General features: G+C 59.7%; 99 protein-coding genes and 3 pseudogenes (1 of these 102 only partly in view). 41 read left to right on the top strand and 61 right to left on the bottom strand.

Annotated features, from left to right (window positions below):
- Positions 1–158: the 5' end (the start) of a type VI secretion system Vgr family protein gene (locus ACA068_RS19140; protein ID WP_497303975.1), read on the bottom strand. 1,171 nt of this gene lie to the left of the window's left edge; 158 of the gene's 1,329 nt are visible here — the first part of the coding sequence; it begins with the start codon at positions 156–158; its stop codon lies beyond the left edge, outside the window.
- Between the two features lie 231 nt (positions 159–389).
- On the opposite strand from ACA068_RS19140, the gene ACA068_RS19135 reads away from it, so the two are divergent.
- Complete coding sequence (locus tag ACA068_RS19135; RefSeq protein WP_497303973.1) at positions 390–1,097, top strand: YebC/PmpR family DNA-binding transcriptional regulator; 708 nt, start codon at positions 390–392, stop codon at positions 1,095–1,097.
- Between the two features lie 135 nt (positions 1,098–1,232).
- On the opposite strand, the gene ACA068_RS19130 is transcribed toward ACA068_RS19135, so the two are convergent.
- Together ACA068_RS19130 and ACA068_RS19125 are read right to left on the bottom strand one after the other, a co-directional pair.
- A complete protein-coding gene (locus ACA068_RS19130; protein ID WP_497303971.1) occupies positions 1,233–2,549 on the bottom strand; it encodes a leucine-rich repeat-containing protein kinase family protein in 1,317 nt (438 codons plus the stop codon).
- A gap of 290 nt (positions 2,550–2,839) precedes the next feature.
- A pseudogene (locus tag ACA068_RS19125) lies at positions 2,840–3,562 on the bottom strand (ABC transporter substrate-binding protein); the annotation flags it as partial.
- Here ACA068_RS19125 and ACA068_RS19120 point away from each other — a divergent pair.
- A pseudogene (locus tag ACA068_RS19120) lies at positions 3,561–4,259 on the top strand (IclR family transcriptional regulator); the annotation flags it as partial. The pseudogenes ACA068_RS19125 and ACA068_RS19120 overlap by 2 nt on opposite strands.
- A 135-nt stretch (positions 4,260–4,394) precedes the next feature.
- On the opposite strand, the gene ACA068_RS19115 reads toward ACA068_RS19120, so the two are convergent.
- Both ACA068_RS19115 and ACA068_RS19110 read right to left on the bottom strand, forming a co-directional pair.
- A complete protein-coding gene (locus tag ACA068_RS19115; protein ID WP_497303969.1) occupies positions 4,395–5,147 on the bottom strand; it encodes an anti-sigma factor family protein in 753 nt (250 codons plus the stop codon).
- A complete protein-coding gene (locus ACA068_RS19110) occupies positions 5,144–5,650 on the bottom strand; it encodes an RNA polymerase sigma factor (protein ID WP_497303967.1) in 507 nt (168 codons plus the stop codon). The genes ACA068_RS19115 and ACA068_RS19110 overlap by 4 nt, the downstream gene beginning before the upstream one ends.
- Before the next feature lie 267 nt (positions 5,651–5,917).
- Here ACA068_RS19110 and ACA068_RS19105 point away from each other — a divergent pair, with 267 nt between their 5' ends.
- The 5 genes from ACA068_RS19105 (at position 5,918) to ACA068_RS19085 (ending at position 11,427) form a co-directional block, all read left to right on the top strand.
- Positions 5,918–7,525, top strand: a complete 1,608-nt coding sequence (locus ACA068_RS19105) for an amino acid adenylation domain-containing protein (RefSeq protein ID WP_497303965.1) — start codon at positions 5,918–5,920, stop codon at positions 7,523–7,525.
- On the top strand, positions 7,522–8,847 hold the full coding sequence (locus tag ACA068_RS19100; RefSeq protein ID WP_497303964.1) for an FNR domain-containing protein: 1,326 nt from the start codon (positions 7,522–7,524) through the stop codon (positions 8,845–8,847). Before ACA068_RS19105 ends, ACA068_RS19100 begins: the two co-directional genes overlap by 4 nt.
- 51 nt (positions 8,848–8,898) lie before the next feature.
- Positions 8,899–9,663: an enoyl-CoA hydratase-related protein gene (locus tag ACA068_RS19095; RefSeq protein ID WP_497303962.1), complete on the top strand. Its 765-nt coding sequence runs from the start codon at positions 8,899–8,901 to the stop codon at positions 9,661–9,663.
- A gap of 121 nt (positions 9,664–9,784) precedes the next feature.
- The gene (locus ACA068_RS19090) at positions 9,785–10,885 is read left to right on the top strand and encodes a catalase family peroxidase (RefSeq protein WP_497303960.1); all 1,101 of its coding nucleotides are present in this window, start codon (positions 9,785–9,787) and stop codon (positions 10,883–10,885) included.
- Positions 10,882–11,427, top strand: coding sequence for a cytochrome b (locus tag ACA068_RS19085; RefSeq protein ID WP_403104677.1), 546 nt, complete (start codon positions 10,882–10,884; stop codon positions 11,425–11,427). The genes ACA068_RS19090 and ACA068_RS19085 overlap by 4 nt, the downstream gene beginning before the upstream one ends.
- Before the next feature lie 42 nt (positions 11,428–11,469).
- On the opposite strand, the gene ACA068_RS19080 is transcribed toward ACA068_RS19085, so the two are convergent.
- Together ACA068_RS19080 and ACA068_RS19075 are read right to left on the bottom strand one after the other, a co-directional pair.
- Entirely contained in the window at positions 11,470–12,621 is a 1,152-nt protein-coding gene (locus ACA068_RS19080) for a M14 family metallopeptidase (RefSeq protein WP_497303958.1), read from the bottom strand.
- Between the two features lie 481 nt (positions 12,622–13,102).
- A complete protein-coding gene (locus ACA068_RS19075) occupies positions 13,103–13,441 on the bottom strand; it encodes a DUF6124 family protein (RefSeq protein ID WP_497303956.1) in 339 nt (112 codons plus the stop codon).
- A gap of 129 nt (positions 13,442–13,570) precedes the next feature.
- Here ACA068_RS19075 and ACA068_RS19070 point away from each other — a divergent pair, with 129 nt between their 5' ends.
- Positions 13,571–14,218, top strand: coding sequence for a LexA family protein (locus tag ACA068_RS19070; protein ID WP_497303954.1), 648 nt, complete (start codon positions 13,571–13,573; stop codon positions 14,216–14,218).
- A gap of 39 nt (positions 14,219–14,257) precedes the next feature.
- On the opposite strand, the gene ACA068_RS19065 is transcribed toward ACA068_RS19070, so the two are convergent.
- From ACA068_RS19065 to ACA068_RS19050, 4 genes are all read right to left on the bottom strand, one after another.
- Positions 14,258–16,213, bottom strand: coding sequence for an acetyl/propionyl/methylcrotonyl-CoA carboxylase subunit alpha (locus ACA068_RS19065; protein WP_497303952.1), 1,956 nt, complete (start codon positions 16,211–16,213; stop codon positions 14,258–14,260).
- Positions 16,213–17,028 (bottom strand): gamma-carboxygeranoyl-CoA hydratase, encoded by an 816-nt coding sequence (locus ACA068_RS19060; protein WP_497303950.1) that lies wholly within the window; start codon positions 17,026–17,028, stop codon positions 16,213–16,215. The genes ACA068_RS19065 and ACA068_RS19060 overlap by 1 nt, the downstream gene beginning before the upstream one ends.
- 125 nt (positions 17,029–17,153) lie before the next feature.
- Positions 17,154–18,761 carry a carboxyl transferase domain-containing protein gene (locus ACA068_RS19055; RefSeq protein WP_219097080.1) on the bottom strand — a complete coding sequence of 536 codons (1,608 nt, stop codon included), beginning with the start codon at positions 18,759–18,761 and terminating at the stop codon, positions 17,154–17,156.
- 12 nt (positions 18,762–18,773) lie between these two features.
- Positions 18,774–19,937: an isovaleryl-CoA dehydrogenase gene (locus tag ACA068_RS19050; protein ID WP_219097078.1), complete on the bottom strand. Its 1,164-nt coding sequence runs from the start codon at positions 19,935–19,937 to the stop codon at positions 18,774–18,776.
- A gap of 294 nt (positions 19,938–20,231) precedes the next feature.
- On the opposite strand from ACA068_RS19050, the gene ACA068_RS19045 reads away from it, so the two are divergent.
- Positions 20,232–21,929, top strand: coding sequence for an AMP-binding protein (locus ACA068_RS19045; protein ID WP_497303948.1), 1,698 nt, complete (start codon positions 20,232–20,234; stop codon positions 21,927–21,929).
- 671 nt (positions 21,930–22,600) lie between these two features.
- On the opposite strand, the gene ACA068_RS19040 is transcribed toward ACA068_RS19045, so the two are convergent.
- The 3 genes from ACA068_RS19040 to ACA068_RS19030 all read right to left on the bottom strand — a co-directional run bounded on the left by ACA068_RS19040 (position 22,601) and on the right by ACA068_RS19030 (position 25,069).
- The gene (locus tag ACA068_RS19040; protein ID WP_497303946.1) at positions 22,601–23,500 is read right to left on the bottom strand and encodes a hydroxymethylglutaryl-CoA lyase; all 900 of its coding nucleotides are present in this window, start codon (positions 23,498–23,500) and stop codon (positions 22,601–22,603) included.
- Between the two features lie 58 nt (positions 23,501–23,558).
- Complete coding sequence (locus ACA068_RS19035; RefSeq protein ID WP_219097073.1) at positions 23,559–23,960, bottom strand: MerR family transcriptional regulator; 402 nt, start codon at positions 23,958–23,960, stop codon at positions 23,559–23,561.
- Positions 23,961–24,139: 179 nt separating this feature from the next.
- Positions 24,140–25,069, bottom strand: a complete 930-nt coding sequence (locus ACA068_RS19030) for a LysR family transcriptional regulator (protein WP_497303944.1) — start codon at positions 25,067–25,069, stop codon at positions 24,140–24,142.
- 153 nt (positions 25,070–25,222) lie between these two features.
- On the opposite strand from ACA068_RS19030, the gene ACA068_RS19025 reads away from it, so the two are divergent.
- Positions 25,223–26,452 carry an acyl-CoA dehydrogenase gene (locus ACA068_RS19025; RefSeq protein WP_095053146.1) on the top strand — a complete coding sequence of 410 codons (1,230 nt, stop codon included), beginning with the start codon at positions 25,223–25,225 and terminating at the stop codon, positions 26,450–26,452.
- A 114-nt stretch (positions 26,453–26,566) separates the two neighbouring features.
- Here the strand turns inward: ACA068_RS19025 and ACA068_RS19020 are convergent, their stop codons facing one another.
- Positions 26,567–27,907 carry a substrate-binding domain-containing protein gene (locus ACA068_RS19020; RefSeq protein ID WP_497303942.1) on the bottom strand — a complete coding sequence of 447 codons (1,341 nt, stop codon included), beginning with the start codon at positions 27,905–27,907 and terminating at the stop codon, positions 26,567–26,569.
- Between the two features lie 207 nt (positions 27,908–28,114).
- On the bottom strand, positions 28,115–28,927 hold the full coding sequence (xthA, locus tag ACA068_RS19015; RefSeq protein WP_497303941.1) for an exodeoxyribonuclease III: 813 nt from the start codon (positions 28,925–28,927) through the stop codon (positions 28,115–28,117).
- Positions 28,928–29,258: 331 nt separating this feature from the next.
- Here xthA and ACA068_RS19010 point away from each other — a divergent pair, with 331 nt between their 5' ends.
- From ACA068_RS19010 to ACA068_RS18980, 7 genes and pseudogenes are all read left to right on the top strand, one after another.
- On the top strand, positions 29,259–29,909 hold the full coding sequence (locus ACA068_RS19010; RefSeq protein ID WP_027925074.1) for a GNAT family N-acetyltransferase: 651 nt from the start codon (positions 29,259–29,261) through the stop codon (positions 29,907–29,909).
- Positions 29,910–29,974: 65 nt separating this feature from the next.
- A complete protein-coding gene (locus ACA068_RS19005; protein WP_497303939.1) occupies positions 29,975–31,702 on the top strand; it encodes an autotransporter assembly complex protein TamA in 1,728 nt (575 codons plus the stop codon).
- On the top strand, positions 31,699–35,367 hold the full coding sequence (locus tag ACA068_RS19000; RefSeq protein WP_497303938.1) for a translocation/assembly module TamB domain-containing protein: 3,669 nt from the start codon (positions 31,699–31,701) through the stop codon (positions 35,365–35,367). Before ACA068_RS19005 ends, ACA068_RS19000 begins: the two co-directional genes overlap by 4 nt.
- A 257-nt stretch (positions 35,368–35,624) precedes the next feature.
- On the top strand, positions 35,625–36,098 hold the full coding sequence (locus ACA068_RS18995) for a MarR family winged helix-turn-helix transcriptional regulator (RefSeq protein WP_497303936.1): 474 nt from the start codon (positions 35,625–35,627) through the stop codon (positions 36,096–36,098).
- Positions 36,095–37,563, top strand: a pseudogene (locus ACA068_RS18990) (efflux transporter outer membrane subunit). Before ACA068_RS18995 ends, ACA068_RS18990 begins: the two are co-directional and overlap by 4 nt.
- Before the next feature lie 15 nt (positions 37,564–37,578).
- Positions 37,579–38,781, top strand: coding sequence for an HlyD family secretion protein (locus ACA068_RS18985; RefSeq protein ID WP_497303934.1), 1,203 nt, complete (start codon positions 37,579–37,581; stop codon positions 38,779–38,781).
- A 205-nt stretch (positions 38,782–38,986) separates the two neighbouring features.
- Entirely contained in the window at positions 38,987–40,516 is a 1,530-nt protein-coding gene (locus tag ACA068_RS18980; protein ID WP_497303933.1) for a DHA2 family efflux MFS transporter permease subunit, read from the top strand.
- Positions 40,517–40,642: 126 nt separating this feature from the next.
- On the opposite strand, the gene lpxH is transcribed toward ACA068_RS18980, so the two are convergent.
- Positions 40,643–41,395 carry a UDP-2,3-diacylglucosamine diphosphatase gene (lpxH, locus tag ACA068_RS18975; protein WP_497303931.1) on the bottom strand — a complete coding sequence of 251 codons (753 nt, stop codon included), beginning with the start codon at positions 41,393–41,395 and terminating at the stop codon, positions 40,643–40,645.
- A complete protein-coding gene (locus ACA068_RS18970) occupies positions 41,392–41,898 on the bottom strand; it encodes a peptidylprolyl isomerase (RefSeq protein WP_497303929.1) in 507 nt (168 codons plus the stop codon). The genes lpxH and ACA068_RS18970 overlap by 4 nt, the downstream gene beginning before the upstream one ends.
- A 260-nt stretch (positions 41,899–42,158) precedes the next feature.
- On the opposite strand from ACA068_RS18970, the gene ACA068_RS18965 reads away from it, so the two are divergent.
- Positions 42,159–43,856, top strand: a complete 1,698-nt coding sequence (locus ACA068_RS18965) for a glutamine--tRNA ligase/YqeY domain fusion protein (RefSeq protein WP_497303927.1) — start codon at positions 42,159–42,161, stop codon at positions 43,854–43,856.
- 17 nt (positions 43,857–43,873) lie between these two features.
- Positions 43,874–45,256, top strand: coding sequence for a cysteine--tRNA ligase (cysS, locus tag ACA068_RS18960; protein ID WP_497303925.1), 1,383 nt, complete (start codon positions 43,874–43,876; stop codon positions 45,254–45,256).
- A 217-nt stretch (positions 45,257–45,473) separates the two neighbouring features.
- Here the strand turns inward: cysS and ACA068_RS18955 are convergent, their stop codons facing one another.
- Positions 45,474–47,306: a sigma-54-dependent Fis family transcriptional regulator gene (locus ACA068_RS18955; RefSeq protein ID WP_497303923.1), complete on the bottom strand. Its 1,833-nt coding sequence runs from the start codon at positions 47,304–47,306 to the stop codon at positions 45,474–45,476.
- Positions 47,307–47,680: 374 nt separating this feature from the next.
- Here ACA068_RS18955 and ACA068_RS18950 point away from each other — a divergent pair, with 374 nt between their 5' ends.
- From ACA068_RS18950 to ACA068_RS18925, 6 genes are read left to right on the top strand one after another with little or no spacing between them, the layout of a single operon-like run.
- Complete coding sequence (locus ACA068_RS18950) at positions 47,681–48,775, top strand: ABC transporter ATP-binding protein (RefSeq protein WP_497294767.1); 1,095 nt, start codon at positions 47,681–47,683, stop codon at positions 48,773–48,775.
- A complete protein-coding gene (locus ACA068_RS18945) occupies positions 48,775–49,866 on the top strand; it encodes an ABC transporter ATP-binding protein (RefSeq protein WP_497303922.1) in 1,092 nt (363 codons plus the stop codon). The genes ACA068_RS18950 and ACA068_RS18945 overlap by 1 nt, the downstream gene beginning before the upstream one ends.
- A 2-nt stretch (positions 49,867–49,868) precedes the next feature.
- Complete coding sequence (locus ACA068_RS18940; protein WP_497303920.1) at positions 49,869–50,735, top strand: carbohydrate ABC transporter permease; 867 nt, start codon at positions 49,869–49,871, stop codon at positions 50,733–50,735.
- An 8-nt stretch (positions 50,736–50,743) separates the two neighbouring features.
- The gene (locus tag ACA068_RS18935) at positions 50,744–51,544 is read left to right on the top strand and encodes a carbohydrate ABC transporter permease (protein WP_497303918.1); all 801 of its coding nucleotides are present in this window, start codon (positions 50,744–50,746) and stop codon (positions 51,542–51,544) included.
- A 10-nt stretch (positions 51,545–51,554) separates the two neighbouring features.
- A complete protein-coding gene (locus ACA068_RS18930) occupies positions 51,555–51,827 on the top strand; it encodes a DUF2160 domain-containing protein (protein ID WP_497299300.1) in 273 nt (90 codons plus the stop codon).
- 48 nt (positions 51,828–51,875) lie between these two features.
- The gene (locus ACA068_RS18925; protein ID WP_497303917.1) at positions 51,876–53,618 is read left to right on the top strand and encodes an ABC transporter substrate-binding protein; all 1,743 of its coding nucleotides are present in this window, start codon (positions 51,876–51,878) and stop codon (positions 53,616–53,618) included.
- Positions 53,619–53,744: 126 nt separating this feature from the next.
- Here the strand turns inward: ACA068_RS18925 and ACA068_RS18920 are convergent, their stop codons facing one another.
- Both ACA068_RS18920 and ACA068_RS18915 read right to left on the bottom strand, forming a co-directional pair.
- A complete protein-coding gene (locus ACA068_RS18920) occupies positions 53,745–55,154 on the bottom strand; it encodes a heavy metal sensor histidine kinase (protein WP_497303915.1) in 1,410 nt (469 codons plus the stop codon).
- Positions 55,151–55,825: a heavy metal response regulator transcription factor gene (locus ACA068_RS18915; protein WP_497303914.1), complete on the bottom strand. Its 675-nt coding sequence runs from the start codon at positions 55,823–55,825 to the stop codon at positions 55,151–55,153. The genes ACA068_RS18920 and ACA068_RS18915 overlap by 4 nt, the downstream gene beginning before the upstream one ends.
- Before the next feature lie 464 nt (positions 55,826–56,289).
- Here ACA068_RS18915 and ACA068_RS18910 point away from each other — a divergent pair, with 464 nt between their 5' ends.
- The 5 genes from ACA068_RS18910 to ACA068_RS18890 all read left to right on the top strand — a co-directional run bounded on the left by ACA068_RS18910 (position 56,290) and on the right by ACA068_RS18890 (position 62,878).
- A complete protein-coding gene (locus ACA068_RS18910; protein WP_497303912.1) occupies positions 56,290–57,561 on the top strand; it encodes a TolC family protein in 1,272 nt (423 codons plus the stop codon).
- Between the two features lie 49 nt (positions 57,562–57,610).
- Positions 57,611–58,810 (top strand): efflux RND transporter periplasmic adaptor subunit, encoded by a 1,200-nt coding sequence (locus ACA068_RS18905; RefSeq protein ID WP_497303910.1) that lies wholly within the window; start codon positions 57,611–57,613, stop codon positions 58,808–58,810.
- A gap of 65 nt (positions 58,811–58,875) precedes the next feature.
- Entirely contained in the window at positions 58,876–62,025 is a 3,150-nt protein-coding gene (locus ACA068_RS18900) for a CusA/CzcA family heavy metal efflux RND transporter (protein WP_497303908.1), read from the top strand.
- 240 nt (positions 62,026–62,265) lie between these two features.
- Complete coding sequence (locus tag ACA068_RS18895; RefSeq protein WP_497303907.1) at positions 62,266–62,466, top strand: co-regulatory protein PtrA N-terminal domain-containing protein; 201 nt, start codon at positions 62,266–62,268, stop codon at positions 62,464–62,466.
- A 79-nt stretch (positions 62,467–62,545) separates the two neighbouring features.
- Positions 62,546–62,878, top strand: coding sequence for a DUF2790 domain-containing protein (locus ACA068_RS18890; RefSeq protein WP_497303905.1), 333 nt, complete (start codon positions 62,546–62,548; stop codon positions 62,876–62,878).
- A 173-nt stretch (positions 62,879–63,051) separates the two neighbouring features.
- On the opposite strand, the gene ACA068_RS18885 is transcribed toward ACA068_RS18890, so the two are convergent.
- The 25 genes from ACA068_RS18885 to ACA068_RS18765 form a co-directional block, all read right to left on the bottom strand.
- The gene (locus ACA068_RS18885) at positions 63,052–64,377 is read right to left on the bottom strand and encodes an OprD family porin (RefSeq protein ID WP_497303903.1); all 1,326 of its coding nucleotides are present in this window, start codon (positions 64,375–64,377) and stop codon (positions 63,052–63,054) included.
- A gap of 175 nt (positions 64,378–64,552) precedes the next feature.
- The gene (locus ACA068_RS18880) at positions 64,553–64,867 is read right to left on the bottom strand and encodes a helix-turn-helix domain-containing protein (protein WP_497303902.1); all 315 of its coding nucleotides are present in this window, start codon (positions 64,865–64,867) and stop codon (positions 64,553–64,555) included.
- The gene (locus ACA068_RS18875) at positions 64,857–65,207 is read right to left on the bottom strand and encodes a toxin (RefSeq protein WP_497310628.1); all 351 of its coding nucleotides are present in this window, start codon (positions 65,205–65,207) and stop codon (positions 64,857–64,859) included. The genes ACA068_RS18880 and ACA068_RS18875 overlap by 11 nt, the downstream gene beginning before the upstream one ends.
- Positions 65,208–65,495: 288 nt before the next feature.
- Positions 65,496–66,959, bottom strand: a complete 1,464-nt coding sequence (nuoN, locus tag ACA068_RS18870; RefSeq protein ID WP_497303900.1) for an NADH-quinone oxidoreductase subunit NuoN — start codon at positions 66,957–66,959, stop codon at positions 65,496–65,498.
- Between the two features lie 7 nt (positions 66,960–66,966).
- The gene (gene nuoM / locus ACA068_RS18865) at positions 66,967–68,499 is read right to left on the bottom strand and encodes an NADH-quinone oxidoreductase subunit M (protein ID WP_497303898.1); all 1,533 of its coding nucleotides are present in this window, start codon (positions 68,497–68,499) and stop codon (positions 66,967–66,969) included.
- Between the two features lie 39 nt (positions 68,500–68,538).
- On the bottom strand, positions 68,539–70,392 hold the full coding sequence (gene nuoL, locus ACA068_RS18860) for an NADH-quinone oxidoreductase subunit L (protein ID WP_497303897.1): 1,854 nt from the start codon (positions 70,390–70,392) through the stop codon (positions 68,539–68,541).
- Positions 70,389–70,697, bottom strand: a complete 309-nt coding sequence (gene nuoK, locus ACA068_RS18855; protein WP_010458852.1) for an NADH-quinone oxidoreductase subunit NuoK — start codon at positions 70,695–70,697, stop codon at positions 70,389–70,391. The genes nuoL and nuoK overlap by 4 nt, the downstream gene beginning before the upstream one ends.
- A gap of 2 nt (positions 70,698–70,699) precedes the next feature.
- The gene (gene nuoJ / locus ACA068_RS18850) at positions 70,700–71,203 is read right to left on the bottom strand and encodes an NADH-quinone oxidoreductase subunit J (RefSeq protein WP_123403079.1); all 504 of its coding nucleotides are present in this window, start codon (positions 71,201–71,203) and stop codon (positions 70,700–70,702) included.
- Between the two features lie 9 nt (positions 71,204–71,212).
- Entirely contained in the window at positions 71,213–71,758 is a 546-nt protein-coding gene (nuoI, locus tag ACA068_RS18845; RefSeq protein ID WP_177331423.1) for an NADH-quinone oxidoreductase subunit NuoI, read from the bottom strand.
- A gap of 12 nt (positions 71,759–71,770) precedes the next feature.
- Positions 71,771–72,778, bottom strand: coding sequence for an NADH-quinone oxidoreductase subunit NuoH (gene nuoH, locus ACA068_RS18840; RefSeq protein ID WP_028623953.1), 1,008 nt, complete (start codon positions 72,776–72,778; stop codon positions 71,771–71,773).
- On the bottom strand, positions 72,775–75,489 hold the full coding sequence (nuoG, locus tag ACA068_RS18835) for an NADH-quinone oxidoreductase subunit NuoG (RefSeq protein WP_497303894.1): 2,715 nt from the start codon (positions 75,487–75,489) through the stop codon (positions 72,775–72,777). Before nuoG ends, nuoH begins: the two co-directional genes overlap by 4 nt.
- Positions 75,490–75,626: 137 nt before the next feature.
- On the bottom strand, positions 75,627–76,982 hold the full coding sequence (gene nuoF / locus ACA068_RS18830; protein ID WP_392890271.1) for an NADH-quinone oxidoreductase subunit NuoF: 1,356 nt from the start codon (positions 76,980–76,982) through the stop codon (positions 75,627–75,629).
- A complete protein-coding gene (nuoE, locus tag ACA068_RS18825) occupies positions 76,979–77,476 on the bottom strand; it encodes an NADH-quinone oxidoreductase subunit NuoE (RefSeq protein WP_007946422.1) in 498 nt (165 codons plus the stop codon). Before nuoE ends, nuoF begins: the two co-directional genes overlap by 4 nt.
- A 2-nt stretch (positions 77,477–77,478) precedes the next feature.
- Positions 77,479–79,263: an NADH-quinone oxidoreductase subunit C/D gene (gene nuoC, locus ACA068_RS18820; RefSeq protein ID WP_010458865.1), complete on the bottom strand. Its 1,785-nt coding sequence runs from the start codon at positions 79,261–79,263 to the stop codon at positions 77,479–77,481.
- A 72-nt stretch (positions 79,264–79,335) separates the two neighbouring features.
- Complete coding sequence (locus ACA068_RS18815) at positions 79,336–80,010, bottom strand: NuoB/complex I 20 kDa subunit family protein (protein ID WP_010458867.1); 675 nt, start codon at positions 80,008–80,010, stop codon at positions 79,336–79,338.
- A gap of 10 nt (positions 80,011–80,020) precedes the next feature.
- Positions 80,021–80,434 carry an NADH-quinone oxidoreductase subunit A gene (locus ACA068_RS18810; protein ID WP_003223812.1) on the bottom strand — a complete coding sequence of 138 codons (414 nt, stop codon included), beginning with the start codon at positions 80,432–80,434 and terminating at the stop codon, positions 80,021–80,023.
- A 628-nt stretch (positions 80,435–81,062) separates the two neighbouring features.
- Positions 81,063–82,388 (bottom strand): isocitrate lyase, encoded by a 1,326-nt coding sequence (gene aceA, locus ACA068_RS18805; protein WP_033057066.1) that lies wholly within the window; start codon positions 82,386–82,388, stop codon positions 81,063–81,065.
- A 474-nt stretch (positions 82,389–82,862) separates the two neighbouring features.
- Entirely contained in the window at positions 82,863–83,624 is a 762-nt protein-coding gene (locus tag ACA068_RS18800) for a secretin N-terminal domain-containing protein (protein ID WP_497303891.1), read from the bottom strand.
- Positions 83,625–83,840: 216 nt separating this feature from the next.
- Positions 83,841–84,266 (bottom strand): GNAT family N-acetyltransferase, encoded by a 426-nt coding sequence (locus ACA068_RS18795; protein ID WP_253429201.1) that lies wholly within the window; start codon positions 84,264–84,266, stop codon positions 83,841–83,843.
- Positions 84,259–85,428 carry a ribosomal protein uL16 3-hydroxylase gene (locus ACA068_RS18790; RefSeq protein WP_497303889.1) on the bottom strand — a complete coding sequence of 390 codons (1,170 nt, stop codon included), beginning with the start codon at positions 85,426–85,428 and terminating at the stop codon, positions 84,259–84,261. The genes ACA068_RS18795 and ACA068_RS18790 overlap by 8 nt, the downstream gene beginning before the upstream one ends.
- An 86-nt stretch (positions 85,429–85,514) precedes the next feature.
- Positions 85,515–86,885 (bottom strand): adenylosuccinate lyase, encoded by a 1,371-nt coding sequence (gene purB / locus ACA068_RS18785; protein WP_497303888.1) that lies wholly within the window; start codon positions 86,883–86,885, stop codon positions 85,515–85,517.
- Positions 86,886–87,011: 126 nt separating this feature from the next.
- Entirely contained in the window at positions 87,012–87,635 is a 624-nt protein-coding gene (hflD, locus tag ACA068_RS18780; protein ID WP_497294729.1) for a high frequency lysogenization protein HflD, read from the bottom strand.
- Entirely contained in the window at positions 87,632–88,756 is a 1,125-nt protein-coding gene (gene mnmA / locus ACA068_RS18775; RefSeq protein WP_010458889.1) for a tRNA 2-thiouridine(34) synthase MnmA, read from the bottom strand. Before mnmA ends, hflD begins: the two co-directional genes overlap by 4 nt.
- A gap of 59 nt (positions 88,757–88,815) precedes the next feature.
- Positions 88,816–89,262: an NUDIX hydrolase gene (locus ACA068_RS18770; RefSeq protein ID WP_497303886.1), complete on the bottom strand. Its 447-nt coding sequence runs from the start codon at positions 89,260–89,262 to the stop codon at positions 88,816–88,818.
- A 215-nt stretch (positions 89,263–89,477) separates the two neighbouring features.
- Positions 89,478–91,703 carry an NADP-dependent isocitrate dehydrogenase gene (locus tag ACA068_RS18765; RefSeq protein ID WP_497303884.1) on the bottom strand — a complete coding sequence of 742 codons (2,226 nt, stop codon included), beginning with the start codon at positions 91,701–91,703 and terminating at the stop codon, positions 89,478–89,480.
- Positions 91,704–92,197: 494 nt separating this feature from the next.
- On the opposite strand from ACA068_RS18765, the gene icd reads away from it, so the two are divergent.
- Entirely contained in the window at positions 92,198–93,454 is a 1,257-nt protein-coding gene (gene icd, locus ACA068_RS18760) for an NADP-dependent isocitrate dehydrogenase (RefSeq protein WP_010458895.1), read from the top strand.
- Between the two features lie 82 nt (positions 93,455–93,536).
- Here icd and cspD read toward each other — a convergent pair whose 3' ends face one another.
- A complete protein-coding gene (gene cspD, locus ACA068_RS18755) occupies positions 93,537–93,827 on the bottom strand; it encodes a cold shock domain-containing protein CspD (protein ID WP_497303882.1) in 291 nt (96 codons plus the stop codon).
- A 224-nt stretch (positions 93,828–94,051) separates the two neighbouring features.
- Here cspD and clpS point away from each other — a divergent pair, with 224 nt between their 5' ends.
- Both clpS and clpA read left to right on the top strand, forming a co-directional pair.
- Entirely contained in the window at positions 94,052–94,435 is a 384-nt protein-coding gene (gene clpS / locus ACA068_RS18750) for an ATP-dependent Clp protease adapter ClpS (protein WP_497303880.1), read from the top strand.
- A gap of 30 nt (positions 94,436–94,465) precedes the next feature.
- Positions 94,466–96,736, top strand: a complete 2,271-nt coding sequence (gene clpA / locus ACA068_RS18745; RefSeq protein ID WP_201197127.1) for an ATP-dependent Clp protease ATP-binding subunit ClpA — start codon at positions 94,466–94,468, stop codon at positions 96,734–96,736.
- An 857-nt stretch (positions 96,737–97,593) separates the two neighbouring features.
- On the opposite strand, the gene infA is transcribed toward clpA, so the two are convergent.
- The 4 genes from infA to trxB all read right to left on the bottom strand — a co-directional run bounded on the left by infA (position 97,594) and on the right by trxB (position 100,382).
- Positions 97,594–97,812: a translation initiation factor IF-1 gene (infA, locus tag ACA068_RS18740; RefSeq protein ID WP_002553999.1), complete on the bottom strand. Its 219-nt coding sequence runs from the start codon at positions 97,810–97,812 to the stop codon at positions 97,594–97,596.
- Between the two features lie 100 nt (positions 97,813–97,912).
- The gene (locus ACA068_RS18735) at positions 97,913–98,620 is read right to left on the bottom strand and encodes an arginyltransferase (RefSeq protein ID WP_497303878.1); all 708 of its coding nucleotides are present in this window, start codon (positions 98,618–98,620) and stop codon (positions 97,913–97,915) included.
- A gap of 57 nt (positions 98,621–98,677) precedes the next feature.
- Positions 98,678–99,358 carry a leucyl/phenylalanyl-tRNA--protein transferase gene (aat, locus tag ACA068_RS18730; protein WP_010458902.1) on the bottom strand — a complete coding sequence of 227 codons (681 nt, stop codon included), beginning with the start codon at positions 99,356–99,358 and terminating at the stop codon, positions 98,678–98,680.
- A gap of 64 nt (positions 99,359–99,422) precedes the next feature.
- Positions 99,423–100,382: a thioredoxin-disulfide reductase gene (gene trxB, locus ACA068_RS18725; protein ID WP_497303876.1), complete on the bottom strand. Its 960-nt coding sequence runs from the start codon at positions 100,380–100,382 to the stop codon at positions 99,423–99,425.
- A gap of 307 nt (positions 100,383–100,689) precedes the next feature.
- Here trxB and ACA068_RS18720 point away from each other — a divergent pair, with 307 nt between their 5' ends.
- From ACA068_RS18720 to cysG, 6 genes are all read left to right on the top strand, one after another.
- Positions 100,690–103,098 carry a DNA translocase FtsK gene (locus ACA068_RS18720; RefSeq protein ID WP_497303875.1) on the top strand — a complete coding sequence of 803 codons (2,409 nt, stop codon included), beginning with the start codon at positions 100,690–100,692 and terminating at the stop codon, positions 103,096–103,098.
- Between the two features lie 64 nt (positions 103,099–103,162).
- Positions 103,163–103,786 carry an outer membrane lipoprotein periplasmic chaperone LolA gene (lolA, locus tag ACA068_RS18715; protein ID WP_497303874.1) on the top strand — a complete coding sequence of 208 codons (624 nt, stop codon included), beginning with the start codon at positions 103,163–103,165 and terminating at the stop codon, positions 103,784–103,786.
- A gap of 173 nt (positions 103,787–103,959) precedes the next feature.
- Entirely contained in the window at positions 103,960–105,282 is a 1,323-nt protein-coding gene (locus ACA068_RS18710) for a replication-associated recombination protein A (protein WP_027925133.1), read from the top strand.
- Entirely contained in the window at positions 105,283–105,657 is a 375-nt protein-coding gene (crcB, locus tag ACA068_RS18705; RefSeq protein WP_403104281.1) for a fluoride efflux transporter CrcB, read from the top strand.
- A gap of 15 nt (positions 105,658–105,672) precedes the next feature.
- On the top strand, positions 105,673–106,953 hold the full coding sequence (gene serS / locus ACA068_RS18700; protein WP_497303873.1) for a serine--tRNA ligase: 1,281 nt from the start codon (positions 105,673–105,675) through the stop codon (positions 106,951–106,953).
- A complete protein-coding gene (gene cysG / locus ACA068_RS18695) occupies positions 106,954–108,348 on the top strand; it encodes a siroheme synthase CysG (RefSeq protein ID WP_497303872.1) in 1,395 nt (464 codons plus the stop codon).
- 119 nt (positions 108,349–108,467) lie between these two features.
- Here cysG and ACA068_RS18690 read toward each other — a convergent pair whose 3' ends face one another.
- The 9 genes from ACA068_RS18690 to ACA068_RS18650 form a co-directional block, all read right to left on the bottom strand.
- Entirely contained in the window at positions 108,468–109,469 is a 1,002-nt protein-coding gene (locus tag ACA068_RS18690; RefSeq protein ID WP_497303871.1) for a glutathione S-transferase family protein, read from the bottom strand.
- 90 nt (positions 109,470–109,559) lie between these two features.
- Positions 109,560–110,561, bottom strand: a complete 1,002-nt coding sequence (locus ACA068_RS18685; protein ID WP_497303870.1) for a glycosyl transferase family protein — start codon at positions 110,559–110,561, stop codon at positions 109,560–109,562.
- A complete protein-coding gene (locus ACA068_RS18680; RefSeq protein WP_497303869.1) occupies positions 110,558–110,893 on the bottom strand; it encodes a TusE/DsrC/DsvC family sulfur relay protein in 336 nt (111 codons plus the stop codon). The genes ACA068_RS18685 and ACA068_RS18680 overlap by 4 nt, the downstream gene beginning before the upstream one ends.
- Complete coding sequence (gene tusB / locus ACA068_RS18675; RefSeq protein ID WP_077748748.1) at positions 110,890–111,183, bottom strand: sulfurtransferase complex subunit TusB; 294 nt, start codon at positions 111,181–111,183, stop codon at positions 110,890–110,892. Before tusB ends, ACA068_RS18680 begins: the two co-directional genes overlap by 4 nt.
- Positions 111,183–111,545 (bottom strand): sulfurtransferase complex subunit TusC, encoded by a 363-nt coding sequence (gene tusC, locus ACA068_RS18670; RefSeq protein WP_497303868.1) that lies wholly within the window; start codon positions 111,543–111,545, stop codon positions 111,183–111,185. The genes tusB and tusC overlap by 1 nt, the downstream gene beginning before the upstream one ends.
- Before the next feature lies 1 nt (position 111,546).
- On the bottom strand, positions 111,547–111,939 hold the full coding sequence (gene tusD / locus ACA068_RS18665) for a sulfurtransferase complex subunit TusD (RefSeq protein ID WP_497303867.1): 393 nt from the start codon (positions 111,937–111,939) through the stop codon (positions 111,547–111,549).
- A 201-nt stretch (positions 111,940–112,140) separates the two neighbouring features.
- A complete protein-coding gene (locus tag ACA068_RS18660; protein WP_497303866.1) occupies positions 112,141–112,845 on the bottom strand; it encodes a YoaK family protein in 705 nt (234 codons plus the stop codon).
- A gap of 35 nt (positions 112,846–112,880) precedes the next feature.
- Positions 112,881–113,210: a DUF6388 family protein gene (locus ACA068_RS18655; protein WP_497303864.1), complete on the bottom strand. Its 330-nt coding sequence runs from the start codon at positions 113,208–113,210 to the stop codon at positions 112,881–112,883.
- Between the two features lie 21 nt (positions 113,211–113,231).
- Entirely contained in the window at positions 113,232–113,480 is a 249-nt protein-coding gene (locus tag ACA068_RS18650; RefSeq protein WP_008154823.1) for a hypothetical protein, read from the bottom strand.
- A 161-nt stretch (positions 113,481–113,641) separates the two neighbouring features.
- Here ACA068_RS18650 and ACA068_RS18645 point away from each other — a divergent pair, with 161 nt between their 5' ends.
- Positions 113,642–113,992, top strand: coding sequence for a hypothetical protein (locus tag ACA068_RS18645; RefSeq protein ID WP_497303862.1), 351 nt, complete (start codon positions 113,642–113,644; stop codon positions 113,990–113,992).
- Between the two features lie 142 nt (positions 113,993–114,134).
- Here ACA068_RS18645 and ACA068_RS18640 read toward each other — a convergent pair whose 3' ends face one another.
- Positions 114,135–114,566: a GNAT family N-acetyltransferase gene (locus ACA068_RS18640; protein ID WP_497303861.1), complete on the bottom strand. Its 432-nt coding sequence runs from the start codon at positions 114,564–114,566 to the stop codon at positions 114,135–114,137.
- 152 nt (positions 114,567–114,718) lie between these two features.
- On the opposite strand from ACA068_RS18640, the gene ACA068_RS18635 reads away from it, so the two are divergent.
- Positions 114,719–115,156, top strand: a complete 438-nt coding sequence (locus ACA068_RS18635; protein ID WP_497303859.1) for a hemerythrin domain-containing protein — start codon at positions 114,719–114,721, stop codon at positions 115,154–115,156.
- Positions 115,157–115,343: the final 187 nt, after the last annotated feature.

Below are 115,343 nucleotides of genomic sequence, written 5' to 3'. Positions count from 1 at the left end.
AACCGCTCAAGATTCATGGCCGGTGCCAGGCCGATCACTTCGATCTCGAAACGATAAGGCTGGTTGAGACTTTCTCGGCCACTGAACTGCAACACCTGCAGACTCAAACTACTGTCCAGGAGGGTCAGGGTGTAGGGACTTTCCTTGTCGTTGTGCATCGAACGCGCTTCTGCCACGGAATATGGGCGCAGAGGGTACGGAACCACGGCCCTTAATAGTCACCGCAAACCGACTTTTCAGAATCGTCCTACAACGGTCAGTGACGATGTCGATGGGGCATACCGGTGAACCGCGTGGAATTTTTGGTCGATTGCCAACTTTAGGCCGTATAAACTTGCACAAAGCGTCGGCCAATAGATGTCTCGGCGCCACAGATAAGAGAGTGAGTAATGGGCGCACAGTGGAAGGTTAAACACAAAGAAGCGGCATCTAACGCCAAGGGCAAGATCTTCGGCAAACTGGTGAAAGAAATCACCATTGCTGCGCGTAACGGTGCCGATACTGCCACCAACGCACACCTGCGCCTTGTGGTCGAGCAGGCCAAGAAAGCCTCGATGCCCAAGGAAACTCTGGATCGCGCGATCAAGAAAGGCGCGGGCCTGTTGGGCGAAACCGTGCAATACCATCGCGTGACGTATGAAGGCTTCGCTCCGCATCAGGTGCCGCTGATCGTTGAATGCGTGACCGACAACATCAACCGCACCGTCGCGGAAATCCGCGTGGCCTTCCGCAAGGGCCAATTGGGTGCTTCCGGTTCGGTGGCGTGGGACTTCAACCATGTCGGCATGATCGAAGCGTCCCCGGACAGCCCGGACGCCGATCCGGAGATGGCCGCGATCGAAGCCGGAGCCCAGGATTTCGAGCCCGGTGATGAAGAGGGCACCACCCTGTTCCTGACCGAGCCTGCGGACCTGGACGCCGTTCAGAAAGCGCTGCCTGAGCAAAGTTTTACCGTGTTGTCGGCCAAGTTGGGTTATCAGCCGAAAAACCCGGTGAGCGGTTTGAGCGATGAGCAGATGGCTGAAGTCGAGGCGTTCCTGGAAGGCCTCGATAACCATGATGATGTGCAGGATATGTTTGTGGGTTTGGCGGGTTAAGCCGAACCGGTTCTGATTTTCTTTGTGGCGAGGGAGCTTGCTCCCGCTCGGATGCGCAGCAGCCGTCGCTTGGGACGGCTCCGCCGTCCAGCGGGAGCAAGCCCCCTCGCCACAGGTTTTGTATTTGCCTTTAACTCAGTTGGAGGCAGCTAAGTCCTGTCCTATCTCACTGAACCCCGGTCGCGCCAACACCTGTGGCTGACAGCAACGCTGCTGCAACGCCTCCAGCCGCCCCCGTCCGTCATCACTCAACCCCGAGTCGATCCGCTCCAGCAACTCCCCCAGCAAAACCCCGAACGCTCGCACCTCAATGCGTTGCAGCGCACGGCTTTCAAGGCTGTCGCATGTCGCATGGAAAGACGCCGCGCCAAAGTCCCCCAACAGGCAATCACCGTGTTCGTTCCACAAAATGTTGTGGCCGTAGAGATCTCCGTGAGTGATGCCTTGGCGGTGCAAATGCTCGGCCACCGAGGCGATGCCGCGGGCCATACGCAGCGCTACGTCCGCACTGAAACGAGTGCCATCGGCATAGACGTCACGTGTACAGGACGCAAGGCTCGGCAGCCCGGCCAGGTTGCGATAACTCGGGTCGATCAGTTGCATCACCAACCCGGCCTGCCGTTCGGGATGCCCGACGACTCGGCCTTCGACCCGGATCAGATTGGGGTGAATACCGGCGGTGATGCAGGCGTTCATTTCGTGCAGCGGTGACCCATCGCTGGTCATTTCGCCTTTGTAGAGTTTGACCGCTACCTGGGTGGCCGGTTGACCCGGTTGCTCCCACGCCGCCCGATGAATCACTCCCGAAGCACCTTCGCCCAGTTGGTGCTCCAGGCGCAGTTCGGACCACGCGATACTCGCCGTGGCATCGAGGGCCGCCGCATCGGCCTCGGTTTCCAGCGGGTTACCGGCATACGCCAGCCAGGTCAGGCTTGGCAGGGTCAGCAGCCACTCGGGCAGCTCAGTCAGTTGATTGGCGGCGATGCGGATCAGCTCGAGTCGATGACATTGGCTCAGACTTTCGGGCAAGCGCTGCAAGCGATTGCCGGCAAGCATGAGTTTTTGCAGGTGTGGACGTTGACCCAACTCTGCGGGCAGTTCACGCAGGCGGTTATCGGTCAGGATCAGCCAACGCAGAAACGGCGGCAACGCAGCGGCGGGTACCGTCTCGATGGCATTGGCCTTGAAACCGATCATCGTCAGCGCAGTGCATCGGCCGAGGCACGCGGGCAGTTCGGTGAACCGGTTGTCCGAGCAAAACAGCACGCGCAAACGGGTCAGGCGATGCAGGTCATCCGGCAGGCGACTCAAGGCGTTGCCGCTGAGGTTGAGCACTTCCAGCGTGTCCGCCAGATCGAAGATTTCTCGCGGAAATTCGGTCAGATCGCAGGCCAGATCCAAACGGGTGATACCTGTCAGTTGACCGGCGCGCAGTTGGGCGAGGGTATCCATGGGCGGGTTCGCTATTGATCGAGGGGAGGGCGCGAGGCCCTGGAAATGGGCGACATGATAGCGGGAAAGGTGTGCGGTCTGTGAGGCCGCCTTCGCGAGCAGGCTAGCTACCACAGTTGACCGGGTTGCCTGGGCGGACTCGATCTGATGTGGGAGCGCAGTCGTAAAATCAGAAGTTGCGGTGCGCCAGGCAATCCGCATTTCTGGATTCACGACTGCTTCTCAGCCGAACTGGGATAAACCCCCTCGCCACAAGGCAACTACCAGGGCGTGTGTCATTGCGGCGATATCTATCGCTCGATACTGCGATTCCACCGCGCATTCCACGCCGGGCGCTGTTCGTTGACCTGATCCCAGTCAATGGCAATCGCGGTGGTCAGGTACTGCTTCATCGCCTCGACCTGACCGCGCGTCTTGTCGGTGGTCGGCGTATTCGGGTTGGACGGGATCTGGTCGCCATCCTCAAGTGCGGCGGCCTGAGCTTCAGGCGTCAGCAAAAACGCAGCGAGTTTCTGCGCCAGTTCCGGTTGAGTGTTGTTGGCAATGGCGCACTCGGCCACGTTGAGCACCACGGAGCCTTCCTTGGGCTGTGCATATTCCACCGGCATGCCTTTGAGTTTCAGCGCGGTGACTTGGGTTGGGGTCAGCGGGAACAGCGCGGCTTCGTCGGTCTGGAGCATTTCGGAAATCTTCGCCGAGCTCGGAATGTATTCCAGCACGTTGCGCCCGACGGTGTTCGGCCAGGCCTTGAACCCCGGATCGACGTCGATTTCGCTGCCACCCTGAATCCGGTTGAACATCAGGAAGCCATGCAGACCGAAGGTCGACGAGGCCATCGACTGGAACACCAGTTTGTCCTTGAAGCGCGGGTCGGCCATGTCCATCCACGAGGTCGGCGCGGCCCAACCTTTCTCCTTGAACAGACGCGTGTTGTACGCCAGCCCGGTCACGCCAAGGCTGACCGCCACCGCTTGATCCTTGATGCGACCCTTGGCCGGAATCTGCGCCAGTGGCCTGTCGCAACCGACCACGCACCGCTTGTTGCGCAGCCTGATGGACGAAGGCATGGTCGAACAGGACGCACGCAGCAAACGCTATCGCCTGAGCCTGGATTTTTTTGCGTTGGCGGCGCGGGCCGGTAAAACCGGGAATCTGCGCGAACTGGTGCGACCATCGTTGCTGCGACTGTCGGCTTCGTTGGGGGATTCGTTGTTTTTACTGGCGCGCAGCGGGTTTGATGCGATCTGCCTGGACCGCAGTGAAGGGCCGTTTCCGATCCGCACCTTTACCGGCGATATCAGTGGGCGGGTGGCGCTTGGCGTCGGCCAGGGCAGTCTGGCGATTCTGGCGTTTCTGCCGGAAGAAGAGCGCGATACGGTGATCCATTACAACTTGCCGCGGCTCAAGGATTTCCACCTGTACGACGAAGTGTTCCTGCGCTCGGAAGTCGAGAATGTGCGCACGCTGGGTTATGCCGGGCGCAACACCGGTGTGCTGCAAGGCATGGCCGGTGTCGCGGTGCCGATTCTGGATCGCGAAGGGCGAGCGGTGGCCGCGTTGAGCGTGGCCACGGTGAGTGATCGCCTGGGCCCGGATCGTTTGCCGACGGTGGTGGAGATGCTCAAGCGCGAAGCGGCGCTGATCGGGCCGCGGATCAATCCGTTTGATCCGCTGCTGCGAAGGCCTTCGCAGGTGTTCGGGCAGGGTTGAGCACATTCTCCAAATAACCGCCGACCCCTTGTGGGAGCGAGCCTGCTCGCGATAGCGGAGTGTCAGTCGATATTGATGGTGCCTGACACTCCGCATTCGCGAGCAGGCTCGCTTCTACAGGGGATTGGGGTGGTGTCAGAACTGGGTGGTTTGTTTGAGCCTCTGCGCCGCCGGCGTATCGGCGGGGCTGACCATCGCATAGTTGTAGCCGGCGCCGGACCAATACTCGGCCTGCAACTCGCCATCGCTGCGACTGCCCCGAGGCAGCAGGTTGTTTTTCGGTCCTGGTGGTCGCACGTAGAAGCTGATCTTGTGCCCGCCCTGGTCTTCGTAAACCACCATCGCCGCCGGCCCTTGCTCGGTGCTGAGCAAGCGGCCGCTGACTGGCTTATAACCCGAATCCGTCAGGTCCGGCAGACGATTGGCGTGGGTGAAATAACGGTCGAGCCAGGCCTGCATGTCACCGTCGTCGCCGACCTTGTAATCGGCCGGCAGAATGCCTTGCTGGGCGATCAAGCGGTAAGCCTGCATGGCATCGGTCATCGGCGGTGGCGCGCTGACCAGTGTCATTTCCCGCGCCTGCCAGCCGCTCAGTCCACCGACGCTGACGGCGATCAAGAGCACCGCGGCGCTGGCCAGATGACGGCGGGACTGGCGTTTGATCCGCTGGCGAATCAGCGCCGGGTCGAGGTCCGGGTTGGCCGTGTACTGCAACGCACCGCTCATGGCCGCGCGCAGTTGCTGGGCGTCCTGCTGCCAGGCGCGCAGCTGCGCGGCGGCTTGAGGGTTGCTGGCGAGGTAAGTCTCGACCAGGCGTCGGTCGGCGTCATTGAGTTGATGATCGACGTAGGCGTGCAGGTCGCGTTCGCTCGGGGGCATGCTGATCATTTGAGTATCCGCAGAGAAGGGCTGGTGATTTCGCCGTCGCTGAGTTGGCGCAGGGCCTGACGGGCGCGGGACAGGCGCGACATCACGGTGCCGGTCGGGACGTCGAGAATCTCGGCGACCTCTTTATAACTCAAACCTTCCACCGACACCCAGAGCAGCAGCGCGCGCTGTTCGGTGGTGAGCTGGTCGAAGGCTTGCAGGGTGGATTGGGCAATCACGGTGCGCTCTACCGAGGGCTGGGCATCGTCACGGCCGGTAAAGAATTCGAGCATCCGCGCATAACGCCGGGAACGTCGATGAGCGTCGAGAAACTGCCGATAAAGAATCGAAAACAGCCAGGCACGCAAGTCGCCCTCGGGGCGTTTGTCGCCCCAACTCGACAGGGCGCGCTCCAGGCTCGATTGCACCAGATCGTCCGCGCTGCTGGGATTGCGTGTCAACGACACGGCAAAACGCCGAAGCCTGGGAATTATTTCACGCAACTGTTCGTCGATTTCGTTCATGGAAAAGGGCGTGTCTCTGTCATTGAAGGGCGGCAGTGACAAGGAAGACGCCGGCTACTGCAGATTATTCCCTCTGCCGGAAAAGAAAATCCCATGGTTAATTTCTGTAGGACATTTCTCTAATAGTTGTAATCGATGTAATGGCATCAAGCGTCGCGGCTCAACCCTCGTAGCAAGCGCAAACGGCATTCAGCCCCGCCTTATTAACAGGCTCGGCAGAACCGTCCGAACGTGAGCTTTCACATTGAGCCCGATGAGATTTTTGATATGCAAGAGCGCGCAATCACCCTGAAACCGGCGTTGGTCTATTCCTCGTTCCCTGCGTCCCCTGTTGATCAGGATCGTTGGCAGCCATTCGGTCATGGGCCGACGGTTACACCGACGTATTCCTTGATCCATCACGCAATTGAAGCGCAAGCCGCGACCCACCCTCAAGCTGTTGCGGCCCATTGGCTGGGTGAAAGCATTACCTACAACGAGTTGAACAGGCAGGCCAATCGGCTGGCTGCGCTGTTAATCAGCCAAGGCGTAAAACCAGGCGATCACGTTGCTTTGTTTGTAGAACGCTCGATCCCCATGCTGGTGGGCCTGTTGGCAGTGTTGAAAGCGGGCGCAGCCTACATCCCTCAGCACGTGGGGATTACACCAACCCCACAACTGCGCCATATCATGGAGGTTGGCGCTACACAGGTGGTGCTGACGCTGTCGAGCCTCGAATCACAGCTTCCCCTGACATCGGCGCAGCACTGCATTTGCCTCGATGAGTTCATGAGGTGGCCGTCAACACTATCAGACGATTTGAACGTGGCCGGTTCGCTGTCATCGACCCCGGATCAACTTTGCTTCGTTTTATTCACTTCCGGTACCACCGGGTTACCCAACGGGGTTCGGGTTACCCACCGCAATGTCTGCAATATTTTGCTGACGGAGCCCGGCAACCTCGGCATGAGACCTGGGATGAAGGTCGGTCAGATTCTGAACATCGCCTTCGATATGGCCGCTTGGGAGATGCTGGGTTGCCTGGCCCATGGCGCGACGTTGATGATCCGTGACAAGGACATTGACCAGACCGCCGGGCAATGTGATGTGTTGATTACCACACCGTCAATTCTCGGCACCCTCGACCCGGCGCGTTGCCAGCAGGTCAAGGTAGTGGCCGTAGCAGGGGAGCCGTGCCCACAACCCCTGGCCGATCGCTGGTCGTCGTTCTGCACTTTTTTCAATGCCTGCGGCCCGACCGAGACCACCATAGTCAACACCATGCAGCGCTACAGGGTTGGTGAGGCCCTGACCATCGGCAAGCCGACGCCCAACAACACCGTGTACGTACTCGATGAATCGGGTCAACCCTGTGCGGTGGGCGAACAAGGGGAGATGTGGGCCGGCGGTGATGGTGTGACGGCAGGTTATCTGGGCAATGCCTCGTTGACCGCCGAACGGTATCGCCTCGATCCATTTCTCGGTCAGGGCCGGATGATGTTTCGCACGCGCGACCTGGGGCGCTGGACGGCACAAGGCGATCTCGAGCACTTGGGGCGCGTCGATGATCAGGTCAAGGTGCGGGGTTTTCGCGTTGAGCTCGATAGTGTTTCAGCAGTACTGGAGTCGTGCGACTCCTGCGAGCGGGCGGTTACGTTGAAACTCGACAATCGCCATCTGGTGGCCTTCGTCAGCCCTGCGACCACGAACATCGATGCGGCGAGACGTCGCTGCGAGGAGCGGCTTGCCTACTATTGCGTGCCTTCGTTGATGATCGCCCTGGACGTTATTCCGCTGACTTCACGGGGGAAAGTCGACAAGCGGCTGCTGCTGGAGCTGGCGTTGGCGCACCAGGCCGAGCTTGGTGCCAACGCCGGACCGAGGGTGATCGCATGAGCGTCCCCAACGGTTTGCCCGCCAAGCGTGCGCTGTGGCGACGACTTGGAACGCTGCCAATGTTCTGCCACTACAACCGCCTTGTGGCGTTGGTACTGATACTCAATGGTGCAGCGCTGGTGCACGGGCTGAATGCCGGGCAATGGTGGACATCCTCCGGTGTTGCCCTGGAAGCGTTAGCTGGGCTGGTGTTGGCGAATCTGTCGATAGCCATTTTGATTCGCCAGCAATACATCATCAATCTGCTGTTCTGGATAGCTACCCGGGCTCCCACCTGTTGGCCGCTGGCAATCCGTCGCTCACTGGCCAAGGTTTATCACTTTGGCGGTCTGCACAGTGGCGCAGCCTTGGCGGCCATTGGTTGGTTCGTGGCGTTAGTCGGTTCATTGAGTTGGCATTGGATGGAGGACCAGGGTGGGGTCTCACTCGCGCTTCTTTGGGTGAACGGCATGCTGCTGGGGGTATTGTTGCTGGTGGCGACCATGGCTCATCCGCGGATTCGCTCACGCTTTCACAATGGGTTCGAGCGAACGCACCGCTTTGGTGGCTGGACGGCGCTCGCGTTGTTCTGGGCATCTACCCTACTGTTTGCCAGGGATCAGAACCCGCAAACGCCGTTGCAGGAAGTGCTGGTAGCGTCCGTGCCATTCTGGATGCTGATGGGGTTGACGTTCAGCATTGCCCTGCCATGGCTGCGGTTGCGCAAGGTGCCGGTGCAAGTGGTCAGGACCTCTTCCCATGCAGTGATTGCCCGGTTCGGGCATGTCACGCCATTTGCAGGTTCGTCCAATGCCATCAGTCTCAATCCGCTTTTGGAATGGCACTCGTTTGCCAATATTCCCACGCCGGGAGAGACCGGTTTCCGCCTGATTATTTCCCGTGCCGGAGACTGGACCGGTGATTTCATCGAGCACTTGCCGACTCACGTCTGGGTCAAAGGCATCACCACCGCAGGCGTTGCTCACATTGAAACCCTGTTCAAGTCGGTGGTGTACATCGCCACCGGTAGCGGTATCGGACCGGTGCTGCCCCATCTGCTGGCCAGACAGGTTCCGATACATCTGATCTGGTCGACCCGCAGTCCACGAAAAACCTATGGGAACGAACTGGTGGAGGAAATCCTGCGGGCCGAGCCCGATGCCCTGATCTGGGACACCGATCTGCTCGGCAAGCCCGACCTGGTGCAACTGGCCTATGACGCGGTTCGAACTACCGGTGCAGAGGCGGTGATCTGCATTTCCAACCAGGCACTGACACAGCGGGTGGTCGAGGAAATGGAAGGGCGGGGCATTGCGGCCTATGGCGCTATCTGGGACTCCTGAGGGGGGTGAGCGCTGGTCCTTCAAACATTCAAATTATTCAATGAGGTCACTATGTACACACTGATCGAACGTCATGATCGAGTCGTATTGATTCGTCTCAATCGTCCGCACGCCCGTAATGCGCTGAGTTGCGAGGTCATGCGCGAGCTGCTGGACAACCTGCAACGGTTGGACCGGGATCCGAAAGTCGGGTGTTTCGTCATCACCGGAACCGCGGATTTTTTTGCTGCCGGCGCCGATATCAAGGAGATGAGCGAAAAGTCATATCAGGACATGGTCCACGAGGATTTCTTTGCCGAGTGGGAGGCCTTTGCAGCTTTACGGACGCCCAAGCTGGCCGCTGTCGCCGGTTATGCGTTTGGCGGCGGGTGTGAGTTAGCCATGATGTGCGATTTGATCTTTGCTGCCGATACCGCGCGATTTGGCCAGCCGGAAATCAGATTGGGTGTGATGCCTGGAATGGGCGGGACCCAGCGTCTCACGCGTCTGATCGGTAAATCCAAAGCCATGGACATGATCCTGACGGGCCGCTCGATGTCAGCCCGGGAAGCTGAACGGGCAGGGCTGGTGTCAAGAGTGATGGCCGCTCCCGATCTGCTGGAAGAGTCCATGGCTGCGGCGCACACCATTGCCGGTTTCGCCAAAACCGCCACCGTGGCTGCACGCGAAGCAGTTGATCGCGCGTTGGAGCTTGGGTTGCGCGAAGGCCTGCTGTACGAGCGAAGGATGTTCCATGGGTTGTTTGCCACTCCCGCGCAAAAAGAAGGCATGCAGGCTTTTCTGGATAAGCGTGAGGCGTGTTTTAACTCGGAATAACGGATTTGGGCATTCGTCGCTCACCGAGCCTTGAAAGAAACTACAGTTCAGAGGGAATAATCCTACGTGACGTTCGTCTCATAGCTCCTTCCCCCTGTGGCCCATGGCCCTGGAGTCTTTCATGGTTGATCGCTCAACACCGCCAACCGGGCCTCTTCGGCCACCGCTGAGTGCCGCAAGCCTGACGTTTCGCCTCGGCGGCATTGCCGTGGTCGTCGCGGCGCTGGCCGGTGCCTTTGCCTACGTCAACGGAACACTCGACCCACAACGCCTGACGCCGAAAGCGTTGATCAATGTGCTGGAAAAAAACAACGGCGTGCACCCGGGATTTCGCCGTAACCATGCCAAGGGCGTGTGCGTGATCGGACATTTTGAAAGCAGTGGCGAGGCGCGCACGTATTCAAGTGCACAAGTCTTCAACGAGCCGCAGACCCCAGTGGTCGGGCGTTTTGCCTTGCCTGCGGGCAATCCTTATGCGCCTGACAGCAGCGTGCCAATCCGCAGCATGGCGCTGCGTTTCACTCAGGCGAACGGCCAGCAATGGCGCACCGGGATGAACAGCATGCCGGTATTCCCGGTGGGCACGCCTGACGCGTTCTATCAATTGCAGCAAGCACAATCGCCGGACCCGGCCACCGGCAAGCCCAATCCTGCGGCGGTTCCGGCGTTCTTTGGAGCTCACCCGGAAGCCGCACCATTCCTGGCCTGGATCAAGACGGCCAAGCCTTCGGCCAGCTATGCGACGGAGACGTACAACAGCGTCAACGCGTTTTACCTGGTGAACGCGGCCGGTCAGCGCCAAGCGGTGCGTTGGAGCATGACACCGATAGCGAAAGATGCCGCGGGTGCCACGGCGCCTGAAGGGGCTGACTTCCTTGAAAAAGACCTGGTTCAGCGGTTGTCCGCCGGGCCGCTGCGTTGGCAGTTGAACTTCACCCTTGCGAACGCCGGTGATCCGGTCAACGACGCCAGCAAGGCTTGGCCTGACGGGCGCAAAGTGGTGAATGCCGGCACCTTGGTGCTTGAACGCACGCAACCGCAACTCGATGGCGAGTGCCGCGACATCAACTACGACCCGCTCGTCTTGCCGGCGGGAATCGAAGGTTCCGACGACCCGTTGCTCGCCGCTCGCTCGGCGGGGTACGCCAGTTCCTATCTGCGCCGCACCAGTGAAGTCAATCAGTTGCCTGCCGCCAACGCTAAACAGGAGGCTCATCAATGAGTGCTCAACCGAATCATTTCGCGCCGTTGGCGCGGCTGCTGCATTGGCTGATGGCGCTGATGATCATTGCAATGCTGTTTATCGGCGCGGGCATGGTGGCCTCGGTGTCCGAGCGGCATGAGTGGTTGATCCATCTGCACAAACCGTTGGGCATTGCGATTCTGTTGCTGGTGATCGTGCGCCTGGTCGTTCGCTTTTCCACTCAGCAGCCACCCTTACCGGCGGATTTGCCCGGTTGGCAGGTGTTGGCGGCGAAGGCTTCGCATGTTTTGTTGTACGTGTTGATGCTGGTTTTGCCGCTGCTGGGCTGGGCGATGATTTCAGCGGCCGGGGATCCGGTGATGCTCAGCAATTCGTTCCAGCTGCCATCGATCCTGCCCGCCAATGCGCAGATGTTTGCGTTTTTGCGCAAGGCTCACGGGTATCTGGCGTACTTGCTGTTCCTGACCGTGTTGCTGCATCTGGCGGCAGCGTTGTTTCACGGCTGGGTGCGACGCGATGAGGTGCTGGACAGCATGTTGCGCGGGAAGGATCGCGGCTGAAGGCATCATGGCTGCATGCCGGGCATGCAGCCATCGAGGTGATCAGCGCAGGGTATCGATCATATCGGCAACGGTCGTCAGCACGTCCTTGCCCAACTGCTTGGAGCGCTTGCCCGACCAGCCGGTCAGTGCGTTGGGCGCGTCGTCGTTGTCCTTGAAGGGCATCTCCAGGGTCAGCGACAGGCAGTCGAATTTCTGACCGACACTGTTACAGGCCAGCGTCATGTTGGCTTTGCCCGGTTCGTCGCGGGTGTAGCCGTGCTTGCTCTGGAAGTCCTTGGTCAGGTGTTTCAGATGACTGCGGAAATGCTCTTCGAGTTTTTCGATGCGCGGCGTGTAGCCCGGGTTGCCTTCGCAACCGGCGGTGAACACGTAGGGGATTTCTTCATCGCCATGGATGTCGAGGAACAAGTCGACGCCGTACTTTTCCATTTGCTGCTGAACGAACAGCACTTCCGGGCTGATGTCCTGGCTGGCGCTCTGCCAGGCGCGATTCAGGTCCTGGCCCATAGCGTTGGTGCGCAGGTGACCGTGGAAGGCGCCGTCCGGGTTCATGTTCGGCACCAGGTACAGGTCGGCGCTGGTCAGCAATTTGTTCAGTGTCGGGTCGTCGTGTTTTTCCAGGCGTTCGATTACACCTTCCATGAACCACTCGGCCATGTGTTCGCCGGGGTGTTGCTGGGCAATCAACCAGACTTTGCGCTGACCTTCGGCGCCGGTGCCTTTACGCAATAACTGGATGTCACGACCTTCCACGCTTTTGCCGGTGGCGAGCAGTTCGGTGCCAGCCTTGGTCAGCGCCTGTTCGATCAACCAATCGTGACGGCCACGGCTGTAGGGTTCGAAGTAGGCAAACCAGGCGTGGGTGGCGGTGGCTTCGAGACTGAAGCGCAGGCAGTCGCCTTCGAAGATGGTCGGTACGCGGAACCAGTTGACGTGGTCGTAGGACGCCACCGCCTGATAACCGTCCCAGGCCTTGTTGTAAGAGGATTTGCTGGCGTTGTTCAGACGAAACCAGTGCTCCTGGCCGACATGCAGTCCGCTGGCCTTGAAATGGAACCATTGGAAATGCGGGCTGCGGGTGTCTGGTTTGATGGCCAGCAGGGCTTGAAGTGGATTGCTGATGTCCAGCACTTCGATGTTGCCGCTGTCGAAATTTGCACTGATGTCGAAAGAGGATTTAGCCACGGTCATAGTCGATTCCTGAATATGATTTTATGGCTGCTACTTTACACGCTGGGAAGGGAAAAACCGGGGGAAATTGCGGGGTAAGAAGGGGGGCGTCTTCCTTGACGCAGACGCAGCTTAGAGACTGTGCGATTGATTCTCAAGTGCTATTTTTCATTCGTCTGGGCCAATGCTGCCGGGCTTTCTTGCCAATGGATATTCTTTTGATATCATCCGCGCCAATCGAATTCGCAACACCTGAAGACTTCATTAGCCTGAAGCCAAAGCCAGAATAACTGGCAAAAAAAAGACCCGGCAAAAGCCGGGTCAAAAACCGTGATTAGCCTGATGAGGAGATAGTCCAGGAGACCGACCTAAGGTCTCTTGGTCCATCGACTGATCTCGCGACCAGATGCATGCAATAATAATCATTCTCGTTTGCAAGTCAAATGATTTTATCTGCACGATTGGAAAATTCTTTCCCGTCTTCCTCAAAAGTGCGTCCGACTCAAACGCGCTGCCCCTGTAAAGAACGATCAATCATCGCCTTGGCCATGTCGATCATATGCACCGTCGAAAAGGCCAGGTCCCGACTTGCGCCGTGCAGGTTGTTTGCCGACTCGTAGGCGGTCGCTGCGGCACAGCGCAACAGATCCGACGCATGCACCAGCGCTTCTTCACCGCTGACCGCAGGGTTTACATCAAAAAATCGCTCCTCGACCACCGCTTCTGACACAGTTGGTTTCAAGTAATAGTCCAAAGCTTTTTGCGCGGCGGCGTTGCCTTTGGGCGAGGTGAGGGTGGTGTCCATTTGCATATCCGACAGGTCATTGCGGGGTAACGTCATAGCGATGGCAAGCTCCGTGATAGATTCAGATCCGTGAACCAATCCTAGTACGAACTGTATTTGTGACGAGAATTTAAATACTACAATTTGTGTTTTGTTGCCCGGAGTCCGCCACGTATCGTGCCGCCCATGGATAAATGGATTGAGTTGGTCAAAGCCAAGATGAGTGAGCTAAAAATCACTCAGGAAGTACTCGCCGATCGCCTCGGGATGTCCCAGGGCGGCGTGGGTCACTGGCTGAATAAACGCCGTCAGCCGAGCATCGAAGACATGAATCGTGTCTTGCGGGCGCTCGGGATGGATTTTCTGGAAGTGGCGATGGTGATTCGGGAGCCCTTAGTGCTGCAGGACGACGAGATGTCCCTGACGCAAAAGTACAACCCGTACTTCCGTTACCCGGTCAGTGACTGGCGCGAGCCAGCGCAGGTGCGTGACGGTGAGCTTTCGGTCTACGGCAAGCCGCGTTTCGAACTGACCGATTACCACGCTCAGGGCGCGGCGTTCTGGCTCGAGGTGGTCGGCGACGCGATGACTGCACCCAGCGGAATCAGCGTTGCCGAAGGCATGATGATCTTGGTGGACCCTGCCATTGTGCCGGAACCCGGAAAGCTGGTGATCGCGCAATGGGCGGACAGTGTTGAAGCGATCTTTCGCAAGCTGATCGAAGAGGGCGGGCAGCGTTACCTGGTCCCGCTCAATCCGACATATCCGAAAGCCCTTTTCACCGAAGAGTGTCGAATCCTCGGCGTGGTGGTTCAGGCAACGGCCAAATTCTAATCAGATCGGTCCGCGCCATGCGTAGGACCGATCTTCATTTCACGCTTCTTCCAGTTCGACCAACGCACTGCCTTCGCTGACCATCTCGCCTTCCTGGCAGTACAGGGCCTTGATCACACCGGCGTGGGGCGCGCGAATGCTGTGTTCCATCTTCATCGCTTCCAGCACCACCAATTGCGCGCCAGCTTCAACCGTTTGCCCAGCCTCGACCAATACGCGCACGATGCTGCCGTTCATGGGGGCAGTGAGCCCACCCTGATGGCTGTGACTGGCTTCGACAGCGCTGATCGGGTCGTAAGCCTCGATGCGGCGTAATTCACCTTCCCACTGCAGATACACAACTTCGCCACGGCGAATGACCCGGAGCTGGCGGCGCACGCCGTTGTGCTCGGTCAGCAGCTGCTCGCCCTTGAGCTGTGCGGTGTGGGCATCAACGTTACCCAACGTCAGCGCCCGGTCCTGTCCTTCGCAACTGAGGTGAAGGGTGATTTCTCTTGGCAGTCCAGCACGCAAACCATTGCCCACAGCCCAAGGCGAGCTCAGGTCGTCTGCGCGCGGAGAACCCGGCTGGCTCTGGGCAAACGCCTGAGCGGCGGCTTGCCAGAAATCATCACTGAGGTCCGCAGGCTCTGGCAGTAATTGCTCGTGATAACGCGGAATAAACCCGGTATCCAGTTCTGCCGACGCAAACGCCGGATGGCCGATGATCCGGCGCAGGAAGTTGATGTTGGTCTTGAGCCCGCCGATCGCAAACTCATCCAGCATGCTCAACAACCGCAGCCGCGCTTGTTCACGGTCTTCGCCCCAGGCTATCAACTTGCCGAGCATCGGGTCGTAGAACGGTGAAATCTCATCGCCTTCCTCCACACCGCTATCGACCCGACGTCCCGGACCTTCGGCCGACTCGCGATACAACGCCAGGCGCCCGGTGGCCGGCAAGAAATCATGGCTCGGGTCCTCGGCATACAGGCGCACTTCAATCGCATGGCCGATCAGCGGGACTTCGGCCTGGGTCATCGGCAGCGCTTCACCGCGCGCCACGCGAATCTGCCAGGCCACCAGGTCGAGGCCAGTGATCGCTTCGGTGACCGGGTGCTCGACCTGCAGGCGCGTGTTCATCTCCATGAAGAAAAACTCGCCGCGCGAATCCAGCAAAAACTCCACGGTGCCGGCGCCGACATAGCCGATGGCCTGTGCCGAACGCACGGCGGCTTCGCCCATGGCGCGGCGCAATTCCGGGCTCAAGCCGGGAGCGGGCGCCTCTTCGACGACTTTCTGGTGGCGACGCTGAATCGAGCAGTCACGTTCGTTAAGGTACAGGCAGTTGCCGTGCTGATCGGCGAACACCTGGATTTCCACGTGACGTGGTTTGAGCAGGTATTTCTCCACCAGCATCCGCGAATCGCCAAACGAGGATTTCGCTTCACGTTGCGCCGAGGCGAGGGCTTCGGCCAACTGGCTGACGTCCTCAACCACTTTCATGCCTTTGCCACCACCGCCCGCTGTCGCCTTGAGCAACACCGGATAACCGATGCGTTCGCAGGCATCGCGGAAGGTGTCGAAATCCTGAGCTTCGCCGTGGTAGCCGGGCACCAGGGGTACGCCGGCGGTTTCCATCAAGGCTTTGGCGGCGGACTTGCTGCCCATCGCGTCAATGGCCGAGGCGGGCGGGCCAAGGAAGATCAGGCCGGCGTCTTCAATTGCGCGGGCGAACCCGGCGTTCTCGGACAAAAAGCCATAACCGGGGTGAATCGCCTGAGCACCGCTGGCCTTGGCTGCAGCGATCAATTTATCGATTTGCAGATAGCTGTCAGCGGCTTTGCTGCCGCCGAGGTCGACGCGGATATCCGCTTCGCGGCTGTGCCGGGCGTCACGGTCAGTGGCGCTGTGCACGGCCACGGTGGTCAGGCCCAACGCCTTGGCGGTGCGCATCACCCGGCAGGCGATTTCGCCACGGTTGGCCACCAGCAGAGAGGTAATCACAGGTGCGCTCATCAACGCGGCTCCTTGGTGGTGGTCGGTGCTTGCCAACTCGGCGGACGCTTTTGCAGAAAGGCCCGCAGGCCCTCTTGGCCTTCGGGGCTGACGCGGATGCGAGCGATGGCATTCTCGGTGTAACGGCGCAGCGCCGGGGTCAGCGCGCCGTTGCCGACTTCACGCAGCAAGTCCTTGCTGACGCGCATGGCGGCCGGGCTGTTGAGTAGCAGGTTGTCGATCCACTTCTCCACGTTCTGTTCCAGCTCAGCGACCGGATAACTCTCCGACAACAGGCTGATTTCCCGCGCCCGTTGCCCGCCGAATCGTTCAGCCGTCAGCGCATAACGGCGTGCCGCGCGTTCGCCGATGGCTTGCACCACGAACGGACTGATCACCGCTGGCGCCAGGCCGATGCGCACTTCCGACAGGCAGAACTGCGCTTCATCGGCGCCAATCGCCATATCGCAGCAACTGATCAGGCCCAGCGCGCCGCCATAGGCCGCGCCTTGCACCACGGCCAGCGTCGGGATTTTCAGTTTGGCGAGGTTGTACATCAATTCCGCCAGTTCCCGGGCGTCGTCGAGGTTGGTGTGGTAATCGAGTTCGGCCGATTGCTGCATCCAGGCCAGGTCTGCACCGGCGCTGAAATGCTTGCCGCGGCCGCGCACCAGCAGAAACCGCAGGCTGGCATCGGTCGACACTTTGTCCAACGCGAGGATCAGTTCGCGGATCATCTCGGCGTTGAACGCGTTGTTCTTTTCTTCACGGCTGAGCCACAGGGTCGCGAAACCTCGTGGGTCGGTCAGCAGTTCGAGGGTGTTGAAGTCGCTCATATTTGTCCGTCTCCACAGCTCTATTCTGTAGGAGCGAGGCTTGCCCGCGAAGGCGGTTTGTAAGTCACATCGATGCTGGATGTGCCGATGCCTTCGCGGGCAAGCCTCGCTCCTACAGGGTCGTATCACATCCGGAACACGCCGAAGCGGCTCGGTTCGATAGGCGCGTTCAGCGACGCGGACAAGGCCAGGGCCAGCACATCGCGGGTCTGCGCCGGGTCGATGACGCCGTCGTCCCACAGCCGTGCGCTGGAGTAGTAAGGGTGGCCCTGTTCTTCGTATTGATCGAGGATCGGCTGTTTGATCTCGGCTTCCTGCTCCGCGCTGAAACCCTGGCCACTGCGCTCGGCCTGCTCGCGCTTGACCTGCACCAATACGCCTGCCGCTTGCTCGGCGCCCATCACGCCGATGCGTGCGTTCGGCCACATCCACAGGAAGCGCGGATCGTAGGCGCGCCCGCACATGCCGTAGTTGCCGGCGCCAAAACTGCCGCCGATGATCACGGTGAATTTCGGCACCTTGGCACACGCCACGGCGGTCACCAGTTTCGCGCCGTGCTTGGCGATGCCGCCGGCCTCGTATTTCTGGCCGACCATGAAGCCGGTGATGTTTTGCAGGAACAGCAATGGAATGCCGCGCTGGCAGGCCAGTTCGATAAAGTGCGCGCCTTTTTGCGCGGCTTCGGCGAACAGGATGCCGTTGTTGGCGAGGATCGCAATCGGGTAACCGTGCAGATGCGCGAAGCCGCACACCAGCGTGGTCCCGAACAGCGCCTTGAATTCGTCGAACACCGAACCGTCGACCAGCCGCGAGATCACCTCGCGCACATCGAACGGTTGCTTGGCGTCGGCCGAGACCACGCCGTACAGCTCATCGCTGGCGTAGAGCGGGGCGATCGGCGTGCGCTGCTGCAGTTCGCCGAGCTTGCGCCAATTGAGGTTGGCGACGCTGCGCCGCGCAATGGCCAGGGCGTGTTCATCGCTCTCTGCGTAGTGGTCGGCGACACCGGAAATTTTGCAGTGCACATCGGCCCCGCCGAGGTCTTCGGCGCTGACCACTTCACCCGTCGCGGCTTTCACCAGCGGTGGGCCGGCGAGGAAAATGGTGGCCTGCTGGCGCACCATGATCGCTTCGTCAGCCATCGCTGGCACATAAGCGCCACCGGCCGTGCAGGAACCCATCACCACCGCAATCTGCGGGATGCCCATGGCGCTCATGTTGGCCTGGTTGAAAAAGATCCGTCCAAAGTGCTCGCGGTCCGGAAACACTTCATCCTGACGCGGCAAGTTGGCGCCGCCAGAGTCCACCAGGTAGATGCACGGCAGGCGGTTTTGCTGGGCGATGGTCTGGGCACGCAGGTGTTTTTTCACCGTCAGCGGGTAATACGAGCCACCTTTCACGGTGGCGTCGTTGGCGACGATCATGCACTCGACGCCTTCAACACGGCCGATCCCGGCAATCACGCCAGCCGCCGGAACGTCTTCGCCGTAGACCGCGTAGGCCGCCAGTTGGCTGATCTCTAAAAACGGTGAGCCTGGATCGAGCAGGCGATTGATCCGCTCACGCGGCAGCAGTTTGCCCCGCGAGGTGTGGCGTTCTTGCGCCTTCGGGCCGCCACCTTGCTGCACTTGGGCGAGCAGGGTGTGCAACGCGTCGACCTGTTTGAGCATCGCCGCGCTGTTGGCCGCGAACTCCGCCGAACGGGGGTTGAGCTGGGTATGCAGGATAGCCATGGACAGCTCCGTTTAGCGGGTTTCGTTGAACAGTTCGCGACCGATCAGCATGCGACGGATCTCACTGGTGCCGGCGCCGATTTCGTACAGCTTGGCGTCACGCAGCAGACGACCGGCGGGGAATTCGTTGATGTAGCCGTTGCCGCCAAGAATCTGGATCGCGTCGAGGGCCATTTGCGTGGCGCGTTCGGCGCTGTAGAGGATCACGCCGGCGGCGTCCTTGCGTGTGGTTTCGCCACGCTCGCAGGCCTGGGCCACGGCATACAGATAAGCGCGGCTGGCGTTGAGTTGGGTGTACATGTCGGCGACTTTGCCCTGGATCAGCTGGAACTCACCGATACTTTGGCCGAACTGCTTGCGGTCGTGGATGTAGGGAACGATCAGGTCCATGCAGGCCTGCATGATCCCGGTCGGGCCGCCGGACAGCACGACGCGTTCATAATCGAGACCGCTCATCAGCACTTTCACGCCGCCGTTGAGCACGCCGAGGATGTTTTCTTCCGGTACTTCGACGTCGTCGAAGAACAGCTCGCAGGTGTTGGAACCGCGCATGCCGAGCTTGTCGAATTTGTTGCTGCGGCTGAAGCCTTTCGAATCACGTTCGACGATGAACGCGGTAATGCCGTGGGGGCCTTTTTCCAGGTCGGTCTTGGCGTAGATCACGTAGGTGTTGGCGTCGGGACCGTTGGTGATCCAAGTCTTGCTGCCGTTAAGCACGTAGTGATCGCCACGTTTGTCGGCACGCAGCTTCATCGAGACCACATCGGAACCGGCATTCGGTTCGCTCATGGCCAGGGCACCGATGTGTTCGCCGCTGATCAGCTTCGGCAGGTACTTGGTTTTCTGTTCGTGATTGCCGTTGCGGTTGATCTGGTTGACGCAGAGGTTGGAGTGCGCGCCGTAGGATAGGGCGACCGACGCCGAGCCGCGGCTGATTTCTTCCATGGCGACCACGTGGGCCAGGTAGCCCAGGCCAGCACCGCCGTATTCTTCCGCGACAGTAATGCCCAGCAGGCCCATGTCGCCGAATTTGCGCCACAGGTCGGCCGGGAACAGGTTGTCGATGTCGATCTGAGCAGCGCGCGGGGCGATCTCTTTGGCGACGAAGGACTGAACCTGATCGCGCAGCATGTCGATGGTTTCACCGAGGGCAAAGTTCAGGGATGGGTAGCTCATGGGTCACCTTTTGGCTTTTTTGTAGGGTGGGGAGGGCAGTGTTTCGGCTCTCACCTTTACGTTAACGTAAGCCTGTGACGAATGGCTGTCAATCACCCTTTACGTTAACGTCAACTTGAGCGAGAGTAGGGCCAGTTCAAGATCGAATAGCGGCATATCCTGTAGGAGCGAAGCTTGCTCGCGAAAGCGTCAGATCAGTCGACATCAGTGTTGAATGTACTGGCCTCTTCGCGAGCAAGCTTCGCTCCTAAAGGTTGGGTCGCCAACCCGCAAATAAAGACAATAGGGGTCGTCATGGATCAACCCAGTGCAAGCCCGCAGCGCAGCTATACCCGTGGTTCCCAGGACAAAGCCTTGCTGGCGATGACCATCGGTCAGGCTTTCGACAATACGGTCGCGCAATACCCGGCCGGGGAGGCGCTGGTCGTGCGCCATCAGCGGTTGCGCTACACCTGGCAGCAACTCGCCGACGCCGTCGACCTGCACGCCAGAGCCCTGTTGGCGCTCGGCTTGCAGGCCGGTGACCGCCTCGGTATCTGGGCACCGAATTGCGCGCAGTGGTGCATCAGCCAGTTTGCCAGCGCAAAAATCGGTGTGATCCTGGTCAACATCAACCCGGCCTACCGCAGCTCCGAACTCGAATACGTGTTGAAGCAATCCGGCTGCCAATGGCTGGTCTGCGCCGGTGCGTTCAAGACCTCCGATTATCACGGGATGCTGCAAGGCCTGATGCCTGAACTGGCGGAGCAAACCATCGGAAAGCTGCAGAGCGAACGCCTGCCAGACTTGCGCGGCGTCATCAGTCTGGATGCACAACCCCCATCGGGCTTCCTGCCGTGGTCGCAACTGGGCGATCTCGCCGCCAGCGTGTCCGCCGAACAATTGCGTGAACGCCAGGACAGTCTGCATTTTGATCAGGCGGTGAACATCCAGTACACCTCCGGCACCACTGGCTTCCCGAAAGGCGCGACCCTCAGTCACTACAACATTCTCAACAACGGATACATGGTCGGCGAAAGCCTCGGGCTGACGGCCAATGACCGCCTGGTGATCCCCGTGCCGTTGTATCACTGCTTCGGCATGGTCATGGGCAACCTCGGCTGCATCACCCACGGCAGCACCATGATTTACCCCAACGATGCGTTCGATCCGCTCTTGACCCTGACCACGGTTGCCGAAGAAAAAGCTACCGCACTCTACGGCGTGCCCACCATGTTCATTGCCATGCTCGATCAACCCAAACGCGCCGAGTTCGATCTGTCGAGCCTTCGCACCGGGATCATGGCCGGGGCGACCTGTCCGATCGAGGTCATGCGCCGGGTCATCAGCGAGATGCACATGAGTGAAGTGCAGATTGCCTACGGCATGACGGAAACCAGCCCGGTGTCGTTGCAGACCGGTCCGTCGGACGAACTGGAATTGCGCGTCACCACCGTCGGCCGGACTCAGCCGCAACTGGAAAGCAAGATCATCGACGAGGCCGGCAACCTCGTGCCGCGCGGCACCATTGGCGAACTCTGCACCCGCGGTTACAGCGTGATGCTCGCTTACTGGAACAACCCGCAAGGCACCGCAGAAGCCATCGATCAGGCGGGCTGGATGCACACCGGCGACCTGGCGAGCATGAACGACGAGGGTTACGTGTGCATTGCCGGGCGCAACAAGGACATGATCATCCGCGGCGGTGAGAACATTTACCCGCGTGAGCTGGAAGAGTTCTTTTTTACCCATCCGGCGGTGGCGGACGTGCAAGTCATCGGCATCCCGTGTTCGCGCTATGGCGAAGAGATTGTCGCCTGGATCAAATTCCACCCGGGCCACAGCACCACCGAACAAGAACTGCAGACCTGGTGCAAGGAACGCATCGCGCACTTCAAGACGCCGCGTTACTTCAAGTTCGTGGAAGAGTTTCCAATGACCGTGACCGGCAAGATCCAGAAATTCCGGATGCGCGAGATCAGTATCGAGGAGTTGCGCGAAAAGCAGGCCTGACAAATTCTCCCTTGTGGGGGCCAGCCTGCTGGCGATAGCGGAGTGTCTGTAACATTCATTTGTCTGAACCACCGCGATCGCCAGCAGGCTGGCTCCCACAGGGGCGGTGGAGAAAACCTGGATCGCAGAAAGCACAAAGGGGAGCCGAAGCTCCCCTTTAATTTTCGTTGCGCGTGCTCATTTTTTATTATTGAGGGGCGGTCTGTTGTTGTTTTTAGTGACCGTGACCCTTTACCGCTGTTTTTGTCGATCCCCATCCGGGATCAAGAGCAAACGTATTTTTTTGAGCGCTGATCTGCATTTTCGCTGAGCGATCCAACCAGTTCGGGAGCTACCTGAAGGTAGTTTTATTGTTCTCTGCCCGGTTGCGGGTTGCTCCGAAAAGCACCCTGAAAAGCACATCCTCTCCAAAAAAATCTGTTAGCTGCGTCTCTGCCGTGTTGTTTTTGTTATGTCAGAGTCGTTACGTCTTATTTTTATTAGGTTTGCCGCTTTTTTTGTTCTTGTTATGCAGTAGAGATAGCAGGAGCCGTGCCAACTTTAAAAAATCGTTATAAATCAATATGTTGTGTTTTTTTTCGAATTTTCCGTTCAGGCAAAACCAGACAATTTGTTTCCGTGTTACTCGCATGTGCCCCACGTTTCAGGCACAGCGGTAACACCCGCACGCCTCACTGTGCGCTGCGAGCCTTGGCCACGCGCGAACCGGTCGGTCGCCCCAGCACGGAGCAAATCTGCTGGCCGGCCAAAATCAGCGCGTCCAGATCAATGCCGGTCTCTATACCCAGGCCGTTGAGCAGGTAAACCACATCTTCGGTGGCGACGTTACCGCTGGCGCCCTTGGCGTAAGGGCAGCCGCCGAGGCCAGCGATGGAGCTGTCGAACACCGCGATACCCTCCAGCAGGCTGGCGTAGATGTTGGCCATGGCCTGGCCATAGGTGTCGTGGAAGTGCCCGGCCAGTTTTTCACGCGGCACATCGGCCGAAACCACGTCGAACATCTTGCGGGTCGCGCCGGCGGTGCCGGTGCCGATGGTGTCGCCCAGAGAGACTTCATAGCAGCCCATGGCGTAGAGCTCGCGGGCGACCCGGGCGACTTGTTCGGGGGCGACGTGACCTTCGTAAGGGCAACCCAACACGCAGGACACGTAACCGCGCACGCTGACACCGTGTTGTTTGGCGGCATCCATGATCGGCACGAAACGCGCCAGGCTTTCGCTGATCGAGCAATTGATGTTGCGTTGGGAAAACGCTTCAGAGGCCGCGGCGAACACCGCGACTTCCTTGACCCCGGCCGCGATTGCATCCTCAAACCCGCGCAGGTTGGGGGCGAGTGCGCCATAGGTCACGCCCGGTTTCCGCTGGATCTGCGCAAAGACGTCGGCGGAGCCGGCCATTTGCGGCACCCACTTGGGCGAAACGAAACTGCCGACTTCTATATAGCCGAGGCCCGCAGCGGTCAGCGCGTCGACCAGTTGCACCTTGTCGGCAACGCTAATGGGTTGGGCTTCGTTTTGCAGACCGTCGCGGGGACCGACTTCGACCAGGCGTACATGAGAGGGTAGGGACATGGGAATCGACCTGTGCTGATTGTCTGAAGGCTGAGAAAACCCTATGGGGCGTGTTGACCTACTGAACCACTTCCTGGCTCTTGATCGTCTGTTCCAGCGCTTGGGTGCAGCGCTCCTGCGCCGTGTCCAGTTCGAGCTTCATCTGCTCGATGTCGAGCATCTGTTGCTCCAGCTGTTCGCGACGCTCGGCGATCTTGTTCAACATGGTTTGCAGCTGTTTCTGATTGCCGCCGGTGGGGTCGTAGAGTTCGATCAGCTCGCGGCACTCGGCCAGCGAGAAGCCAATGCGCTTGCCCCGCAGGATCAGCTTCAGGCTCACCTTGTCACGGGGCGTATACACGCGCTCCTGGCCACGACGCTCAGGGCTGAGCAGGCCTTGCTCTTCATAAAAGCGAATGGCCCGCGTGGTGATATCGAGCTCGCGGGCGAGGTCGGAAATGCTATAGGTCTGGCTGCTCATGGAAGCGCTCGAAAAAGGTCATGGCGCTAAGCTAATGGCAGGTTGACGTTTACGTCAAGGGGCATGGATCTTCATTGGTATCACTGGCCTCTTCGCGGGCAAGCCTCGCTCCTACAGTACGGCGCAGATCCCTGTGGGAGCGAGCCTGCTCGCGATGAACGATAACGCGGTAACAAGTCTTACACCTTATCGAGCTTCTTCTCATGCGCCGTCACTTGCTGGCACAACTCGATCATCTGTTCGCGCATCCAGCGGTTGGCCGGGTCCTGGTCGGTGCTTTCGTGCCAGTAGAGGTGAGTTTCCACCGGCGGCACGTCATTGACCGGCAAGTTCACCGAGTACAAGTCATGACGACGGGCAAAGCGCTCCGGCACGGTCATGACCATGTCGGTCTGCTGCAAGACCTGGGACGCCATCAAATAATGCTGGGAGCGCAGGGCGATCTTGCGCTGGATGCCCATTTTCCCCAGGGCCAGGTCGACATGACCCAGGCCGCTGCGGCGGCTGGAGATATGGATATGGGTCAGCGATAGATAATCCTCGAGGGTGAATTTCTCCTTGCCCGCCAGCGGATGGCCCTTACGCATGGCACAGACGTAACGGTCTTCCATCAACTTGACGTGACGCACCTGCGGGTCGGTGTTAAGCGGCGCATCCACCGCAAAATCCAGACGCCCGGCTGCCAGTTCCTTGGTGGTCTCGCGGCGCTTGGACAGAAAACTTTCGATGATTACCGTCGGTGCCAGGCGACGCAGACGCTGGAACAGAGGCGGCAGGATCACCGCTTCGGTCAGGTCGGTCATGCTGATGCGGTAGGTCTTGACCGCCTGCAACGGGTTGAAGATTCGGCTTTCCTGCACCGACACTCGCAGCAGGGAGAGGGCGTTACGCACCGGCCCGATGATGTTTTGCGCCATCGGCGTCGGCACCATGCCTTGCGCGGTGCGCACGAACAACGGGTCGTTGAAGGTCTCGCGCAGGCGGGCCAGAGCGTTTGAGACGGCTGGCTGAGTAATGCCGACAATCTGCCCGGCACGGGTCAGGTTGGCTTCGGTGTAGATCGCGTCGAAGACGATGAAAAGGTTGAGGTCGACCTTGCTCAGATTCATTGCGCTGCACTCTTATTGTTGGTTCTCAATCAGCCGATCATATATCGGTGATGAATGTTAATACACGCTGAGAATAGGCTAGGTAAATTATCAACGCTGTTCTAGCATCGATTGCATGACCTAAACAACCTCTGCCCAAGAAGGTAACTGCTCATGGATTTCGCTTATTCGCCCAAGGTTCAGGAACTGCGTGAGCGCGTGACAGCGTTCATGGACACCTACGTTTATCCCGCCGAAGCCGTGTTCGAGCGTCAGGTTGCCGAAGGTGATCGCTGGCAGCCGACCGCAATCATGGAAGAGCTCAAACTCAAGGCCAAGGCTGAAGGGTTGTGGAATTTGTTTCTGCCTGAGTCCGAGCTCGGTGCCGGCCTGACCAACCTCGAATACGCGCCATTGGCGGAAATCATGGGCCGCTCCCTGCTCGGCCCTGAGCCCTTCAACTGCTCCGCGCCAGACACTGGCAACATGGAAGTGCTGGTGCGTTACGCCAACGAAGAACAGAAGCAACGCTGGCTCGAACCGCTGCTGCGTGGCGAAATCCGCTCGGCGTTCGCCATGACCGAACCGGACGTGGCCTCGTCCGATGCCACCAACATGGCTGCCCGCGCTGTGCGTGACGGCGACGAGTGGGTGATCAACGGCAAAAAGTGGTGGACCTCAGGCGCCTGCGATCCACGCTGCAAGATCCTGATCTTCATGGGCCTGAGCAATCCGGACGCGCCACGCCACGCCCAGCACTCGATGATCCTGGTGCCGGTGGATGCCCCGGGCGTGAAGATCGTTCGTCCTCTGCCGGTGTTCGGCTACGACGACGCGCCTCACGGCCACGCCGAAGTGCTGTTTGAAAACGTTCGCGTGCCGTATGAAAACGTCCTGCTGGGCGAAGGACGCGGCTTCGAAATCGCTCAAGGTCGCCTTGGCCCGGGCCGGATTCACCACTGCATGCGCTCGATCGGCATGGCCGAGCGTGCGCTTGAGTTGATGTGCAAACGTGCGGTCAACCGTACCGCATTCGGTAAACCGCTGGCACGTTTGGGCGGCAACATCGACAAGATCGCCGACTCGCGGATGGAAATCGACATGGCACGCCTGCTGACGTTGAAAGCGGCGTACATGATGGACACCGTCGGTAACAAGGTGGCGAAGAGCGAGATTGCGCAGATCAAAGTCGTCGCGCCGAACGTGGCCTTGCGGGTGATCGACCGGGCCATCCAGATCCATGGCGGAGCAGGGGTTTCCAACGATTTCCCGCTGGCCTACATGTATGCCATGCAACGCACCCTGCGCCTGGCCGACGGCCCGGACGAAGTGCACCGCGCGGCGATCGGCAAATTCGAGATCGGCAAGTACGTGCCGAAAGAGATGATGCGTAGCGGGCAGTAAGACTGCGTCATCGTTCTTCGCGGCCAGGCCTCACTCCTACAGGGATCACTATTCTCTGTAAGAGCGAGGCTTGCCCGCGAAGGCGTCGACCCATTCAACACCGCAACATCTGACTCAATACACCCAAACCTCAACCCGCCGATTCTTGATCCGCCCCTCATCCGCGCTATTCGCCGCCACCGGCATCTCTGCGCCAAAGCCGCGAATCTCGCGAAACACCACGCCGCTTTTCACCAGTTCCCGCCGCACCGCCATCGCCCGCAGCTTCGATAACAAATCGGCACGCGCCGGATCGCTCTTGGCATCACCAAACCCCACCAGCGTCACCTGTCGATTGGTTTTGCCGCGCTGCTTTATATAGTCGAACACCCGTGACAAGTCTTGTCGGGCCTTGTTGTCCAGCGTCGCGCTGCCTTCCTCAAAGCGGAAATTCACCGACAGCCGCTGGGCGTGGCGGCTGAGCGCCTGATAACCCTCGGGCATCAAGGCGTTCGGCGTGACGCTCATGGCCTGCACGGTCTGCGCGACAAAACCGTTGTCTGCGACAATCGCCTGGCCTTTGCTGCTTTGCGCGAAGGCCACCAGCGCTTGCGCCCATGGATTTTTCCCGTTGGGCGGCAGGTAAAAGAACAGCCGCCGGGACAGCGGGTAATCCTCAGTGGCAATCAGGCTGTTGAGCGGCAACATGGCTTGGGATTGGCCATCGGCAATCGCCACGGCTTTGGCCTGGCGCACGTAAGGCAAACCTATAAAGCCGATGCCTTGCGGATCCTGGCTGACGGCGTCGGACAATTGCTCGCTGGATTCGAAGCGTTTCGCGGTGCTATTGAGTGTTTTCCCACGGCGACTGAGGACCAGTTCCTTGAAGGTGTCGTAGGTGCCCGATTGGTCATCTCGCGCATAGAGATGAATCGTCCCACCACGGCCGCCGAGTTCTTCCCAGGTTTTTGCCTCACCGCTGAAAATTCGCGCCAGTTGTTCTGTGTTGAGTTGGTTCAGCGGATTTTGCGGATGAAGGATGATCGCCAGTCCATCGATGGCGATGACCTGCTCGGCACCGGGGCTTTTAAAGTCACCCAGGGTTTTGAGCTCTGCCCGTTCGCTGTCCTTGATCGGGCGCGAGGAGGCGGCGAGGTCGGCAGAGGCGGTTTTCAAGGCGCTGAAACCGGTGCTGGAACCATGGGCCGCGACTTCCACCACCACCCGGCGTCCCTGAACGGTTTCGCCGACGATGCGTTGTTCGTTGGCTGTATCGGGGATTTCGCTGTGAACCTTGAGCAGGCCCTGTTCGCGCATCAGTCCTTCGACCAGTGCCGGCCCCAGTGCGGCGCCGATGGTGTTGGAACCCTGGATGCGCAGGACCGGGCCGTTTCCGGGAACCGGCAGATCGCCCGCCGAGGCCGTGAAGGGCAAAAAGGCGCACAGCATCAACAGGAATAATCTGCGCAGCGTCATGCCGGCACCTTATTTGGCCAAAGGAAGTGCCGGGAGATTAAGTCAGTAAGATGTCCGAAAGATGACAGTTACTAAATGTGGGAGCGACGGTGCGGCGATCCGACCTGCTCGCGATGAGGGCATAACAGCCAACACGTGTATTGAATGTAAGTGCGCTATCGTGAGCAGGCTCGCTCCCACAGTTTATTTGTGTCGAGGTCGAGAGGATCAGCTCAACTCAAGCCAGATCGGCGCATGATCCGATGGTTTTTCCATCCCGCGCAGTTCGTAGTCCACTCCCGCATCCTTCACGCGCGGCAACAAGCCATGGGACGCCATGATCACGTCGATCCGCAGTCCACGCTTGGGTTCGTCTTCGAAGCCGCGGCTGCGGTAGTCAAACCAGCTGAAACGGTCGGCCACGTCCGGGTTCAAGTGACGGAAACTGTCGACCAAGCCCCAGTTTTTCAGGCGGGCCATCCACTCGCGCTCTTCCGGCAGGAAGCTGCATTTGCCGGTTTTCAGCCAGCGTTTCATGTTGTCCGGGCCGATACCGATGTCGCAGTCTTCCGGGGAAATGTTCACGTCGCCCATCACCACCACCGGCTGTTCATTGCTGAACTGGCTTTCCAGCAACTGCTGCAGGTCGCCGTAGAAACGCTCCTTGGCCGGGAACTTGGTCGGGTGATCGCGGCTTTCGCCCTGTGGGAAATAGCCGTTCATGATGGTCACCGGCACGCCATTGGCGTCGGCGAACGTACCCCAGATGAAGCGCCGCTGGGCGTCTTCTTCGTCGGTGGCGAAACCTTTATGCAGGGCAATCGGTTCTTTGCGCGAGAGCAGGGCGACGCCGTAATGGCCTTTCTGCCCGTGGAAATACACGTGATAACCCAGCGCCTGTACCTCGGCCAGCGGGAACTGGTCGTCGTGAACCTTGGTTTCCTGCAGCCCGATCACATCCGGCTGGTGCTTGTCGATCAGCGCCGCCAGCTGATGCGGGCGAGCGCGCAGCCCGTTGATGTTGAAGGAGACGATCTTCATGGTCGGCAGTCCTGGCAAAAGGGCGATGCTAGCTGACCTGTAGGAATCGGGCCAGTGTTGAGGCTGGGGAGTTACCGTGTTCTGTCAGAGATGGGTTGTCTATGCCGGCCTCTTCGCGGGCAAGCCACGCTCCCACAGGGGGCTCGAGCGAACGCAAAATTTGTGTACGCCACAGAACCTGTGGGCGCGTGGCTTGCCCGCGAAGAGGCCAGTCCAGTCGATGAAGATCCCGCCTTGGTCTATACCTGTGGGGGAACTGTATTACCACCCAAAGGCTCGTACCAATAAGAGCGCCACCATTTTGAGCGGCGCCCCGGGGAGATCTACCGTTATGCCCGAAACCTCAACCGCCATTGCCGATATCCACATGCTCGACAGCGGCTACGCCCACGAAGCGCGCTCCCTGCTGTACCACGCTTACCGGCACGAACCGACCTTCGGCTACCTGTTCGAGGCCGAACGTCCCGGCTATGAACATCGTGTGCGGGCGACGGTGCGCGAACTGGTCAAACAACACTTTCTTCAGGATCTGCCGGCCATCGGCCTGCTGGTCAACGACCGCCTGATCGGCATCGCCTTGATCGCCCCGCCTCAGCGTCGACTGGGCATCACTGAAAGTTGGGCCTGGCGTTTGCGCATGGTGCTCAGCACCGGTTTTCGTTGCACCCGTCGCTACCTCGATTACCACGCCGCTGTGGCAGCCTGTGTACCTTCCGACTCGGTGCACGTCCTGCCGTTGCTGGGGATTCATCCGCAGTTCCAAGGCAAACACTTCGGTGAGCAACTGCTGCAAGCGGTGCACAACTGGTGTGCCGTCGATGAAACTTCCCAGGGCGTGATCCTCGACACCGGGAATCCTCGTTACCTCGAGTTTTATAAGCGTCAGGGCTATGAGGAAATTGGCGAGGTCGCCGTCGGACCGATTCGCGAACACGTGTTTTTCCACGCCAATCCCCAGGTGTTACAAACAGCAACGGCATAAAGGTAGAACTTTCACCGCACGCCAGGCTCTATCACGCTCCCAAGCTCGTGATAGCATCCGCGCCTATGAAGTTTCCAGGAAGAATTACCAGTGGCGTGCTGATGCTGTTCACCAGCTGCGCGGCACTGGCGCAAAGTGAATTGGATGTGCGGATCAAACCGTCCAACGATGAACTGAAAGCCAATATAGAGGGCTATATCGGCAGCCTCGGCGATCGTGACGAAGAAGCCTTGCTGCGCTTCAGTCGTGGCGCCGAGGAACAGGCGCGCAAGGCCGCCCAGGCCTTGGGTTATTACCAGCCGCAGATCGACAGCGACGTGAAGGTCGGCAAGACACCGCGTCTGGTGCTAAATATCGATCCCGGCGAGCCGGTGCATTTGCGCAACGTCACTATTCGCATCGACGGCCCGGCCGCCGCCCTCAAATCCTTTCGTGTCCCCAAAAGTAATGCGCTGAAAACCGGCGCAGTGCTGAACCATGGGCATTACGAAGACGCCAAACGGCTGATCCAGAATCAGGCCTCGCGCTATGGTTTTTTCAGTGGTTACTTCTCCAGCCAGAAATTGTCGGTAGACCCGCGTGCCGGCGTGGCCGACATCGAGCTCATCTATAACAGCGGCCCGCGCTATTCACTGGGCAAGGTCAGTTTCGAGGGCGACACGCCATTCGATGAAGACCTGCTGCGGCGTATGGTGCCGTTCAAGGAAGGCGCGCCCTACGACTCAGAGCTGATCGCCGAGCTCAATCAGGCGATGCAATCGAGCGGCTATTTTGAAAGTGTGCGGGTGGATGCGGCACCGACGGCGTCCAGGAACGATGTGATCCCGGTCGACGTCAAGCTCGAAACCCGCAAACCACGGACCATGGGCCTGGGGCTGGGTTATTCCACCGATGTCGGCCCCCGGATCAAGGCCAACTGGACCCGGCACTGGGTCAACCCGCAGGGGCACAGCTATGGCTGGGAGACCGAAATCTCGGCGCCGCGGCAGAACGTCGGGGTGTTCTACGACATCCCTCTGGACCCACCGCTGACCGACAAATTGCGCTTCGCCGGCGGTTATCAAAACGAAGAAATCGCCGACAAGGACTCTCTCAGCAAACTCCTGACCCTCGGCCCCGAATGGCACAGCAAGTTGCCCAGCGGTTGGCAGCGCGTGGTGTCGCTCAAGTGGCAGCGCGAGGAATACCGGCTCGGCGACGACTCAGGACTCAGCACATTGCTAATGCCCGGCGTCAGTTATTCCTACCTGAAAAGCGACAACCGCATCGACCCGCACAACGGCTATCGCCTGGAATTCGAGACCAAAGTGGCCAAGGAAGGTTTGGGTTCGGACAACAACCTGGTCTACGGCACCGCGCTGGTCAAAGGCTTGACCACGGTCTTCGATAAACACCGCTTCCTCGGTCGGGTGCAGGTCGGCGGCAGCGCCACCAATGGCTACAAATCCATACCGCCGTCGTTACGTTTCTTCGCCGGTGGCGATCAGAGTGTGCGCGGCTACGACTATCAAAGCCTGTCCCCGGAGAACTCCGAGGGCGACCGCATCGGTGGCCGCTACATGATCGCCGGCAGCGTCGAATATCAGTACTCCATCGCCGAAAAATGGCGGGTCGCGACCTTCGTTGACCAGGGTAACTCCTTCAATACACTTGAACTGCCGAACCTCAAGACCGGCGTGGGTATCGGCGTGCGCTGGGTTTCCCCGGTGGGGCCGATTCGCCTCGACCTTGCCCATGCGATGGACGACGACGGCGGCATTCGACTGCACTTTTCCATGGGGCCCGAGCTGTGAAGCATGGTTTGAAAATAACGCTGCTGGCGTTTCTGGCGCTGCTGATGCTGGTCCTCCTGGCCGTGACCACGGTGCTGGGCACGGCGACGGGCAGCCGTTGGGCACTCGGTTTTGTGCCGGGTTTGACCGTGGAGAATTTTCAGGGCCGATTGGGCGGGCAGTGGAGTGCCGATCGTCTGCTGTGGCAGCAAGACACCAGCCGGGTTGAACTGAGCAAACCGATATTCGCCTGGTCACCGCTGTGCCTGACGCGCATGACCTTGTGCATCGAGCAATTGAAGGCCGATCAGGTCAGCCTGCAATTTCCACCGGGTATCGATGAAGACAGCAGCGGCGATATCGAGCTTCCTGATCTGAAGTTACCGTTGGCGATTGAACTGGGCGACGTCCAGGTCGGCAGCTTGCTGTTCAACGGCAGCGAAGAACTCAAAGGCCTGCAACTGGCCGCACACTGGACCGCACAGGGCATGCAGATCGACTCGGTGAAGTTGCAACGTGACGATTTGAGTTTGAACCTGTCCGGCCTGCTGCAACCCACCGGAAACTGGCCGCTCAAGGCCGAAGGCACGTTAACCCTACCGGCCCCCGAGCCATGGCGCCTGGCGCTGAAGGTGGACGGCGACCTGCTGAAAACCCTGAACCTGAAAGCCGACAGCAGCGGTTACTTGAACGGGCAACTGACCGGCGAAGTGCAACCGCTGGTGGACAATCTTCCGGCCAAAGTACGGATCACAGCCGACGGCTTCAAACCCATTGCCGATCTACCGGACACCTTGCAACTCAATCAACTGGAGCTCACCGGCGACGGCGACCTGAAAAACGGTTACCAGTTGCTCGGCAAAGCCACGCTGCCCGCGGAAAAAGGCCCGATCGCGTTGTTGCTGCAAGGCAAGGTCGACGCCAACGGCGCGCAGATTGCCGCCCTCGACCTGACCGCCAACGACAAGCAAAACCTCAAGCTCACCGGCAACCTCGACTGGAGCAAAGGCCTGAGCGCCGATGCGAAAATCGACTGGCTGGATTTTCCGTGGCACAGCCTTTATCCACTGATCGACGAACCCGAAGTGGCGTTACGCAGCTTCAACGGTGAAGTCTCCTACACTGACGGAAAATACATCGGTCACTTCAAATCTGCACTGGATGGCCCGGCAGGTGCGTTCAGCCTCGAAAGCCCGTTCAGCGGCGACCTGACGAAAATCTATCTGCAACAGATTCAACTCGAAGCCGGGCAGGGCAAGGCCGTGGGGCATCTGAACCTGCAATTTGCCGATGGCATTGCCTGGGACACTGCGCTCGATCTGTCGGCGATCAACCCGGCGTATTGGGTCGCGGAGTTGCCGGGGACGCTGGCCGGGCCGTTGCGCAGTAAAGGCGAGATGAAGAATGAGAAGCTCAGCCTGAGCGCCGACCTCGACCTCAAAGGCAAACTGCGCGGGCAACCGGCGGTGATCCAGGCCAAGGCCGATGGCGGCGGTGAGCAATGGAACCTCAACGCGCTGCAAATCCGCCTCGGTGACAACAGCATCAACGGCAAGGGCAGCCTGCAACAGAAACTCGCCGGCCAGATCGACATCAAGCTGCCACGTCTGGCCCAACTCTGGCCGCAACTGCGCGGTCAACTCAACGGTCGCATTGATGTCGCCGGCACGCTCAAGGCACCGCAAGGCAAGCTCGGGCTGCAAGGCGCGCAACTGGCCTTCGAAGACAATCGCCTGCGAAGCCTGAACCTGGACGCGACCCTCGATGGCGCGCAACGGGCGAAAATCGACCTCAAGGGCAGCGGCATCCAGGCTGGCGATACGTCACTGGGCACGCTGACCGCCAGCGGCCAGGGCGATATCAAAAACCAGAAACTCGCCCTCGACCTGCAAGGACCGAAGCTGAAACTGGCGCTCGGCTTCGACGGCGCGCTGGACAAGGGCAACTGGCGCGGACGCCTGGCCAGCGGCGATATCCAGGCCGGCGGCCAGGACTGGAAGCTGCAAGGTCCGGCGAAGCTTGAACGGCTGGCGGACGGCAAAATCAACTTCGGTGCGCATTGCTGGATGTCCGGTCAGGCCAGTTTGTGTGGCGAAGACCAGCGCCTGATGCCAGAGCCGAAGCTGCGTTATCACCTCAAACAATTCCCGATTGAAAGCCTGGCGCAATGGTTGCCGAAGGATTTCGCCTGGAAGGGCAAACTTAATGCCGACCTGCAACTCGATCTGCCGGCCAGTGGCCCGGACGGTCAGGTCAGCGTCGATGCCAGCGGCGGCACATTGCGCATTAAGGAAAAGGATCAGTGGCTGGACTTCCCGTACCAGACCCTGAAACTCACCAGCAAACTCACGCCCAAACGCATCGACACTGACCTCAACTTCGTCGGCGGCAAGCTTGGCGAACTGAGGGTGCAGGCGCAGATTAATCCGCTGCCGAAAAACAAACCGCTCACCGGTTCGTTCCGTCTCAGCGGACTGGACCTGTCGGTGGCGCGGCCGTTTGTGCCGATGGTCGAGAAACTCACCGGCCGTTTGAACGGCAGTGGCACGCTGTCCGGCGATCTGCTGACGCCGCAGGTGAACGGTAATCTGCTGCTCAGCGACGGCGAAGTGTCCGGGCCTGAATTGCCGATGGAGTTGCAGGGCTTGCAGCTTCAAGCACAGATCGCCGGCGAAACAGTGCAATTGAACGGCGGCTGGAAAAGCGGCAAGAGCGGGCAGGGCAGTCTCAACGGCCACATCGCCTGGGGGCAGGCGTTGGTGGTGGACCTGACGCTCAAAGGCACGCAATTGCCAGTCACCGTCGAACCCTATGCCAAGCTGGAAGTGGCGCCGGACCTGAAGATCTCGATGAAGGACGACCAGCTGGCGATCGCCGGCAAAGTGCGGGTGCCCAAGGGCGAAATCACCGTTCGCGAGTTGCCGCCGTCGACGGTCAAGGTTTCCGATGACACGGTGATCGTCGGTCAACAGACCGAAGAGGGTAAGCCGCCGCTAGCCATGAAGATGGACATCGACGTGGTGGTGGGTGAGGACAAGCTCAGTTTTGCCGGGTTTGGCCTGACCGCCAACCTGCAAGGTCATGTGCACATCGGCGACAACATGGACACCCGCGGTGAGCTCTGGCTCAACGATGGGCGTTATCGAGCCTATGGCCAGCGGCTGACGGTGCGTCGTGCACGGCTGTTGTTCGCTGGCCCGATTGACCAGCCGTATCTGGACATCGAAGCCATTCGCCAGACCGACGACGTAATCGCCGGCATTCGCCTCAGCGGCAGCGCCGAGCAGCCGACCACGCAGATTTTCTCCGAGCCGGCGATGAGCCAGGAACAGGCCTTGTCCTATCTGGTGCTCGGGCGTCCGCTGAGCAGCAACGGGGAAGACAACAACATGCTGGCCCAGGCGGCGCTCGGGTTGGGCCTGATGGGCAGTGCGGGGATGACCGGCAAACTGGCCAATGACCTGGGGATTCAGGACTTCCAGCTCGACACCCAAGGCAGCGGCAACACCACCAGCGTCGTGGCCAGCGGCAACCTTTCGGAAAAACTCACCTTGCGCTATGGCGTTGGCGTGTTCGAACCGGCCAACACCATTGCCTTGCGCTACAAGCTGAGCAAAAAGGTTTACCTCGAAGCCGCTGGCGGCGTGGCCAGCTCGCTGGATATCTTCTACAAGCGGGATTTCTAAGCTCGCGTTTCCCTCCGAAACCGAGTCGCTCCCTTCGCGAGCAAGCCCGCTCCCACATTTGATCTGCGGCGTACACAAATCCAATGTGGGAGCGGGCTTGCTCGCGATGGGCGCGCTGCGGTCACCGATCCGAAGCAACTTTCCCGCGCCATTTATCAGCCAAATAGAAAGCAACCTAACTATTACGTTGACATTCGCTGTCTAGGCAGTAACATCTCGTCATACATTCACTGCCTAGGCAGCTAATTGGTGGTCAGATGAAACATTTCACCCCGGACGCATTCCACACTTGCCATCTCGGCCTCCTGCTCGGGCGTGCTGCGCTGCTCAAGGACCGGATCATCGACACGCACATGGAACCCCACGGCATCACCGCCGCGCAGTTCAAAGTGCTGATCATCATGGCCCAGTTCGGCGTCGATACCCCGGCCGAGCTGTGCCGACACCTGTCGTTGGACAGCGGTTCGATGACCCGCATGCTCGATCGTCTGGAACAGAAAGGTTTCCTCGCCCGCCAACGTTCCGAGGCGGACCGCCGCCAGGTGAAACTAGTGCTGACAGAGCAAGGCCAGCAATTGACTGACCGCCTGCCGGAAATCGGCGCCGACGCCATGAATGAACTGGCCGGCGCGATCACCCCGCAAGAACTGAAAACCCTGGAACAGATCCTCAAGAAAATCCTGGTAGCAGCCGGTGACTCGATCACGCTGCAGCGGGTAGGTGACCAATGAGCAGTAAAACCTTGCGTGCCGGCCTGAGCCTGGTGCTGGCGGCCGTGACCCTGGCGGGTTGCGCCAGCTACAGCGGCCTGACCACTGAAGGCGTCAGCCTCGATGCGAAAAACCTCAAGGCCGGGCAATCCCTCAGCGGTGTGACGCTGTCGCCCGCGGCCTGGCCGAAAAGTGACTGGTGGAAAAGCCTCGGCGACCCGCAACTCGACGGCTTGATCCGCGAAGCCCTGCACGACAGCCCCGACATGCAGATTGCCGACGCTCGCGCCCACCAGGCCAGCGCCGCCGCGTATGCCGCCGATGCCGCGCGCATGCCGACCCTCGAGCCAGCGCCGGTGTCAGCCGTTCGCGTCTGGCCCGGGATCAGGACCCAAGCGGGCAGGGTGATACTTACTCCACCGTGCGCAACATCAGTGCCAGTTTCAATTACAACTTCGACCTCTGGGGCGGTCAGCGTGATGCCTGGGAAGCCGCACTGGGTCAGGCCCGTGCTGCCGAAGTCGATCAACAAGCCGCGCAACTGACCTTGTCCGCCGACGTCGCCCGCGCCTACAGCGACCTGGGTCAGGCGCACATCGTCTATGACCTGGCCAATGAAGACCTCAAGCGCACCCAGCAAATGCTCGACCTGAGCCGGCGCCGCCTGAGCTCGGGGATCGACAGCCAATACCAGTTCCAGCAAACCGAAAGCCTGGAAGCCAGTTCCGAAGCCAGCCTGATCGACGCCGAAAAACGCCTGCAAAGCGCGAAAATCGCCTTGGCGGTGCTGCTCGGCAAAGGCCCGGATCGGGGCAATGAAATCGCCCGGCCGAAGATCCTGCAAGCCAGCGCCGTGGCGTTGCCATCGGTGTTGCCGGCCGAGCTGCTCGGTCGTCGTCCAGACCTGGTGGCCGCACGCTGGCGAGTCGAGGCCGCGAGCAAGAACATCGCTGCCGGCAAGACCCAGTTCTACCCCAACCTCAACCTGAGCGCCGCGGCCGGTGCCGAGTCGTTGCTGGGTGATGCGATGTTTGGTTCGGCAAGCCGTTTCTTCAACGTTGCGCCGACGATCTCTGTGCCGATTTTCGACGGTGGCCGCCTGCGTGCCGACCTCGATTCCCGCGACGCCGATTACGACCTCGCGGTGGCGCAGTACAACAAAAGCCTGGTGAAAGCCCTGGGAGATGTCAGCGACACCATCAACCAGTTGCGCGATATCGGCCGGCAGATCGGGGCGCAGCAACACGCCACCGACATTGCCCAGGATTCTTACAACACCGTGGTCCAGCGGTACGGTTCCGGCATCGGCAATTACCTGGACGTACTCAGCATCGAGCAGCAATTGCTTCAGGCCCAGCGTCAGTTGGCCAACCTGAATGCCGAGCAGATCGACCTGTCGATCCAACTGATGCAGGCGCTGGGCGGCGGCTTCCAGGGCGAGACCCTGGCCGCGGCCAACGCAATCCCTGCCACGCAGCACAATTAATTCAAGGTATTGGTCATGGCCACTGCAGAAAACACACAAACCCCTGATAACACTCCAGACACCAGCAACCCGCGCAAACGCAAAATCATGCTGGTGGTGCTCGCGATCGTGGTGATCCTCGCCGGTGTCGGTGTCTGGGGCTATCACGAATTCTACGGGCGCTGGAATGAAAGCACCGACGACGCCTATGTTAACGGCAACGTGGTGGAAATCACCCCGCTGGTCACCGGCACGGTGGTCAGTATTGGCGCCGACGATGGCGACCTGGTCCATGAGGGCCAGGTGCTGGTCAACTTCGACCCGAATGACGCCCAAGTCGGTCTGCAAAGTGCCCAGGCCAATCTGGCCCGCACCGTGCGTCAGGTGCGCGGCTTGTACAGCAACGTCGACGGCATGAAAGCCCAGGTCAACGCCCAGCAGGCCGAAGTACAGAAGACCCAGGACAACTTCAATCGCCGAAAAAACCTTGCCGCTGGCGGTGCGATTTCCCAGGAAGAACTGTCCCACGCTCGCGATGACCTGACCTCGGCGCAAAACGCCTTGGCCAACGCCAAGCAGCAACTGAAAACCACCAGTGCTTTGGTGGATGACACCGTGGTTTCGTCGCACCCGGACGTGATGTCCGCGGCCGCGCAATTGCGTCAGGCTTACTTGAACAACTCCCGCAGCACCTTGATCGCGCCGGTCACCGGGTATGTCGCCAAACGTTCCGTGCAGCTGGGCCAGCGCGTCCAGCCGGGCACCGCGTTGATGGCGGTTATTCCGCTGGATCAGCTGTGGATCGATGCCAACTTCAAGGAAACCCAGCTGCGTGACATGCGCATCGGTCAGCCCGTCGATATCGAAGCCGACCTTTACGGCAGCGACGTGAAATTCAGCGGCACCATCGACAGCCTTGGCGCCGGCACCGGCAGCGCATTTGCCCTGTTGCCGGCGCAGAACGCCACCGGTAACTGGATCAAGATCGTGCAACGGGTACCCGTGCGGATTCACATCAACGCCGAAGAGCTTGCGAAACATCCATTGCGGGTCGGCCTGTCGACTCAGGTCGATGTGAACCTGCACGACCAGAGCGGCCCAGTGCTGGCGCAACAGCCGCCGCAAAAGGCTTCGTTCAGCACCAACGTCTACGACCGTCAGTTGGCCGAGGCCGACGCGATGATCACTCAGTTGATCCACGACAACAGCGCGGCGGTCAGCAAAACCGTCCAGCGCTGACACCGACCCTGTGGGAGCGAGCCTTTGTGGCGAGGGAGCTTGCTCCCGCTGGGTCGCGAAGCGACCCCAAAAGCTTTACGACTGCTTCGCAGCCGAGCGGGAGCAAGCTCCCTCGCCACAAAAGCTCCCTCACCACAAGGCTCGTACACAAGGTCAGCTGCGTCTGTAACAGGCGCCGCGCCAATCAGGCTTCAAGGGATTCACGATGAGCAATAACGCGTCTTTCACGCCGCCCAGCCTGCTGCTCAGCACCATCGGCCTGTCGCTGGCGACCTTCATGCAAGTGCTCGACACCACCATCGCCAACGTGGCGCTGCCGACGATTTCCGGCAACCTGGGCGTGAGCTCGGAGCAGGGCACCTGGGTGATCACTTCGTTTGCGGTGAGCAATGCGATTGCGCTGCCGCTGACCGGTTGGCTCAGCCGCCGGTTTGGTGAGGTGAAGCTGTTTCTCTGGGCGACCATTCTCTTTGTCGTGGCCTCGTTTCTCTGCGGTATCTCGACCTCGATGCCCGAGCTGATTGGCTTCCGGGTGTTGCAAGGCCTGGTGGCGGGGCCGTTGTACCCAATGACCCAGACGCTGCTGATCGCGGTCTACCCACCCGCCAGGCGCGGCATGGCCCTGGCGTTGCTGGCGATGGTCACAGTGGTGGCACCGATTGCCGGCCCGATCCTCGGTGGCTGGATTACCGACAGTTACAGCTGGCCGTGGATTTTCTTTATCAACGTGCCGATCGGGATCTTCGCGGTGATGGTGGTGCGCCAGCAATTGAAGGCGCGTCCGGTGGAAACCAGCCGCCAGCCGATGGATTACGTGGGGTTGATCACGCTGATCATTGGTGTCGGTGCGTTGCAGGTGATCCTCGACAAGGGCAATGACCTTGATTGGTTTGAGTCCAACTTCATCCTCATTGGTGCGGCGATTTCAGTGATTGCGCTGGCGGTGTTCGTGATCTGGGAAATGACTGATAAGCACCCAGTGGTCAACCTGCGGCTGTTCGCTTACCGCAATTTTCGCATCGGCACCATTGTGTTGGTGTTGGGTTACGCTGGGTTCTTCGGCATCAACCTGATCCTGCCGCAATGGCTGCAAACCCAGATGGGCTATACCGCCACGTGGGCGGGTCTGGCGGTGGCGCCCATCGGGATTCTGCCGGTGCTGATGTCGCCGTTTGTCGGCAAATACGCGCACAAGTTCGACCTGCGGCTGCTGGCTGGCCTGGCGTTCCTGGCGATTGGCCTGAGCTGCTTCATGCGCGCCGGGTTCACCAACGAAGTGGACTTCCAGCATATCGCCCTGGTGCAATTGTTCATGGGCATTGGCGTGGCGTTGTTCTTCATGCCGACCTTGAGCATTCTGATGTCGGACCTGCCACCGAGCCAGATCGCCGACGGCGCGGGCCTGGCGACGTTTCTGCGGACCTTGGGCGGCAGTTTTGCGGCGTCGCTGACCACGTGGATCTGGATTCGTCGGGCGGATCAGCATCACGCCTATATGAGCGAAAGCATCAGCACTTATGAGCCCGCGACCCGCGAGGCGCTGAATGCGCTGGGCGGGCCGAGCAATCCGGCGTATGCGCAGCTGGATCATGTGCTGACCAGTCAGGCCTACATGCTCTCCACCGTGGATTACTTCACGTTGCTGGGGTGGGCGTTCATGGGCTTAATCGTGATTGTGTGGCTGGCGAAACCGCCGTTCGCGGCGAAGGCGGGGCCTGCGGCCTCCGGCCATTAACCCAACGCGGTCAAACTGTAGGAGTGAGCCTGCTCGCGATAGCGGTATCACATTCAACAACTTTGTTGACTGATACACCGCTATCGCGAGCAGGCTCACTCCTACAGTGGGATTTGTGTTTGGCAGTTAGAGCGTGGGGGCTGCCAGTTGTGGCGGCGGTGCGAAGTTGAAGGGGGCGAGGGCAAACCCTTGCTCATCCACCTGCAACGCCCAGCCCTGACGGTCCCAATCCCCCAGCACAATGCGCTTGGCCGCTTGCTCGCCAATCTGCAACTTGTGAATGGCCGGGCGATGGGTGTGCCCATGGATCAAGGTCGTCACGCCGTACTCCTGCATGATCCGCGGCACTTCTTCCGGCGTGACATCGACAATGTCGTTGGCCTTCATCCGCGTCTGCGTCCGGCTTTCGCTGCGCAGCTTGCGCGCCAGTTTATGCCGTGCGCGCAACGGCAGGTGCCGCAGGATGAACAGGGTGATCGGGTTGCGCAGGTAGCGACGCAGCTTCATATAAGCCTCGTCGCGGGTGCAGAGGCTGTCGCCGTGCATCAATAGCACCGGCTCGCCGTTGAATTGCACGACACTCGGGTCCTTCAATAACGTGCAACCGGCCTGTTTGCAGAAGGCCTGGCCGAGCATGAAGTCGCGATTGCCGTGCATCAGAAAAATGGCCGTGCCGCTGTCGCTGAGTTCGCGCAGGGCCTGGCAGATGGAACGCTGGAACGGCGTCATGGCATCGTCGCCAATCCACGCCTCGAAAAAGTCGCCCAGGATGTACAGCGCACTCGCCGAGCGGGCGCGTCCGGCGAGCAAATCCAGAAACGCCCGGGTAATGTCCGGGCGCTCCTCTTCCAGATGCAAGTCTGAAATCAGCAGTATCACGCTTCGATGATCTCGGCTTTCTCGATGATCACGTCGTCTGCTGGTACGTCTTGGTGGCCGGATTTCATGGTGGTGGAAACACCTTTGATCTTGTCGACAACGTCGGTGCCTTCAACGACTTTGGCGAACACCGCGTAGCCCCAGCCCTGAGTGGTCTTGGCGCTGTGGTTCAGGAAACTGTTGTCAGCCACATTGATGAAGAACTGGGCGGAAGCCGAATGCGGTTCCATGGTGCGGGCCATGGCGACGGTGTACTTGTCGTTCGGCAGGCCGTTGTCGGCTTCGTTCTGGATGCTTGGGCGCTTGTCTTTCTTTTCTTTCATGCCTGGCTCGAAACCGCCGCCCTGGATCATGAAGTTACCGATGACGCGGTGGAAAACAGTGTTTTCGTAGTGACCGGCTTTGACGTACTCGATGAAGTTGGCAACGGTCAGCGGTGCCTTTTCAGCGTTCAGTTCCAGGACGATGTCGCCATGGTTTGTTGTCAGTTTGACTTGGGTCATGATCGGTACTCTTTCTGGGAATTCGTGGGTTTCGGGGCGTTGAAGCCCTCAACCGGTCCGGCCAATGTCGGCCAAGGTGCGCAGTTTAGCGTGCCGGGCGCGAATTTCGAGGCTGTTTTTCATTTGCATCCGATTAAATGCAGCCGTTTTCGGGCCTGCTCTGTCAGCGACTTGACGGCATCGGCTATGATAAGCCCCTTTGTTTTAACCGCCGCTTTGATTTGGCCAACTGGCCGCGCACTTGTACGTTCAAGGATCCTATGAGCAAGCCCACTGTCGACCCTACCTCGAATTCCAAGACCGGCCCTGCTGTGCCGGTCAATTTCCTGCGCCCGATCATCCAGGCGGACCTGGACTCGGGTAAGCACACGCAGATCGTCACCCGTTTCCCGCCTGAGCCCAACGGCTACCTGCACATCGGTCACGCCAAGTCGATTTGCGTGAACTTTGGCCTGGCCCAGGAATTTGGCGGCGTCACGCACCTGCGTTTCGACGACACCAACCCGACCAAGGAAGACCAGGAATACATCGACGCGATCGAAAGCGACGTCAAATGGCTGGGCTTTGAATGGTCCGGCGAAGTGCGCTACGCCTCGCAGTATTTCGACCAGTTGCACGACTGGGCCGTCGAGCTGATCAAGGCCGGCAAGGCCTACGTCGATGACCTGAGCCCGGAGCAGGCCAAGGAATACCGCGGCACCCTGACCGAGCCGGGCAAGAACAGCCCGTTCCGTGATCGCTCCGTGGAGGAAAACCTCGACTGGTTCGCCCGCATGCGTGCCGGCGAATTCCCGGACGGCGCACGCGTGCTGCGGGCCAAGATCGACATGGCCTCGCCGAACATGAACCTGCGCGACCCGATCATGTACCGCATCCGTCACGCGCATCACCACCAAACCGGTGACAAGTGGTGCATCTACCCGAACTACGACTTCACCCACGGTCAGTCGGACGCCATCGAAGGCATCACCCACTCGATCTGCACCCTGGAGTTCGAAAGCCATCGGCCGCTGTACGAGTGGTTCCTGGAGAACCTGCCGGTGCCGGCGAACCCGCGTCAGTACGAGTTCAGCCGCCTGAACCTGAACTACACCATCACCAGCAAGCGCAAACTCAAGCAACTGGTCGATGAAAAGCACGTGTTCGGCTGGGACGATCCGCGCATGTCCACGCTATCGGGCTTCCGCCGCCGTGGCTACACGCCGAAATCGATCCGTAACTTCTGCGACATGGTCGGCACCAACCGTTCCGACGGCGTGGTGGACTTCGGCATGCTCGAATTCAGCATCCGCGACGACCTCGACCACAGCGCCCCACGTGCCATGTGCGTGTTGCGTCCGCTGAAAGTCGTGATCACCAACTACCCGGAAGGCCAGGTCGAAAACCTCGAACTGCCATGCCACCCGAAAGAAGACATGGGCATGCGCGTTCTGCCGTTCGCCCGTGAAATCTACATCGACCGTGAAGACTTCATGGAAGAGCCGCCGAAAGGCTACAAACGCCTGGAACCGGCCGGCGAAGTGCGTCTGCGCGGCAGCTACGTGATCCGTGCCGATGAAGCGATCAAGGACGCCGATGGCAACATCGTCGAACTGCGCTGCTCCTACGACCCGGAAACCCTGGGCAAGAACCCTGAAGGCCGCAAGGTCAAAGGCGTGGTGCACTGGGTGCCAGCGGCTGCCAGCGTCGAGTGTGAAGTGCGTCTGTACGATCGCCTGTTCCGCTCTGCGAACCCTGAGAAGGCCGAAGACAGCGCCAGTTTCCTGGACAACATCAACCCTGACTCGCTGCAAGTCCTCACCGGTTGTCGTGCTGAACCCTCGCTGGGCAATGCACAGCCGGAAGACCGTTTCCAGTTCGAGCGCGAAGGTTACTTCTGCGCGGATATCAAGGACTCGAAGCCGGGCGCTCCGGTATTCAACCGTACCGTGACCTTGCGTGATTCGTGGGGCCAGTGATTCAAGGAACCTCTAACGTGCTTTCGATCTACAACACGCTCACCAAGAGCAAAGAAGTTTTCAAGCCGCTGGATGGCAATAATGTGCGCATGTATGTCTGCGGGATGACCGTGTACGACTACTGCCACCTGGGCCATGGCCGCAGCATGGTCGCATTCGACCTGGTGACCCGCTGGTTGCGATTCAGCGGTTACGACCTGACTTACGTGCGCAACATCACCGACATTGACGACAAGATCATCAATCGGGCCAAGGAGAACGGCGAGTCGTTCGAAGCCTTGACCGAGCGCATGATCGCGGCGATGCACGAAGATGAAGCGCGCTTGAACATCAAGAAGCCGGACATGGAACCGCGCGCCACCGGGCATATCCCCGGCATGCACGCGATGATCCAGACCCTGATCGACAAGGGTTACGCCTACGCCCCGGGCAATGGCGACGTGTACTACCGCGTCGCCAAGTTCATGGGCTACGGCAAGCTGTCGCGCAAGAAAATCGAAGACCTGCGCATCGGCGCGCGGATCGAAGTCGACGAGTCGAAACAGGACCCGCTGGACTTCGTATTGTGGAAAGGCGCCAAGCCGGGTGAGCCGAGCTGGCCATCGCCGTGGGGCGACGGTCGTCCGGGCTGGCACATTGAGTGCTCGGTGATGTCGACCTGCTGCCTGGGCGAGACCTTTGACATTCATGGCGGCGGCAGCGACCTAGAGTTCCCGCACCACGAAAACGAAATCGCCCAGAGCGAAGCGGCTACCGGCAAGACCTACGCCAATGCGTGGATGCATTGCGGCATGATTCGCATCAATGGCGAGAAGATGTCCAAGTCTTTGAACAACTTCTTCACCATTCGCGACGTGCTGGAAAAGTACCACCCGGAAGTCGTGCGTTACCTGCTGGTGTCGAGCCATTACCGCAGCGCGATCAACTACTCGGAAGACAACCTCAAGGACGCCAAAGGCGCACTCGAGCGTTTCTACCATGCGTTGAAAGGCCTGCCGAGCGTGGCGCCGGCTGGCGGCGAAGCCTTTGTCGAGCGCTTCACCCAGGTGATGAACGACGACTTCGGCACGCCGGAAGCCTGTGCGGTGCTGTTCGAGATGGTGCGCGAGATCAACCGTTTGCGCGAGAGCGATCTCGATGCAGCGGCGGGTCTGGCGGCGCGTTTGAAGGAACTGGCCAGCGTGCTGGGCGTGTTGCAGCTTGAGGCCGATGACTTCTTGCAGGCTGGCGCTGAAGGACGGGTTGATGCGGCTGAAGTTGATGCATTGATTGCTGCGCGTTTGGCGGCCCGAGCCGGGAAAGACTGGGCTGAGTCCGACCGTATCCGCGACCAGCTCACCGCCATGGGCGTGGTGCTGGAAGATGGGAAGGGCGGCACGACCTGGCGTCTGGCTGACTGATTGCTGTGTTTGCTACAAACAAAACCCGCCTTGTGCGGGTTTTTGTTTTTTGTGTTTGGCGAGAGTGCTGCGGCGTCCCGGCTGGCGCCTTCGCGGGCAAGCCTCGCTCCTACAAGGGTTATGTCGTTCACATTATTGGAGAACGACGCGATACCTGTAGGAGCGAGGCTTGCCCGCGAATGGTCTCAAGTCAAACACCGTTGCTGCGGTTTACTCATCACTCAGCCTGGCGCAATCGCTTATAAAGAGTATTGCGGCTAACCCCGAGCCTGCGGGCCAAGTGCGAAATATTCCCCCCAGCCGCCTGCAACAACCGGTTCAAATCCTCAGCATCATTCATATCCACCGCCAGCGGCTCCGGCGAATCCACCGGCTCCAACTCCAGATCGACAAAAAAATCATCCGGCAAATGCTCCGGCCGCACCGGTTGTTCCTCGGCCATGGCCAGCGCCACCTGCATCACGCTGCTGACCTGCCTTAAATTCCCCGGCCACGGATGCCGGCCGAACAACTCCATCACCTCACGGCTCAACCCAGCCCACTGCGACGGCTCGCGATGCTGTTCCCACAAGCGCTTGAACAGTGCCTGTTTGTCACTGCGCTCCCGCAGCGGCGGCAATTCCAGGGTCAAACCGCCGATGCGGTAATAAAGGTCTTCGCGAAACCGCCCCAACTGCACCTGCTCACGCAACGAGCGGTTGGTCGCCGAGATGATGCGGATGTCCACCGGGAACAACTCGCTACTGCCCACCGGCTGCACGCAACGTTCCTGCAACACCCTCAACAACCGAGCCTGAGTCGGCAACGGCATGTCACCGATTTCATCGAGGAACAGGGTGCCTTTGTCGGCCTTGCGGATCAGTCCGATACTGCCTTTCTGATTGGCGCCGGTGAACGCGCCTTTCTCGTAGCCAAACAGCTCGGACTCCACCAGTTCGGCGGGGATCGCTGCACAGTTGACGGCGATGAATGGCTGTTTGCTCCGGGAGCTCGCCTGATGCAAGGCTTTGACGAAGACTTCCTTGCCGACCCCGGTTTCACCGTGGATCAACAGCGGAATGTCTTTTTCCAGCAACCGCTCGGCCTGGCGCACGGCTTTTTCCACGCGACTGTCGCCGAAATGCAGGGTATTGAGGCTGATCGCAGCGGGCGCGGCAACAGCCGGTTCCGCGAAGACTCTAGCTTGAATCGGCACCTGTTTCGGCCGTTTCAACAGGCATTGAAAACGGTTGCGCCCGGAGGCTTGCAGGGCGAAGGGCAAGCCATCGGGCTGGTTCAGCAGTTCCAGCAACGACACCTTGAACAGGCTCTCGACACTGACCCGCGACAGGCTGATGCCCAGCAGATTGTCGGCCCGGCGGTTAGCCGACAGCACCTGGCCGGTTTCATCGAAGATCAGCAAGCCGGCCCATTGGCTGTCGAGGTTGTTCAGGCCGGTGTTGAACGTCAGTTGAAAATGCTGCCCGTGAAAGAGGTTGAGGATCAGCCGGTTTTCCACGGTCTGGCTCATCATCTTGACCATGCCGAGGGTATGGGACGGCGGTAGGTAGCTGTCGCTGGAGACGTCCAGCACCGCGATCACCTTGCGCTCGGCATCGAAAATCGGTGCGGCGGAACCGGTCATGAAGCGGTTGGCCTTGAGGAAATGTTCATCGTGCTCGATGTGCACCGCTTGCTCGCAAGCCAGCGCGGTGCCGATCGCATTGGTGCCGCTGCAACGCTCCACCCAGCTGGCGCCGGCGCTGAAACCGCGGGTCAGGCTCGGCTCGATGAAGCGTTGGGTGCCCCAGGACGTCAGCACCTGGCCCTGATTGTCGGCGAGCATGATCAGGCAGTTGGAATTGCTCAGGATGTTTTCGTAATACGGCAGGACTTCCTGATGGGTGGTTTGCACCAGTGAATGCTGGCTCTCCAGCAACTGGGCGATGCCATCGGCAGGCAACTGATCGAACGCCGGTGCGCTTTGATGATCGAGACCGAACGCACGGCAACGGGACCAAGAGTCCTGGATGATGGTGTCGTGGGAGAGCGGCGAGGCGGGTACGGCCATGGCAGTCGATCTCTGAGCATTTATTATTTTTATGGTTTTGCACATCACGTGAATCTCTCACGTGATGGTTCTGGCACACCACGACTTTGTAGGAGCCGGCTTGCTGGCGATGGCGTCATCGTAATCGCCATCGCCAGCAAGCCGGCTCCTACAGGGACCGTGAACAGTCCGTAGAGTGTTGTTCACTATTGTTCATTGTCAACGGCTGGATTGTTCAATTGTTCAGTCGTGGTTGTTCATTTCTGTTCAGCAACGAACGTGGTTTTGCCATCGCTTCAAATATTTTCAAAGCAGATCAACAGCTTGCAATTTCTGGCATGAAACTCGCTCTACAGCCTGGGTCGCTTGACTCCAAAAATAAAAAAGGCCGAGCCATGTCATTAACCCTGGAGCACGTCAGCCGCACCGTCGAGGGCCAGACCTGGATCGACGATGCGTGCCTTAGTTTTGAACCCGGATCGTTCAACGTTTTGCTCGGGCGCACGCTGTCCGGCAAAACCAGTCTCATGCGCTTGATGGCGGGCCTGGACAAGCCCGACAGCGGCCGCATCCTGATGAACGGTGTCGACGTCACGCAGCGCCCGGTGCGTTTGCGCAACGTGTCGATGGTCTATCAGCAGTTCATCAATTACCCGACCATGACGGTGTTCGAGAACATCGCCTCGCCGTTGCGCCAAGGTGGCGTCTCCAACGAGCTGATCCAGAGCAAAGTACTTGAAACCGCCAAGATGCTGCGCATCGAGAAATTCCTCCAGCGCTATCCACTGGAGCTCTCCGGCGGCCAGCAACAGCGCACCGCGATGGCCCGCGCGTTGGTCAAGGATGCCGAGTTGATCCTGTTCGACGAGCCGCTGGTAAACCTCGACTACAAGTTGCGCGAAGAACTGCGCCAGGAAATGCGCGAGCTGTTCAAGGCCCGACACACCATCGCCATTTACGCCACCACCGAACCCAACGAAGCGCTGGCCCTGGGCGGCACCACCACCATTCTTCACGAAGGCCGGGTGATCCAGAGCGGCAAATCCTCCGAGGTCTATCACCAACCGCAAACGGTACTGGCGGCGGAGCTGTTTTCCGAGCCGCCGATCAACCTGATGCCGGGTCGTATTGCCGGCAACGAAGTGAGCTTCGCCAATTTCGTGCACTTTCCGTTGAACGTGGATTTGCGCCCGGTCGGCGAGGGTGAGTTCCGCTTCGGCGTGCGCCCGAGCCATATCTCACTGGTGCCGAGCAATGACGATGACCTCGAACTCGCGGTGACCGTCGAGGTGGCCGAGATCAGCGGTTCGGAAACCTTCCTGCACGTGCGCAACGAGCATTTCCTGCTGGTGCTGCACTTGCCCGGCGTCCACGAATACGACGTCGATGCGCCAATCCGCATCTATATCCCGACTCATAAACTGTTTGTGTTCGATGCGCAGGGGCGGCTGGTCCAGGCGCCCGGACGCCGCATCGCGAGGGTTGCCTGATGGCCGAAATCCGATTGCAGCACCTCGCGCACAGCTACACCAGCACGCCCACCGGTCCCGAGGATTATGCGATCCGCGAGATGGACCACGTCTGGGAGCAGGGCGGTGCTTACGCCTTGCTCGGGCCTTCGGGCTGCGGCAAGTCGACGTTGCTCAACATCATTTCCGGGTTGCTCAGCCCATCTCAAGGTCAGGTCCTGTTCGACAGCAAAGTGGTCAACGACCTGACCCCGGAGAAGCGCAACATCGCCCAGGTTTTCCAGTTTCCGGTGGTCTACGACACCATGACGGTGTTCGACAACCTGGCCTTCCCCCTGCGCAATCAGGGCATGGCCGAGGCGAAAATTCACAGCAAGGTGCAGGAAATTGCCGAAGTCCTCGACCTCCAGGCGCTGCTGAGCAAAAAGGCGCGCAACCTCACCGCCGACGAAAAACAGAAAGTCTCCATGGGCCGTGGACTGGTGCGCGACGACGTCTCGGCGATTCTGTTCGACGAGCCGCTGACGGTGATCGACCCGCACTTGAAGTGGAAGCTGCGGCGCAAGCTCAAGCAGATCCACGAGCAGTTCAACATCACCATGGTCTACGTCACCCACGATCAGCTTGAAGCCTCGACCTTCGCCGACAAGATCGCGGTGATGTATGGCGGCCAGATCGTGCAATTTGGCACCCCGCGCGAATTGTTCGAGCGGCCGAGCCACACTTTTGTCGGCTATTTCATCGGCAGTCCGGGTATGAACCTGATCGAGGTCACGCCGCAACCCGGTGGTGTGGGGTTCGCTTCGACGCATCTGCCGCTGTCAGAGGCGCAACAACAACGCATCGCCGAGTCCGAGTGGAAGACTCTGAAAGTCGGCATCCGTCCGGAGTTCGTGCATGTGTGGGACGAGCCGTTTGATGAGGCGATGCAGGCACAAGTCGTACACGTCGAAGACCTCGGTACCTACAAGATCATGACCCTGAACCTCGACGGTACGCCGCTGAAAGTGCGCCTGACCGAAGACAAACCGGTGCCTGAGGGCACCGCGTACATCAGCTTCCCGGGCCAGTGGTTGATGGTCTATGCCGACGACTACCTGCTGGAGGTATAGCCATGAATAAGGTGCAGAACAACAAGGCCTGGTGGCTGGTGTTGCCGGTGTTTTTGCTGGTGGCGTTCAGTGCGGTGATCCCGATGATGACCGTGGTCAATTACTCGGTGCAGGACATTTTTGATCAGTCCAGCCGCTACTTCGTCGGCGCCGACTGGTACAAGCAAGTGTTGCTTGACCCACGGTTGCACGACTCGCTGTTGCGGCAATTCATCTACTCGGGGTGTGTGCTGCTGATCGAGATTCCGCTGGGCATCGCCATCGCCCTGACCATGCCGACCAAGGGCCGCTGGTCGTCGCTGGTGCTGATCATTCTGGCGATTCCGTTGCTGATCCCGTGGAACGTGGTCGGCACCATCTGGCAGATCTTCGGTCGGGCCGATATCGGTCTGCTCGGGTCGAGCCTCAACGCCATGGGCATCAGCTACAACTATGCGGCGAACACCATGGACGCCTGGGTCACCGTGCTGGTGATGGACGTCTGGCACTGGACGTCGTTGGTGGCGCTGTTGTGTTTCTCCGGGTTGCGAGCGATCCCGGACGTTTACTACCAGGCTGCGCGGATCGATCGAGCATCGTCCTGGGCGGTGTTCCGGCACATCCAGTTACCCAAGCTCAAGAGCGTGCTGCTGATCGCCGTGATGCTGCGGTTCATGGACAGTTTCATGATTTACACCGAACCGTTCGTGCTCACGGGCGGCGGGCCGGGCAATGCCACGACGTTCCTGAGTCAGACCCTGACCCAGATGGCCGTAGGGCAATTCGACCTCGGTCCGGCGGCGGCTTTCTCGCTGGTGTACTTCCTGATCATCCTGTTGGTGTCCTGGCTGTTCTACACCGCCATGACTCACTCTGACGCCAACCGCTGAGGTCCGCCATGAGCAAGAGAAAGCTTATTCCGCTGCTGATCTACATTCTGTTCCTGCTGGTGCCGATCTACTGGCTGCTGAACATGTCCTTCAAGAGCAACACCGAAATCCTCGGCGGTCTGACGCTGTTTCCACAGGATTTCACCTTTGCCAACTACAAGGTGATCTTCACCGATCCGAGTTGGTACAACGGTTACCTCAACTCGCTGTACTACGTGAGCCTGAACACGATCATTTCCTTGAGCGTGGCGTTGCCGGCGGCTTACGCGTTCTCGCGCTACCGCTTTCTCGGTGACAAGCACCTGTTTTTCTGGCTGCTGACCAACCGCATGGCGCCCCCGGCGGTGTTCCTGTTGCCGTTCTTCCAGCTGTATTCCTCGATTGGTCTGTTCGACACGCACATCGCCGTGGCGTTGGCGCATTGCCTGTTCAACGTGCCGTTGGCGGTGTGGATTCTGGAAGGCTTCATGTCCGGCGTTCCGAAAGAAATCGACGAGACCGCCTACATTGACGGCTACAGTTTCCCCAAGTTCTTCGTGAAGATTTTTGTCCCGCTCATCGGCTCCGGGATCGGTGTCACGGCGTTCTTCTGCTTCATGTTTTCCTGGGTCGAACTGCTACTGGCTCGGACGCTGACATCGGTGAACGCCAAACCGATTGCGGCGGTGATGACCCGCACGGTCTCGGCGTCGGGCATCGACTGGGGCGTGCTGGCGGCGGCGGGGGTGTTGACCATTCTGCCGGGTTTGCTGGTGATTTGGTTTGTTCGCAACCATGTGGCCAAGGGCTTTGCCCTGGGCCGGGTCTGAGGAGCTGATGATGGAATGGATGAGTTGGACGGTCCCTACTGCGGCGTTCTTCATTGTCATTGGCCTGATTCTGGCGGGCATGACGACCTGGGAATTACGTTCGCCGAGTGTCCCTCGGCGTGGTTTCTTGCCGATTGCCACCACCCGTGGCGATCGGCTGTTTATCGGTCTTCTCGGCAGCGCCTACCTGCATTTGCTGGTAATCGGCGTCACCGACTGGAGCATCTGGGTTGCGTTCGCGTTGTCCCTGGTGTGGCTGTTGGCTGTGATGCGTTGGGGCTAGTCGAAATCGATCGGCAATGTTGCTCCGAAAACCAAACAGGAGGTCTCTATGTTCGACAAAAACAATAAGCTGCGACATAGCATTTCATTGGCAGCCATGCTGGCACTCAGCGGTCTGAGCGCTTCGGCCTGGGCCGATGCCTATGAAGACGCCGCGAAGAAATGGATTGGCAGCGAGTTCAAGCCGTCCACCCTGACGGCCGATCAACAACTGGAAGAGCTGAAGTGGTTCATCAAGGCGGCCGAGCCGTTTCGCGGGATGAACATCAAGGTGGTCTCGGAAACCATCGCGACCCACGAATATGAATCCAAAGTGCTGGCCAAAGCATTTACCGAGATCACCGGAATCAAGCTGACCCACGATCTGCTGCAGGAAGGCGATGTGGTTGAGAAGCTGCAGACGGTGATGCAGTCGGACAAGAGCATCTATGACGGCTGGGTCAACGATTCCGATTTGATCGGGACGCACTTTCGCTACGGCAAGACCGAATCGATCACCGACCTGATGGCCAACGAAGGCAAGAACTTCACCTCGCCGACCCTCGATATCAAAGACTTCATCGGCATCTCGTTCACCACCGCGCCGGACGGCAAGATCTACCAATTGCCCGACCAGCAGTTCGCCAACCTGTACTGGTTCCGTGCCGACTGGTTCGAACGGCCAGAGCTCAAAGCCAAGTTCAAGGAAAAGTACGGCTACGAATTGGGCGTGCCGGTGAACTGGTCGGCCTATGAAGACATCGCCAAGTTCTTCAGCGAAGACGTCAAGGAGATCGACGGCAAGCGTGTCTACGGACACATGGACTACGGCAAGAAAGACCCGTCCCTCGGCTGGCGCTTCACTGACGCCTGGTTCTCCATGGCCGGTGCCGGCGACAAAGGCATCCCCAACGGTTTGCCGGTGGACGAGTGGGGTATCCGCGTCGAGGACTGCCATCCGGTCGGCTCCAGCGTAACCCGCGGCGGCGACACCAACGGCCCGGCGGCAGTGTTTGCCACCACCAAATACGTCGACTGGATGAAGAAATACGCGCCACCGGAAGCGGCGGGCATGACCTTCTCCGAATCCGGCCCGGTGCCATCCCAGGGCAACATCGCCCAGCAGATCTTCTGGTACACCGCGTTCACCGCCGACATGACCAAGCCGGGCCTGCCGGTGATGAACGCCGACGGCACGCCGAAATGGCGCATGGCGCCATCACCACGCGGACCGTACTGGGAGGAGGGCATGAAGCTGGGTTATCAGGACGTGGGTTCCTGGACGTTCATGAAGTCCACGCCTGAAAAGCAGAAACTGGCAGCCTGGCTCTATGCGCAATTCGTGACGTCGAAAACCGTGTCGCTGAAGAAAACCATCGTCGGCCTGACGCCGATTCGTGAGTCGGACATCAACTCGCAAGCCATGACCGACCTGGCACCGAAACTCGGTGGCCTGGTGGAGTTCTATCGCAGCCCGGCCCGCGTGCAATGGACCCCGACCGGGACCAACGTGCCGGACTATCCACGGTTGGCTCAACTGTGGTGGAGCCACATTGCGGAAGCGGCCAGCGGCGAGAAGACTCCGCAACAGGCGCTGGATGGCCTGGCCAAGGATCAGGACGCGATCATGACTCGTCTGGAACGCTCGAAGGCGCAAGCCACCTGCGCACCGAAAATGAACCCCGAGCGCGATGCTCAGTACTGGTTCGATCAGCCGGGTGCACCGAAGCCGAAACTGGCGAACGAGAAGCCTAAGGGTGAGACCGTGAGCTACAACGAACTGCTGAAATCGTGGGCGGATGCGCGGAAGTAAACAGCTGGATCGAGTGATGCAGAACGGCACCGTAAGGTGCCGTTTTTGTTGGTGCCTGATAGTCCGTCATCGCGAGCAGGCTCACTCCCACAATGAGCTGCGATGTTCACAGCCTGTGTGACCGGCTCAACGCGCCACCCCCTCAACCGCAGGAAATCCCAACCGAAACACCGTCATCGCACCCGGCAAGCTCTTCACCTCGGCCACCCCCTGATGCAGGCTCATGATCGACCGCACAATCGCCAACCCCAGCCCGGTGCTGCCTTGTGAACGCGAGCGGCTTCTGTCGACTCGGTAGAACCGATCAAACAGGTGCGGCAGATGCTGTGCCTCAATCCCCGCGCCAGGGTTGCTGACCAGCAACGAAGCCTGGGTCGCGCCGCGCTCAATCAGCAGCGTCACGGTTTTCCCGACCGGGCAGTGGCGCAGCGCATTGGACAGCAAATTCGAGATCGCCCGTTGAATCATCAACCGGTCACCCATCACCCGCGCACCGCCGACCACGTTCAGCTGGACCTGCTTGTCCTGCGCCGACAGGGAAAACATCTCGGCGACTTTCCAGGCTTCTTCTTCCAGGGCAACCGACTCGAACGGCGCGAGCGCTGACGGGTGACTGGCCTGTGCCAGAAACAGCATGTCCGAGACAATCCGCGCCACGCGCTCCAGCTCTTCAGTGCAGCAAACCAGCACGTCCTTGTACTCATCCACGCTGCGTTCGCGGGACAACGTCACCTGCGCCTTGCCCATCAAATTGCTGATCGGCGTACGCAGCTCATGCGCCAAATCATCAGAGAACTGCGACAGCTGCTGCACACCGGCGTCGAGACGGTGCAGCATGAAGTTGATGCCCTGCGCCAGTTCGCTCAGCTCCTGGGGCATGTTCACCACCGACAGCCGATGATCCAGATCCTGGGTCGAGACCATCGCCGCCACTTTGCGAAATTCGCGCATCGGCGCCAGACCGCGCTGGACAGCGCCCCAGGCAGTCAGTCCGATAAAGATCAGCAACAACGGTAAGGCAATCAGGGTCGAGCGCAGGTAGGCGCTGAGCAAGGCCTCATCGTTGGCGTTGTCCATCGACAACAGCACCGGGACGCGGGTGCCGTCCTTGAGGCTGATCAGCCTGGACGCCGTGAGGAATTTCGCCCCCTCGGCGTCAGTGCTCGTTGCGTAGGCCAACTCGTTGCTGATTGCCCGCACCGCCTTCAATTCAAGTCGCGGATCTGCCATGCCGGTGCCGGATTTGAGCAGTGGTGTGCGCAGGTTGCTGTGGTCGTAAATCGTTAGCGTGAGGTTGTCATGCCCCATGACCTGATCAAGCAAGATGTGCGGTTTCGTGCTGATTTCGCCGGTGTCGGTGTACAGCGACAGGCTGTGTTCAACCTGCTCCATCTTCTTTTCCAGACTGCCCCTGGATAACGCGTTCAGCTCGTGGGTCAGGGCGAAATACGCCAGGATTGCCAGGAACACCACCAGCAGTGCGCCGAGAATACTGACCGTCAGCCCCAGCCGCATCGACAGGCTGGCTGGCTTCATTCCCGCGACTCCAGCACGTAGCCGACACCGCGCAGGGTGTGGATCAACTTGTTGTCGAATGGGTCATCAATCTTCGCCCGCAAACGCCTGATCGACACTTCGACCACGTTGGTGTCGCAGTCGAAGTTCATGTCCCACACCAGCGAAATGATCTGGGTGCGGGTCAGCACTTCGCCCGACTGGCGCATCAACAGATGCAGCAGCGCGAACTCCTTGGTGGTCAGGTCGATACGCTGTTCGCCACGAAACGCACGATGACGGCCAGGGTCGAGTTCCAGGTCGGCGACTTTCAGTACCTGCGGCACCGGGATGTACTCGCTGCGGCGCATCAAAGTGCGCACCCGTGCCAGCAATTCCGGAAACTCGAACGGCTTGAGCAGATAATCGTCGGCGCCCAGATCGAGGCCACGAATCTTGTCCGCCAGACGACCGCGCGCGGTGAGCATCATCACTCGCGTGGTGTGAGTGCGCCGCAGTTGTTCCAGCACGCCCCAGCCGTCCAGTTCCGGCAGATTCACATCCAGAATGATCAGGTCATAAACCTGTTGTTGCGCCAGATGCAATCCATCGGCGCCATTGGCGGCGTGGTCAACGATATAACCACTTTCCGTCAGTCCCTGTTGTAAGTATTCGGCAGCTTTAAGCTCGTCCTCGACGACAAGGATTCGCATGATCAATCACCACTTTCATTGAATGGATATTTAATTAAGGTGGCCGGGAAAGTTGTTATTTTTTTAAGGGCTTCCGGACGGGTTTGAATAACGAACAACTATTTCCCTACAGCGTTTTCTCCGTTTGCAGGCGTGCAAGGTAAAGGCTGTAGTGACTACAGAGTCAACCGATAACTTGCTGTTGAGGCTTTAAAATAGGGGTCTGCGACAGCCTGTCGCAGCGGACGGGAACAAAAGTCCATCTGCCTCATGAGAGCTGAGTTGAAGCAAGTACTGTTCGGCGGATGACGGTGCATCATTTGTTTCTATGTATTGCTACTTAGCTGTTTGCACTTTGCATGCTAGAGCAAAACAACTTGGCGCAACCGTGGATAACGGATTTGTAATGTTTCAGTCACCTTGTCGATAAGTTCAAAACCCTACCGTGACGGCATCGAAGATTCTTGATTAAAGGAAGTACTCCATTGCCCGGTTTAAGAGAGCTGACGGCGCGGTCACGCCTGAAAAAAACGACGAGGGTGGTCATGGTCAGCGGCGGTTTGTTGCTGGCCGGCGCGCCTGTTGCGAATGCATCGACCCTGAGCCTCGATCAGGCCCTGCAAAACGCATTTGCCGGCAACCCGGATCTGGCAGCGGCACAATGGGAAATCGGCATCGCCGAAGGTGACCGCCAGCAGGCCGGTCTGATTCCCAACCCCGAAGTGTCCTGGGAAGCCGAGGACACCCGCCGCGATTCGCGCACCACCACCGTGATGGTCAGCCAGCCGATTGAACTGGGCGGCAAGCGCGGCGCGCGGATCGATGTCGCCAGCCGCGCCCAGGACGCCGCCGGGATCGAGCTGGAGCGCAAGCGCAATGCCTTGCGCGCCGATGTGATTCAGGCGTTCACCAGTGCCCAGACTGCGCAGCAACGCTTGCAGTTGTCTCGTCAGTCGCTGCAACTGGCCGAGCACGGTGTGCGCGTGGCGTCGGGGCGGATCGAGGCGGGCAAGTCGTCGCCGGTCGAAGGCACTAGGGCGCAAGTGCAGCGCTCCGAAGTACGACTGGAACTGAGCCGCGCCGAGCGCGATCAGGCCAACGCCTATCAGCAACTGGCGCAGGTCATGGGCGCACCGTTACCGACTTCGACCACCGTGCAGACGGCCACGCAAAGCATGCCCGCCGTGCCGCCGCCGAACCGCTTGCTGGAGCGCCTGAACGAGACCGCCGAGCTGCGACTGGCCACGTTGCAGATTGATCAACGCGAGGCGTCGTTGGGGCTGGAAAAGGCGCAACGGATTCCCGACCTGACCGTCAGCATTGGCAGTCAGTACAGCGAACTGGAGCGCGAGCGGGTCAACGTGGTCGGGCTGTCGATGCCGATTCCTCTGTTCAACCGCAATCAGGGCAACGTGCTGGCGGCGGCGCGCCGTACCGATCAGGCGCGGGATCTGCGCAACGCCACCGAGCTGCGCTTGCGCACCGAAATCCAGACCGCCCTTGAGCAATGGCAGACCGCCAACGGCGAAGTCCAGGCGTTCAACCAGACCATCCTGCCCGCCGCACAAAGTGCAGTGGACAGCGCCACGCGCGGCTTCGAAATGGGCAAGTTCGGTTTCCTCGACGTGCTCGACGCCCAGCGCACCCTGATCAGCGCCCGCACCCAATACATCCAGGCTGTTGCCGAGGCGACGGACGCGCGGGTGCGCATCGAACGCATTTTCGGCGACCTCGGCGCACTCGCCGTCAGCCCTTGAATTTCACCTTTCAGATCACTGCGCGATGACATGGCGCAGAGGAGTTTCCATGGATAAAAAACTGATCGTTGTCGCAGTGGCGACGTTGGCGCTGGGCCTTGGTATGGGCTCGATGTGGGCGGGCAACGCGTCCATCGATGCCCACGCCGATGAAGCGGCGGAGCATGCGGACCACGCCGAAGAAGGCGCTGCAGCCGACGGCGAACATGCCGAAGGCGAAGAGGGGCATCTGACGTTGAGTGCCGAGCAGATCGCGGCGGCGGGCATTCAACTGGCCGAAGCGCGGGCGCAAAGCATCAGCCTCGGTTTGTCGTTCCCCGGCGAAGTGCGCTTCGATGAAGACCGCACCGCCCACGTCGTACCGCGGGTGCCAGGGGTGGTCGAGTCGGTGTCGGTCAATCTCGGGCAGTGGGTGAAGAAGGGCCAGTTGCTGGCGGTGATCGCCAGTCAGCAGATCTCCGATCAGCGCAGCGAACAGGCTGCGGCGCAACGGCGCCTGGCCTTGGCGCGCACCACCTACGAACGCGAGAAGCAGTTGTGGCAGGACAAGATTTCCGCCGAGCAGGATGTGTTGCAGGCGCGCCAGGCGCTGGAAGAGGCCGAAATCGCCGTGAGCAACGCCCGGCAAAAAATCAGCGTGCTCAGTGGCAGCGTGGTTGCCACCGGCGGCAATCGTTATGAATTGCGCGCGCCGTTCGACGGCATGGTGGTGGAAAAGCACCTGACCCCAGGGGAGGTAGTCGACGAAACCACGGCGGCGTTTACGCTCTCGGACTTGTCGCGAGTGTGGGTGACCTTCGGCGTTTCGCCCAAGGATCTGAACAAGGTGCAAGTCGGCAAAGCAGTCACCGTCAGCGCCCCGGAACTCAATGCGCAAGTCGCCGGCACGGTGGCTTACGTCGGCAGTTTACTCGGCGAACAAACCCGCACCGCCACCGTGCGCGTCACCTTGGAAAACCCTCAAGGTTCGTGGCGTCCAGGATTGTTCGTCACCGCACGGGTCGCCACCGACAGCCGTCAGGCCAAAGTGGCGGTGCCGGAAGCTGCGATCCAGACCGTCGAGGATAAACCCACGGTGTTCATGCGCACCGACGACGGCTTCGAGGCGCGGGCCGTGGAGCTGGGCAGTCGTGCATCGGGCCTGGTGGAAGTCACGCAGGGGCTGGAGGCCGGTGCGCAAGTCGCTGCGGCCGGCAGCTTCGTTCTCAAATCGGAACTGGGCAAGGGCTCGGCCGAGCACTCTCATTGAAGAAGCTCGTTGAAGACTCCCAATAAAGACGCCCATCGATTCGCCCCCTCGACGAGAAGGTTCTCATGTTTGAACGCCTGATCCAGTTTGCCATTGAGCAGCGCATCATCGTGCTGCTCGCCGTTCTGCTCATGGCCGGCCTAGGGATCGCCAGTTATCAAAAACTGCCGATCGACGCCGTGCCCGACATCACCAACGTCCAGGTGCAAATCAACACCGGCGCCGCCGGGTTCTCGCCGCTGGAAACCGAACAACGCATCACCTTCCCGATTGAAACCGCCATGGCCGGTCTGCCGGCGCTGGAGCAGACCCGTTCGCTGTCGCGTTCGGGGCTGTCGCAGGTCACGGTGATTTTCAAGGACGGCACCGACCTGTTCTTCGCCCGGCAATTGGTCAACGAGCGGTTACAGATCGCCAAGGAGCAATTGCCCGAGGGTACCGAAGCGGTGATGGGGCCGATTTCCACCGGCCTCGGCGAGATTTTCCTGTGGACCGTGGAAGCCAAGGACGGCGCGCTCAAGGACGACGGTAGCGCCTACACGCCGACGGATTTGCGGGTGATTCAGGACTGGATCATCAAGCCGCAACTGCGCAACGTCCCTGGTGTGGCCGAGATCAACACCATCGGCGGCTTTGCCAAGGAATACCAGATCGCCCCCGATCCGAAACGGTTGGCAGCCTACAAGTTGACCCTCACTGACCTGATCACGGCGCTGGAGCGCAACAACGCCAACGTCGGCGCGGGGTACATCGAGCGCAGCGGCGAGCAGTTGCTGATTCGCGCGCCGGGGCAAGTGGCGAACACCGAGGACATCGCCAACATCGTCATGGCCAACGTCGATGGCACGCCGATCCGGGTGAAGAACGTCGCCACCGTGGACATCGGCCGCGAACTGCGCAGCGGCGCGGCCACGGAAAACGGCCGTGAAGTGGTGCTCGGCACCGTCTTCATGCTGATCGGCGAAAACAGCCGCACGGTGTCACAGGCCGTCGCCAGCAAGCTGGAACAGATCAACCGTTCGCTGCCCAAGGGCGTGATCGCGGTGCCGGTGTACGACCGCACGCACCTGGTGGACAAAGCCATTGCCACGGTGAAAAAGAACCTGATCGAAGGCGCGATTCTGGTGATCGCGATTCTGTTCCTGTTCCTCGGCAACATCCGCGCGGCATTGATTACCGCGATGGTGATTCCGCTGTCGATGCTGTTCACCTTCACCGGCATGTACAGCAACAAGGTCAGCGCCAACCTGATGAGCCTGGGCGCACTCGACTTCGGCATTATCGTCGACGGCGCGGTGGTGATTGTCGAAAACACCCTGCGCCGCCTGGCCCATGCGCAGCAGCATCACGGGCGCTTGCTGACCCGTTCCGAGCGTTTCCATGAAGTGTTTGCGGCGGCCAAAGAGGCTCGGCGACCGCTGATTTTCGGCCAGTTGATCATCATGGTCGTGTACCTGCCGATCTTTGCCCTGAGCGGCGTCGAAGGAAAAATGTTCCACCCGATGGCGTTCACTGTGGTGATTGCGTTGCTCGGCGCCATGCTGCTGTCGGTGACCTTTGTTCCTGCCGCGATTGCGTTGTTCGTCACCGGCAAGGTCAAGGAAGAAGAGGGCATGCTGATGCGCGGTGCGCGCCGGGTGTATGCGCCGGCGCTGGCGTGGGTGATGAGCCATCGGGCAGTGGCGGTGGGAGCGGCGTTGGGCGTGATTGTGCTCAGCGGCGTGCTGACCAGCCGCATGGGCAGCGAGTTCGTGCCGAGTCTCAGCGAGGGCGATTTTGCCCTGCAAGCCTTGCGCGTGCCGGGCACCAGCCTCACGCAATCGGTGGACATGCAGCAGCGCCTGGAAACCCTGATCCTCGGCAAAGTGCCGGAAGTCGAGCGCGTATTCGCCCGCACCGGCACCGCGGAAATCGCCTCCGACCCGATGCCGCCGAACATCTCCGACAGCTACGTGATGCTCAAGCCAAAAGAGCAATGGCCGGACCCGGGCAAGTCCCGGGAAACCCTGATGGCGGAACTGCAACAGGCCGCCGCGACGTTGCCGGGTAGCAACTACGAACTGTCGCAGCCGATTCAGTTGCGCTTCAACGAACTGATCTCCGGCGTGCGCAGCGACGTCGCGGTCAAGGTGTTCGGCGATGACATGGACGTGCTCAACGCCACAGCGGCGAAGATTGCTGCCGCCATGCAGAAGGTCAATGGCGCTTCTGAGGTCAAAGTCGAACAAACCACCGGCCTGCCGGTGCTGACCATCAACATCGACCGCGACAAGGCGGCCCGTTACGGGCTCAACGTCGGCGATGTGCAGGACACCATTGCCGTCGCGGTGGGTGGGCGTCAGGCCGGCACGTTGTATGAGGGCGACCGGCGTTTCGACATGGTAGTGCGGTTGTCCGATGCCATGCGCAAGGACATCGAAGGTCTGTCGGAGCTGTTGATTCCTGTACCGGCACCGCTCAATGGCGCGGCTGATCAGATTGGTTTTATTGCCTTGAAAGAAGTCGCCAGCCTTGATCTGGTGCTGGGGCCGAATCAGGTTAGCCGCGAAAACGGCAAGCGCCTGGTGATCGTCAGCGCCAACGTGCGCGGGCGAGATATCGGTTCGTTCGTCGAAGAAGCGGGCGAGGTGATCGAGCGAGAGGTGCAGGTGCCTGCGGGTTACTGGACCCATTGGGGCGGGCAGTTCGAACAACTGCAATCGGCGGCCAAGCGCCTGCAGATCGTGGTGCCGGTGGCGTTGCTTCTGGTGTTTGGGTTGCTGTTCATGATGTTCAACAACCTCAAGGACGGCTTGCTGGTGTTCACCGGGATTCCGTTTGCGTTGACCGGCGGCGTCATGGCGTTGTGGCTGCGGGATATTCCGCTGTCGATCTCGGCAGGCGTGGGCTTCATCGCGTTGTCGGGGGTAGCGGTGCTCAACGGGCTGGTGATGATCGCGTTCATCCGCAACCTGCGGGAGGAGGGGCGTTCACTGTCTGATGCGATCAACGTAGGCGCGCTGACACGTCTGCGCCCGGTGTTGATGACGGCGCTGGTGGCGTCTCTGGGCTTTATTCCGATGGCGCTGGCGACCGGTACTGGTGCGGAAGTGCAGCGACCGTTGGCGACGGTGGTGATCGGCGGGATCCTGTCCTCGACCATCCTGACGCTGCTGATCTTGCCGGCGCTGTACCAGCTCGCCCATCGCCGCGATGAGGACACGATCCCCGCCTAACGGTGAACACAAACCCTGTGGCGAGGGAGCTTGCTCCCGCTGGACTGCGCAGCAGGCCCCGCTTTTCAGATGAAGAGCGGGGGCCGCTTCGCGCCCCAGCGGGAGCAAGCTCCCTCGCCACAGTTCTTTCTCAGGACGGACCTGCCTACCCCACATAACGGATATGTAATTTGTGCGCCACCGTCACGAAAGGTTCGGCTTGTTACCTTGATTCCGTCAGTTACCAAACGAGGATCAAACATGAAATTCGCACAAATCAGTGTTTTTACAGCAGCGTTGGCGATGTCTTCCCTGGCCTTGGCCGAAGGTGGCGGCGATCGGACTTTCGAACGAATGATGACTGCCAATGACCGCTCCGTAGAGCTGTTCGTCGCCAAGGAACAGGCTCGCGACCCGATCGTCGTCAATGAAAAGAAAGACGGCAACACCACAGACTTGTAAGCGCATTGCACTTGAACAAGCCCGTCATCGAGTCCCGATGCCGGGCTTTTTTATGAGCCAGGATTGGAAGGAAATGGATATGAAAGTACTTAAGTTAATGACGTTCGCCGGCGTGCTGGCGATGTCCCTGAATGTGTTTGCCGAGGGTGGTGGTGACCGGACGTTCGAGCGGGCGCTGAGTGCCAATACCAAAGCCATGGAGCAGTACGCGGCCAGCCAGGGCAAACCGGCGCCGTTGGTCCAGAACTACGAATACGGAATGAAGCTGGACGTGGTGAAAGTGGTGAGCGTTGTGCGCCCGCCAGCTGCCTGCGCCGTAGTCCCCATCGCCATGACCTACGAAGACTCCAAGGGCCAACTCAACACCATCAAATACACCGTGGCGGGGGATTGCCGCAATCGCGGCGGCTGACACCGCCCTGATGGCCAGGACCGGATTCCCTGCAGGTGCTGTCGAACCTTCGGCAGCACCTACGGGTTATATTCAGGCGCACATAAAAAAGGCGCCCCGAAGGACGCCAAAGGATTCACCTCTTACCAAAGGAGCAAGGAGCTTCTAAAGGTGAATGTGTATCAACCGTTTGATCAGAGAATCGCCAACGGGTACTCGACAATCACCCGCACTTCATCCAGATCCGATTCAAACGCCGTGGCGCGAGTCGTGGCCTGGCGCAAACGTAGCGCCAGGTCTTTCATCGAACCACTCTGCACCACGTATTTGACTTCGACATCACGCTCCCAGCGCTTCTGGTCGGTCAGTGGATTACCGTCAGCATCGCGGCGCATGTACACGGCGTTGGCGTTGGAGTAATCGGCGTCAGTGCCTCGGGCGTAACGAGTCATGAACGACAGCCCCGGCACACCGTAAGTGGTCATGTCGAGGTCGTATCGGACCATCCACGAACGCTCCTTGGGCGAGTTGAAGTCGCTGTACTGGATGGAGTTGTCGAGGAAGATCGAGTCGGATTGACGCAGGTAATCGAAGTCGTCGTTGCCGTTGTTGCGCTGGTGCGAAAGAGCAACGGAGTGCGCGCCGAGTTTCACGCCGACCCGGCCGCTCCAGATGTTGTTGTCGAACTTGCCGAGCAGTTGTTTGCCTTCGTCGACAGCCTTGTAATAGTTCAGGCCACCAAACAGCGACAGGTCATCCGAGAGCGGATAGGTCCAGGCAGTGCCGGTGTAGTACTGATTCCAGGCATCCTTGAGGCGGCTGGAGTACAAGCTGAAACTGAGGTTCTTGTTCAGTACATAGTCGCCGCCGCCGTAAGCGATCCATGGCGAATTAACCGGGCCGGCATAAAACGTGGCGAAGTTCTCGCGCATGTCGCTGGACACGGGCTGGCTCATCGCATGCAACCGGCCGCCCTGAACCGACAGACCGTCGATGCTGGTGTTGACTGCCGTTACACCGCGAAAGCTCTCCGGCAGCAATCGCGAGTCACCTGCCGCCACCACCGGGTTGGCCGGGAACACGTCACCGACCTTGACCACCGTATCGAAGGCTCGCACTTTGGCGGCGCCACCCACCTTGGTGTACTCGTCCCGCGCCTCGCCATCACTGTTGACTGGCAGCACATCAAACGAACTACGGCCACCGTTGCGCCCGTCACCGGTGTCGAGCTTCAAGCCGATCATCGCAAACGCATCGACACCGACGCCGACGGTGCCTTGGGTAAACCCGGACTCGAACTTGCTGATCACCGCATGGGCCCAGGCTTCCGAATAACCATTGCCGGTGGGGCTGGACTGGCCGTTGCGGTAATCACGGTTGAAGTAGAAGTTACGGTTGAGCACCGTCAGGTTGCTGCCCTCGATAAACCCTTCGGATTTATCATCCGCCATCACCATGGACGGCCCGGAGCCGACCACCACCGCTAAAGCGGCGATCGACATTTTTGTATTGTTAACCATTAATCACTCCTTGGGTTCGGCAGAACGGGAACGTGCTTCGGCGTGGGTTTTATTGTTCGGCGGAGAAGGCCCGCCGGCATGGTCGCCGGGTGACATCGTTGCAAGCTGCGGATAACGCCAAGGTGATGCGGGAATTACAATTTCGTTATGTGGGTGGAGTAACAGCCCTAAGCATTCAGGTCAGGGCTGCGAGCTGATCGATCGTCTGCGGAAAGCGTTCAACCAGACGGATCAGTGTCGTGGCTTGGGCATTAGGTGTTGCCCGTCCCTGTTCCCAGTTCTCGAGGGTTCGAGTGTTGGTGCGAAGATACATGGCGAACACAGACCGGGAGAGATTGAGCTGTTGGCGGATGGCTACCACTTCCTCTGCAGTGATGGGCACCAGTTTTGGCAACTGAACCTTGTGGGTTCGTAAAGTGATTTTGCCTTGGCGCTCATCCGCCAGGGCCTCGAGGCCATCCATCAGTTCGGAAAAAATGTCACGTTTCATAGTGGGATCTCGTGTTGATTTCTCTTTCTAGCGCTTGCCTGAAAATTTTTTTCTGGGAGGGCGACAGGTCGTCTTGCTCGTTTTTGTCATACACGGTGAACAGCCAGAATTGATCGAAGCCTGACCACCAGTAGTAAATCACCCGTAATCCGCTGCGCTTGCCCTTGCCTCGGCGTTGGTCGCAGAAGCGGATTTTGCGCAGCCCACCGGTGCCCTCAATGAGATCGCCCGCTTCCGGATTCCTCATCAACTCCAGCTGAAAGCTGCGAAACAGATCGTCATCCAGGAAATTGTCTCGATGTTTCTGAAACATACGTAATTCGATAAAAAGAGCATCCATGTTCTGTACGTTACCTACGTATAGTGTTGTCTCGATAATCGAATCGGTCAAGGCATCAAAGCCATCCTTTTCGTTCCCGTTTTCAACGGTAGACCCCGGTTGTAAAAACACCTGTAGGACAAGTCGACCCGTGCGGTGAGAGCATTCGATAAAAGAGAGGGGATACCTGGCAGTGGGACTGACCTGGGAGGCGGTGCATAAATCGATGCTTGAAAATCACGATCCCATAAACGCAAAAACGGCACCCGAAGGTGCCGTTTTTGTTTAAAGCCAGATATCGCCGAGCGATCAGCCCGCCAGACCTGCCTGCTGAACCAGAGTCAGCAGCGGTTGTGGGTAGACGCCGAGGAAGAATGCCACCAGCGCGATGGCCAGCAGCATCACGCCGCCTGCCTTTTGTTCCCAGTGCAACTGCGCATCGTGGCGACGCAGGTTCGGCTCGATCAGGTACAGGGTGACCATCACGCGCAGGTAGTAGAAGACGCCGATGGCGCTGCCCAGTACCAGGGAACCGACCAGCCACCATTGGTGCGATTCGACACCGGTAGCGATGATGTAGAACTTGCCGATGAAGCCCGCAGTCAGCGGAATACCGGCCAGGGACAGCATCATCACGGTCAGTACGGCGGTCAGGTACGGACGGCGCCAGAACAGGCCGCGGTATTCGTACAGGGCGTCGGCGTCACGGCCTTTGTACGGCGAGGACATCAGTGTGATCACGCCGAACGCGCCGAGGCTGGTGATGACGTAGGTGACCAGGTACACGCCAATAGCTTCAACGGCCAGACCCTTGCTCGCCACCAGGGCGATCAGCAGGTAACCGAAGTGCGCGATGGACGAGTAACCCAGCAGACGCTTGAGGTTGCTCTGGGTCAGCGCCAGCAGGTTACCGAACAGGATCGACGCGATGGCGATGATGGTCAGCACGTCACTCAGGACTCCGCTGCTTGCCGCTGGCGAGATCTGGAACAGACGCACCATCACGGCAAACACGGCGACTTTCGAAGCCGTAGCAAGGAACGCAGCGACCGGCGCTGGAGCCCCTTCGTAAACGTCTGGGGTCCACAAGTGGAACGGTACCAGCGACAGCTTGAACGCCAGACCGATTAGCATCATGCCCAGGCCCAGTTGCGCCAGCGAGCTTGGCAGGCCGGTGGCCGCGAGGGCCTGGCCGATACCGACGAAGCTCAGGCTGCCGGAGTCGGCGTACAGCAGGGCCATACCGAACAACAGAAACGCGGAACCGGCGGCCGACAGCACCATGTACTTGATGCCGGCTTCCAGCGAACGCTTGTTGAAGAAGGCGTAAGCCACCAGGCCGTAGACCGGCACCGACAACAGTTCCAGACCGATGAACAACCCGGCCAGGTGTTGCGCGCTGACCAGAACCAGGCCACCGGCGGCGGCCATCAGGATCAGCAGATACAGTTCTTCGCGGTTGCCCGGGTAACCCGTGCCGCCATCGCCGAGGTAGGCGTGGGCGAGGGTTACACAAGCGAGAGTGGCGACCAGGATCAGCGCCATGTACAGGCAAGCGAAGCTATCGATTTGCAGCAGTGGGGTCACGGCCAGAGGCGCGACTTTCAAGGCTGGCAGGATCGACAGCAACGCCAGGTTCAAACCCGCCACGGAAATCAGGAAGGTCTGTGAGTGGTTGCGGCGCCAGGCAATCGCCAGCATCACCACGATGATCGTGGCGCTGGTGATCAACAACGGCGCAAGCGCGATAAAGTGTTGAGTCGTGAATTCCATAGCGCTCTTACCGGGCCGAAGCGAGTTGAGTGAAGGCGGTACCGAGCCGCTGCTGCACGCCATGCATCGTCGCGGCAGAAGTGTCGAGGAACGGTTGCGGGTAGACGCCGAGGTAAATCAGCAGTACCGCCAGACCGACCACCATGATCAGTTCGCGAGCATCCATGCCGTGTAACACCGCGTCCGACTTGGACGGGCCGAAGTAGGCACGGTGGATCATGATCAGCGAGTAGACCGAACCGAACACCAGGCCGGATGTAGCAATCGCGGTGATCCATGGTGCTGCGGCGAAGGTGCCGAGCAGGATCAGGAACTCACCGACGAAGTTACCGGTGCCCGGCAAGCCCAGAGACGCGGCGGCGAAGAACAGGCTGATGGCTGGCAGGTAAGCGATCTTCGACCACAAGCCGCCCATCTGACGCATGTCACGGGTGTGTGTGCGTTCGTACAACTGACCACTCAGGATAAAGAGTGCAGCGGCCGACACACCGTGCGCCAGCATCTGCATCACCGCGCCCTGCAGCGCCAGTTGGCTGCCGGAGTAGATGCCGATCAACACGAAGCCCATGTGGGAAACGGAGGAGTAGGCGATCAGACGCTTGATGTCGGTTTGCGCGAAGGCCAGGAACGCACCGTAGAAGATCCCGATCAGACCCAGGGTCATGGCGATCGGCGCAAACTCGGCCGAGGCATTCGGGAACAGCGGCAGGGCGAAGCGCAGCAGACCGTAAGCCGCCGTCTTCAACAGGATACCGGCCAAGTCGACCGAACCCGCTGTTGGCGCCTGGGCGTGAGCGTCAGGCAACCAGGAGTGGAACGGTACGACAGGCAGCTTCACCGCGAAGGCGATGAAGAAGCCAAGCATCAGGATGTACTCGGTCGTGAGCGACATCTTGGTTTTCAGCAGGTCGGCGTAGTTGAACGTGATCACGCCGGTGCTGTTGAAGTTGACCAGCACCAGCCCCAGGATCGCCACCAGCATGATCAGGCCGGACGCCTGAGTGAAGATGAAGAACTTGGTCGCCGCGTAGATCCGGGTCTTCTTGCCGTCCGAAGAACTGTGACCCCAGAGCGCGATGAGGAAGTACATCGGCACCAGCATCATTTCCCAGAAGAAGAAGAACATGAACAGGTCGAGGGCGAGGAACACGCCGACGACACCGCCCAGGATCCACATCAGGTTCAAGTGGAAGAAGCCAACGTGACGCTGGATCTCTTTCCACGAGCAGAGTACCGAGAGGATACCCAGCAGACCGGTCAGCAGGATCATCAGCAGCGACAGGCCATCGAGGGCCAGGTGCACGCTGATGCCGAAGCGCTCGATCCAGATGTGCTTGAACTCAAGCGCCCAGGTCGGATCGGCGCCAGGCGCCGGAGCAAATGAATAATTACCGTGGGCCCACAGCCAGAGGCCGAGCGCGAGTTCCAGGGTCATGGTCAACAGCGCAATCCAGCGGGGGAGGGTAGCGCCGAAGCGCTCACCCATCCAGCACAGCAGGCCGCCGATGAAGGGGATCAGGATTAGCCAAGGCAGAATCATGACGGGCTCAATTCCTTTCGCAAGTTCGCAAGGTTCATATCAGACCGCTACCAGCACGATGGCGCCGATGACCAGCACGGAGCCGGCTGCCATCGATGCCGCGTACCAACGCAGTTGACCGGTTTCGGTACGGCTCAGGGCGGTATGACCGCCTTTGGCCATACGCGGGATCAGACCGATGGTCTGGTCGAGCGGGTCTCTGCGCAGTGCGTGGCTGATCGCAAGGTATGGCTTGACGAACAGTTTGTCGTAGATCCAGTCGAAGCCCCAGGCAGCGAACCACCAGGCCGAAAGGAAGCGGCCGATGCCGCTGTTGGCGATTGCAGTGACGAAACGACGCTTGCCGAGGAACAGCATCGCGGCCAGCAGGATACCGGCCAGGGCGATGGCGCCCGAAGCGATTTCCAGACTGTGCTTGGCTTCGCCGCCGGCATGACCAACGCTTTGCGGCAGCACGCCGTGCAGCGGAGGAACGATCATTGCGCCGACGAAGGTCGACAGTACGATCAGCACCGACAGTGGCAGCCAGTGAGCGATGCCGTGACCGGCGTGGGCTTCGGTCTTCGCTTCACCGTGGAACGCGATGAAGATCAGGCGGAAGGTGTACAGCGACGTCATGAACGCACCGACCAGGCCGGCGTAAAGCAGACCGTGGTTGCCGCTGGCAAACGCTTCCCAGAGGATTTCGTCCTTGGAGTAGAAGCCTGCGGTCACCAATGGCAGGGCCGACAGAGCCGCGCCGCCGACGATGAAGCTGGCGTAGGCCAGCGGCAGTTTCTTCCACAGGCCGCCCATCTTGAAGATGTTCTGCTCGTGGTGGCAGGCAACGATCACCGCACCGGAGGCAAGGAACAGCAGCGCCTTGAAGAAGGCGTGGGTCATCAGGTGGAAGATCGCGCCATCCCATGCGCCAACGCCCAGCGCCAGGAACATGTAGCCGATCTGGCTCATGGTCGAATAGGCGAGGATACGTTTGATGTCGGTCTGCACCAGTGCGGCAAAACCTGCCAGCACCAGGGTCACGCCGCCGACGATGCCAACGAGGTGCAGGATGTCCGGCGCCAACGCAAACAGGCCGTGGGTACGGGCAATCAGGTAGACACCGGCGGTCACCATGGTCGCGGCGTGGATCAGTGCCGAAACCGGGGTAGGACCGGCCATCGCGTCCGCCAGCCAGGTTTGCAGTGGCAGTTGCGCGGATTTACCGACAGCGCCGCCCAGCAGCATCAGGGTCGCCAGGACGATCCAGAAGTCGCCGACCTGGAATTTCTGCGGTGCCAGCACCAGCAGTTCCTGGATGTTCAGCGTGCCCAGCTGTTGGAACAGGATGAACAGGCCGATGGCCATGAACACGTCGCCGATGCGGGTGACGATAAAGGCTTTGAGTGCCGCGTTACCGTTGTTGCGGTTGCTGTAGTAGAAACCGATCAACAGGTACGAGCACAGGCCCACGCCTTCCCAGCCGAAGTACAGGAACAACAGGTTATCGCCCAGGATCAGGAACAGCATGCTGGCGATAAACAGGTTGGTGTAGGCGAAGAAGCGCGAGTAACCGTCTTCACCGCGCATGTACCAGGACGCGAACAGGTGGATCAGGAAGCCGACGCCGACGACAACACCGAGCATGGTCACGGACAGACCATCCAGGTACAGCGCGAAGTTCGGCGTAAAGCCTTCAACGGCCATCCACTGCCACAACACCTGGGTGTAGTGGCCGCCTTCAGGCGGGGCGACGTTGAATTGCCAGATCACGTAGGCCGTGACGATGGCAGACAAGCCGATGGAACCGACGCCAATCAGCGCCGACAGGTTTTCCGAAAAGCGGCCGCGTGAGAACGACAGCAGCAGGAAACCTATGAGAGGGAATACGAAAGTCAGATAGAGAAGATTCATCCGCGCATCTCGCTGGCAGCGTCGATATCGAGAGTGTGGAAGCGGCGATACAGCTGCAACAGAATCGCCAGGCCAATACTGGCCTCGGCGGCTGCCAGGCTGATCACCAGGATGAACATGATCTGTCCATCCGGCTGACCCCAGCGGCTACCGGCGACGATGAAGGCCAAAGCGGAGGCATTCATCATGATCTCCAGGCTCATCAGCACGAAAAGAATGTTGCGCCGGACCATCAGGCCGACCAGACCGAGGCAGAACAAGATGCCGGCGACCGCCAGACCATGCTCCAAAGGGATAGCAGGCATCGTCATTGCTCCTTGGCTTCGTTGCGGCCCAAGTGGAACGCCGTGACGGCTGCGGCAAGCAGCAGCATCGAGGCGAGTTCGACCACCAGCAGGTACGGGCCGAACAGGCTGATGCCCACGGCCTTGGCGTCTACGGTGGTGTGGCCGATGGCCTGACCGCTGGAGTGGCTGAACAGCACGTACAGCAGTTCAGCCAGCAGCAAGGCGCCGAGAGCGACCGGGCCGAGCCAGATGCCGGGCTTGAGCCAGACGCGCTCTTGCTGAACCGAGGCCGGGCCCAGGTTGAGCATCATCACCACGAACACGAACAGCACCATGATGGCGCCAGCGTAGGCGATCACTTCCAGCACACCGGCAAACGGTGCGCCGAGGGCGAAAAACGTCATCGCCACGGCAATCAGCGAAATGATCAGGTAGAGCAGGGCGTGCACAGGGTTGGTGTTGGTGATCACGCGAAGCGTGGACACCACCGCGATACCCGATGCGAAATAGAAAGCGAATTCCATCTTTCTTCCTTAAGGCAGCAAGCTCTTCACGTTGATCGGTTCGGCTTCATTCTGCGCGGCGCCTTTGGGCTTACCGGCAATCGCCATACCTGCAACACGATAGAAGTTGTAATCAGGGTTTTTGCCGGGGCCGGAGATCAGCAGATCTTCTTTCTCGTACACCAGGTCCTGACGTTTGAACTCGGCCATCTCGAAATCCGGTGTCAGCTGGATCGCGGTGGTCGGGCAGGCTTCCTCGCAGAGGCCGCAAAAGATGCAGCGCGAGAAGTTGATGCGGAAGAAGTCCGGGTACCAGCGACCGTCTTCGGTTTCGGCTTTCTGCAGCGAGATGCAACCGACCGGGCACGCCACGGCGCACAGGTTGCAGGCTACACAACGCTCTTCGCCATCAGGGTCGCGGGTCAGGACGATACGGCCACGGTAGCGCGGCGGCAGGTACACGGCTTCTTCCGGGTACTGCAGCGTGTCGCGCTTGCGGAAGGCATGGCCAAAGATCATCACCAGGCTGCGAAGCTGGGTGAAGAAGCCATGCACGATGTCAAATATGTACTTCATGATTCTCTATCCTCACTGAGCCGCGACGGCGGGCGTGTTGAGCAACACGATCGCAGCGGTCACCAGCATGTTGACGAGGGTCAGCGGCAGGCAGAACTTCCAGCTGAAATCCATCACTTGGTCATACCGTGGGCGCGGAATCGAGGCGCGCAGCAGGATGAAGATCATGATGAAGAACGCGGTTTTCAGCGCGAACCAGATGAACGGGATCTGCGGCAGAATGCCGAACGGACCGTGCCAGCCACCGAAGAACAGGGTCACCAGCAGCGCCGAAATCAACACGATGCCAATGTACTCACCGACGAAGAACATGCCCCATTTCATGCCAGCGTATTCAATGTGGTAACCGTCGGCCAGTTCCTGTTCCGCTTCCGGCTGGTCGAACGGGTGACGGTGAGTCACGGCGACGCCAGCGATGAAGAAGGTCAGGAAACCGAAGATCTGCGGGATGATGAACCACAGGTTCTGCGCTTGATATTCAACGATGTCGCGCATGTTGAACGAGCCGACCTGGATCACGATGCCCATCAGCGACAGGCCCATGAACACTTCGTACGACACGGTTTGTGCCGAGGCCCGCAAGCTGCCCAGCAGGGCAAACTTGTTGTTGCTCGACCAGCCGGCGAACAGCACCGCGTAGACCGACAGACCGGCCATGGCGAAGAAGAACAGGATGCCGATGTTGATGTCCGCGACGCCCCAGGTCGGGGTGATCGGGATGATCGCGAAGGCAATCAGCAGCGCGCTCATGGCGACTACGGGTGCCAGGGTGAAGATCATCTTGTCGGCGAACGGCGGCGTCCAGTCTTCCTTGAAGAACATCTTGATCATGTCGGCCGCAATCTGGAACGCGCCGAACGGGCCGACGCGGTTCGGACCGTAACGGTCCTGCCAGAGGGCGAGCAAACGACGCTCGACCCAGCTCAGCAGCGCGCCGCACACCACCACGGCGAGCAGAATCACGATGGCCTTGAGGACCGCGATGATCACGTCAATCACTTCAGGCGTGAACCAGGTCATTGAGCTGCCTCCTGCAGTCCGTCAACGGTTTTGCCAAAGATTGCCGCTGGAATGCCGGCGATACCCGCAGGCAATGCCACCAGACCTGCGCCAAGCTCTTCGTTGATGCGCAGCGGCAGACGCAGGGTCTGGCCGTCTACGTTCACGCTGAGCAGGGCACCGTCGTTGACACCCAGACGATCAGCTTCGGATTTGGCCAAAGCGATGTAGGCGGCCGGGATGCGTTCTTGAACCGGTGCGGCTTTGGAAGAGGTCTCTTCGCTGCCGAGCAGGTGGAAGAACGGCACGACCTGCCAGGTGCCCGGAGCCGGGTTGAACGCGCGCGGAACACTGGCGAACCAGTTCAGCGAATCACCGGTGCTTTCGATCAGGCGGGTGCCCGGGTCGCCAGCACGGATGTGACCACCGACTTCGTCCTGGAACTTGTTCCAGGCTTGCGGCGAGTTCCAGCCCGGCGACCAGGCGAATGGTACTTGCTGACGCGGTTCGACCGAGCCCGAGTAGCCTTCCATCGAGAAGTTGAACGCGGTGTCGTTGTCTTGCGGGGTACGCGGTTCGTGCACGCTGATGTCAGCGCGCATGGCGGTACGACCGGAGTAACGCAGCGGTTCGCGTGCCAGCTTCATGCCCTTGATGCGGAACGCGGCGGACGGTGCAGCGTCAACGATGCGCGCCAGTTGCGGCGTGCTCGAAGCGACGGCAGCGGTGACGTGGTCCAGTTGGGTCCAGTCGATCGGCTGGTTCAGCAGGGTCGCGCGCAGGGCATGCAGCCAGCGCCAGCCTTCGTGAACCAGGATGCTCGCGTCCATGTATTTCGGATCGAACACCTGGAAGAAGCGCTGGGCGCGGCCTTCCTGGCTGACCAACGTACCGTCGCCTTCGGCGAAGCTGGCAGCCGGCAGAACCAGGTGCGCGCGATCGCTGGTAGCGGTCTTCTGATGGTCCGCCACGATCACCACTTTCGCGGCGTTCAGGGCAGCATCGACACGGGCTTTGTCGGTGCGGGTGTACAGATCGTTTTCCAGCACGACGATAGCGTCGGCCTTACCGTCGATCACCGCTTGCAGCGCGTCGTCGACCGAGTTGCCGCCGAGCATGGCCAGGCCGAGGCTGTTGGCCTCTGGCACGATCAGGCTGATGGAACCGTTCTTCTCGCGCAGCTTCAAGGCTTTGGCGATGTTGGCGGCGGCTTCGATCAGCGCCTTGGAACCCAACGAGGTGCCGGCAATGATCAGCGGGCGCTTGGCCGCGAGCAGGGCGTCGGCGATGCGTTTGGCCAGTTCGAGGGCTTCAGCATCCAGGCCTTCAACCGCAGGAGCGCTGGCGTCGAGGGCGTGAGCCACGGCGAAACCGATGCGCGCCAGGTCGTCTGGGGCGGCGTGAACGCATTCTTCAGCGATGTCGTCGAGCTTGGTTTCAGCCAGGCTTGCGATGAACAGCGGGTTCAGCGCGTGCTGACCGATGTTCTTCACCGCAGCGTCGAGCCACGGCTGAACGCGCATGGCATCGGCCATGTCTTCAGCCTTGCCTTTGACCGATTGACGCAGGGACAGCGCCATACGGGCAGCGGTCTGGGTCAGGTCTTCGCCGAGGACGAAGATCGCATCGTGGTCTTCGATGTCGCGCATGTTCGGGATCGGCAGCGGGCTGTCTTTCAACACCTGCATGACCAGACGAATACGTTCCAGCTCGGCGGCTTCAATACCGGAGTAGAAGTGCTCGGCGCCGACCAGTTCACGCAACGCGTGGTTGCTTTCGAGGCTGGCACGGGGCGAGCCGATACCGACGATGTTGCGACCGCGCAGCAGGTCAGCGGCTTTATCCAGCGCTTCGTCGAGGCTCAGCTTGGCGCCGTTGGCCAGCAATGGCTGACGCGGGCGGTCTTCGCGGTTGACGTAGCCATAGCCGAAACGGCCACGGTCGCACAGGAAGTACTGGTTGACCGAACCGTTGAAGCGGTTTTCGATACGACGCAGTTCACCGTAGCGTTCGCCCGGGGAGATGTTGCAACCGCTGGAGCAGCCATGGCAGATGCTCGGCGAGAACTGCATGTCCCACTTGCGGTTGTAGCGTTCGGAGTGAGTCTTGTCGGTGAATACACCGGTCGGGCAGACCTCGGTAAGGTTGCCGGAAAACTCGCTTTCGAGGGTGCCGTCTTCAACGCGACCGAAGTACACGTTGTCGTGGGCGCCGAATACACCGAGGTCGGTGCCGCCGGCGTAATCCTTATAGAAGCGCACGCAGCGGTAGCAAGCGATGCAGCGGTTCATTTCATGGGAAATGAACGGACCCAGTTGCTGGTTCTGGTGGGTACGCTTGGTGAAACGATAACGGCGCTCATTGTGGCCGGTCATCACGGTCATGTCTTGCAGGTGGCAGTGACCGCCTTCTTCACAGACCGGGCAGTCGTGAGGGTGGTTGGTCATCAGCCATTCGACGACGCTGGCGCGGAATACTTTCGCCTCTTCGTCTTCGATGGAGATCCAGCTGCCGTCGGTGGCCGGGGTCATGCAGGACATGACGATCCGACCACGGGTGTCGTTGGCGTCGGTGTACTGCTTGACCGCGCACTGGCGGCAAGCGCCAACGCTGCCTAGGGCTGGGTGCCAGCAGAAATAAGGGATATCGAGGCCTAGCGACAGACATGCCTGTAACAGGTTGTCTGCCCCATCGACTTCGAGCTCTTTGCCGTCTACGTGGATAGTGGCCATGGTTCAAAGTTCTTCGTTGGCCCGGTGTCAGCGGGCGTGGCTAATGGAATCTTGTTATTCGCGTGAATCAACACAGCCGTTTACGGCGTCATCACACGACAAAGCGAAGGGCACGGACCCTTCGCCTTTTTAAGCGTTTACGCGCCGACTACGATCGGCCTTGCCAGAGGCGGGACGGCGGCGCTGGTAGGCGCGATGCCGGCTTCGAACTCATGGCGGAAGTATTTGATTGCGCTGCCCAATGGCTCCACGGCGCCCGGTGCGTGAGCACAGAAGGTCTTGCCAGGGCCGAGGAAACCGACCAGACCCAGCAGGGTCTCGATATCGCCGGCTTGCCCTTCACCGTTCTCGATCGCACGCAGCAGCTTGACGCTCCAAGGCAGACCGTCACGGCACGGGGTGCAGAAACCACACGACTCGCGGGAGAAAAACTCTTCCATGTTGCGCAGCAAGGAAACCATGTTGACGCTGTCATCCACCGCCATGGCCAGGCCGGTACCCATCCGGGTGCCCACTTTGGCGATGCCGCCGGCGTACATTTGTGCGTCCAGGTGTTCCGGCAACAGGAAGCCGGTACCGGCGCCGCCTGGCTGCCAGGCCTTGAGCTTGAAGCCGTCGCGCATGCCGCCGGCGTAGTCTTCGAACAACTCGCGACCGGTAACGCCGAACGGCAATTCCCACAGGCCCGGGTTCTTGACCTTGCCGGAGAAGCCCATGAGCTTGGTGCCCATGTCTTCACTGCCTTCGCGCGCCAACGATTTGTACCAGTCAACGCCGTCGGCAATGATCGCTGGCACGTTGCACAGGGTTTCAACGTTGTTCACGCAAGTCGGCTTGCCCCACACGCCAACGGCGGCAGGGAAGGGCGGCTTGGAGCGCGGATTGGCGCGGCGGCCTTCGAGGGAGTTGATCAGTGCGGTTTCTTCACCGCAGATGTAACGCCCGGCGCCGGTGTGGACGAACAGCTCGAAGTCGAAGCCGCTGCCCAGGATGTTCTTGCCCAGCAGGCCCGCTGCCTTGGCTTCTTCCACGGCACGGTTGAGGTGCTTGGCGGCGGTGGTGTATTCGCCACGCAGGAAGATGTAGCCACGGTAGGTTTTCAGCGCGCGAGCACTGATCAGCATGCCTTCGATCAGCAGATGGGGCAGTTGCTCCATCAGCATGCGGTCTTTCCAGGTGTTCGGTTCCATCTCGTCCGCGTTGCACAGCAGGTAACGGATGTTGATGGATTCGTCTTTGGGCATCAGGCCCCACTTCACGCCTGTGGGGAAGCCAGCACCGCCGCGACCTTTAAGGCCGGCGTCTTTCACGGTCTGGACGATGTCGTCCTGGGCCATGTCGGCGAAGGCTTTGCGCGCAGCCGCGTAGCCGTTCTTGGCCTGGTATTCGTCGAGCCAGACAGCTTCGCCGTCGTCGCGCAGACGCCAGGTCAGCGGGTGAGTCTCGGCCGAACGCTTGATGCGGTTGGCAGGACCGAAGGAAGTCAGGGTCATACGTAGCCCTCGAGCAATTTGGCAACGCCGGCAGGCTGCACATCACCGAAAGTGTCGTCGTCGATCATCAACGCCGGCGCCTTGTCGCAGTTGCCGAGGCAGCAGACCGGCAGCAGGGTGAAACGACCGTCGGCGGTGGTCTGACCCAGGCCGATGCCCAGATTGCTCTGGATTTCGCTGACTACCGATTCATGGCCGCCGATGTAGCAAACCATGCTGTCGCAGACGCGAATGATGTGACGACCGACAGGTTGGCGGAAGATCTGGCTATAGAACGTCGCCACGCCTTCAACGTCGCTGGCCGGGATGCCGAGGATCTCGCCGATGGCGTAGAGCGCGCCATCAGGCACCCAGCCACGTTCCTTCTGGACGATCTTCAAGGCTTCGATCGACGCCGCGCGCGGGTCTTCGTAGTGATGCAGCTCGTGCTCGATGGCCGAGCGCTCGGTTTCACTCAAGGTGAAACGGTCTGTCTGGATAAGCGTGCTGTTCATGCTTAGCGGTCCACGTCGGCCATAACGAAATCGATACTACCCAGGTACGCGATCAAGTCCGCGACCATGCTGCCTTTGATCACCGAAGGGATCTGCTGCAGGTGCGGGAAGCTTGGGGTGCGAATCCGGGTGCGGTAGCTCATGGTGCCGCCATCGCTCGTCAGGTAATAACTGTTGATGCCCTTGGTCGCTTCAATCATCTGGAAGGATTCGTTGGCCGGCATGACCGGGCCCCACGAAACTTGCAGGAAGTGCGTGATCAGGGTCTCGATGTGCTGCAGCGTGCGTTCTTTCGGCGGCGGTGTGGTCAGCGGGTGATCCGCCTTGTACGGGCCTTCCGGCATGTTGCGCATGCACTGCTCGATGATCTTGATGCTCTGGCGCATTTCTTCGACGCGCACGATGCAACGGTCGTAGGCATCGCCATTGACGGCCAGCGGCACTTCGAATTCGAAGTTCTCGTAACCGGAGTACGGGCGCGCTTTACGCAGGTCGAAGTCGCAACCGGTCGAACGCAGGCCTGCACCGGTGACGCCCCATTCGAAGGCTTCTTTGGTGTTGTAGGCGGCGACGCCGATGGTCCGACCCTTGAGGATGCTGTTGTCCAGTGCGGCTTTCTGGTATTCGTCCAGACGCTTTGGCATCCACTCGACGAAGTCTTTCACCAGTTTTTCCCAGCCGCGCGGCAGGTCGTGCGCGACGCCGCCGATGCGGTACCAGGCCGGGTGCAGACGGAAACCGGTAATGGCTTCGATCACCGTGTACGCCTTCTGACGGTCGGTGAAGGTGAAGAACACCGGGGTCATGGCGCCGACGTCCTGGATATAAGTCCCCAGGAACAGCAGGTGGCTGGTGATCCGGAAGAACTCGGCCATCATGATGCGGATGACGTCGACCTTCTCGGGCACCTTGATGCCGGCCAGCTTCTCGACCGAGAGCACGTAGGGCAGGTTGTTCATCACGCCGCCGAGGTAGTCGATACGGTCGGTGTACGGAATGAAGCTGTGCCAGGACTGACGCTCGGCCATCTTCTCGGCACCACGGTGGTGGTAGCCAACGTCCGGCACGCAATCGACGATCTCTTCACCGTCCAGCTGCAGGATGATGCGGAACGCACCGTGCGCAGAAGGGTGGTTAGGACCGAGGTTGAGGAACATGTAGTCCTCGTTCGCACCGGAACGCTTCATGCCCCAGTCTTCAGGCTTGAAGCGCGCGGCTTCTTCCTCGAGCTGTTGCTTGGCCAGGGTCAGGCTGAACGGGTCGAACTCGGTGGCGCGGGCCGGGAAGTCCTTGCGCAGCGGGTGACCTTCCCAGGTCGGCGGCATCATGATGCGGGTCAGGTGCGGGTGACCGGCAAAGTTGATGCCGTACATGTCCCACACTTCACGCTCGTACCAGTTGGCGTTCGGCCAGATACCGGTCACGGTCGGCACGCTAAGGTCGCTCTCGGACAAGGCGACCTTGATCATGACGTCACTATTACGTTCGATCGACATCAAGTGATAGAACACAGTGAAGTCAGCGCCGCTTGGTAGCCCTTGACGCTTGGTGCGCAGACGCTCGTCCACGCCGTGCAGGTCATAAAGCATGACGTACGGCTTGGGCAGGTTGCGCAGGAAGGTCAGGACTTCGACAAGTTTGGCACGGGCAACCCAAAGCACCGGCATGCCGGTGCGGGTAGGCTGGGCGGTGAACGCCTCGGGGCCAAAACGGTTATTCAGTTCGACGACCACATCCTGGTCGTCTGCCTTATAAGGCGGGATGTACAGAGCACTGCCTGTAGTCATGGTTATTTATCGCTTTCGGTCAACGTAAAGAATGAAGCCAGTTTCTCGTTCTATAAAAGAAGCAGATCTGGATCAGACTTCGTCGGGGCTGCGCAGGTTGGTGACTGCGATTCGCTGTTCGCGGCGCTGTTCCTTTTGCGAAGGCATCTCGGCGCGGTACACGCCTTGATCACCGACGACCCAGGAAAGCGGACGACGCTCCTGTCCAATCGACTCTTGCAAGAGCATCAAGCCTTGCAGAAAAGCTTCAGGGCGGGGCGGGCAGCCAGGCACGTAGACGTCCACGGGCAGGAACTTGTCCACCCCTTGAACGACAGAGTAGATGTCGTACATGCCACCGGAGTTGGCGCACGAACCCATGGAGATAACCCATTTAGGTTCGAGCATTTGCTCGTAGAGACGCTGAATGATCGGCGCCATCTTGATGAAGCAGGTACCGGCGATAACCATGAAATCCGCCTGGCGCGGCGATGCCCGGATAACCTCGGCGCCAAAGCGCGCGATGTCGTGGGGCGCCGTGAAGGCGGTGGTCATTTCCACGTAGCAGCACGAAAGACCGAAGTTATACGGCCACAGGGAGTTCTTGCGCCCCCAGTTGACTGTGCCGTTAAGCACGTCTTCGAGCTTGCCCATGAAGATGTTTTTGTGGACTTGATCTTCTAACGGATCGGAAACGGTTTCCCGTTCGCCAATCGGATACTGCTCGTTAGGAGCATCGGGGTCGATCCTGGTGAGATTGTATTGCATTGCCAAAGCCTCATTGTTTCAGCTTCGCCTGCCGCTTGCGACGAGCTTCCGGAGCCCAGTCAAGGGCGCCCACTCGGAACAGGTAGACAAGACCTGCCAACAGAATTGCTATGAAAACGAGAGCTTCGACGAATCCGGTCCAGCCGCTTTCGCGGACGGACACAGACCAGGCAAAGAGAAAGAGGGCTTCGATATCGAAGATCACGAAGAGCATCGCGACCAGATAGAATTTGGCTGAGAGCCGCAAGCGGGCGCCACCTGTAGGTAGCATGCCGGATTCGAACGGTTCGTTTTTGCTGCGGCCCCAGGCTTTTGACCCGAGGAGGCTGGAGACGCCGAGCATGAAGGCGCAAAGGCCGACGACGCCCAGAAGGAAAATGGCAAAGCCCCAGTTGTGGGCCATGAGTCCTGTCGCTTCGGGCATGCTGGTAATCCTTAACAGAGAGCAAAGGTCTCTGAGCTTGAAAAGAAACAAAGCAGTGACGATATGTCGCAGCAATCAATCGCGGTGATTTTATGGCACAACACCGTGCAAGTAAAATTCCTATAGCGAAATTATTTATAGGAATAAGGACATAGCGCACCTCCAAAGCCCCGCAGCCCATGCATTGCGGGCATTAGCCGGGTTTTCATCAATATTGTTTTGTCGGTGATGTAACGAACAAAGTTTCGGCTAAATGATAATCAATATTGTTTGGCTTGGTTTTTAAACTGTTTAACAGGTAGGTGAGTGGGAAGTTGTCTTATATAGCTGTTACTGCAAGTAGCGGCGATGCGCGTTTTACCTCGGTTTTTTGCTTGCGGTACCGCTCTGGATCAATGTTTTTGAGTGCGCAGCCCGCCCCGTAGGAGCGAGGCTTGCCCGCGAAGAACGATGGCGCGGTAGGCCTGCGATACCGAGGCGTATTCTTCGCGGGCAAGCCTGGCTCCTACGGGTGAGGATGAAATCCTTGGCAAAAAAAACGCCCCGAACCAGTCGGGGCGTCAGATGTGCGGCGTTGCGGTTAGCTTTCTATCTGGTCCGCAACGGCCGTTAGCTCAGGCGAAGCAGATCAGTGGAACTGTTCTTCTTCAGTCGAACCGGTCAGCGCGGTCACCGAAGACGAGCCACCTTGAATCACGGTGGTCATGTCGTCGAAGTAGCCGGTGCCCACTTCCTGCTGGTGAGCCACGAAGGTGTAACCCTTGGAAGCGTCAGCGAACTCTTGCTCTTGCAGCTTCACGTAGGCAGTCATGTCGTTGCGGGCGTAGTCATGCGCCAGGTTGAACATGCTGTGCCACATGTTGTGAATGCCGGCCAGGGTGATGAACTGGTGCTTGTAACCCATGGCGGACAGTTCGCGCTGGAACTTGGCGATGGTCGCGTCGTCCAGGTTTTTCTTCCAGTTGAAGGAAGGCGAGCAGTTGTACGACAGCAGTTGGTCCGGGTATTCCTTTTTGATCGCTTCAGCGAAGCGACGAGCCTCGTCCAGATCCGGCTTGGCGGTTTCGCACCAGATCAGGTCGGCATACGGAGCGTAAGCCAGGCCGCGAGCGATCGCCTGGTCCAGGCCGGCGCGCACTTTGTAGAAACCTTCCTGGGTACGTTCGCCAGTTACGAACGGCTGGTCGTATGGGTCGCAATCGGAAGTCAGCAGGTCAGCCGCGTTAGCGTCGGTACGAGCCAAAATGATGGTCGGTGTGCCGGCAACGTCAGCTGCCAGGCGGGCAGCGGTCAGCTTCTGTACCGCTTCCTGGGTAGGAACCAGTACCTTGCCGCCCATGTGGCCGCATTTTTTCACGGAAGCCAGTTGGTCTTCGAAGTGAACGCCGGCGGCGCCTGCTTCGATCATGCTCTTCATCAGCTCGTAAGCGTTCAGAACGCCGCCAAAACCGGCTTCAGCGTCAGCCACGATCGGTGCGAAGTAGTCGATGTAACCTTCGTCGCCCGGGCCTTTGCCGGCTTTCCACTGGATCTGGTCAGCCCGGCGGAACGAGTTGTTGATGCGCTTGACCACGGTTGGAACCGAATCCACCGGGTACAGCGACTGGTCCGGGTACATCGATTCGGCGGAGTTGTTGTCCGCAGCAACCTGCCAGCCCGACAGGTAGATCGCCTGGATACCGGCTTTGACTTGTTGTACAGCCTGGCCGCCGGTCAGGGCGCCCATGCAGTTGACGAAATCTTTATCAGGACGGAAGGATGGCTTGGCGCCCTGGGTCACCAGGTTCCACAGCTTCTCGGCGCCGAGTTTTGCAAAGGTGTGCTCAGGTTGAACCGAACCACGCAGGCGGACGACGTCAGCAGCGGAGTAAGCGCGTGTCACGCCTTTCCAGCGTGGGTTTTCAGCCCAATCTTTCTCGAGGGCTGCAATTTGCTGTTCGCGTGTCAGTGCCATGGGGATAAACCTCGTCGCGTCTTTATGAAAAGTCGTTCTTGGGTGAAAAATTCATGCGCTCGCTGACCAGAAGCTTGGGTGGTCAAGTCGGATTCGGCGGGGATGGCGACGGGATGAACGATGGGCTCGAGGGGAAGTGAGCAGGTAAGGGCGAACTGGCGAGCGCATTCGGGCGTCGTGGGCCTTGGTACGAACTTCAGTGTGGAGCCGGGTTACCTAATTACGCTTCCGTCCCTCGGGACAACTTCGTTCCAGTCGGCAACCTCGTCAAACACACCTTGTGGGCGGTACAGACACGAAGCGGCTCGCGGGGTATATGCGAGCGGCGCCTCGAAGGCCCTTGCCAGGGCCCCTGATTAGCGGGAGCGAGGCCATCATGCCCTTGCTTTTTTCGATCGTCAAACGTTTTGTAGTGCTTTTTTTCAAGCACTACATCTTTGGTCTAATACGACTAATCAGTCAGTTTTCGGTGGTTTAGTCCAAAGTATCGACTTTCACCCGCAGGGTCATGTCATCCCGGCCTTGAGTCGAGTAGCTGCGGGTCAGGCCCTGTTTGTCGGCTTGAGTCTGGCGGTTCACGCCGGCCAGGGTGATCCACTCGCCCAGGCGTCCCGTGACAGTTGTGTCGGTACTTTGCACATTCACTACATCGGGGCGTTCCTGGCTCAAACGGTCACGGTTTGTGGTGATCGCCAGGTGAACGATGTCGCCGGTGACGCTGGCGGTGACGTAGAAGCCCTGGGTGACGTTGCGGTACTCGGTCTGGCTGCGCAGATCACCGTAGGAATCAGTCTGAGTGCTGGTGAGCGGTACGCTCTGGCCGACCTGAATCAGCGCCGGTGTACCTTCACTGGCTTGAATCTGCTGGATGCCGCCATCGCGGCTGTCGGTGCTGCGATTGATGATGCGTGTCTGGCTCGGCTTGGCGCCGTTGACCGAGTAACCCTGGTCGCCCTGGAAGTTGTTTTCGTTGGTGTCGACGGTGATCAGCAGGCGCTTGGCGGCAACGTCGAGTTGTGCAACAAGAGCCTTAAGTTCGTCGATCTTGCGCTGTTCGGCATTGACGATCAGCTGGTTGCCGTAGGCGCTGACCTGGCCGTCCTTGCCAATGAAATCTTGCGCCATGGGGAGCATATCGGCACTGGTGCGGTAGTTCAGGGGTACGATCTCGGTGGCTGCCATGACTGAAAAACTGCACGTCAGCAGCAGCGTGGTGAGCAGGGTGCGTAGGGACATATCCGTTATCTCCGACATCTTGAAGTGTTGATATTGCCAGTTTGTCGGCCCGGCGTGGGGCAAGTTGAATCGTAGACAGCAAAACGCCCCGGCATCCGGGGATGGCGGGGCGTTTTGTGTGTTCTTTAGGCCGCCTCCGCGGGCAAGCCTCGCAACAACAGGTTCAGCATAAATCCTGTAGGAGCGAGGCTTGCCCGCGAAGGGTGCGACTCGGTCTCAAGCCGAGTGCCGCACCATGTCCACATGCGGAATCCCGGCTTCCAGGAATTCCTCACTGACCAGGCTAAAGCCCAGGCGCTCATAGAACGCCGTGGCCTGGACCTGTGCGCTCAGCATCTGCTGCTTCAGCCCGCACTTCTCGGCTTCACCGATCACTGCTTGCATCAGCGCATCACCTACTTTCAAGCCTCGCCAGTCTTTCAGCACCGAGACCCGGCCAACATGCCCATCGGGCAGCAGGCGGGCGGTGCCAATCGGAAAGTCGCCTTCGAAGGCCAGGAAATGCACCGCCGTTGCGTCATCGGCATCCCATTCCAACTCAGGTGGAACGGATTGCTCGGCAATGAACACCGTCTCACGAATGCGCCGGATCTCGGCGTTGTCCTTTTGCCAGTCTGCGACACGAACGTGGATTTTATTCATCAGCAAACCCCAGGCTGCCCTGCTTGACCAGCTCGCACAGCAGGCCGCGGCCGTCTTCGTCGCTCAGCCAGTCACCGAGGTTGTCGGTGTGCAGGGCGTCGGCGGCGCAGATCAATTTCAGCAGCTCCCGCAGTTTGCCCGGCAGGTAACGACTCTGGCCGCTGGCGAACAGCAGCAGGTCATCATCGACTTCAGACCAGGCCATGCGCGCGCTCGGGTTGCGGATCAGCACAGCGCCTTGTTCGAGGCTGGCGAGGAAGTCTTCTTCTTCGACTTCTTCCGGGCCGACCACCAGTTCCGGGTAGCGCGGCTCGGTCATGTACTGGCCGAACCAGGTCAGCAGCAGGCGCTCATCACTCATGTGCTCGGCCAGCAACGCTTTCAGGCGATCGAGGGCGTCGTGCTGAATCTGGTGTGGATCGACCGCCGGCACGGCGTCGGCATCGGTGTAGCGCTCTTCATCGGTCAGGAACTGGCTGAGGAAGTCGGTGAAGTGAGTCAGCACTTCAGAGGCGCTCGGGGCGCGGAAGCCGACCGAGTAGGTCATGCAGTCATCAACCGCAACGCCACAATGGGCCAGGCGCGGCGGCAGGTAGAGCATGTCGCCTGGTTCCAGAACCCACTCATCGGTGGCTTCGAAGTCGGCGAGGATGCGCAGGTCCGCGTGTGGCAGTAGCTTGCTCTCGGAGTCGCACATCTGGCCGATCTTCCAGTTGCGCTTGCCGTGACCTTGCAGCAGGAACACATCGTAGTTATCGAAGTGCGGACCGACGCTGCCACCCGGGGCGGCGAAGCTGATCATCACGTCGTCGACGCGCCAGCTCGGCAGGAAGCGGAATTGCTCCAGCAACTCGCCGACTTCCGGCACGAACTGGTCGACCGCTTGAACCAGCAGAGTCCACTCGGTTTCCGGCAACTTGCTGAACTCGTCTTCGGCGAACGGGCCGCGGCGCATTTCCCAAGGACGCTCGCCGTGCTCGATCACCAGGCGCGATTCAACTTCTTCTTCCAGCGCCAGGCCGGCCAGTTCGTCTGGATCGATCGGGCTTTCGAAATCAGGGATCGCCTGGCGGATCAGCAGCGGCTTTTTCTGCCAGTAGTCACGCAGGAATTCGCGCGCCGTGATGCCGCCCAGAAGTTGAAGAGGAATGTCAGGATTCATGTGTAACCTATTGAAAAAAAGCACTTTTCAGACGGGAATAAAAACGCCCGGCGCTGCCGGGCGTCTCAAACGGGTAAAACGGTCGATCAGATGCGTTTGGCTTGCGCCACAGCGTTACCGATGTAGTTCGCCGGGGTGAGCAATTTCAGCTCGGCCTTGGCGGCGGCTGGCATGTCCAGGCCGTCGATGAAAGTTTGCAGTGCTTCAGGGCTGATGCCCTTGCCACGGGTCAACTCTTTCAGTTTTTCGTACGGGTTTTCGATGTTGTAGCGACGCATCACGGTCTGGATCGGCTCGGCCAATACTTCCCAGCACGCGTCCAGGTCAGCAGCGATCTTCTGAGCATTGAGCTCCAGTTTGCTGATGCCTTTGAGGCTGGCTTCGTACGCGATCACGCTGTGGGCGAAGCCGACACCGAGGTTGCGCAGGACGGTGGAGTCGGTCAGGTCGCGCTGCCAGCGGGAGATCGGCAGTTTGCTCGCCAGGTGCTGGAACAATGCGTTGGCGATGCCCAGGTTGCCTTCGGAGTTTTCGAAGTCGATCGGGTTGACCTTGTGCGGCATGGTCGACGAACCGATTTCGCCAGCGATGGTGCGCTGTTTGAAATAACCCAGGGAGATGTAGCCCCAGATGTCGCGGTCGAAGTCGATCAGGATGGTGTTGAAGCGCGCGATCGCGTCGAACAGCTCGGCGATGTAGTCGTGCGGTTCGATCTGCGTGGTGTACGGGTTGAAGCCCAGGCCCAGCTCGTCTTCGATGAAGGCGCGGGCGTTTTCTTCCCAGTCGATTTCCGGGTAGGCAGAGATGTGAGCGTTGTAGTTGCCGACAGCCCCGTTGATCTTGCCCAGCAGCGGAACGGCTGCGACTTGAGCGATCTGACGCTCCAGACGGTAAACCACGTTCGCCAGTTCTTTGCCCAAGGTGGTCGGCGAGGCCGGTTGACCGTGAGTGCGCGACAGCATCGGCACGTCGGCGAAACGGATGGCCAGTTCGCGGATGGCGTCGCAGGTCTGGCGCATCAGCGGCAGCATCACGTCATCACGGCCTTCGCGCAGCATCAGGGCGTGGGACAGGTTGTTGATGTCCTCGCTGGTGCAGGCAAAGTGGATGAATTCGCTGACAGCGGCCAGTTCCGGCAGCTTGGCCGCTTGCTCTTTGAGCAGGTATTCGATGGCTTTGACGTCGTGGTTGGTGGTGCGCTCGATCTCTTTGACACGCTCGGCGTGCTCCAGAGCGAAGTTTTCCGCCAGGGTGTTCAGCACCGCGTTGGCTTCGGCGGAGAACGCCGGCACTTCGCTGATGCCTGGGTGAGCGGCCAGGCGCTGGAGCCAGCGCACTTCAACCAGAACGCGAGCACGGATCAGGCCGTACTCGCTGAAAATTGGGCGCAGGGCCTGGGTTTTGCCGGCGTAGCGGCCGTCAACAGGGGAAACCGCAGTGAGCGAAGAAAGCTGCATGGGGTGTTCTCGGACAGTCGGGCAACGAAATGGGGCGCGTATCATACATGAAAAATTCCGCCGGTCCGCTGCCAACTGACCGGCGTATTACGCGTTACAGATCTAAAGCGGTGTTGCGGGCGCGGTTCAGCTGCTGCGCATCAGCGGGTAAAGCTCTTTGAGCAACTTGCGACGGCTGATCACCAACTGCCAGCGATGACCGCCCAACTGCCGCCACAGGCGCGCCGAACGAATCCCGGCCAGCAACAGGGCGCGGATTTTCGAGGCGTTGCTCGGTTGCTGCAGATTGCGCATGTCGCCGTGGACCTGAATCCGTTGGCGCAAGGTGCTCAGGGTGTCCTGGTACAACGCACCGCAGGCCGCAATCACGTTTTCGTGTGCCGGGCCGAAGTGTTCGACCTGGGATTGAATCTGCGGCAAACGCTTGCCGATTACATCGAGCATGTCGTTGCGCTTGGCTAGCTGACGCTCCAGGCCCAGCATGGCCAGGGCGTAGCGCAGCGGTTCGCGCTGCAGGGTGCTCGGGTCGCGTTCCAGAGCGCCGATCAATGCGCGATAGCCTTCGCGCAGATTGAGGTCGTCGCCGCCGTACACTTCCAAGGTGTCCTTGGGGTCGCGGATCAGCAGGCTGCCGAGCATACAGGTCAGGCCGGCTTCGGTGGTCTGGCCGGTCTTGGCAATCTTGTCGACGAGGACGGCGGCGAGAAACACGCCGCCCAGCGCCGTCAGTTGCTCCTGAGTGGGGTTCATGCCTTGCTGCTCCATGGCTCTGCGACTTCAATCACGCCGCCGCCCAGGCAGATTTCACCGTCATAGAACACCACGGACTGGCCCGGGGTGACCGCGCGCTGCGGGTCATCGAAGGTTGCGCGATAACCGGTGGCGGTTTTTTCCAGCGTGCAGGGTTGATCGCTCTGGCGATAACGAACCTTGGCGGTCAACTTGCGCGGCTCGGTCAGATCGATCGGGTTGACCCAGTAGATGTCCGAGGCGAGCAGGGCGCGGGAGAACAGGTACGGATGGTCATTGCCCTGGCCGACGATCAGTTCGTTGTGTTCAAGGTCCTTGATCAGTACGTACCACGGCTCGTCACCGGCGTCTTTCAAGCCGCCGATGCCCAGACCCTGACGCTGGCCGATGGTGTGGTACATCAAGCCGTGGTGACGGCCGATGACTTCACCTTCGGTGGTCTTGATCTCGCCCGGTTGGGCTGGCAGGTACTGCTTGAGGAAGTCGCTGAAGCGGCGTTCGCCGATAAAGCAGATCCCGGTGGAATCCTTTTTCTTCGCGGTGGCGAGTTCGTGTTTCTCGGCAATCGCGCGCACCTCGGGCTTTTCCAGTTCGCCGACCGGGAACAGGGTCTTGGCGATCTGTTCACCGCCGACGGCGTGCAGGAAGTAACTCTGGTCCTTGTTCGGGTCCAGGCCCTTGAGCAACTCGGTGCGGCCATCGATGTCGCGGCGGCGCACGTAGTGACCGGTGGCGATCAGGTCGGCGCCGAGCACCATGGCGTAGTCAAGGAACGCCTTGAACTTGATCTCGCGGTTGCAGAGGATGTCCGGGTTCGGCGTGCGACCGGCCTTGTATTCGGCCAGGAAGTGCTCGAACACGTTGTCCCAGTACTCGGCGGCGAAGTTGGCGGTGTGCAGCTTGATGCCAATCTTGTCGCACACGGCTTGAGCGTCCGCCAGGTCGTCCATGGCGGTGCAATACTCCGTTCCATCGTCTTCTTCCCAGTTCTTCATGAACAGGCCTTCCACCTCATAACCCTGCTCGATCAGCAGGAGAGCGGAAACGGAAGAGTCCACGCCGCCGGACATGCCGACAATAACGCGCTTCTTTTGTGTGTCAGACGGGGCTGGATCACGCATAGGGATTCAATGAGTGTCTTGAAAAAGGACGCGATTCTAACAGGCCGAAGCCCGCAAGGCTAAAGAGAAGGGCGGATCAGTTCGAGACCGAAGTGTTTACCGTCCAGATAATCATCGATACAGCGGATGATCAACTCACTGCGCCAGTTTGCGCGTTGTGCCAGCAATTCGTCACGCGTCAGCCATTTCGCGCCGACGATGCCGTCATCCAGCTGATAATCAGGGTGATGCTTGAGCGGTTTTGCGGTGAAGCAGACCCGTTGATAGGTCACGCCGTTGCTGGGGGCGGTGTAGAGGTAAATGCCCACCACGCCGGTAGGTTCGACGTCCCAGCCGGTTTCTTCCAGGGTTTCGCGCACGGCGGCTTCGATCAGGGTTTCGTCCGGGTCGAGATGGCCGGCGGGCTGGTTGAGCACCGTTCGTCCGTGCTTGGTTTCTTCGACCATCAGGAAGCGGCCGTTGTCTTCGACGATGGTGGCGACGGTGATGTGGGGTTTCCAATCCATAAGACTTCCTTGAATTTTGAATAGTGAAGCACGGACCCTGTGGGAGCGGGCTTGCTCGCGAATGCGGTGGGTCAGTCAATAAAGATGTTGAATGATAAACCGCATTCGCGAGCAAGCCCGCTCCCACATTGGTCCAGTGTTCACATTGGAACTGTGTAAAAGTCAGAAACAGAAACCCCGGCACTGGGCCGGGGCTTCTTTACATCCTTACAACCTTAAACCAGCGCAGCGATCGCGGCGTTGAAGGTGTTGCTCGGGCGCATGGCCTTGCTGATCAGCTCGGCATTGGCGTGGTAGTAACCGCCGATGTCTACTGGCTTGCCCTGAACGGCGTTGAGTTCGGCAACGATGGTTGCTTCGTTCTCGGCCAGGGTTTTGGCCAGTTCGCCGAACTGCGCTTGCAGTGCAGCGTCTTCGGTCTGGGCAGCCAGGGCTTGAGCCCAGTACAGCGCCAGGTAGAAGTGGCTTCCGCGGTTGTCGATGTTGCCGACTTTACGCGATGGCGACTTGTTGTTGTCCAGGAACTGGCCGGTAGCCTGATCCAGGGTCTTGGCCAGTACCAGCGCCTTAGGGTTGTTGTACGTCACGCCCAGGTGCTCGAGGGAAGCGGCCAGGGCCAGGAACTCGCCCAGGGAGTCCCAGCGCAGGAAGTTTTCTTCCAGCAGCTGCTGAACGTGCTTCGGTGCCGAACCGCCGGCGCCGGTTTCGAACAGACCGCCGCCATTCATCAGCGGAACGATCGACAGCATCTTGGCGCTGGTGCCCAGTTCCATGATCGGGAACAGGTCGGTCAGGTAGTCGCGCAATACGTTGCCGGTCACCGAGATGGTGTCCTTGCCTTCGCGAGTGCGCTGCAGGGTGAACTTCATCGCGTCGACGGGTGCCATGATCTGGATGTCCAGGCCGGACGTGTCGTGATCCTTCAGGTAAGCCTGAACTTTCTCGATCACTACGCCGTCGTGGGCGCGCATCGGGTCCAGCCAGAAAATCGCTGGCGTGGCGCTTGCGCGAGCGCGGTTGACGGCGAGTTTGACCCAGTCCTGGATCGGCGCGTCTTTGGTCTGGCACATGCGGAAGATGTCGCCGGCTTCAACCGACTGTTCCAGCAGGGTGCGGCCAGCGCCGTCGGAAACCCGAACCACGCCGTTGGCCTTGATCTGGAAAGTCTTGTCGTGCGAGCCGTACTCTTCGGCTTTTTTCGCCATCAGGCCAACGTTTGGCACGCTGCCCATGGTGGTCGGATCGAAAGCGCCGTTTACCTTGCAGTCTTCGATGACCGCCTGGTAGATGGTGGCGTAGCAGCGATCCGGGATCACCGCCTTGGTGTCGTGCAGCTGGCCGTCAGTGCCCCACATCTTGCCGGAGTCACGGATCATCGCCGGCATCGAGGCGTCGACGATCACGTCGCTCGGCACGTGCAGGTTGGTGATGCCTTTGTCGGAGTTGACCATGGCCAACGACGGACGAGCGGCGTAGACCGCCTGGATGTCTGCTTCGATCTGCGCTTGCTGCTCAGCCGGCAGGGCCTTGATGCGAGCGTACAGGTCGCCGATGCCGTTGTTCAGGTTGAAGCCGATCTGTGCCAGCACGTCAGCGTGCTTGGCCAGTGCGTCTTTATAGAATTCGGCAACGATCTGGCCGAACATGATCGGGTCGGAGACCTTCATCATGGTGGCTTTCAGGTGAACCGACAGCAGCACGCCTTTTTGCTTGGCGTCTTCGATCTCGGCCTCGATGAAGCTGCGCAGGGCGTTTTTGCTCAGTACCGCACAATCGAGGATCTCACCGGATTGCACGGTGGTTTTTTCTTTCAGGACGGTGGTGGTGCCGTCTTGAGCGATCAGTTCGATTTTGACGGCGTCAGCGGCGTCGATCAGGGCAGCTTTTTCGCTGCCGTAGAAATCGCCGGTGCTCATGTGCGCGACGTGGGACTTGGAGTCCGCAGCCCAGGCGCCCATTTTGTGTGGGTGCTTGCGTGCATAGTTCTTGACCGACAGCGGTGCACGACGATCGGAGTTGCCTTCGCGCAGCACCGGGTTCACGGCGCTGCCCTTGATCTTGTCGTAACGCGACTTGGCGAGCTTGTCGGCGTCGGTGGTCACGGTTTCCGGGTAGTCCGGCAGGGCGAAGCCCTGGGCTTGCAGCTCTTTGATCGCGGCTTGCAGTTGCGGAACCGAGGCGCTGATGTTCGGCAGCTTGATGATGTTGGCTTCAGGCGTAACTGCCAGGTCGCCCAGTTCGGCGAGGTGGTCGGCTACGGCTTTATCACCCAATTGCTCGGGGAAGCTGGCCAGGATGCGCCCTGCAAGAGAGATATCGCGGGTTTCCACGGCGATATCAGCCGAAGCGGTGAACGCTTCTACGATAGGCAACAGTGAATAGGTGGCGAGGGCGGGAGCTTCGTCGGTGAAGGTATAGATGATCTTCGAGCGGGTGGGCATATTCGGATTAACTCTCTCTTCTTTGCTAAAGCGTGCGCAGAAACTCGAGGGGCGCCGGGTAAGCGCGTTCGTTCAAAGTCATCCATGAGCCGAATGTCGAGGTTTCTTTGCGGTGATGTTGGGTGCATCGGTCGAGCGTCAAGCGGGTGGACTGCGGTAACAATCCGGCTTTTTCGGGCCCAAAGCCTTGTAGTAGAAAGGTTGGCCGTCGTGACTCTGTGGTCAGCGGGCGGCATTATACATAGGTAGCTGGCAATCTGCCGATGGTTCATATGCAACGATTCTCGTCCATTGGTCTAAAGGTCGCAGGGGCGAGTGGGGCGTAGAGTCTTGCACCGTGCTTGAGTTTGGCGCTTTTCCCTTTGCTTTCAGACTTGTACGTCGCGAACTGTGCAGCTTTGCGGCAGATGGATGGAACATAGGGTTTGCGTGCCGATTTAACTGGGGTACGCTCGAACGAAGCCAGATGTTCAATCCAAACAATGGAGTTCAGCATGGGATACAAGAAGATTCAGGTTCCAGCAGTCGGCGACAAAATCACCGTCAACGCGGACCATTCTCTCAATGTTCCTAACAACCCGATCATCCCCTTCATCGAAGGCGATGGTATTGGCGTTGATATCAGCCCGGTCATGATCAAGGTTGTCGATGCTGCTGTTAAGAAGGCTTACGGCGGCGAGCGCAAAATTTCCTGGATGGAAGTCTACGCCGGGGAAAAAGCGACTCAGGTTTACGACCAGGACACCTGGCTGCCTCAGGAAACCCTGGACGCGGTCAAGGATTACGTGGTTTCCATCAAGGGCCCTCTGACGACTCCGGTCGGCGGCGGCATCCGTTCCCTGAACGTGGCCCTGCGTCAGCAACTCGACCTTTATGTGTGCCTGCGCCCGGTGCGCTGGTTCGAAGGCGTGCCTAGCCCGGTCAAGAAGCCAGGCGACGTCGACATGACGATTTTCCGTGAGAACTCGGAAGACATCTACGCCGGTATCGAATGGAAAGCCGGTTCGCCGGAAGCGACCAAGGTCATCAAGTTCCTCAAAGATGAAATGGGCGTCACCAAGATTCGTTTTGACGAAAACTGCGGTATCGGCATCAAGCCAGTCTCGCTGCAAGGCACCAAGCGTCTGGCGCGCAAGGCGTTGCAGTATGTGGTCGACAACGACCGCGACTCGCTGACCATCGTGCACAAAGGCAACATCATGAAGTTCACCGAAGGTGCCTTCAAGGAATGGGCCTACGAAGTGGCCGCTGAAGAATTCGGCGCGACCCTGCTCGACGGCGGTCCGTGGATGCAGTTCAAGAACCCGAAAACCGGCAAGAACGTCATCGTCAAGGACGCCATCGCCGACGCCATGCTTCAGCAGATCCTGCTGCGCCCGGCCGAGTACGATGTGATCGCGACCCTGAACCTGAACGGTGACTATCTCTCTGACGCTCTGGCGGCGGAAGTGGGTGGTATCGGCATTGCGCCTGGTGCCAACCTGTCCGACACCATCGCGATGTTCGAAGCGACCCACGGTACTGCGCCGAAGTACGCAGGCAAGGACCAGGTCAACCCGGGTTCGCTGATCCTGTCCGCCGAGATGATGCTGCGCCACATGGGCTGGACCGAAGCGGCCGATCTGATCATCAAGGGCACCAACGGCGCGATTTCCGCCAAGACCGTGACCTATGACTTCCACCGTCTGATGGAAGGCGCGAAGCTGCTGTCTTCTTCTGCGTTCGGTGATGCGCTGATCTCGCACATGTAAGCGAGTTCACGCACGACAAAAACCGCCCGATTCAAGTGATTGAGTCGGGCGGTTTTTTTATGACTGGATGACGTGTACCGGTTTAAGCCGTAACGGTCTGCTGCGCGGCGGGCGCGGGGACTGCCTGAGCGTCCTCGGGTGTGCCGATGTTGATGGCATGCAGACCCTTGGGTCCCTGGATGATGTCAAAGACGACCGCTTGGCCGGCTTTCAGGGTTCTATAACCGTCCATCTGGATGGCCGAATAATGGGCGAAGAGGTCTTCGCTATCACCTTCCTTGTTGATGAATCCATAACCCTTGGCATTGTTGAACCATTTGACCTTACCTTTTACAGTGCCTTTGTCTGGCACTGTGTCCTTGACGCCTGACATACCCATATCCCTCTGCAACAGACTCCATCACTGGAGTATCATCCAGTACATCCGCAGTCGAATCTCGAAATAAGATTGACTCCGCGGACCTTTTTTACCCACTGTGGGCTCTATTGGTTGTAACACCGTTTTGCCGATAGTCAAGGTGACCGGGCGGTCGGAGTTGAAATCGTCCATAACCGCCCCCACCACTGTATTTGAACAACTGACGAACCTTTCTTTCCATGCATGCAATCAGCCAGATTCGACTAACATTCAATCAGGATCGCCCGGCTCTCCAAAAAGATCACCCGGGGGAACACGACGACGATTCCGCAGGCATTGCTGTTCAGGAGGCCAAGCCTGCTTTACAGGCGCCGCCGATGTACAAGGTGGTTTTGTTCAATGATGACTACACACCGATGGATTTCGTCGTCGAAGTGCTCGAGGTGTTTTTTAACCTGAATCGGGAGCTGGCGACCAAGGTCATGCTGGCCGTCCACACAGAAGGACGGGCAGTATGTGGAGTGTTTACCCGCGACATCGCCGAGACTAAGGCCATGCAGGTCAACCAGTACGCCAGGGAAAGCCAGCATCCGCTACTCTGTGAAATCGAGAAGGACGGTTAATCGCCGACCACTTGGGTATGAGGTGAAGCTATGTTAAACCGCGAGCTCGAAGTCACCCTCAATCTTGCCTTCAAGGAGGCTAGATCGAAGCGTCATGAATTCATGACCGTCGAACACCTCCTGCTGGCCCTATTGGACAATGAGGCTGCCGCCACCGTTTTGCGTGCCTGCGGCGCAAACCTCGACAAACTCAAGCACGATCTGCAGGAGTTCATCGACTCCACCACGCCGTTGATCCCCGTCCATGACGAGGATCGCGAGACCCAACCAACCTTGGGCTTCCAGCGTGTTCTGCAGCGTGCTGTCTTTCACGTACAGAGCTCGGGCAAACGCGAAGTGACTGGCGCGAACGTGCTGGTCGCCATCTTCAGTGAGCAAGAGAGTCAGGCAGTGTTCCTGCTGAAACAGCAGAGCGTTGCGCGCATCGATGTCGTCAACTACATCGCCCATGGCATTTCCAAAGTGCCGGGGCATGGCGATCACTCTGAAGGTGAGCAAGATATGCAGGACGACGAGGGCGGTGAGTCTTCTTCTTCAGGCAATCCTCTGGATGCTTATGCCAGTAACCTCAACGAGCTCGCGCGCCAGGGTCGTATCGATCCGTTGGTAGGCCGTGAGCTGGAAGTCGAGCGTGTCGCGCAGATCCTGGCGCGTCGTCGCAAAAACAATCCGCTGCTGGTGGGCGAGGCGGGCGTGGGTAAAACCGCGATTGCCGAAGGCCTGGCCAAACGCATTGTCGACAACCAGGTGCCGGACTTGCTGGCCAACAGCGTGGTCTATTCCCTCGATCTGGGGGCCTTGCTGGCCGGGACCAAATACCGTGGCGATTTCGAGAAACGCTTCAAGGCGTTGCTCAATGAGCTGAAAAAACGTCCGCAGGCGATCCTGTTCATCGACGAGATCCACACCATCATCGGTGCGGGTGCGGCATCCGGTGGCGTCATGGATGCGTCGAACCTGCTCAAGCCGCTGCTGTCGTCGGGCGATATCCGTTGCATCGGATCGACCACGTTCCAGGAATTCCGCGGGATCTTCGAGAAGGACCGTGCCCTGGCGCGCCGCTTCCAGAAGGTCGATGTGTCGGAGCCGTCGGTGGAAGACACCATCAGCATCCTTCGTGGCCTGAAAGGGCGTTTCGAAACGCACCACGGCATCGAATACAGCGATGAAGCGTTGCGTGCGGCCGCTGAGCTGGCCTCGCGCTATATCAATGACCGGCACATGCCGGACAAGGCCATCGACGTCATCGACGAAGCGGGTGCCTACCAGCGCCTGCAGCCAATCGAGAAGCGCGTAAAACGCATCGAGGTGCCTCAGGTCGAGGACATCGTGGCGAAAATCGCGCGGATTCCGCCTAAGCACGTCAACAGTTCTGATCGAGAATTGCTGCGTAACCTTGAGCGTGACCTGAAGTTGACGGTATTTGGTCAGGATGCTGCCATCGACTCGTTGTCGACGGCGATCAAACTGTCCCGTGCCGGCCTCAAGTCGCCTGACAAGCCAGTCGGTTCGTTTCTGTTCGCAGGGCCGACCGGTGTCGGCAAAACCGAAGCGGCGCGTCAGCTGGCCAAGGCGTTGGGCATCGAGCTTGTTCGTTTCGACATGTCCGAGTACATGGAGCGCCACACCGTCTCGCGTCTGATCGGTGCGCCTCCAGGCTATGTCGGGTTTGATCAGGGCGGTCTGCTGACCGAGGCCATCACCAAGCAGCCTCACTGCGTGCTGTTGCTCGATGAGATCGAGAAGGCGCATCCGGAAGTCTTCAACCTGCTGCTGCAGGTCATGGACCACGGTACGCTGACCGATAACAACGGGCGCAAGGCGGACTTCCGTAACGTGATTGTCATCATGACGACCAACGCCGGTGCCGAAACAGCGGCGCGTGCTTCGATCGGTTTCACCCATCAGGACCACTCGTCCGATGCGATGGAAGTGATCAAGAAGAGCTTCACGCCGGAGTTCCGCAACCGTCTGGACACCATTATCCAGTTTGGTCGCCTCAGTCATGAGGTCATCAAAAGCGTGGTGGACAAGTTCCTTACCGAGCTTCAGGCGCAGCTGGAAGACAAGCGCGTGCAGCTGGAAGTGACCGATGCTGCGCGAAGCTGGCTGGCAGCAGGTGGCTACGACTCGGCAATGGGGGCTCGACCAATGGCGCGTTTGATCCAGGACAAGATCAAGCGTCCGCTGGCGGAAGAGATCCTCTTTGGCGAACTGGCCGACCATGGTGGCGTGGTTCACATCGACCTCAAGGACGGCGAGCTGACCTTCGAGTTCGAAACCACGGCTGAAATGGCCTGACGGCTGTAAAGCGAAAAGGCGCCTTCGGGCGCCTTTTTGTTGTCTATTAGATTTGGTGTATATCCGTTGCTGCGGTAACGGCTGCTTAGGGTTTCGCCCTTACGGCGACTCACTTTTTTTACAAACGCCTAAAAAAAGTAAGCAAAAAAAACGCTCGCCCCAAGCGTCCAGCCCCTCGCTTAGGCTCGGCGTTCCTTCGCTCCGGCATTCATCTGGGGGCATCGCCTCCAGTTGGCTTCGCTTCAACCTCCTCTCGATGTGTTCGACTTCGTCGAACGGCGCTGCGCGCCTCCCCCCAGATGAACACCTCCACTCAGCCTCCCGAAGGGGCGGGTGGATCAAGATCAAAAGCTTCAGGCGAGCTAAAGCTCGGCCTGTTGAGTGGTGAGAAGCGGGTGTACACCCATCCCCTGTAGGAGCTGTCGAGTGAAACGAGGCTGCGATCTTTTGATCTTGCTGTGGCTGCGGCTTTAGATCTTGATTCTGCTTTTGATCTTTCGCCCCTTCGGCAGGCCGAGCGTAGGTGTTCATCAGGGGGTTAGTCGCGAAGCGCCGTTCGGCGAAGCCGCACACATCGAGAGGAGGTCGTCGCGAAGCAGACCGTAGGCGATGTCACTGATGGATACCGTAGCGAGGGAACACTGAGCTTTAGCGAAGTGCCGTACGCCGGGGCAAAGCCTTTTGGTACCTTTTTGCTGGGCCGGCACTCCGGCGTTTGAAAAAGGGACTCGCTGTAAGAGCGAAACCATATTCAGCCGTTACGACAGCAACGGATATATACCCAAAATCATAGAGCCCACCAAATCGCAGACAAACAAAAACGCCCGGCATAAACCGGGCGTTTTGTATTGACTTGATTAGCGAGCGCGGTAAGTGATGCGCCCTTTGCTCAAGTCATAGGGCGTCAGCTCGACGCGCACTTTGTCACCGGTAAGAATACGAATGTAGTTCTTGCGCATCTTGCCGGAGATATGCGCGGTTACGACGTGCCCATTTTCCAACTCCACACGAAACATGGTGTTGGGCAGGGTGTCGACGACAGTGCCTTCCATTTCGAAGCTGTCTTCTTTCGACATGCAGTAAAGCCCTCGGTGTCCAATGAATGGCCCGGTGCAACTGCGCCAGGCAAAAGCGGCGTGCATTGTGCCCGAAAAATGGGGTTTAAGCCAAGGGGTTCTAGTTCAGGATGACCCAGCGCTGATTAATCAGCAGTTCGATAGGTCGATATTGCGTCTTGTAGCTCATCTTTTTGCAGTTTTTGATCCAGTAGCCGAGGTAGACCGCTTCCAGTCCAAGGCGCTGGGCCTCGGCGATTTGCCAGAGGATCGCATAGCGACCCAGGCTGCGGCGTTCTTCATCGGGCTCGTAGAAGGTGTAGACCGCCGACAGACCGTTCGGCAGCAAGTCGGTGACGGCCACTGCCAGCAGCCGGTCTTCGAGACGAAATTCGTAGAATCGCGAGAACGGCAGGTCACGCACCAGGAACGTCGAAAACTGGTCGCGACTCGGCGGGTACATGTCGCCATCGGCGTGACGTTGTTCGATGTAGCGCTGATAGAGATCGAAATACTCTTCGCTGAATTTTGGCCGGGCCGGGCTCACGTGCAGGTCGGCGTTGCGTTTGAAGATGCGTTTCTGCTGACGGTTGGGAGCAAATTGCGCCACAGGGATGCGCGCCGGGACGCACGCATTGCAATTCTGGCAATGAGGCCGGTAAAGATGATCGCCGCTGCGACGGAAACCCATTTCAGACAGGTCTGCGTAGACATGCACATCCATGGGCTGACTAGGGTCGAGGAACAGGGTCGTGGCCTGCTCCTCGGGCAGATAGCTGCAAGAGTGGGGCTGAGTGGCATAAAACTTCAAACGCGCCAACTCGGTCATGATCAACCCTCGGGAATAAGCTTTGAATTAAGTGTAAGCCACACGGGCAAAAGTCGCTCAGCAAACCCAGGTGGCGCGGCTGGGTTGATCCAGATGTTGCGCGAGAAAGTTGGCGAAATCGCGCCGGGGAATCGCTCGGGCGCCGAGGCTGTGCAGATGGTCGGTCGGCATCTGGCAGTCGATCAGCACAAAACCGGAGTCTTTCAGATGTCGCACCAGCGTGGCAAAGCCATATTTCGAGGCATTGTCGGCGCGGCTGAACATGGACTCACCGAAAAACAGCTGACCCATCGCCAGGCCATAGAGCCCGCCGACCAGCACGCCATCATCCCAAACCTCCACGGAATGCGCGTAGCCACGCCGATGCAGCTCGAGGTAAGCCGTCTGCATCGCGTCAGTGATCCAGGTGCCGTCGGCATAATCGCGAGGGGCGGCGCAGGCGCTGATCACCGAGGCAAAATCCTGATCAAAGGTCACTTGATAGCGTTGCTGGCGCAACAATTTATTCAGGCTGCGCGAGACATGCAGTTCGTCGGGAAATAATACGGTGCGCGGATCCGGTGACCACCACAGAATTGGCTGACCTTCCGAGAACCATGGAAAGCAGCCGTGGCGATAAGCCTGAATCAGACGATCGGCGGACAGATCGCCGCCCGCGGCCAACAATCCATTGGGGTCGCGCATGGCTTTTTCCAACGGCGGGAACGTCAGGGTGTTGCGTTGTAACCAAGTCAGCATGGCATCCGGGCTTGCAGAAGGGGAGGGCGGTGACGGGCTGGTGGGCCCGCCGTAAAGTGTGCCGTCAAACGGTGGGAATGTCGTCGAGGTATTTCTCGGCGTCCAGTGCGGCCATGCAGCCAGCCCCGGCGGAGGTCACGGCCTGGCGGTAGACGTGATCGGCCACGTCGCCGGCGGCGAACACGCCCGGAATCTCGGTACCCGTGGCATCGCCTTCGCTGCCGCCCCTGACCAGCAGATAGCCATCACGCATTTTCAGCTGGCCCTCGAACAGGTCAGTATTGGGCTTGTGGCCGATGGCGATGAACACGCCTGCCAGCGCCAATTCACGGGTTTCGCCCGTGTGGCTGTCGCGCAGGCGGGCGCCGGTCACGCCACTGGCATCACCCAGCACTTCATCGAGATTCTGGTTCCAGTGCAGGCGGATATTACCGTTGGCGGCTTTTTCGAAGAGTTTGTCCTGGAGAATCTTCTCCGAGCGCAACTTGTCGCGTCGGTGGATCAGGTGGACTTCCTTGGCGATGTTCGACAGGTACAGCGCTTCTTCGACCGCCGTGTTGCCGCCGCCGACCACCGCGACCACTTGATTGCGATAAAAGAATCCATCGCACGTGGCGCAGGCCGAAACCCCTTTGCCGGCAAAGGCTTCTTCCGAGGGCAGCCCCAGGTACTGCGCCGAGGCGCCGGTGGCGATGATCAGTGCGTCGCAGGTGTAAGTGCCGCTGTCACCGATGAGTTCAAAAGGGCGCTGTTGCAACTTGGCCGTGTGGATGTGGTCGTAAACGATCTCAGTGGCAAAGCGCTCGGCGTGCTTTTGCATGCGTTCCATCAGCACCGGGCCGGTGAGGCCTTCAACGTCGCCGGGCCAGTTATCGACTTCGACGGTCGTGGTCAGCTGGCCACCTGCCTGTATGCCGGTAATGACAACGGGTTTGAGGTTGGCGCGGGCGGCATAAACGGCTGCGCTGTATCCGGCAGGGCCGGAACCCAGAATGATCAGGCGGGAATGCTTCGGTTCGCTCATAAAAACACCTCATAAGCCTTTGTCACAAAAGAGAATGCATGCTCAAATTGAAACGCGCGTAACGTGCTTTTGGCTATGCTACACCGAAGGGCTTCAAGCATGGCATCGGGCGAACAAACCCGTACAATGCCGTCTGTAACAGTGGTTGAAACAAAATAAGCTGTGCGTACCGTGTTTATAAAAACCGGGGCGCAATGTTAAAAGTAGTCCCAGTTGCGCGTGTTAACTTTTTTACCTGCCTGGATTGGGCAGTTTTTTATAGTCATTCAACAGATGGACGCGCCCAGGGCGCAGGAAAAGAAGCGTTTTGAAGAAATCCACCGCAGCACCCAAAACAGTCGTCGTTACACTCTGGCGCCAGCACTTGCACTACCGGCTCAAGGAAGGTGCATTGATCGCCATCGGCGGCTTGTGCCTGTTCCTGATGATGGCCTTGTTGACCTATGGCAAGGACGATCCGGGCTGGAGCCATAACAGCAAGATCGACGACGTACAGAACTTCGGCGGGCCGGTCGGCTCCTACAGCGCCGATATCCTGTTCATGGTGCTGGGTTACTTCGCCTACATCTTCCCGCTGTTGTTGGCGATCAAGGCCTATCAGATCTTCCGTCAGCGCCACGAACAGTGGCAGTGGAGTGGCTGGCTGTTCTCCTGGCGCCTGATCGGCCTGGTGTTTCTGGTGCTGTCGGGCGCGGCCCTCGCGCATATCCATTTCCATGCGGCGACCGGTCTGCCAGCCGGCGCTGGCGGCGCGTTGGGCGAAAGCCTTGGCGACCTGGCCAGGAACGCGCTGAACATCCAGGGCAGCACGCTGTTGTTTATCGCGCTGTTTTTGTTCGGACTGACGGTGTTTACCGACTTGTCGTGGTTCAAGGTGATGGACGTTACCGGCAAGATCACCCTCGACCTGTTTGAACTGTTCCAGGGCGCGGCCAATCGCTGGTGGAGCGCCCGTGTCGAGCGCAAACAACTGGTGGCGCAACTGCGTGAAGTCGATGATCGCGTGCATGACGTGGTCGCCCCGACGGTTACGGACAAACGCGAGCAAGCCAAGGTCAAGGAACGTCTGATCGAACGTGAGCAGGCCCTGAGCAAGCACATGTCTGACCGCGAGAAGCAGGTGCCTCCCGTCATCGCGCCCGCACCGCCCAAGCCGGCCGCGCCGAGCAAGCGCGTAGAGAAAGAGAAACAGGCGCCCTTGTTCGTCGACAGCGCCGTCGAAGGCACTTTGCCGCCGATATCGATTCTCGACCCGGCCGAGAAGAAACAACTCAATTATTCTCCAGAATCGCTGGCCGCCGTCGGCCACTTGCTGGAAATCAAGCTCAAGGAATTCGGCGTTGAAGTCTCGGTGGATTCGATCCACCCGGGCCCGGTCATTACCCGTTACGAAATCCAGCCAGCGGCTGGCGTCAAGGTCAGCCGCATCTCCAACCTGGCGAAAGACCTCGCGCGTTCCCTGGCCGTGACCAGTGTACGTGTGGTGGAAGTGATCCCGGGCAAGACCACCGTCGGTATCGAGATTCCCAACGAAGACCGCCAGATCGTGCGTTTCTCCGAAGTGCTGTCGACCCCTGAGTACGACAACTTCAAGTCGCCGGTCACCTTGGCCCTGGGCCACGACATCGGTGGTAAGCCGGTCATCACTGACCTGGCGAAAATGCCGCACTTGCTGGTGGCCGGTACGACCGGTTCCGGTAAGTCGGTGGGTGTGAACGCGATGATTCTGTCGATCCTGTTCAAGTCCGGCCCGGAAGACGCCAAGCTGATCATGATCGACCCGAAAATGCTTGAGCTGTCGATCTACGAAGGCATTCCGCACCTGCTGTGCCCGGTCGTGACCGACATGAAGGATGCGGCCAACGCCCTGCGCTGGAGCGTGGCGGAGATGGAGCGTCGTTACAAACTGATGGCGAAGATGGGTGTACGAAACCTGTCGGGTTTCAACGCCAAGGTCAAGGAAGCCCAGGACGCCGGTACGCCGCTGACCGACCCTTTGTACAAGCGCGAAAGCATTCACGACGAAGCGCCGCTGCTGACCAAGCTGCCGACCATCGTCGTGGTCGTCGACGAATTCGCCGACATGATGATGATCGTCGGCAAAAAGGTAGAAGAACTGATCGCCCGTATCGCGCAGAAGGCCCGTGCGGCCGGTATCCACTTGATCCTCGCGACCCAGCGTCCGTCGGTTGACGTGATCACCGGTCTGATCAAGGCCAACATCCCGACGCGCATGGCGTTCCAGGTGTCGAGCAAGATCGACTCCCGGACCATCATCGACCAGGGCGGTGCCGAACAACTGCTGGGCCACGGTGACATGCTTTACATGCCGCCGGGCACGAGCCTGCCGATCCGTGTCCACGGTGCATTCGTGTCCGATGACGAGGTTCACCGGGTGGTTGAAGCCTGGAAGCTGCGCGGTGCACCGGAATACAACGACGAGATCCTGGCCGGTGTTGAAGAGGCCGGTAGCGGTTTCGACGGCGGCAGTGGCGGCGGCGACGAAGACAGCGAATCCGATGCGCTTTACGACGAAGCGGTGCAGTTCGTACTGGAAAGCCGTCGTGCGTCCATCTCTGCGGTCCAGCGAAAGCTGAAAATCGGCTACAACCGCGCCGCACGCATGATCGAAGCCATGGAAATGGCCGGGGTCGTGACGTCCATGAATACCAACGGTTCGCGTGAAGTCCTGGCGCCTGGCCCGGTACGCGACTGATTTGATTTGAAAGGGCGTCGCGACATGCGCCGCCCGAACTCCCACGAATGTTATGAGGACTCCCATGCGTCTTATCCGCATGCTGTTGCTGCCGGTACTGGCTTTGACCACGCTCTCGGCCCACGCCGATGACAAGGACGTGGCGCGTCTGACCCAATTGCTGGAAACATCCAAGACGCTGACCGCGCGTTTCTCGCAACTGACCCTTGATGGCAGTGGCACCCAGTTGCAGGAAACCACCGGGCAAATGTCCCTGCAGCGTCCTGGCCTGTTCTACTGGCATACCGACGCACCGCAAGAGCAATTGATGGTTTCCGATGGCAAGAAAGTATCCCTGTGGGACCCGGACCTGGAGCAGGTCACCATCAAGACCCTTGACCAGCGCCTGACCCAGACCCCGGCGCTGCTGCTGTCCGGCGACGTGTCCAAGATCAGCCAGAGCTTCGACATCAGCGCCAAGGAAGCCGGAGGCGTGATCGACTTCACCTTGAAGCCGAAAACCAAGGACACCCTGTTCGACAGCCTGCGTCTGTCGTTCCGCAATGGCCTGGTCAATGACATGCAACTGATCGACAGCGTCGGTCAGCGCACCAACATCCTGTTCACCGGTGTGAAGGCCAACGAGCCGATCCCGGCATCCAAGTTCAAGTTTGATATCCCCAAGGGTGCGGACGTGATCCAGGAGTAAGACTAAAACCCGTGGGAACGGGCTTGTGTGGCGAGGGAGCTTGCTCCCGCTGGGGCGCGAAGCGCCCCCCCCAAATGGGACTGCTGAGCAGTCCAGCGGGAGCAAGCTCCCTCGCCACAGGATTTCGCCAGACTTGAGAGCTACGTAATAAAGCGAGGTTTCAACCGCACGTGATGGACCTGTTTCGCAGTGCCCCGATCGCTCAACCTTTGGCTGCACGTCTGCGTGCGGCCAATCTGGACGAGTACGTCGGTCAGGAACACCTGCTCGCTCGCGGCAAGCCTTTGCGCGAAGCCCTGGAGCAGGGTGCCCTGCACTCGATGATTTTCTGGGGCCCGCCGGGCGTGGGCAAAACCACCCTGGCGCGGTTGCTCGCGGAAGTCTCGGATGCGCACTTCGAAACGGTCTCGGCAGTACTGGCTGGCGTGAAGGAAATCCGTCAGGCGGTGGAAATCGCCAAGCAGCAGGCCGGCCAGTACGGCAAGCGCACCATCCTGTTCGTCGATGAAGTGCATCGCTTCAACAAGTCGCAGCAGGATGCATTCCTGCCATACGTTGAAGACGGCACGCTGATTTTCATCGGCGCGACCACGGAAAACCCTTCTTTCGAACTCAACAACGCGTTGCTCTCCCGGGCGCGCGTTTACGTGCTCAAAAGCCTCGACGAAGCGGCCCTGCGCAAACTGGTGCACCGTGCGCTGACCGAAGAGCGAGGCCTGGGCAAGCGGCAGCTGACCCTCAGCGATGAAGGCTTCCAGATGCTGTTATCGGCTGCCGATGGCGATGGCAGACGTCTGCTGAACCTGCTGGAAAACGCCTCGGACCTGGCAGAAGACAACAGCGAGATCGGCGTCGATCTGCTGCAAAGTCTGCTTGGGGATACCCGCCGGCGTTTCGACAAGGGCGGCGAAGCGTTCTACGACCAGATTTCCGCGCTGCATAAATCAGTGCGCGGCTCCAATCCCGACGGCGCGTTGTACTGGTTCGCTCGGATGATCGACGGCGGTTGCGATCCGCTGTACCTGGCCCGACGCGTGGTGCGCATGGCCAGCGAAGACATCGGTAACGCGGACCCGCGCGCCCTGAGCCTGTGCCTGGCAGCGTGGGAAGTGCAGGAGCGCCTCGGCAGCCCTGAAGGCGAGTTGGCGGTGGCCCAGGCCATCACCTATCTGGCTTGCGCGCCGAAAAGCAACGCGGTCTACATGGGCTTCAAAGCCGCCATGCGCAGCGCCACCGAGCACGGTTCGCTGGAAGTGCCGCTGCACCTGCGCAACGCACCGACCAAGCTGATGAAGCAATTGGGTTATGGCGATGAATACCGTTACGCCCACGATGAGCCGGACGCCTATGCCGCCGGCGAAGACTATTTTCCGGAAGAACTCGAGCCGCAACCGTTCTATCAGCCCGTGCCTCGCGGCCTGGAACTGAAGATCGGCGAGAAGCTCAATCACCTCGCACAACTTGACCGTCTAAGCCCCCGGCAGCGGAGAAAATAAGTGATTCCTTTGGTTATTGCGGTTTCCGTTGGCGGTATCGCCGGGACACTGTTGCGCTTTGCCACCGGTAATTGGGTCAACGCTAATTGGCCGCGGCACTTCTATACCGCGACGCTGGCCGTTAATATCGTCGGCTGTTTGCTGATCGGCGTTCTATACGGTCTGTTTTTGATACGCCCGGAGGTGCCGATCGAGGTGCGCGCCGGGTTGATGGTCGGCTTCCTCGGGGGGCTGACGACTTTTTCATCCTTTTCACTGGATACGGTGCGCCTGCTCGAAACCGGGCAAATGCCGCTGGCCCTGGGCTATGCTGCCATCAGCGTATTCGGCGGGCTGCTCGCGACCTGGGCTGGCCTGTCCTTGACCAAACTTTGATAACGAGAGACCGACATGCTCGATTCCAAACTGTTACGTAGCAACCTTCAGGACGTAGCGGACCGCCTGGCATCCCGTGGCTACACGCTGGATGTTGCGCGCATCGAAGCGCTGGAAGAACAGCGCAAGACCGTCCAGACCCGCACCGAAGCACTGCAGGCTGAACGTAATGCGCGCTCCAAATCCATCGGCCAGGCCAAGCAGCGCGGCGAAGACATCGCGCCGCTGATGGCTGACGTCGAGCGCATGGCGAACGAATTGAGTGCCGGCAAAGTCGAGCTGGACGTGATCCAGACCGACCTGGATTCGATCCTGCTCGGCATCCCGAACCTGCCACACGAATCCGTACCGATCGGCGCCGATGAAGACGGCAACGTCGAAGTGCGTCGCTGGGGCACCCCGACAGCCTTCGATTTCCCGGTTCAGGACCACGTGGCTCTGGGCGAGAAGTTCGGCTGGCTGGACTTCGAAACCGCCGCCAAGCTGTCCGGCGCCCGTTTCGCCCTGTTGCGCGGCCCGATCGCTCGCATGCACCGCGCCCTGGCGCAGTTCATGATCAACCTGCACACCAGCGAACACGGGTACGAAGAGGCTTACACGCCGTATCTGGTCCAGGCGCCGGCCTTGCAAGGCACTGGCCAGTTGCCGAAGTTCGAAGAAGACCTGTTCAAGATCAGCCGCGAAGGCGAAGCCGATCTGTACCTGATTCCGACCGCTGAAGTGTCGCTGACCAATATCGTCTCTGGCGAAATCGTCGATTCGAAACTGCTGCCGATCAAATTCGTCGCCCACACCCCGTGCTTCCGCAGCGAAGCCGGCGCGTCGGGTCGCGATACCCGCGGGATGATCCGTCAGCACCAGTTCGACAAAGTCGAGATGGTCCAGATCGTTGAGCCGTCGACGTCGATGGACGCGCTGGAAGGCCTGACCGCCAACGCCGAGAAAGTCCTGCAACTGCTGGAACTGCCTTATCGCACGATCGCACTGTGCACCGGCGACATGGGTTTCAGTGCGGTCAAGACTTACGACCTGGAAGTGTGGATCCCGAGCCAGGACAAGTACCGCGAGATTTCGTCGTGCTCCAACTGCGGCGACTTCCAGGCCCGTCGTATGCAAGCGCGTTTCCGCAACCCGGAAACCGGCAAGCCTGAACTGGTTCATACCCTGAATGGTTCGGGTCTGGCGGTCGGTCGTACCCTGGTGGCAGTGCTGGAAAACTACCAGCAAGCCGACGGTTCGATCCGTGTGCCTGAAGTGCTGAAACCGTACATGGGTGGCCTCGAGGTCATTGGCTAAATGGATTATCTGCCGCTGTTCCATAACCTTCGCGGCAGTCGTGTGTTGGTCGTTGGTGGGGGGGAGATTGCCTTGCGCAAATCCCGCCTGCTGGTAGAAGCCGGTGCGCTGCTGCGGGTGGTCGCACCTGAAATCGAACCGCAACTGCGCGAACTGGTTGTCGGCAGCGGTGGCGAGTGCCTGTTACGGGGTTACGTCGAGACGGACCTGGACGGTTGCGGGCTGATCATTGCCGCTACCGACGACGAACCGCTGAACGCGCAAGTCTCCGCCGATGCCCATCAGCGTTGCGTGCCGGTCAATGTGGTGGATGCGCCAGCCTTGTGCAGCGTGATCTTCCCGGCGATCGTCGACCGGTCTCCCTTGATTATTGCGGTGTCCAGCGGCGGCGATGCGCCGGTGCTGGCGCGGCTGATCCGCGCCAAACTGGAAACCTGGATTCCTTCCACCTACGGTCAACTGGCCGGTCTGGCGGCGCGTTTTCGCAGCCAGGTCAAACGCCTGCTCCCCGATGTGCAGCAGCGTCGGGCATTCTGGGAAGATGTGTTTCAGGGCCCGATTGCCGACCGGCAACTGGCCGGGCAGGGCGCTGAAGCCGAACGCCTGATGCTGGCGAAGATCAATGGCGAAGTGCCGGTCGCCACCGGTGAAGTGTATTTGGTGGGAGCGGGTCCCGGTGATCCCGACTTGCTGACCTTCCGTGCCTTGCGCCTGATGCAGCAAGCCGATGTGGTGCTCTACGACCGCCTGGTCGCCCCGGCGATTCTCGATTTGTGCCGTCGCGATGCCGAGCGGGTCTACGTTGGCAAGCGTCGCGCCGATCACGCCGTGCCGCAGGACCAGATCAATCAGCAATTGGTGGACCTGGCCAAGCAAGGCAAGCGAGTGGTGCGATTGAAGGGCGGTGATCCGTTCATCTTCGGTCGTGGCGGTGAAGAGATCGAAGAACTGGCGGCCCATGGCATCCCGTTCCAGGTCGTACCGGGTATCACGGCCGCCAGCGGTTGCGCGGCGTATGCCGGGATTCCGCTGACCCATCGTGATTACGCGCAGTCAGTGCGATTTGTCACCGGGCACTTGAAGGATGGTTCCACCGACTTGCCGTGGGCCGACCTGGTCGCGCCAGCACAAACCCTGGTGTTTTACATGGGGCTGGTGGGCTTGCCGATCATCTGCGAGCAGTTGATCAAGCACGGTCGCGGGTCGGACACCCCGGCGGCGCTGATTCAGCAGGGCACCACCGTCAATCAGCGGGTATTTACCGGCACGCTGGCTGATCTTCCTCGACTGGTGGCGGAGCATGAAGTGCATGCGCCGACGCTGGTGATCGTTGGGGAAGTGGTGCAATTGCGCGAGAAACTGGCGTGGTTTGAAGGGGCTCAGGCGCAAGTCTAATCAGACCGAGTCGGTCCCATCACTAGCAGGCTAGCTCCCACAGGGGATTTGAGAACGACACAAATCCAGTGTGGGAGCTAGCCTGCTAGCGATTTGGGGCCTCAAAAACGGCACAAACCTCAGGCCCTGCGCCAAACCCCTTTCCCGTTCAACCGCGCCCGATCATGCGGCGCAGTGAAATCCTGCACCGGCCCTTTCGGCACAATCCCCGTAGGGTTGATGGTCTTGTGGCTGCCGTAGTAGTGATGCTTGATGTGCTCAAAATCCACCGTCTCGGCAATGCCCGGCCACTGATACATCTCCCGCAGCCAGTTCGACAGATTCGGATAATCGGCGATCCGACGCAGGTTGCACTTGAAGTGGCCGTGATACACCGCATCAAAGCGAATCAGCGTGGTGAACAGCCGAATATCCGCTTCGGTCAGGTACTCGCCGGCCAGGTAACGATTGGCGCCCAGCAGCTGCTCCAATCGATCCAGTTCGGCAAACACATCATCAAACGATTCTTCATAAGCCTGCTGTGACGTGGCAAACCCGGCGCGATAAACGCCGTTGTTCACTGCCGGATAAATCCGCTCATTCAACGCATCGATCTCGCCGCGCAGGGGCGTCGGGTAGAAATCCAGGTCATTGCCGGTCAGGTCATCGAAGGCGCCGTTGAACATGCGGATGATCTCCGCCGATTCATTGTTGACGATGCGGTTTTGCTGTTTGTCCCAGAGCACCGGCACGGTGACACGACCGGTGTAATCGGCGGTATCGGCGGTGTAGCGCTGGTGCATGAAATTGAAATGATCGAGTTTGTCGCCAGTCGAACCCAGGTTCTGGTCGAAGGTCCAGCCGTTTTCCAGCATCAACCAACTGACCACCGAGACGTCGATCAGCCTTTCAAGGCCTTTGAGTTTGCGCAGGATCAGCGTGCGATGGGCCCACGGGCAGGCGAGGGACACGTAAAGGTGATAGCGGCCAGCCTCGGCTGCAAACCCACCGACGCCTGTCGGACCGGGCTTGCCGTCGGCGGTCAGCCAGTTGCGACGTTGCGCCTGTTCGCGCTGGAACGCGCCGTCCTTGCTGCTTTCGTACCACTGGTCATGCCAGCGACCTTCAACTAACAAACCCATGTTCAAGACTCCTCAACCAATAAGCGTTGGAGAGGAGTCTATTCGCATAGGTTCGATAAAATAGCGCAAAGGTTCGGGGGTTATGATCGGTTAAATCGATCTGTCCCGAGCGTCCCAATACTGCTGCGCCGTTTCGACGGCGTGTTCGCGGGTCTGACCGAGGCCGCGCAATGCGAGGGCCATGGTCGAGATCAAGGCCATTTGCGGGTAGCTGTCGACCACATCACCGCGCCAGACGGCCTTCAAATGTTCAGGATCGAGCGAGGCGGGTTTGACGTGGCGTTGGCTCGACCACTGCGGCCATTCCTCGTCCCAGCTTTCGCCGCCGGTGGTGCCGTACAGGTGGCTGTCGGCGTCCGGGTTGATCTCGATTTCGCCACCGTCGCCCTTGACCACAATCGCGGTGTCGCCGAGCAAGCCGCTGGCATCGCGATGCACTGCCTGATAGCCGGGGTGGAAAATGCTTTGCAGGCCGCAGCGAGCCCCCAAAGGGTTGAGGATACGGGTGAGGGAGTGAATCGGTGAGCGCAGGCCCAAAGTGTTGCGCAGGTCGATCATGCGCTGCAGCTGCGGTGCCCAATCCACCAGCGGCATGAACGCCAGGCCACCGTTATCGAGAGCCGAGCCGACCTGTTGCCAATCACGGCACAGTGGGATGTTCAGCGCGTCCAGCAATTGCTCGCTGTAGAGCCGGCCAGCGGTGTGGGCGCCGCCGCCGTGCATGAAGATGCGTACACCGTTTTGCGCCAGGCATTTGGCCGCCAGCAGGTACCACGGCAGGTGACGCTTCTTGCCGGCATACGTCGGCCAGTCCAGGTCCACCGCCAGCGCTGGCGGGTTCAACCGTTCACGCAGGGCTTCAGTGAAACCGGCCATTTCCTCAGCGCTTTCTTCCTTGTGCCGCAACAGCATCAGGAACGCGCCGAGCTGTGTGTCCTCGACCTTGTCGTCGAGCACCATGCCCATGGCGACCCGCGCTTCGATCCGGGTCAGGTCACGGGCGCCGCGCTTACCCTTGCCGAGGATCCGCACGAACTGGGCGAACGGGTGTTCGGCGGGGGTTTCGAGGGTCAGCGCTGGAAAGTCGGTCATAAGCAATTCGTCGGTTTGGGCAGACCCGCCAGTTTCGCGGCGAGTTTGGCAGGGGTGCCTTTGAACAGTCGGTTCAGGTGCAGGCTGTTGCCTTTTTCCGGGCCGAGCTTCAACGCGGTGTATTTGATCAGCGGACGGGTGGCCGGGGACAGCTGGAATTCGGTGTAGAAGCTGCGCAGCAATTCGAGGATTTCCCAGTGCTCCGGGCTCAACTCGATGTCTTCGGCGGCGGCGAGGGCGGCGGCCACCTCATTGGACCAGTCGCTCAGTTCGACCAGGAAACCGTCCTTGTCCAACTCGATGGCGCGTGCGCCGACCGTCATGGAATTCATAGCCAACTGTTCACCTTGTCGTAGTGAATCGACAGCTCGACGAAGGCGGGGTAATCAATGGCCTTGGCCGCGTCAGGAACCGCCAGCGCGCGAGCCTGGGCGTCTTCGGCCAGTACGAACAGTTTCAACGGGCGAGCGTTCAACGCGTTGAACGGCGCGGTGCCGGGCTGCAACGCATACACCGCGTCGCCGGTCAGCAACAACGCATCGTTCGTGCCGATGACGCGCAGGCAACTGGTCAGGCGGTCATCGCCGAACGGGGAATGAGACAACACATGCAAAGTCGACATCAGAGGGTAATCACCTGGTCGTAACGGTCAATGAGTGCAGTGATTTCCTGGGCGGCCAGCACCTGGGCTTCTTCAAGCGAGCGACCGTTGAGGTCCAGGCCCCGTTCGGCAGCGCTTTCGCCACAGACAAACAGGTCTTCCACACCGAACATCGGCAACGCTTGCAGGTTGGCGCTCAGGTCTTTCTGTTGAAGCGCCTTGGCGTCCTGTTTCGCGGCCAGTTGGAACACCCCGTCATCGAGAAACAGCAGGCCGATCGGCAGGTCGAACGCGCCGCCGGCCAGCACGATGTCCAGCGCTTCCCGAGCGCTCGGCCCGGACCAAGGGGCCTGGCGGCTGATGATCAACAAGGATTTAGCCATCTCACGCGCCTCCGAAACAGATCAGACGGCCAGCGTCTTGCACCGCGTCATGCAATTGGCCGAGGCCGGACAATTCCCACGGCGCGCCCACTGCAACGGCGTCACGCTGATAGCGCCCGGCTTCCTCTTCGTTCAACACGCCACGGCGCAGGGCGGCAGCGATGCACACGACGCCGTCCAGTTGATGCTCGGTGACAAAAGCACGCCATTGCTTGGGCAGGTCCTGCTCATCCTGGGGCGTGACCACGCTGCCGGAGGCGTTGTAGACCCCGTCCTGATAGAAAAACAGCCGGACAATCTCATGACCGCCGGCCAGCGCTGCCTGGGCAAACAGCAAGGCACGGCGCGAGGAGGGCGCATGGGCGGCGGAAAACAACGCGATGGCGAACTTCATGACGGACTCGATCAGCAAAACTGTGGCCATGATAAAGCTTTATCGGCGAGGCGGCGAAGGGGGTTTACTCGTAGACCGAGTCGCGGCCATCGCGAGCAGGCTCGCTCCTACAAGGGATTTGTGTCGTACACAGCATTGAAATCCACCGCAGATCTCCTGTGGGAGCGAGCCTGCTCGCGATGGCTGACTCGCAGGCACCGCTCAACGCGGCATATACCCCAACTGCCACCGCCGCGGAATCTTCAGCGACAGCAACCCGATCGCCCCCGCCAGCAACCCGCTGACAAACAACGCCTTGAGCCCCAGATGATGTTCCAGCACCGCGCCCAGCACGGCACCGGCAAACATTCCCGTCCAGGGAATCAACTGAACCCGCCAGCCATTACGCCGCTCACCGAGCATCCAGCGCCCCAGCCCGCGCCCAAAGCGCGACAGGGCGCCGGTGACATAAGTGAGGCCGACCGGCAGACCGTTCACTTCTTCCACTGCCGCGTTGAGCATGCCCATGGCGATGATGGCCGCCAGCAGCGCCGGCAATTGTTCGTCATAAGTCCAGGCCGCGGCGCCGCAGAGCAGCATCGCGATGCACAGCAGCAAGGGCAGCGCCCGGCGGCCACCGAGGCGGCTGACGACAATGCCCAAGGCGTTGCCGACGATGAACGTGGCGACGAGGATCGACAGACGCAGCGTCAGCCCGAAATCACCATCACTGATCGCAACAGCGAGGCGGGTGGTGTTGCCGCTCATGAAGGAGACAAAGTCGCCGCTGGCCATGAAGCCGATGGCGTCAGTCATGCCGGCGAGCACCGAGAGGGCGGCCACCAGCACCATGCCAATGCGTCCGCGCCATTTTTGAATATGCAGATGGCCAGGGCTGGCGCGCGAAGTCGAGAGGGATGGCAACATCGGTGGTAGTCGTCCTCAGGCAGCGACCGTCAGGGTCACTTGGTCAATCCATATAACTCGCAATACTCCAGCCAGTCCATACCGGCCATCTCGGCCACTTCCTTATGCACTTCCAGACGCTGAGTCTCGTAGTCTTCAGGCGTCTCGGCGGTCAATTGCAATGTCAGCTCCCAGGCAAACAGCCCCAGGCGCTCGGCTTCGGCTTCGAAGGCCTCGTGCAAGCGCTCGTCGCGATATTGCGCCGCGGTCTCGCCCTTGGCCTGAGCCAGCAGCGGGTTGAGGTTGTCGAGCTCATTGCGCAGCTCAGGGCGCTCATCGAGAAACTTCTTCAGCGCTTGCTCGTGTTGCTGTTCGGTTGCCGCCATGGTCGCTCCTTGAGGCTGGGGTTACGAAGATTGCTTCTTGCTGGCCTTGGCCGCAGCCGCCAGGCACTCGAGGGCAAACTGCTCGGGGTAGGTCATCTGGATCGGCGTGGTTTCGCCTTTGACGGTCCGTTCGCCGTCGAGGATGTAGCGGATTCGTTTGTCGGTGACGCCAATGCGCTTGGCGATCCAGGACGGTGTCTGACCGATTTGGCTGATCAGCTTGTCAGCGTATTCGGCGGTCGGTTTGTAATACTCGGCGTTGGGTGTCATGACCTTTCCAGAAAAATGAGCCCGAAAAAAGGGCGATGTGACGTTAATGGCGCGACAGGGTGCGCGAATCGTCACTCGGTGTCGCGGTATAAATGAAGTAAAGCAGAACGATACGCCGTGCCACGGTGATACAGTCCGCTTTTTCTTGATGAGCGAACACAATGCGAATTCTGATGGTGGCGCTGGCCGTGACGTTGCTGGCGGGATGCGCCGGCTCGGTGATGAACGATGCCCGCACCAAAGCCCCTTACAAAACCCTGAACTCGGACAAACCGGAAAAAATCGTCGCCCAGTGCGTGCAGTTTTCCTGGCAGGACGAGGCGGTGTTCGGTGTCGATGCCGGCGCGTATTTGCAGCCGGGTGAGAAGGGTGGGTCCACCGTTTACACGCGTTCGGCGGAGTCCTTTGTGGACGTGACCACCGATGCGTCAGGCACCGTGTTGAGTTACTACGCGCAGCAGGATGACTTCGTGGCCAAGCGCCGCCTGGCGGCGCTGGCGACCTGCCTCTGACCTGATGGCCGACGCAGTACCCCCTGTGGGAGCGGGCTTGCTCGCGAAGAGGGAGTGTCAGTCGACATCAATATTGCCTGACACCCCGCATTCGCGAGCAAGCCCGCTCCCACAGTTGTTTGGTGTGGATCGCGCAACAGGGTTATACGTCGTTGATCAGGCGCTTCTGGAAAAAGAAGCGCTTATGGCCCGGAGGATAGTCGACAATCTGCCCCAACTCGCTGTAGCCCAGCTTCTTGTAAAACTCCGGCGCCTGGAAGTCGAATGTGTCTAGCCAGACCCCGATGCATGCCTTCTCCCGCGCCAGGTCTTCGGCCATCCGAATCAATTTCGAGCCTATGCCTTGGCCCCGACCCTGTTCCGGCACTGACAGCAACTCGATGTACAACCATTGATAAAAAACCCGGCCATAAAGACCGCCGAGAATCTCGTCGTGTTCGTCGCGGATCAGCAAGGCAATAGGCTCCTGCTTCGAAACGCCGGCCTTTGAGGCGTTATAGGCGCGCAAGGGCAGCAAGATCGCCTGCTCCTCGGCTTCGGTGGGGTTTTGCGACTGTTCGATTCGCAGTTCCATCAGCTCAATCCTTATGGCCATGAGGGGACAAGACCCGCCAGCCTAACGCGTGTCCCGGTGGTTGTTCCAGCCCCTTGAGTGGAACCCTCACTCGCGCCCGGATGTCTAGCCTATACAGCGTCATTCCAGAACGCGGCCAATGAGGATCACCCGTGAATATTTTTGAAGCCCTGCGTGAAAGTCACGAACGGCAGCGCACCTATGCCAAAGCGCTCATCAAGACCAGCGGCGACACACCGGAGCGGGTCGAGGCTTACAAACAGCTCAAATCCGAACTCCAGGCCCACGAAACCGCCGAAGAGCGCCATTTCTACATCCCGCTGATGGAGTTCGACAACGGTGTCGATCTCAGCCGCCACGCCATCTCCGAGCACCACGAAATGGACGAAATGATGGAAGAACTGGACGAGACGGACATGTCCAGCCCAGCCTGGCTGGCGACCGCGAAGAAGCTGTCCGAGAAGGTTCATCACCACTTGGAAGAGGAAGAGCAGAAGTTCTTCCAGATGGCCGGCAAGCTGCTCGACGACAAGCAGAAAGAGTCCCTGGCCGACCAATACGAGAAGGAATACAAGGCACAGCTTCCCTAGTTGGCACGATGCCCCGATTGCTACCTGGCGTTGTAATCCGTTTGCTACACGGAATGTAGGACTTGGATCAGAGCACTGGTTTTATATCCAGTATTTGCGGCTAATCTGCGAAGGCAGACTCATCCGGGGCACAAATGGGCTGATGGACAAAAAAAGCAGCTCCGTTAGGTTGGAGGCCTCTCCTCAG

This window comes from Pseudomonas sp. LBUM1660 (assembly GCF_059695935.1).
This window is presented reverse-complemented; position numbering and strand designations above follow the sequence as displayed.

Coding starts and splice junctions, on each gene's coding strand:
- tusD (WP_497303867.1), bottom strand. CDS start 111,939: ATGAAGTTCGCCATCGCGTTGTTTTCCGCCGCCCATGCGCCCTCCTCG.
- ACA068_RS18985 (WP_497303934.1), top strand. CDS start 37,579: ATGGCCACTGCAGAAAACACACAAACCCCTGATAACACTCCAGACACC.
- ACA068_RS18690 (WP_497303871.1), bottom strand. CDS start 109,469: ATGGGTTTGTTAGTTGAAGGTCGCTGGCATGACCAGTGGTACGAAAGC.
- ACA068_RS19030 (WP_497303944.1), bottom strand. CDS start 25,069: ATGAATCTGAGCAAGGTCGACCTCAACCTTTTCATCGTCTTCGACGCG.
- ACA068_RS19025 (WP_095053146.1), top strand. CDS start 25,223: ATGGATTTCGCTTATTCGCCCAAGGTTCAGGAACTGCGTGAGCGCGTG.
- ACA068_RS18880 (WP_497303902.1), bottom strand. CDS start 64,867: ATGAAACGTGACATTTTTTCCGAACTGATGGATGGCCTCGAGGCCCTG.
- ACA068_RS19100 (WP_497303964.1), top strand. CDS start 7,522: ATGAGCGTCCCCAACGGTTTGCCCGCCAAGCGTGCGCTGTGGCGACGA.
- clpS (WP_497303880.1), top strand. CDS start 94,052: ATGCATGCAATCAGCCAGATTCGACTAACATTCAATCAGGATCGCCCG.
- nuoC (WP_010458865.1), bottom strand. CDS start 79,263: ATGACTACAGGCAGTGCTCTGTACATCCCGCCTTATAAGGCAGACGAC.
- ACA068_RS18815 (WP_010458867.1), bottom strand. CDS start 80,010: ATGCAATACAATCTCACCAGGATCGACCCCGATGCTCCTAACGAGCAG.
- ACA068_RS18925 (WP_497303917.1), top strand. CDS start 51,876: ATGTTCGACAAAAACAATAAGCTGCGACATAGCATTTCATTGGCAGCC.
- ACA068_RS19110 (WP_497303967.1), bottom strand. CDS start 5,650: ATGAACGAAATCGACGAACAGTTGCGTGAAATAATTCCCAGGCTTCGG.
- serS (WP_497303873.1), top strand. CDS start 105,673: ATGCTCGATTCCAAACTGTTACGTAGCAACCTTCAGGACGTAGCGGAC.
- ACA068_RS18940 (WP_497303920.1), top strand. CDS start 49,869: ATGAATAAGGTGCAGAACAACAAGGCCTGGTGGCTGGTGTTGCCGGTG.
- ACA068_RS18765 (WP_497303884.1), bottom strand. CDS start 91,703: ATGCCCACCCGCTCGAAGATCATCTATACCTTCACCGACGAAGCTCCC.
- ACA068_RS18890 (WP_497303905.1), top strand. CDS start 62,546: ATGAAAGTACTTAAGTTAATGACGTTCGCCGGCGTGCTGGCGATGTCC.
- ACA068_RS18640 (WP_497303861.1), bottom strand. CDS start 114,566: ATGGAACTGCGAATCGAACAGTCGCAAAACCCCACCGAAGCCGAGGAG.
- ACA068_RS18995 (WP_497303936.1), top strand. CDS start 35,625: ATGAAACATTTCACCCCGGACGCATTCCACACTTGCCATCTCGGCCTC.
- ACA068_RS19005 (WP_497303939.1), top strand. CDS start 29,975: ATGAAGTTTCCAGGAAGAATTACCAGTGGCGTGCTGATGCTGTTCACC.
- ACA068_RS19095 (WP_497303962.1), top strand. CDS start 8,899: ATGTACACACTGATCGAACGTCATGATCGAGTCGTATTGATTCGTCTC.
- nuoH (WP_028623953.1), bottom strand. CDS start 72,778: ATGACCTGGTTCACGCCTGAAGTGATTGACGTGATCATCGCGGTCCTC.
- nuoF (WP_392890271.1), bottom strand. CDS start 76,982: ATGACCCTGACTTCCTTCGGTCCTGCCAACCGCATCAAGCGTTCGGCC.
- ACA068_RS18790 (WP_497303889.1), bottom strand. CDS start 85,428: ATGAATCCTGACATTCCTCTTCAACTTCTGGGCGGCATCACGGCGCGC.
- ACA068_RS18655 (WP_497303864.1), bottom strand. CDS start 113,210: ATGGCGGCAACCGAACAGCAACACGAGCAAGCGCTGAAGAAGTTTCTC.
- ACA068_RS19075 (WP_497303956.1), bottom strand. CDS start 13,441: ATGACGTTACCCCGCAATGACCTGTCGGATATGCAAATGGACACCACC.
- nuoJ (WP_123403079.1), bottom strand. CDS start 71,203: ATGGAATTCGCTTTCTATTTCGCATCGGGTATCGCGGTGGTGTCCACG.
- ACA068_RS18795 (WP_253429201.1), bottom strand. CDS start 84,266: ATGAATAAAATCCACGTTCGTGTCGCAGACTGGCAAAAGGACAACGCC.
- tusB (WP_077748748.1), bottom strand. CDS start 111,183: ATGTCGACTTTGCATGTGTTGTCTCATTCCCCGTTCGGCGATGACCGC.
- trxB (WP_497303876.1), bottom strand. CDS start 100,382: ATGAGCGAACCGAAGCATTCCCGCCTGATCATTCTGGGTTCCGGCCCT.
- ACA068_RS18885 (WP_497303903.1), bottom strand. CDS start 64,377: ATGGTTAACAATACAAAAATGTCGATCGCCGCTTTAGCGGTGGTGGTC.
- xthA (WP_497303941.1), bottom strand. CDS start 28,927: ATGAAGATCGTCTCCTTCAACATCAACGGGCTGCGCGCTCGCCCGCAT.
- ACA068_RS18735 (WP_497303878.1), bottom strand. CDS start 98,620: ATGACCGAGTTGGCGCGTTTGAAGTTTTATGCCACTCAGCCCCACTCT.
- ACA068_RS18965 (WP_497303927.1), top strand. CDS start 42,159: ATGAGCAAGCCCACTGTCGACCCTACCTCGAATTCCAAGACCGGCCCT.
- ACA068_RS18800 (WP_497303891.1), bottom strand. CDS start 83,624: ATGTCCCTACGCACCCTGCTCACCACGCTGCTGCTGACGTGCAGTTTT.
- ACA068_RS19055 (WP_219097080.1), bottom strand. CDS start 18,761: ATGGCTATCCTGCATACCCAGCTCAACCCCCGTTCGGCGGAGTTCGCG.
- ACA068_RS18710 (WP_027925133.1), top strand. CDS start 103,960: ATGGACCTGTTTCGCAGTGCCCCGATCGCTCAACCTTTGGCTGCACGT.
- ACA068_RS18875 (WP_497310628.1), bottom strand. CDS start 65,207: ATGGATGCTCTTTTTATCGAATTACGTATGTTTCAGAAACATCGAGAC.
- purB (WP_497303888.1), bottom strand. CDS start 86,885: ATGCAGCTTTCTTCGCTCACTGCGGTTTCCCCTGTTGACGGCCGCTAC.
- ACA068_RS18950 (WP_497294767.1), top strand. CDS start 47,681: ATGTCATTAACCCTGGAGCACGTCAGCCGCACCGTCGAGGGCCAGACC.
- ACA068_RS19040 (WP_497303946.1), bottom strand. CDS start 23,500: ATGTCCCTACCCTCTCATGTACGCCTGGTCGAAGTCGGTCCCCGCGAC.
- ACA068_RS18660 (WP_497303866.1), bottom strand. CDS start 112,845: ATGTTGCCATCCCTCTCGACTTCGCGCGCCAGCCCTGGCCATCTGCAT.
- aat (WP_010458902.1), bottom strand. CDS start 99,358: ATGCTGACTTGGTTACAACGCAACACCCTGACGTTCCCGCCGTTGGAA.
- infA (WP_002553999.1), bottom strand. CDS start 97,812: ATGTCGAAAGAAGACAGCTTCGAAATGGAAGGCACTGTCGTCGACACC.
- cysG (WP_497303872.1), top strand. CDS start 106,954: ATGGATTATCTGCCGCTGTTCCATAACCTTCGCGGCAGTCGTGTGTTG.
- nuoG (WP_497303894.1), bottom strand. CDS start 75,489: ATGGCCACTATCCACGTAGACGGCAAAGAGCTCGAAGTCGATGGGGCA.
- nuoN (WP_497303900.1), bottom strand. CDS start 66,959: ATGGAATTCACGACTCAACACTTTATCGCGCTTGCGCCGTTGTTGATC.
- ACA068_RS19065 (WP_497303952.1), bottom strand. CDS start 16,213: ATGAGCGCACCTGTGATTACCTCTCTGCTGGTGGCCAACCGTGGCGAA.
- ACA068_RS19085 (WP_403104677.1), top strand. CDS start 10,882: ATGAGTGCTCAACCGAATCATTTCGCGCCGTTGGCGCGGCTGCTGCAT.
- hflD (WP_497294729.1), bottom strand. CDS start 87,635: ATGAACCCCACTCAGGAGCAACTGACGGCGCTGGGCGGCGTGTTTCTC.
- ACA068_RS18930 (WP_497299300.1), top strand. CDS start 51,555: ATGGAATGGATGAGTTGGACGGTCCCTACTGCGGCGTTCTTCATTGTC.
- ACA068_RS18980 (WP_497303933.1), top strand. CDS start 38,987: ATGAGCAATAACGCGTCTTTCACGCCGCCCAGCCTGCTGCTCAGCACC.
- ACA068_RS19130 (WP_497303971.1), bottom strand. CDS start 2,549: ATGGATACCCTCGCCCAACTGCGCGCCGGTCAACTGACAGGTATCACC.
- ACA068_RS18945 (WP_497303922.1), top strand. CDS start 48,775: ATGGCCGAAATCCGATTGCAGCACCTCGCGCACAGCTACACCAGCACG.
- ACA068_RS19010 (WP_027925074.1), top strand. CDS start 29,259: ATGCCCGAAACCTCAACCGCCATTGCCGATATCCACATGCTCGACAGC.
- nuoI (WP_177331423.1), bottom strand. CDS start 71,758: ATGAAGTACATATTTGACATCGTGCATGGCTTCTTCACCCAGCTTCGC.
- ACA068_RS18905 (WP_497303910.1), top strand. CDS start 57,611: ATGGATAAAAAACTGATCGTTGTCGCAGTGGCGACGTTGGCGCTGGGC.
- nuoL (WP_497303897.1), bottom strand. CDS start 70,392: ATGAATCTTCTCTATCTGACTTTCGTATTCCCTCTCATAGGTTTCCTG.
- ACA068_RS19060 (WP_497303950.1), bottom strand. CDS start 17,028: ATGAGCGACTTCAACACCCTCGAACTGCTGACCGACCCACGAGGTTTC.
- nuoE (WP_007946422.1), bottom strand. CDS start 77,476: ATGAACAGCACGCTTATCCAGACAGACCGTTTCACCTTGAGTGAAACC.
- aceA (WP_033057066.1), bottom strand. CDS start 82,388: ATGGCACTGACACGCGAACAGCAAATTGCAGCCCTCGAGAAAGATTGG.
- ACA068_RS18915 (WP_497303914.1), bottom strand. CDS start 55,825: ATGCGAATCCTTGTCGTCGAGGACGAGCTTAAAGCTGCCGAATACTTA.
- ACA068_RS19070 (WP_497303954.1), top strand. CDS start 13,571: ATGGATAAATGGATTGAGTTGGTCAAAGCCAAGATGAGTGAGCTAAAA.
- mnmA (WP_010458889.1), bottom strand. CDS start 88,756: ATGCGTGATCCAGCCCCGTCTGACACACAAAAGAAGCGCGTTATTGTC.
- ACA068_RS18810 (WP_003223812.1), bottom strand. CDS start 80,434: ATGCCCGAAGCGACAGGACTCATGGCCCACAACTGGGGCTTTGCCATT.
- nuoK (WP_010458852.1), bottom strand. CDS start 70,697: ATGCCTGCTATCCCTTTGGAGCATGGTCTGGCGGTCGCCGGCATCTTG.
- ACA068_RS18900 (WP_497303908.1), top strand. CDS start 58,876: ATGTTTGAACGCCTGATCCAGTTTGCCATTGAGCAGCGCATCATCGTG.
- ACA068_RS18920 (WP_497303915.1), bottom strand. CDS start 55,154: ATGAAGCCAGCCAGCCTGTCGATGCGGCTGGGGCTGACGGTCAGTATT.
- ACA068_RS19035 (WP_219097073.1), bottom strand. CDS start 23,960: ATGAGCAGCCAGACCTATAGCATTTCCGACCTCGCCCGCGAGCTCGAT.
- ACA068_RS19115 (WP_497303969.1), bottom strand. CDS start 5,147: ATGATCAGCATGCCCCCGAGCGAACGCGACCTGCACGCCTACGTCGAT.
- tusC (WP_497303868.1), bottom strand. CDS start 111,545: ATGGCTAAATCCTTGTTGATCATCAGCCGCCAGGCCCCTTGGTCCGGG.
- ACA068_RS19090 (WP_497303960.1), top strand. CDS start 9,785: ATGGTTGATCGCTCAACACCGCCAACCGGGCCTCTTCGGCCACCGCTG.
- ACA068_RS18685 (WP_497303870.1), bottom strand. CDS start 110,561: ATGACCGACTTTCCAGCGCTGACCCTCGAAACCCCCGCCGAACACCCG.
- ACA068_RS18770 (WP_497303886.1), bottom strand. CDS start 89,262: ATGGATTGGAAACCCCACATCACCGTCGCCACCATCGTCGAAGACAAC.
- ACA068_RS18680 (WP_497303869.1), bottom strand. CDS start 110,893: ATGAATTCCATGACGGTCGGCGCACGCGCCATCGAGTTGGACAAGGAC.
- ACA068_RS19020 (WP_497303942.1), bottom strand. CDS start 27,907: ATGACGCTGCGCAGATTATTCCTGTTGATGCTGTGCGCCTTTTTGCCC.
- clpA (WP_201197127.1), top strand. CDS start 94,466: ATGTTAAACCGCGAGCTCGAAGTCACCCTCAATCTTGCCTTCAAGGAG.
- ACA068_RS19045 (WP_497303948.1), top strand. CDS start 20,232: ATGGATCAACCCAGTGCAAGCCCGCAGCGCAGCTATACCCGTGGTTCC.
- ACA068_RS19080 (WP_497303958.1), bottom strand. CDS start 12,621: ATGACCGTGGCTAAATCCTCTTTCGACATCAGTGCAAATTTCGACAGC.
- ACA068_RS18895 (WP_497303907.1), top strand. CDS start 62,266: ATGAAATTCGCACAAATCAGTGTTTTTACAGCAGCGTTGGCGATGTCT.
- ACA068_RS18970 (WP_497303929.1), bottom strand. CDS start 41,898: ATGACCCAAGTCAAACTGACAACAAACCATGGCGACATCGTCCTGGAA.
- nuoM (WP_497303898.1), bottom strand. CDS start 68,499: ATGATTCTGCCTTGGCTAATCCTGATCCCCTTCATCGGCGGCCTGCTG.
- ACA068_RS19135 (WP_497303973.1), top strand. CDS start 390: ATGGGCGCACAGTGGAAGGTTAAACACAAAGAAGCGGCATCTAACGCC.
- lolA (WP_497303874.1), top strand. CDS start 103,163: ATGCGTCTTATCCGCATGCTGTTGCTGCCGGTACTGGCTTTGACCACG.
- cspD (WP_497303882.1), bottom strand. CDS start 93,827: ATGTCAGGCGTCAAGGACACAGTGCCAGACAAAGGCACTGTAAAAGGT.
- ACA068_RS18650 (WP_008154823.1), bottom strand. CDS start 113,480: ATGACACCCAACGCCGAGTATTACAAACCGACCGCCGAATACGCTGAC.
- ACA068_RS18935 (WP_497303918.1), top strand. CDS start 50,744: ATGAGCAAGAGAAAGCTTATTCCGCTGCTGATCTACATTCTGTTCCTG.
- icd (WP_010458895.1), top strand. CDS start 92,198: ATGGGATACAAGAAGATTCAGGTTCCAGCAGTCGGCGACAAAATCACC.
- ACA068_RS19105 (WP_497303965.1), top strand. CDS start 5,918: ATGCAAGAGCGCGCAATCACCCTGAAACCGGCGTTGGTCTATTCCTCG.
- ACA068_RS18955 (WP_497303923.1), bottom strand. CDS start 47,306: ATGGCCGTACCCGCCTCGCCGCTCTCCCACGACACCATCATCCAGGAC.
- ACA068_RS18645 (WP_497303862.1), top strand. CDS start 113,642: ATGCGAATTCTGATGGTGGCGCTGGCCGTGACGTTGCTGGCGGGATGC.
- ACA068_RS19050 (WP_219097078.1), bottom strand. CDS start 19,937: ATGAGCTACCCATCCCTGAACTTTGCCCTCGGTGAAACCATCGACATG.